Origin of the sequence: Shewanella sp. Arc9-LZ, from assembly GCF_010092445.1 — a bacterium.
Classification (GTDB): Bacteria; Pseudomonadota; Gammaproteobacteria; order Enterobacterales; family Shewanellaceae; genus Shewanella.
Genome location: NZ_CP048031.1, coordinates 634,384 through 749,726, shown reverse-complemented (window position 1 = coordinate 749,726; position 115,343 = coordinate 634,384). Strand labels below are relative to the sequence as shown.

Genomic DNA, 115,343 nt, shown 5'->3' with positions numbered 1-115,343 from the left:
ACCGTCATGTCACGGCAATCTTTTATCATTAAGCCTGATTGGGCTTTTTCATGATACGGTGGGAAAAAACCAATATTGGTATAATCCATCAACATTGGTGAAAATGCCACTTGCTGAGTGATTTGATAATTACGCTCAATTAAACGCGCTATTTTCTGCGGTAATTGGCTATAACCATGGCGATCATCAAAAGGACCATACTTAGGATAAATCACTGCATCGCTGCGATAATCACGTACTTTATAGGTTAATTTAGTCGCATATTGATGCAAAAAATAAGATTGATAATACGATGTCCGCACCTCAAACTCGATCAGATAGGCTGTTGCTAACAATAATACGATGAATAACCAACCCGCTTTACTGCGACGAACCGGAGCCGGTTTGGCGGAAGATGTATTAGGTCGATAATTATCAAACTGACTGTCTGTATGTGGACTAGACACAAACTCTCCATCTAACGCATAAAATCACAATAACGCACCATTTAACTTTTGGTTGAGATGTTCAATACATCGCGTAACTAATTGTGATAATTTTATCAGATGGGTAAAGCCATTAGATATAGACAAAAATAACTAAATGTTGTTTTTTAGCCCATTAAAGACCTTATTAGCACAATATCGATATTTTTATATAAAACACTTACCCAAGTCTAAGGATTGTTTTGGACAATAGCACTTCAACAGCGACTATTTATACGCCATTAAGATTAGGTTTAGCCATGTGGTCACAAAACCAATGGCAACAAACCGTCTACGGCAATAGCCAAGCACATCGGCTCGCGCGCTATGCCGAAATATTTAATACCGTTGAAGGTAACACTACTTTCTATGCCACGCCGTCGTTACAGAATGTACAAAATTGGTACGCCGCAACCCATGACGATTTTAAATTTACCTTTAAACTGCCCAAGCACATCACTCATGAATTACAGCTACAACATGCAGAGCCGGCCCTACAACAATTCTTTAGCGTAATGGAACCGCTAATTAACCGAACCGGGGTGTGGAAAATTCAACTTCCGGCCAGTTTTGGGCCACAATCGTTGCCACAGTTAGCGCAATTTTTAACTCAAGTACCACAAGGCCTAACCTATGGCGTCGAAGTACGTAATAGCGCCTTTTTTGCTAAAGGTGAAGCAGAGCAAGCATTAAACCGCTTACTCATCGACAATAACTGCAATCGTATCATTATGGATACGAGGCCTGTTTTTGCGGCCGCGCCAACCACAGCCGCAGTGATAGATGCCCACCAAAAAAAGCCTAAAGTGCCAGTACACGCCATTGCAACCGCAAACAATCCTGTGGTGCGCTTTATTGGTCATCCGCAAGCGGAAGCCAATATACATTTTTTCCAAAACTGGCTTAAACAGCTGCCTTTATGGATCGCGCAAAACAAACAACCCTATTTGTTTATCCACACCCCAGACAATCACAATGCACCGCAATTAGCGGTCGATTTGTACCGTTTACTGCAACAACAGTTGGCACACAGTGCATCAGTATTAGCCGACATTAACCTATTACCTCAACAACAGCACACCACAACGCAACTGGGTTTTGATTTGTGATACTCACCTATATGACATAGGAAACCTCAACGACTGATAATAAACGTTTATCAAACAGCTCTTTGTCCGGTTATTTTATGATATTATCTGCGCCGATCCAGCCTGCCTTTGCAGTGCGTTTATGTTGAAAAAGGAACCACCATGAGTGAATCTGCAACCCGTCTAAATAAGTACATTAGTGAGAGTGGTATTTGCTCACGCCGTGAAGCAGACCGCTACATTGAGCAAGGTAATGTTTTTATCAACGGTAAACGCGCCAAAATTGGTGACAGCGTCGAATTTGGCGATAAAGTCAAAGTGAATGGTCACGATATCGCCCCTCGAGACGAAGCCGATCTTGTTTTCATCGCCCTTAATAAACCAGTAGGTATTGTGAGTACCACCGAAAATACCGAACGCGATAATATTGTCGATTTTGTAAACCACAGCGAACGCGTATTTCCGATTGGTCGTTTAGACAAAGATTCACAAGGGTTAATATTTCTCACCAGCAATGGTGACTTAGTCAATAAAATTCTCCGCGCAGGCAACAATCACGACAAAGAATATGTGGTCACGGTTAATAAGCCGATCACCGAAGCATTTTTACAAGGTATGCGAGCAGGCGTGCCGATGTTAGGTGTCATCACTAAAAAATGTAAAGTTGAACAAGTTTCAACGTTCGTATTTAAAATAGTTCTAGTTCAAGGGCTTAATCGTCAAATTCGTCGAATGTGCGAACATTTCAACTTTGAAGTGACCAAGCTAGAACGTCAGTCAATTATGAATGTGTCGCTTAAAGGGCTGCCTGTAGGAGAATGGCGCGATTTGGATGAGCAAGAACTCAGCACGTTAATGAAGTTAATTGAACATTCATCTTCAGAAGTCAAAAACGCGCCCAAAAAAGCCAAGAAAAAGCCGACTCAAAGTTTACGAGATAAAATTGAAGGTCCAGAGCACTTTATGCAAGGTCGAGGCGCGAAACCTAAAAAGCCGGCGGCGAATAAAGGTAAACCAAGTCATTCAAGAAAACCTAAACGTTGATCCAAAAAAACAGCATAAGTGATACACCGCTTAGGATAAGCTTACGGGTTAAAAATAATCATTTTACCGTATGCAATAGTCTTTTTATGTTGTAGGATACTGCACTGAGCATTATTTAAACAATCAATATTGCTCAAATGTAAATAAAACATCGGTTTACAGTAAACATTGTATAATCACTAATGCTAATAGATTACACAAAATGCATTTTTTATTGATTTGATACATGCTAGTGTTGCTGCAAGATTTCAATAAATAGCACAAACAAACATCGAAAAAGTATAAAACAACAGCAAACGGACGCTGGTTTTTTAAACAAGGAATGTGACATGTTCAGCAATAACCTTATAATCGTAGATTTCCCTGTCCACCTTCATGGACAATTTCAAAATCTCGCTAGTTTGATTGAATTTAACTTAATTCCAACCAATGCGAACTGCGCGTTATCAGAATTGTCTGCTGCATCAAATGCCGAAAATGGCAGCGCCATTATGGTTCATTATCTTGATAATCCATTACAAGAAATTGGTTACTTATCTGCTGAATTATTTAAAAGCGACCTGCACATTGCATTTTGTCCTGCTTTGAATGTAGAACTAGAAGTTATCCTTATTTCATCTGGATTTCATGGCGCCATTAGTGTCTCTGACTCTATCGCTCATCAAATACAAAGCATTAAACAAGTGCAAGATGGCGACATTAGCTTTAACCCTAAAGCCGTTTCTAAATACATCCTCCAAAGAAAGCGTATTCCATCATCAGGTAATCGCGCCAAAATACTTGCCGTCACCACAAAAAAAGAACAACAAGTCTTATCACTTATACTGCATGGATTAACCAACGAAGAAATGGCCAAAGAGCTCAACATCTCTGTTAATACCGTCAAAATGCACGTACAGAATATTTATAAAAAAACCAAGATTAAAAACCGTGGCCAATTATTTGCTTTCGCTGCCGGTTAATCCTCTAGCAAATACTCCAGTTAGCACTTAAAAAGTGAGCCTAACAATGTATCCAGTAAACGATACATTATTAGGCTCGCTTAATATTTCACACTCGATATTTTCATTGTTTTAAAAACACTTTACCCCATAATGTAAGGACACATTAATGCACCATAAAAGCATATTAGCCATATTAATCTCTGGCACACTCTTAGTCGGTTGCGGTTCATCTGACGACGACTCTAATACCGAAATCACGCAACCAGATTCAGGTACACCTCCCCCGATTACTACGCCGCCAGTAGCATCAGAATACACTCACCAGGTAAACGGCCTTGCGGTATACCAGGGCGCATTATCTGGCGCTACAGTATGTGCAGATTTAAATAAAAACTTAAGCTGTGATAGCGATGAGCCATTCGCAATTACCGATGTTGATGGTAACTATCAAATAGACTGGAAGAGCGAAGTTGAAACGCCAGACTATTACTTAGTGGCTAACTGGCAAGCAGCAACAGCAACACAAGCAATCCAGGCCCGCTCTTTAGCACTTAAGGTTAAAAACCCGACTAACCGAGCAGCACCAAAAGCTATCGTTAATGATGCAGGACAAGGGACATTAATCGCAAGCCCACAATACAATGGCGCGATTAACAACCTGACTCATATTAAACAGTCTCGCATTATAGAAATGATGAATCAAAACCTGTCTGACAGTGACATTAGTCAACTATCAACCGAGTTAGACACGCTATTAGCTATTTTGTATCAATTAGATGCAAATACCCTGTACTCAGTTTCTGCTGAAATGTCAGCCACCGCGAGTTTTACCCGCATAGAATATGTCATTGCCTATTTACAACAAGTCATCGCGACTCAAATTCCAAACATAATCGCAGCAGAAAAAATACTTGCTGCGACTTATGCAGAGCTTTGGCAAATATTAAGTGATAGCGGCCTTTCTATCGAAGAGTTCTTGTCAGATGACGCCTTTACCTTAGCCATTAATATACTCTTTAGCGACTCAGCCATCGCATTAGGATTTACAGAATTACCTATCGATTCTCGTATTTTGTCACAAAATGATTGGGATGTTGTGCTAGGTAATATCATTAATGAAAGCGGTTTTGCTAACACCTTATCACTGACTTTATCTTCTGATCTAAGTGGGTTTTCTATGCAAAATGCCGACAACACAAAAGTGTTGGTCTGGGTCTCCGCTCTAACCGGCCAAGGCCTAGCATTTGAAGCACCATTAGATGAAGACGATGACGAGCTTACAGAATGTTGGCACACAACAGACAAGCGCTGGTATACAGAAGACAATGGCCCAGTGACTGAACCTAGCATTACAGGAAATACCTACAATACGGTTTATACAGGCACGAATGTTCCTATTACTATCGATATCAATAAGATCACTAACGCCAACACCAGCGACTTTTGGCAATCAGTGTTAAATACATCTCCAGAAATGTTAAAATTAGACGCATTAACCTGGCCAGATACGCTGTATAGTTTAACGGTCACTCAAGCCGATGATGTGATGTGCCGTGTAGTTGAAGATTATGAAACATATGCGCTATCAAGCTTTGTCACTGAAGAAACACTTTCTACAACAATGGTAGCCGAAGTCTTATTTGATTTTTATTTCCCGCTCGACATCATTATCGATGAAGAAAACCAAACCATTGCCTTGCTTGATAGCGATGGCAATATTGAACAACGTTATCAAATGACTAAAAGCAATAGTCCAAGTGATCAGTTATTAATTAAAGTGGCTGAAATCGTCGAAGGCACCGCACAGGAATATGTGTATCCAGACTACTTCTTATTTGATGAGCAGCGGTTGATCAGAGTTGAACTCAATGAAAAAATGCAAACGTCTGCTTCTAACAATGTGTCAGTCACCTTTGATAACAACACAGGGTTTACTCAAACGTTATACCAACACTTATATGATCAGGTAAATCCACTGGTATTTTAACCCTAGTCATATAGTAATTTGTGTCGCTTAATTTAAGGCGTTTTCACATATAAAAATAAACCCCATGAGCAAAAGCGAATGGGGTTTATTTTTGATACAACATTAATATTTTGCTCGCTTTTGTAAACTTTACTGATCTTCTTCCGCTTCCATACGCTCAACATCTTGCTTGGTGTAACCCATGGCTTCGGTTATATAACACATCTTCACCAGCTGAAACATTTGCACAAAAGAGCTAACCCGTCCTGCATGCATTTGTACATTTAATAATGCCATGGTGGCACCTGTATCATCGCCGGGTGATACTGTAGCGCTCAATTCAGATAACGACTGGTTATTAGCAGAGACCTCATCAATCAAGCTGTTATATTCTGTGACGTTTTCTGGCGTATAACAGGTAGATGTTTCAGGTAATTGCGATAAAAACTGCTGATACTCTTTTACAAACAACCTAGCTTGCACCAACGTCTGCTCACCGAGTGCTTGTAATTCTTGCACCTTGCCACTTTGGAATACAGCCGACGCATTGCCAGAATCCATAAGCTGATTAAACTCTTGCATCAAGACTAGCTGCTTATCGGATAGCACTTTTGCATCTTGCGCTATGGGTTTGGTTTTAGCTTCAAATGCATCAATAGCAGCTTGGTTACTCGCCAATGCAGCAAAACTCATTGTGGTAATGGCAGTAGTAATGGCCACCAGTAAGCTGGCTTTTTTCATCATGTTCATCGATAACATCCTGTTAGTTGAATACTTGAAAACAATCAAGCCATATATGTTCATGTTAATTTTGCCATAGTCGACAATTTGGGGTGGCCATGTTTATTCTTAAACCAAATAACGAATATACAGCGAGAACAAGCCAAAGCCTGTCATACCTAGTAGCGCTATAGCCATCGGTATGAGTATGTAAAAACGCCATACCGCTGCTATTTTTGGGATTTGCGTCAAGGTTGCACTGTAGACGAGTTGAGACAGTGCAATAACAAATTTATTACTATCAAATGTTTGCCCGGCTAACGTAATGCTTTCACCGTTACTCACATCAATGTTTACTCTAAATACAAAAGGTCGCCTGTATTGCCTCCAGGTACCGTCACCATCGCCAGCTTTATACCAATTCCACACAATATTGATTGATTTAATTGCTGACTTTTCTATCTGTCTAACTTGCTTGTCCTCAAAATACACTCTTGGAATAACAAGTGAATTTTCGCTGATAACAATCTCATTAGGAGTCGATATACCCTGTGTATAATGCTTATCGCAAATGAGCTTTCGCCTTACAGCAGACACAGCTACCCCAAATAATGCAACCACTATGCCCGCTACGATATTATGGCTGGAATAAAGGATAAACAGGGCGGCCATAAAACTAATATAACTTGAAGCCCAGACTTGATGAAAGTATTGCCGAGGTAAAGGCAGCATAAACAGTGTGACGGGGTATTGTAATTTTATCGGGTCGTTAAATAGCTTAATCCCAATAAAGGCTTTTACGGTATCTTGGTCGAGCGGAACTGAACTAAAGGTTGGCCAATCTTTACGGCTAACGCTATCAAATTGACCGACAACATTAATCCCCTGCGACATTAACTCTTTTCGACATTGTTGCACCAATGTGGGCAACTTATGTTGCTTCACTTTTAACAATATCGATATCGGTTAAGGAAATGGAGCTTGTTGACTCTCTTTAACATGCAAAATCACTTTATAAGTATTATGCACTTCTTTTAACTCAATATTTTTTATTATTGAGTAATCAACATCTTGTTGTTGAAGGGAATAAATGGATTTCCTCCCTAACTTGAAACCATGGAACTGTATTAACACATTGCGTGAGGCATCAAAACACCATCGACATTGATAACTAAACGCTACCAACATCGACAATATACTGAGCATTAAACGCCCGACAGTTTCAGCCGAAAAAGAAAAAACACTTACCGCCAACACCACATAAATCAGATTAAAGCATATAAAAATCCACTTTATTTTTTCAACGGCTGACACGATTGTAAATGATGACGCTGTAATCAATAACGTCCCTGTTAACTTGTTAAACATCCTGTTCCTTAATCGAATTTACACTTTTTAAGATTATTGTTAGTGTCTACCAACTATATAAAGAGCTTCGTTATCGACTATTTTTAGCCATATAATTCTATTACGTCATTAACATGCCGATAATGAACAAAAAGGATAAGCAGGTACCATATAATGGCCTACAATAACGTAACAACCTTCCACTGGTTTTCTAAATAGGCCAGCTTGCAAGTCCCATAGCCTTGAATCGCTTCATTAGTCTTTGGTGATATCGTGTCGAAACGGTATGGAACCCACAACTCTAAGTCATGCCCACGCTGCTTAGCGTTGTCACTAACTAAACTGCTGCTAGAATTTTTAGCATCTTCAAACACTAACGCCTCATTTTCATCTATTTGATAATTATCGATACCTAAATATGATGTTTTAAAATATTTATCATGTAGCTCAGATAAATATACTTTTACTTGCTCATCCGTTGCTGGTATTGCAGCAAACACCTTTCTGAATAAGTTCACATCTTGATGTCTAACGACATCGACTGACGCTTTACACAGTGCATTCGGCTCTGATCGATCAATTTTTTTAGCAGCTGCCAACCTCTGAGTTAGATTTTCTTCATCAGAAGACCCCATTGAAGGCGTCGATATAAATAGTAATAAAATAATAGCGATCAATTTGTACATAAAAACATCCTTTTAATTTTACGTTATTGCTTTACTAACGCTTAAAAACTCACAATCAATAATGTATATAATCAATTGAATATACACTACAAAAAATAGTGTTTCACTAGCATGCCTGTGACAACGACATTGACTAAAACAGGGAATATTACGGCTATAATATTAGGCAAAAAAGCCCATGACCAATTGCCGTGCAGCGTTGTTAATGGGTAGTCGAAAAAACACAGCATGTAAACAATGTGTTTAAGCGGGAAATACATCGCATTAAGGGTAATGACTTCACCGCTTTTTAGCTTAATATCACACGCGGTAATATGATTACGCACATGTAAACGATGCATTTGTGATTTATATTTTACCGTGACGCGCTCAATGTCATCACGTTGTAACTCCAACTGCCCCACAGGCTTATTAATTATTGCATTCGCAGGAATGGCAATACGCTGCTGGCTCACATAGCAACGTAATGTCCCGCTAATACCGTAACGTCGCCTAACCAGCCAATACCGCCCTATTAAATAGACAGGTAATAATCCCACGTTGATTAATACTAATGCACGAGCAAGCTCAGTATTAGGAACACTAAGAGGTAGCACAGCCAAACCGACCATCAAAATAAGCAGTAACAACGAAACACCTAAAGACAGAGGGTAACCTATATTAGCCACATATAAACCCACGTCACTCTGTGCGTTAAAGTTACGCATCCCTTTAATATGCAGATTAAAAAATAACGATTTATCATCTAACTCAATTTTCTTAGCCAAAACAATAATGCCACCCAATTTAATAATGAAATAACTTACTGCCTTATCACTTGAATTACGATAGCCTTTTGTGACTATAAAAAACCTAAAACACATTATTTTAAACGATTAATTACTTTATAAGTTTGATATCCAACTGCGATGAGTGGCGATGTTAATTTTATATGAATCGCGAATTTAGTGGCTGTTAATGGATATTGTCTGACTGACATTGGTAGTCAAACTTGGGCATTGACCAATGGTAGCGAATTGCGAGCATTCTAAAGCTAAAACCAAAGGTCAGCGCAACAGAAAGGTTTATCCATTCAACAACACCATTTAGCTTCATCACCACATATAAAGCTGACGTTAGCAAAGCAACTAACGCATATAGCTCTTTCTTAAAAATAAGTGGCACTTGATTGCATAAAACATCACGAATAACGCCGCCAAAAACACCAGTCACGACCCCCATGGCAATAGCTATCTCAATGCTATAACCCAGCATTAAGGTTTTTTGCGCTCCAACAACAGAAAATACCGCCAGACCAAGAGCGTCAATAGCCAGAAATAATCGTGATAAGTATCGCATTAACGGTGCAATCATCACTGTTAGTAGTGAGGCCGCTGCAATAGCTAACAAATAATGTGCATTTTCAACCCATATTAGGGGATAGTTACCCAGGAGCATGTCACGCAGAGTGCCACCACCAATCGCGGTGACACAACCAATAATCACCACACCAAAAAGGTCCATCTGTTTTTTACCTGCGGCCAGGGCGCCCGTCATCGCTTCAGCTAATACACCGATGAACCACAAAATACTGATTACTTTTACTTCTAACATAAGATAATTCTAGCTAACCAAAAGGAAGCTGATTCTGCCCGTACTTCAACATAAAATACAGCGATAAATATTATTTTTCACATTACTTAATCTAATGCATATATTATTGCCTTTTGACTGTAACTCATTTGATTTAGGCTATTTTGAAAATTAATGAATAGTTTTAATAATTTATAAAATCAGTAATACCTCTTTATATCGGCTTGACTGAAAAATAACTGATAATGAAATGGACAATCTCTAATACGGTGTCAATGCACCAAACTGATGTTGAACCATACCGTTACTTAAGGAGCATTCACCATGAAAATTATCACTATTTGGATTGATTTGATAAAAATGCATTTCAAATCCTTGGAATGAATTGTCATGTAAAGCAAGTCTTCAAGAAGCGTTAAAATCGCACTTAACAGACCGAGCTTATGCTGTAACAATCCCATTACAATGTCATATTCGAGGCCTGTTATTCATCTTATTGCTGGGAATGTAAGTTTATCGCTATGAGATACAACGTTAAGCCCATTTCTGCCTAGCAGGTCACTCTGTTCGTGCAAAGCAGTAAAATGACAGTGAAACACTTAAAGATAGGAGGACCTAAATTCGCGGCATATAAACCCATGTCATTTTGTGCGTTAAAATCATGCACTATTTTTATGTACAGATTAAACAAAACAAGATTTATTATCTAATTCAACTTTCTTAACCCTATTCATCACTAATTCACGATTGTGAATACCTGAACAAGTATTTGATCACGTCGTGACCATTCATAATGTATTTCCCACTGCCGCCCAAATATTCATACAGATATATTGCCTACCAACAACCACATACCTTTAGGTGTGCCGAGAGAACAAAAAGCATCAAAAGTAATAATCATTCTGTAATTCTAATAGCTATTCATTTACACCTTATTGATGTTTGAATATCTTATGATCACTTAATGTTATTTCACAAAATATTGGATACCACACAACAGGGAGTTGAAATGTTAAAACCCGTACTTATGTCATTGGCCGTTACTATTGCAGTGATGCCAGCGATGAATGCCTATTCGGCAACATCACAAGAATTATTTTCTGAGCCTAAAGAGGTAAAAGAAACAAAAAATGAATTAAGGCACTTCACGCCTGTGCAATTGATCACGGCAATTGACGATAAAAATATTCAATCAAAAGAAGTGAAAGGTAAACTGATTAGGACCAACTATGAATTGCCGCCGTCTTATACGCCGGCTCATTTAATCAATAACTATAAAAAACAGCTTAACGCGCTCAATGCCGAGATCATTTTTGAATGTGAACAAGCAAGTTGTGGTCATGAACGTAAGCTATCTTCATTTATCTCGCCTTTGACAAATATTTCCAGTAGCTTGCCATCATTAATAACAGCACATATTACCCTGCCTAAAAAACAAGTTTATGTGTCGATATATGCGATTAGCTGGCAGAATGCTACCAATTTAGAATTGGATATTATAGAAGTCATCGCTGAGCCATTAGATTTGGTGGCCACTAATCAAAGTTATTTATCACAAGCTGTGAGTGAAATAACGGTTAAAGACAATAGCGATAAAGATACTAAAAACTCGGCTGACCACCCAATGCTAAGCAGAATTCCAGGTGCTTATATACAAAAATATATTACACATGGTTTTAACCAAGCCTCAGTACTTGTGGGTGATAACTATAAAACCATAGAACTGGAAGGAAAAATTACTGATATTGCTTACCTATTACCACGTACTTACTCAGAATTTGAGATTGACGCAAATTATCAACATGCGTTAACTAAACTCGGTTTTACAGAGGTTTATGCCTGCTTAGGAAACTCTTGCGGTGATAATTCAAAATTAGAAAGAAAGATAGCATTACTAGCAACGATTGGCTTTGACGAAAACCAATTTTATAGACTATACAAGTTAGATAGAGCTGAAGGTAATGTGTACGCTATGGTATACGTCATTGGTTTTCCAGGCCAATTGTCAGCAGAAGTCCGAATCATTGAAGAAACCACGTTAAACAATAATCGTGTGGGAATTGATTTGCAGGGCTTAACCGACGAGATAGCCAAAACAGGCCATGTGGCGCTGGACGGTTTGTTGTTTAAATATGATAGCGACGAATTACTGCCAGAAGCTTATCCGATTGTTGAAGTTGTCGCTCAATACCTACAAACACACCCTAAACAACTGTTTTATGTGGTAGGGCATTCAGACGATCGAGGTTCGCAAGCTTATAACCAAACCTTGTCAGAAAAACGCGCGACTGCAATTAAAACCCGTTTGATCAAACAGTTCTCTATTTCTGCACAACAAGTTGAAGCCAAAGGGGTTGGTGAGTACTCGCCTATTGCCAATAATCTTGATGAAGCGGGCCAGAAACAAAACCGCCGCGTTGAGTTAGTGATACGTTCAGATAATAAATAACCTCTGCTACGGATAATAGATAATTATCTCACTGGAGAAGTAATCATAGAAAGGCAGCCTAGGCTACCTTTCTATTCACTAAGAATATTTTACTTACCAGACACAAGGTTAATACGTAGTCTGTATTTAGTCCTGAATTTAGTTCTTAACTCAATCCTTAACTCTTAACTCTTAACTCTTAACTCATTATTGTGATTAACGCTGAAGCGTTAATCACAATAATATCCATCAGATTGACAATAAAACTCCGGTAATAAACCGGCAATATTCCAGTAGTACCAATGATAATATTTCGTCATTGGTACTACTGAGTCCAAGCCTGAATTAACAGGTAACTACGCCATAAGTTAGCCAGTGTTACTCGGCTCGGCAGGTGGTTATTTGCAATATTTTACGTTGGCCGCTTTTGGCGTGCTCAAGCAAGCATGTATCGCCTTGAATAAGCAATTGCACACTCTCTGGCATCTCGGTAGAGCGCCCCATTAATAAACGACCATTAGTGTCTTTGTGCATTGCAGGTTCAATAGACAAGACGCTGGTGTCTGTAAACGCGCTTTGAGCAATCATCACATGGTCTGTATCCAACAAACTGGCAATAGCCGCTTGTAGTTCATCCACACTGGCACTATTTGGCGACGTGATTAGCGCAGGAACCGCTCTATCGTTTCCGGCCGTTGAAGTACCACATCCCATAAAAGCCGTGGAAAACATCACTACAGCGATAAGTAAACCAGAAGGTAAACGGGACATTACATGGCTCCTGTCGACATTATCCGATTATTTTTAAGCAATGTTGAGTGACGGTCATCTTTCAACATAAAGCCTTTATCCATCATTGTTGGAGCCGCTGACACTTTAGCCGCTGATGACGTCAGCGCTGGACACTGGTTATTATCACGGTAAAACAATGCGGCGCTTAAGAGTCGCTCATTGGTATCACCAAGCGCATGGTTTAAATCATCGTTTAGCGCACAACCTTTAATTTCACTGTCGAGTGTTGGACTTGTAGTGGGCACAAAACCATCTGAATAATCACCAAAACCTTTATCGTTCACACCTTTAAATTGAATGCTAAAGTAAGTGGTGCCGCAGTTTGGTGTTGGGTAAAACCCATAAGGCTTTCCGCACGTTGTGCCACCAATTTGAATCACTTCAATATCAATACCACGCAGGCTATTCATCAATGCTTCACTGGCCGAGCAAGTATCTGCTGTCGTTAATACATAAAGCCGCTTGAGGTTTAGTGAAGGCAGTGTAATCCCTGCACGCAGCAACCCAGTATTAAAGCCTATTGTTTCTGGAATAAACGGCGTTGGTTCGAGTATTGCTCTAGTTACGGGATCGATAGTTCGATATTTATCATTAAAACTGGTGCGTTCAAAAATGCGATTATTGGTCGCAGTATCACCTGCTATCATGTAACCCAACTGACTCGCTAAGGCGAGTAAACCACCACCGTTGTAGCGTAAATCTAGGACTAAATCTTCTACATCCGCTTCGCTTAACGTCGTTATAGCATCAAACAACCCTCGCTCAGCAGTCGCTATATGAGAATTAAATTGTAAGTATCCAATCTTGCCGCTTGCGGTTTGGATCACTTGGGTATTTTGTACCGGGGTAGAGATAACGGTGGTGGCCGACAATATGACATTGCGATCAACACTGGCATTGAGATCTCGCACGGTAAATGTCGTTTGTTTGCCACTTTGAGTTGGGAACAACCCTGCATTTAATGTATCTATACTTGCACTATCGTCGGCATTAGCCACATTGACGCCATCTACAGCAACAATAATAGCGCCGCGATTTATTCCCGCGGCCACTGCCGGTGAATTAGGTTCGCTATAAGTAATGGTGACCTGACGTGTTACCCCCGCAGATGCATTGCGAAGTGACAGGTTAAATCCGTAACCGAATGATGCGCCAGATTGATTTAATTGCTCCCATTCATCAGTCGGCATTGAGAAATGAAACTTATCTTTTACATTACCGGTTTCAGACAGCTCATCTGTGATTAATAAATCAAAGTATTGCGCTACGGTATAAGGAGCTGGATCGCGATCGAAAATTTCATCATACCAAAGGTAAGTGTCGTTACTCCATGAGCGAAGCCAAAGCTTTTCGGTGAGTTCAGATCCAGTTTGATCGGCCTTGCACTGTAATGCGACATCCGCGTATGGAGTAAACTGGCCTTTGGTCCAAGTGATGCTACTGCTGTCTGTCACCGGAGGTGTGACATTATTACTGGCTGACTCGCTTCCCCCACCACTGCAACCTGCAACGGTTAAACTGGCGGTAACCAATAACGGAGTGATAGCTTTCCTAAAAAGTAACTGCATTAATATTCCTTTATTTTACTTTATGTTAGCCATTTGTATTACAAATAACTGCTCTAGAATGCAACAGTATATTAACGCAAATGATTTACTAAAATACAGAGAATGATCAATAAATGAATTGATTATCGCGCCGCGAGTTCATCTTACAAGAACCAATGCTTTGCTTACCAACGATATTGTTTAAGGACTGCTTTGGTAAGTTGTGTTCATCGTAGGATGAACACAAAAAAATCAACTCCATTTTTAGATGCCATAATAGCCCATATTTATCAATAATTTACGATATAATCCATTGATAAAAGTCATTGACTCGGTATCTATTATTTAAAGCAAACACTCATGAGCAATAAGCGTTGGGCAGCTGTATTCTACAACTCAATACCCCAGAAAAATGGCAAATATGTTCGACAACATAGTATAAAAGCTAGTTGGCGTGTTGAAAATTTGAATGGAGGAAACTAAATACACATTAATGATGAAACTGAATCTACTATTTTCAATAAATATCTAAAAACACGAAAAAAACTATAAATCAACCTATAGATATCATTAACAAAATAATCCAAAAAAACATTAATCGACAACATTAATCGACAATATCAACGCAATAATATCAACTCAATAAAATTACTGAGCTGAAGTTATCAAAAAAAACAAATAAATTAACAAATAAACTAACAATTAGAAATATTATTACTTAAATTAATATTTACACAATAACAAGTTATAGAATCGGCGATATAGAATCCGTATTACGAAAGTAGCAGTGTCTTAAAATAATTTTTAGCAAGCCGCTTCTGATGATAAGACTTGCTAACCACTTTTAAACTTACCTCAACACTAATTGAGTTAATAACTGCGACTGAGTCAATAATGCGACACTTTTGTGTTGTTGACCATTAATACTCAGCGTGACTTGTGGGTTATCTAAAAAATCACGAGCAGCTTCTGCACTATAAATATCAGGTGTAGCAAGCTCATAACGTTGATTTTCAGCAACTTCTAATGTGAGGTACAAGGATTCAGAACGTACCCAATGGCCTGAATCATCAGCATTATCTTGAAATAAGTCGCGATAGTTAATTTCAACCAATTGTTGCCCGCGGCTGAGTCCAATCGTATTTTTTATACTGACGTTCTGACCATTCACGGTTTCAACTATCATTGAGTCCGGTACTGTAATACTCGATGCTTGAGCTGGCATGCCAAATAATAGCGTTAAGCCTACGGTGGTTGAGGTGAGTAACATTTTTACAGAAAATGAAGTCGTCATAATAATATTCATCCATATTTCATACTTAACGATTAAGTATGTTGGTATTAATGTAAAAGACCTCGATATATACAAATAAATTTCAACTTTTTATATTAAAGATGACTTAATACAAATTAGTGTCACTCGTTAAGCTTTATCTTATTGTATTATTGATAGTTAGCATTTAAAAATATAATCGGCTTTATAATGCATAGCCCCGAAATGAATTAACACACGCCAATGACAGATCATTCAACACCCTGTCATTCGACAGAAACTCAAGCTATTGAATAGCTGAATAATCGTTCAATATTCAGCCATTCATCCTTAGATAAGTCATCACCCTATCGTTTTAGCTAGATTGCGTTTTTTGCCCTACATTTACAGCCGATAAAAATGAAGCGCGGTGTTTCACAGAACTCGTCAACGGATGAAGATTTAGTACACAAAAATACCGTTTAACGACTAAACTTGATCATGCCATTTATTTGAACCTTTGCTCAGATTTCAATGGTCACAGGCGTTAGATATTAATGGTCACAGGCGTTAGATAATAATGGTAAAAATCTTATTAACGTAATGATAAAAATAGTTTATTTTTTTATTATTATCAGATTTGAACTACAGTAAAAGAAGGCAATGCTCTTTTTATGCGGGGAAAGAATGGATAGTTTTTTCAGTTTGATGAGCAACACCGTATTGTTACTGGCACTTGTCGTTATTTATGATGCCATAAAATTACAAAAGATAGCCCCCAAGAAATATGGAAATGTCTTGAGTGGGGTTTTTATCGGAATGATTGCAATTTGTGTCATGAATAATCCTTGGGAGTTAAGGCCGGGGATATTTTTTGATACTCGTTGGGTACTGTTAAGTTTAAGTGGGCTATTTTTTGGTTTTATCCCGACATTGATTGCCGCGTTACTCGCTGCTTGTTTCCGTATTTATCAAGGCGGCGCCGGTTTATATGTTGGAACCTTAATTATTATTATCAGCTCTGCCATTGGGTTAGGCTGGCGATACTGGATGAAGTCTGCAAACAAACAACCCAATTGGCAAAACTTACTGGCCATGGGGTTTGTGGTGGAGATTGGCATTTTGCTGTGTTTATTACTCATGCCGGTGGTAGATAAATACGACATTATTCTTACAATTGGTCCGACATTATTAACGGTATATACATGTGGCACCATGCTAGTGGGGTTATTGCTAAAACAGCATCAACAAAGGCAACAAATATATCAAGAGTTACATCATCACAAAAGCCTCCTCGAAACCGAGAAAAACCTGTTACAAAGCATTATTGATGGCATTCCCGATATCATTTTTTACAAATCGGTCGACGGGATTTATTTAGGTTGTAACAAGGCATTCTCTGAAGCGTTAAACCTTAAACCCGAGGATATTAAGCATCAGACAGACTATGACTTATTTGATCGTCAGCAGGCAAACAGCTTTATCAAAGCCGATCGCTTTGTATTACGAGAAAACCAGCCATGGATGAATGAAGAATGGGTCACAACCCCCGATGGAATCGCCCATATTTTTAAAACCCATAAAACGCCTTTTACTAATTTGTCAGGGGAAATTGAGGGGATTGTGGGCGTAAGTCGAGATATGGCCGACCGAAAACTCATTGAAGAACAGTTACGCCGCAGTGAAAGTACTTATCGTAATATTATCAGTACCGCGCAAGATGGCTTTGTTATTGTGTCGGTGGACGGCAAAATAATTGAGTCGAATCAGAGTTTCGCTAATATGACCGGTTATACTCTCGACGAGCTGAGCAATAAACCGATTGGAGAGATCGAAACCAGTGAAAAACACCAGTATTCTACTCAAAATGTCATTAAAGTTAAGCAAACAAAGTCTATTAATTACACCTCTCAACACCGACATAAGTTAGGTCATTTGTTTCATGTTGAGGTGAGCATCAGCTTTTGGGATGGTGATGATGGGATGTTATTCTGCTTTGTTAAAGATATTTCACAGCGCATTAATGCCGAACAAAAACTGCTTCTGAGTGAATCTAAGTTTAGACATATTTTTGAACAAATACCCTCAATTTCGGTCCAAGGTTATGATAAAAACCGTTCGGTCATTTTTTGGAACCAGGCCAGTGAAAAGCTTTATGGATATACCAAAGAGCAAGCATTAGGGAAGCAATTAGAAGACCTCATTATTCCCCCTCCTTACCGAGAACATGTGATCAATAACGTCAATGCATGGATTAATGAAGGGGTTCCTATTCTCGCTGAAGAATTACTCCTGCAACGTGCAGATGGTAGTAATGTAGCGGTTTATTCATCCCATACGTTAATCAACAATACCGATAATGAAGCAGAAATGTACTGTATCGATATCGATTTAAGCGCCCAAAAAAAGGCTGAAGAACAAGCTCTTACATTGTCACAAGCAATAGAACAAAGCCCAATATCAATGATATTAACTAATATCGACAGCAAAATTGAATATGTGAATAGTGCCTTTGAAAAAATTTCTGGCTACGCCGCGAGTGAAGTCATTGGCCAATCGGCCAGCATGCTAAAGTCGGGATTAACCCCAAAATCACTTTATAAAGAATTATGGAATGCTATTTCTACCGGACATGCATGGCAAGGCGAGCTGCAAAACAAAAAGAAAAATGGCGATATTTTTTGGGAACATGCTCATATTGCACCTATTTTTGATAACGCTGGCGTCACTAAACACTATCTAGCCCTAAAACAAGATGTCACTCAATACAAACAACAAGAAGAAAAAATTCTTCATCAAGCCCATTACGATAGCTTAACAGGCCTGCCTAATAGACTACTGTCACTTGATAGATTGTCGCAAATGCTTAAAGACGCCCATCGAGCCAAAAATAATGTGGCAGTATTGTTTATTGATTTAGACGATTTTAAAAAGGTTAATGACACCATGGGTCACTCTGTTGGTGATGAACTGTTGATCCAAGCGGCGGTTCGGTTAAAAAATACCATTAGAGAAAGTGATGTTGTGGGTAGGTTGGGAGGTGATGAATTTATCATTATATTGAGCAATATTAATGAACCCACTGAAGTTGAAATTATTGCCCGTAAGCTACTCGAGCAATTTTACCAGCCTTTTAGGCTCGAAAATCGTGAGCTAGTGTCAACCATCAGTATTGGTATTGCCCTTTACCCGCTAGATAGTGAAGACCCCAAAGAATTGCTAAGACAAGCAGATTCAGCCATGTACCATTCAAAGGATCGCGGCAGAAATACCTATAATTTCTATACACATCAAATGAACCACGATATGAATCGGCGCTTGAAAGTTGAAGAGCAATTACGCAGTGCATTAAAGCAAAAAGAACTCGAGGTTTACTTTCAACCTTTTGTAGATATCAAGAGCCGCAAAATTATCGGCGCGGAAGCCCTTTTACGCTGGAATAATGCTTTGCTCGGTCAAGTCACTCCTGATGAGTTTATCCCTATTGCTGAACAAACGGGACTCATTGTCACAATCGGTCAATATGTTATCGAGGTTGCATTTGCTACAGCCAAAAAATGGCAACAAACCTATAATCCTCATTTTAAAATTGCCATTAACGTGTCCCCAAAACAATTCAGGGAAAATACCTTTGTTGATATGCTTAATATCCAGCTAGATAAACATCAGATTAATCCTAGCACTATTGAACTGGAAATCACCGAAGGAGTATTACTCAGTGGCGACGCCGTCATCGACAGTAACTTGATATCCATTAACGATATTGGTGTCAGTATCTCAATGGACGATTTTGGTACCGGATATTCGTCGCTCAGTTACCTGCGCAGTTACCCATTCAATACCTTAAAAGTAGATAAAAGCTTTATTAACGATATAACCGTCGATCCGGGCGATCTAGAACTTGTTGGTGCGGCAATCGCTATGGGGCATGGGCTCAATTTAACGGTCGTGGCAGAAGGCGTTGAAACAGAAGAGCAGTATCATCTGCTTAATGCATTGAAATGTGATTACGGCCAAGGTTACTTATTTAGTAAACCATTACCCCAAGCAGCATTTGAAGCACTTTTACAGGCGCAGGCAACAAATGAAACAGCCAATAAGAGATCTTTAATAAGACGCTGATCAAAAATGCCTGTCAGCAAACTGACAGGCATTAATAAATCTATTTAGTTATTAAACTATTTCTACTTAGCTACCCGTGATAAAAACAGCATGCTGCGTTAATTACCTAGATAACTTAGTGATTAACTTAAGCCGTTTTCACTTTCCAATTCACTTTTTGTCCTGCAAAAAATGGCACGATAGGATTACCGTTTGGCAGAATAATCTCTTCTGGTACCGTCCATTCTTGCTTCACTAGCGTCACAGTGCCGCTGTTGCGTGGTAAGCCATAAAAGTCTGCGCCATGTAAGCTGGCAAAACCTTCTAACTTATCTAATGCCCCTAAGTTATCAAATACTTGTGCATAGAGTTCTAATGCACTCCAGGCACTGTAACAACCTGCGCAGCCACAGGCTGACTCTTTGCGGTATTTTTCATGCGGGGCAGAATCAGTACCTAAAAAGAATTTACTTGAGCCTGTCGCCACAGCAGCTTGCAATGCATGCTGGTGAATGTTGCGTTTTAATACGGGTAAGCAAAAGTTATGCGGACGCACACCACCGACGAGTAAATCATTACGATTTAACAATAAATGCTGTGGGGTAATGGTTGCAGCAACATTAGCTGAAGCCTCTGCGACAAACTCAGCCGCTTCTTTAGTGGTGATATGTTCAAACACCACTTTAAGGCTAGGAATGGCTTCGACAATGCGCGATAAATAGCGATCGATAAACATCTTTTCGCGATCAAAAATATCAATATGCGATTCTGTTACTTCACCATGTACTAATAACAACATGCCTTGTTGCGCCATAACCTCAAATATCGGAAACAACTCATCCAAGGCTTTAACTGCTGCATCTGAATTTGTGGTCGCACCTGCTGGGTATAACTTTCCAGCCACTACCCCTGCCGCTTTGGCATCGATAATATCTTGAGCGCTGGTGTTATTAGTTAAAAATAGCGTCATTAACGGCTGAAAACTACTTCCGGCTGGGCGCGCCGCCAAGATACGATCTCGATAAGCTAAAGCCATTGTAGCGGTCGTTACTGGTGGGACTAAATTAGGCATCACAATCGCGCGTTGAAACAATCGAGCCGTTGCAGGAACCGTTTCACCTAGCATATCCCCATCTCGAAAATGAAGATGCCAATCATCGGGAGTGGTTAAGGTAATTTGCGTCATGTGGGTTCCTTGGCTTAAATAACAGATTGTTAGCCGTTATTGTGCCAGAATTCACTTTTTCTTAATAGATGCATAATTTGAACGCTGACTTTGCTATAGCAAAAAGTCATGTCATTTACAGTAAATATTTCACGATTCATGGAGTTGCAAGCCCATAAAACCGGCGGTAACGCTCTATGCTATTATGTTGAAAGCATCTTTTTATAGGGGAATTAAATTGTTAGCTAATGCCGGATTTAGATTACAGATAAGTGTGCACCTTATTAGCGTCATCACGATAATGATAGCTGTCTCTGGCTGCAATCAAGCTGAGGTGATGAAAACCCCCGATAATATTCAACCACTCGTACAAGAAACGCTAATTGATGGCTTACTGTCTAACGATGCCAGTATGGCTGTCACATTAGGCAGAAGCCGTACATTATCGATTTGGGATGTGGCAACAAGCCAACTATTACGCCAATGGTCTGACGATGACTTTGATGAAACCAATTATCTGCTGGCGTTGTCTGGTAACAAACAATTCCTTGCGACAGCTGGCAAACAAAAAATATCCGTTTTTAACCTTGAGACAGGCAAATTAGATATACGTTGGCCCGCCCACGGATTTAATCCCGATGCCAGCATTTCGAGCCTTTTTCTGAGCCAAACAGGCAGCACTATTTTGGTGGGGATGAATGATGGTTCAATCACAGTGATACAACGAAGTAGCATGACAATGTCATTGTTTAAACAACACAGCGCCGCCGTTAATCATGTTGAGCTATCAGGCTTTGAACAACAGGTTTTATCGACAGGACTTGATGGTGATGTCCATATTTGGGCTGCTTATAGCGGTGAGTTGATCAGCAGTTTCTCACGTCCTCAACAAATCACCAGCGTGAGTTTTGATGACGCTAATCGGCGCTTATTTATTGCCGATGCACTCGATAACAATGTCATTATCGATACCCAAACAACGCAGCCAGTAAGTCATCTAGATTACCTTGAGCGCTATCGCTATTTTCGGCAGGCGTTATTCGTCAATCACGGCAAAAACTTAATTACCGCAACGTCAAAACAAAGTGTTATCTATTGGGATGCTTCATCAGGAAAAGAGCTTTCTCATTGGGATATCACCGCCTATAACACTGGCACTACGGTATTTTCAATGGTGATCAAACCTAATGGTAAGCTATTGACCTTAAGCTCAGATGGCGCACTTGAGACCTGGAGCTTATAAGTTTATCTCCACCAGAGATAATAAAAAATCATAACAGCGTTATTTGATTTGCATTGTTCGTGTGATTGACTGGCAATTGGCACCTCATAGATACTGGCACTGTTGGGCGTATCACTGGTAATCAATAATCTCTCGGATAGTAACCGTATGAATCAATAGCATCACTAAACAGTCACTAACAATTCCAAAACCGGCTGGATTTAGCACGGTGATAAATCAGTATCGTTGAATAGTCAGTTTTATGGGCTAGATCAAAGATCTGTTTGTATCTCATACTCAATAAAGAATAGAGCTTGCATGTGTGAACTACATTCAGTATATATGGCATATGCTACAAACGAGGTGTTACATGGCAAGACCTAAAATCCCCCGAACCATATGCGGCCAAGCTGCCAACATCTGTTTTAAGCCCAATGGTATTCCGATGACGCAGTTAGAACAGGTACCACTTGCAGAGGATGAAATGGAGGCTTTACGCTTAGTTGATTTACTGGGGATGCAACAACAAGAAGCAGCTAAATCAATGAATATTTCTCGTCAAACGTTGGCGAACTTGGTTAAAGGAGCTAGGCATAAGGTGGTTGATAGTCTTATTAATGGCAAAGCGTTGATGACAAATAATATCAGCTGAAGATTAAACACAGTTAACACGTATCGACGTGTTTAGGTCAATCTAATGCAAGCAGTATTGAAAGAATCTGGTCTCAAAATAACCACTCAAAGGTGTAAGTTACTTGAGTTTCTTACTCAAACCGATGAACAGCATTTAACGGTAGAAAATATCTATCAAGGGTTAAATGCACAGGGAGAGACCATTAGCCTTCATACTGTAGACCGAATTATGGCGCATTTTGAACAAGCAGGCCTCGTCGTAGGCCGATTATTTGAATCTAAAAATACTGTTTATGAGCTCAGTAATAAACCACGTCATGATCATCTAATTTGTTTAACCTGTGGCAAGTTAATCGATTTTATCGACCCCTTGATTGAGCTTCGCTTAGGATTAGCGGCAGAACATCACGGCATGAGTATTCACCACCACAGCCTCAATATGTACGGTCAATGCTTTGCTTGCCAAAAAGCACTTAATAGCAAATCAGAAAACAAAAAGTCTGATTGATAGTCGCTAGGTTAATCGTTAATTTTATTGGAGAATAGCATGACCAAAATAGTCATTATTGGTGGTGTTGCTGGTGGTGCATCGGCAGCAGCAAGAGCAAGACGCGTATCTGAAACCGCTGAAATAATCATCCTTGAAAGGGGCGAATTTGTTTCATTTGCCAACTGTGGTTTGCCTTACCATATTAGTGGTGAAATTGAATCCCGAGACGCACTATTACTGCAAACACCCGAAAGCTTTAAGTCGCGTTTTAATGTCGATGTAAGGGTACATAATGAAGTCGTCGCGATTGATAGACAAGCCAAGCAATTAACCGTACGTAACCTTATGACCAATGAAATGTATCAAGAGTCATATGAAAAGCTATTACTCAGCCCTGGTGCATCACCAATCAAACCACCCATTAGCGGCATCAATAACCATTTCGTCCATAGCCTGCGTAATATTCCTGATATGGATAAAATCCTGTCGAATCTTCTACTGCATAAACCTAAACATGCCACGGTAGTAGGCGGTGGGTTTATTGGCTTAGAAATGGTAGAAGCGCTGCGCCACCTTGGGTTAGACGTCACCTTACTCGAACTAGCAGACCAAGTGATGGGGCCTGTTGATCTTGAAATGGCCAATATGCTGCATCAAAAGCTCGTCGATAATGGGGTTGATTTACGCTTAAAAACCGGCTTAACCGCTGTTGATGAATACCCGATACAACTGGCTGAAGCCGATAATACCGGTGATTATGATAAGCCAATATTACCTCACTACCATCTGCAACTAGCATTGAGTGATAACAACACCTTAGCAACCGATTTAGTCATCCTCGCCATTGGTGTTAAACCTGAGACCAGCTTGGCGTCTAAGTGCGGTTTAGTATTAGGCCCACTCGGTGGTATTCGGGTTGACGAAGGCATGCGAACCTCCGATGCAGATATTTATGCTGTGGGCGATGCCATCGAAACTACAGATTTTGTTACTGGTAATCCGACACTCATCCCCCTTGCGGGCCCTGCCAACCGCCAAGGACGATTAGCTGCCGATAACATGCTTGGTGGTGATAAAAAATATCGTGCCACTCAAGGCACAGCTATTTGTAAGTTGTTTGATATGGCCATTGCTTCAACAGGATTAAATGAGAAAAGTTTACTCAAGCAAAATATCCCATTTGAAAAAATCTATGTCCACACAGCAAGCCACGCCAGCTATTATCCTGGGGCTCACCCTATTAGCTTAAAGCTATTGTTCTGCCCTAGTTCAGGCCGTATTTTAGGCGCGCAGGCAGCAGGGATTGACGGCGTTGATAAACGTATGGACGTATTAGCCGTGGCGCAACGCGCTGGTATGACGGTGCATGACTTAGCCGATCTTGAACTCACATACGCGCCTCCATTTGGTTCTGCAAGAGATGTGGTCAATCAAGCAGGTATGGTCGCAGCCAATGTATTATTAGGTGATGAAGCCATATGTCACAGTCAAGATTTACACGCTTTGACCGCAGAACAAATCATTGTCGATGTTCGAAACCCAGGGGAACTCACGGCCGTGGGTTCAATTGCAGGCGCAATGAATATTCCACTGCCAGAGCTTCGAGACCGACTAAACGAACTCCCTAAAGACAAAGAGTTACTGGTATTTTGCCAGGTGGGTTTACGCGGTCATGTCGCTTATCGCATGTTAATCCAGCATGGTTTTAAAGTGCGTAACCTCACTGGTGGTTATAAAACCTACCAAATGGTTAATGCGCGCTTTTAGTCTATAACAGGCTTTAGGGGAACCTTAAAGCCATCTATAACAATGAACAAACAAGGTCTTGTGTGAACCATTATCAAGATTGTAAACAAAGCCACAGTCAATGTGTTGTCTGTGGCGACGCTAAACAAAATCCATTGTCGTTACAGTGTAAATTTTTTGCTGACGGTGATAACCAAGTGGTTGGTTATCATAAAGTGAGTCCGCAGCTTCAAGGCTACAACAGCTTCTTGCATGGCGGCGTTGCCAGTGCCTTAGTCGATGCGGCGATGACTCATTGTTTGCTGATGCAAGGTATTAAGGCCTTAACCGCCGAAATGACCATCCGCTTTATTGCCCCCATAAAGGTTGGTGATGCCATCAAAATTGTCGGTCGATTGGTGAGCCAACGTTTAGGGATGTACCAATTAGAAGCTGCGCTCTTTGTTAACAATAAAGCTTTCGTGACAGCATCGGCAAAGTTTATCCAACCTAAAAGTGGCGTCATCGACTAGCGTTTTTTGCAAGCAGCAAATTAACCAGTACGAGACAAATTTCCAGTTAATTTTAGTCAAAAAAACCAGCCCGAAAGCTGGTTTTGATTATTCCTCAGTGTTAGCTACTGCCAACCTATGTCATTACGCTTGTGGGCGCATCGCTGGGAATAAAATCACGTCGCGAATGGTATGCGTGTTAGTGAATAGCATCACTAAACGGTCGATACCAATACCTTGACCTGCTGTTGGTGGTAAACCGTGCTCTAGTGCTGTGATGTAGTCAGCGTCATAGAACATTGCTTCGTCATCGCCTGCATCTTTAGCATCAACTTGCGCTTTAAAGCGGTTGTCTTGATCTTCAGCATCGTTGAGCTCACTAAAGCCGTTAGCCACTTCGCGGCCACCGATAAAGAACTCAAAACGATCGGTAATGAAGTCATTGTTATCATTACGACGTGCCAAAGGTGAAATATCCGCTGGGTAGCCAGTAATGAACGTAGGTTGCATTAACTTAGTTTCAGCCGTTTCACCGAATATTTCTTCAAGTAACTGACCACAAGTCCAGAATTTTTCTAGCTTGATGCCTAAGCTCGATGCTAAATCGCGCATAAACTCTACGTCTTTAACTTGCTCGTAGGTCATAGCTTGAATAGTCGCATTGTCAGGATTATATTTCTGAATCGCTTCTAACATGCTTAAACGTGCATAAGCGCCACCAAACTCAACAGTTTCTTCACCATAAGGCATGCTAGTACTGCCTAATAATTCTTGAGCAATTGACCCCAGCATTTCTTCGGTTAAGTCCATTAGGTCTTTGTAATCAGCATATGCCATATAGAATTCCATCATGGTGAATTCTGGGTTATGACGTGGTGACAAACCTTCGTTACGGAAGTTACGGTTAATTTCGAACACACGCTCAAAACCACCAACCACTAAACGCTTAAGGTATAGCTCTGGCGCGATACGTAAGTACATCGCCATGTCTAATGCATTATGATGAGTCACAAATGGACGTGCTGAAGCGCCACCAGGAATAACGTGCATCATTGGGGTTTCAACTTCCATGAACTCTTTTTTGATCATGAAGTTACGAATAGCAGAAACCACTTTAGAACGCATAATAAAGGCATTGCGCGAATCTTCGTTAACGATCAAATCAACGTAACGCTGACGATAACGCGTTTCTTGGTCTGTTAAACCATGGAATTTTTCAGGTAATGGACGCAATGCTTTGGTCAGTAACTGGTATTCTTCCATATTAACGTACAAGTCGCCTTTGCCAGATAAATGCAGCTGACCTTTAACACCGATAATGTCACCGATGTCTAAACCTTGATAACGCTCTTTCAAGTCGCCTTGTACTGGCTTACCAGCATAAGCTTGAATACGGCCAGACACGTCTTGAATTACTAAAAACGGACCACGCTTGGCCATAACACGGCCAGCAATACTGGTTTGAAAAGCTAACTCTTCTAGCGCTTCTTTGGTTTGCTCGCCATATTGAGCCTGTAACTCAGCCGCTTTATGACTACGCTGCCATGTATTTGGATGAGCATTCGCAGGACAGTTGGTGCGGATGTAGTCTAATTTAGCGCGACGTTCAGCAATCAGTTTGTTTTCATCTTGTACGTGTTCAGTCATATTATATTCTCGCGTTTACTCGCCACACTTACATGGCGGAAAAAGTTAATTTAATTAAAGTCCTGATTTTAGGCTGGCTTCAATAAACTTATCTAAATCACCATCCAGCACAGTTTGAGTGTTGCGGTTCTCAACCCCTGTACGTAAATCTTTGATACGGGCGTCATCTAATACGTATGAACGAATTTGACTGCCCCAGCCGATATCTGATTTTGCATCTTCAGCAGCTTGTTTATCGGCATTTTGTTTATGCATTTCTAACTCGTACAACTTCGCCTTTAATTGCTTAAAAGCAGAGTCACGGTTTTTATGTTGCGAGCGATCGTTTTGACATTGCACCACAGTGTTTGTTGGTAAATGTGTAATACGTATCGCAGAATCGGTTTTGTTGACGTGCTGACCACCCGCGCCAGAAGCACGATAAGTGTCGATACGTAAATCTGATGGATTGATATCGATTTCAATATCATCATCAATTTCAGGGTAAACGAAAACAGAACAGAAAGAAGTATGACGTTTACCTGATGAATCAAATGGCGATTTACGTACTAAACGGTGCACACCCGTCTCTGTTCGCATCCAACCAAAAGCGTACTCACCAGTGAACTTAATCGTAGCACCTTTAATACCTGCCACATCGCCGTCGGTCACTTCCATTAACTCTGGGCTATAACCATGCGCATCACCCCAGCGTAAATACATGCGCAGAACCATGTTGGCCCAGTCTTGTGCTTCGGTGCCGCCTGAACCAGATTGAATATCAAGATAACAGTTTGAAGCATCACTCTTACCAGAAAACATGCGGCGGAATTCGAGATCAGCCAGACGAGTGTCTAACTCCTCAAGTTCTGCGGCAGCATCATTAAAGGTTTCTTCGTCATCTTCTTCAATGGCAAGCTCAAGTAACCCTTGGATGTCTTCTAGACCCGTGTCCATATCATCAATGGTTTTGACCACAACCACTAACGCAGCACGCTCTTTACCTAATGCTTGAGCACGTTCAGGCTCATTCCACACTTCAGGGCTTTCAAGCTCGCGACTGACTTCTTCTAAACGCTCACTTTTGGCAGCGTAGTCAAAGATACCCCCGAAGTAACTCAGTACGTTCGGCTAGCTCTTTAATTTTGAATTTTACCGGATTAACTTCAAACATGAATATTCAACTTAAATTTGGCGGTTAACAAAAGGTGCAACGGCGCATTTTACCCCATGATAGGCACTAAACCTAGACCGGAAGGCCGATTATTAATAAACAAATGACGAATATATTTCATCAAATCAACATCTGGAAAAACACTTACCCACGAATGAATAGAATAAATGGACCGCTTATAATGTGAAAGTTTGCTTCAACAAATATAGGTTTAAATTTAGGCTCTGGTGTAGATTAAAAATTGGACTAAAAAAAATGAACCGCTTCGGGTTCATTTTTAATTACCTACCAAGTAAACATTATATTTTAAATTGACCCACTAATTCCGCTAACGTCTGACCATCATCAGCAACGGTTTTACTCATACCGGACGCATCTTGACTGGCCACCAATAACGTATTAACAATCTCTTGCACTGAATTGATATTGCGATTGATTTCTTCGGTCACTGAGCTTTGTTCAGTAGCCGCGGTGGCAATTTGAGTACTCATGTCATTAATGCTGGTTACTGATGATGTCACGGCACCTAAACTTTCAGAAATCGCTCTAGAAGACTCCACCGAACTCAAACAACTCACCTGACTTTCTTCCATAGTTTGTACCGTTTGAGTCACTAGCTTATTCAGTTCTGCCAGCATTTCATTAATTTCAACCGTACTGGCTTGGGTTCGACTAGCCAAGTTTCTCACTTCATCAGCAACAACCGCAAAACCCCGACCTTGCTCGCCCGCTCGGGCTGCTTCGATTGCCGCATTGAGTGCCAGTAAATTAGTTTGGTCAGCAATCCCACCTATCACACTCAGCACTGAATTAATTTTCTTAGATTGTTCACTTAATGATTTGACGTTGGCCGCAGCGTTGTCAATTTGGTTCATTAAATTAGACACTTCCGTTAATGAAGTATCGACACAATCTTGCGCTTTCGTGACGTTATCAGAGGCAGCATGCGTGGCTTCAGCTACCATATTAGTATTGTGGGCTACGTCATGCGCCGTCGCCGACATTTCGGTGATTGCGGTGACAATTTGGTCAATTTCATTATTGTGATTGTAGAGTTGCTCTGTCATTGACACTGTTTGGCCACTGATACTTTGAGCCGCATGCTTAACCCTGTCGGTCGCACCAGCCACATCACCCATAATATGTTGTAATTTGTCGATGAACAGATTAAATGCGCTGCCTAATTGGCCAATCTCATCCTCACTGGTGATATCTAAACGTTTGGTTAAATCACCTTCACCTTTAGCGATATCATTAAGCGATGACGCCATATTTTGAATTGGCACCACCATTTTATGGGCCATCAGCACCACACCAAAAGCAGTTATCCCCGTAAGACCTAAAGCAATTAATAGAAACATGAATGCTTTTTGATTCATCTCTTCAGTTTTATAAGTTTCATAACCGCCAATAGACTCTTCAATATCATCAATATAAGCGCCCGAGCCTAACATCCAATTGGTATTAGGGATCATTACCGCGAAACCGAGTTTTTCTACAAGCTGTTCGCTACCGGGCTTTTTATAATAATAAGAAAAATTACCAGTACCCGATTTAGCCGCATCTAATAAACCAACAATAATTTTGGTACCATTAGGGTCGGCCATATCAATTTTGTTTTGGCCTTCAAGTTCAGGCATAGTCGGATGAAAAATATTGACGCCGGCATCATCATACATAAAGAAATACCCTGCACTGCCAAAGCGTAAATCTCGTAAGGCTCCATTGACATTACCATTGCTCCCCAAAGCAAGTTGATACTCAACGACTCCTTGTGCAATCTGAACAGCTTCTTTTAGTTGGTTTTTACGCTCTGAAATTAATTCACTGCGAAAGTTATCAATATCCTTGGTTAAAGACGATTTTTCATTAACATAAAAAATACTCAGTAGTACGATGAGGATCAACGAAAGCGGGATTAGCGATAACCCCAGTAGTTTATTGCGTAGGGAAGATCTCAGCATAGTGGCCAGCCTTTTGAAGGTCTTTTAGGTAATAGTCTATCAATATAATAGTCTATTTATTATAGATGGTTAATCTAACAAACTATTACAACTCAATAAAGTGAGACCTATCGCAAAATCATCCAATATAATAACCGTTTTACAACATTGTCAATCCACTGCCCATTGCTGCAAATCCTATTACCAACCATACAAGACCGGGCTTAAAGACTTTTAATACACTAAAACCAATGATCACTAATGCCATGTCTAGCGGCATGATCACCGCACTAGTAAACACAGGTTGATATAGCGCCGAAAGCAATAAACCAACAACGGCTGCATTTACCCCCGCTAACGCACCGGCTATGGCAGGATGCTGGCTAATAGAATGCCAACTTTTTAAGCCCACCAGCATCAATAAAAAACCTGGAAGGAAAATAGCTAACGTCGCCACTAACGCGCCCAAAATAGGAGATTCTAACCATAAATCTGCCCCTAAAAAGGTTGCTAAGGTAAACATAGGGCCAGGAATGGCTTGCGCAAGTGCATAGCCAGTTAAAAATCGATCAGGGGTAATGTATTCACCGACACTGGTTTCAAGCAAGGGTAATACCACATGCCCACCGCCAAATACTAAACTGCCCACTTGGAAGAATTGCGCAAAAATCTGTCCAAGACTGTCAGGTTGATTGATCAAATATAAAGATGCTGCGATGCCTATAATAAATAACGCTAACCAAGCATAATTAAGCTCGATAGCAGGTGTGTCTGGCGTAATACGCTCACCCCGAGTCATCAACATGACTCCAACAATAGCGGCCACAACTAGTACGCCAATTTGCATTAATAATGAAGGCATTAATATGACAGCAACGGCGGTGGCAGCCATGAGTATTTTAGCGGTTTTTCGTTGACAGAATTGATTGAACATTGACAAAGTCGCATCCGCTACGACCACTACTGCCAGTAGCTTTAAGCCATGAATAGCCCCCTCTACGGCCGTTATCTCCAACCATTGAGCACTGGTCACAGCAAATAAAAACATCAGTAAAAAAGACGGCAAGGTAAAACCTAAAAAGGCGGCTAATCCGCCCAATAAACCACCTCGATGATACCCAATTGCAAACCCTATCTGGCTTGAGCCTGGCCCAGGCATAAACTGACTCAGGGCGATAAAACTTGAATATTGTTTACCGTCTAGCCATTGTAAGTCGTCAACAAATGCTTTTCTAAAATAGCCTATGTGAGCCGCTGGGCCACCGAAACTGATTAACCCTAACGCTAAAAAGCGACTGAAAATTTGCCACATCGTCCTAGTACCTTTTTTATGTTAATAAACAATGTTATGACATTGAGATGACATTTTTATGATGACATTTTTATGATGACAACATATACCACAACCTAACAGCTACCTTTGTTCGATATAACCTATAATTTAGCGACACCAAACGAGTACTTAATTTCGATTATAAAACACCTTAATTGATAGCAAAGACTATTACAGCTGTTCTAGCATAACCAGTACTTCAAAATGATCGGTATGAGGAAACATATCAAACATTTGAACTTTGGTGATTTGATAACCCGTAATGCACTCTAAATCGCTCATTAAGGTGTGTGGATTACAACTAGAGTACACGATTGCTTTAGGCGCAAACTCACTCAATAAATCGCATAATGATTTGCCTAATCCACGCCTAGGTGGATTGACAATAATAAGATCCGGTTTATCTTGAGCAGATTGTCCTTTAGCAAAATGAGTTGAATCGAGTGCACTAAAATCCACTTGTGTAAGCCCTAGTTTGGTTGCTGACAAGATGGCACATTCTATTGCTTCAGATTCGATCTCAATTCCAGTTAAACGGGTATTGCTGTTAGCGCAATGAAGCCCAAATCCACCGACACCACAAAATAAGTCCCAAATATAGTTCGGTTTGAATTCAGTAACCCACTCCCTCGCTATTTGATACAACTGGGCGGCAACCTCCGGATTAGTTTGAAAAAAGCTTTTTGGCCGTATGAACAACGGTACATTATTAAGTTGTTCTTCTAATCGTGTTGTTTCCGTTAAAAATATTTCCCTTTCGCCTTCTAGAATAGCCATGTGGATTGGCTGAATATTGGCCGAGACTAAGGTGATTTCGGGAAACTCTTGTAATAATTGGGGTAATTCTCGTTCAATTCTCACGATGGCTTGGTCACTACGTAATACAAAACGCAGCATAAACTGGCCACTACTTTGGCTGCGAGTCAGTAAAATAAATTTTAGCTCGCCTTTGCTTTTATCGACCCGATAAGGCGGTATACCAGCTTGCTGCACAAATCGCTCTAAACGGTGTAGCAATAATTGCATATCTTTAGGGTATAACGAGCAGTCACATAAACTGACCGGATCCCCTTTAGGATTAACCAAACCTAAAATAGGTTTGTGAGCTGCACCTAAAACGACCATTTTGGCTTTATTACGAAAACCTGATTCTGCGCTTAATATTGGCGCTAACCATTGTTTAACTGAGATACCGCGAAACAAATCGGTTAATTGTTGTTGCTTTACACTCACTTGCTCAACCATAGGTAGTTGAATATTGCGGCATGACAGACAATCGCCACGCTCAAAATAATCACATTTCACAGCTGCTCGCCTCTCCGGAATTTAACATGGTAAATGCTTGATCACACAGTTGCTTTAATTGTTGTAAGTTTTCAATAGTGCCACCTACTTTACAACGCATCTGTTCAGGAATACTCAACGCTTGCTGATGTAATTGCTGGCCTTGCTCAGTAACATGTAACACTCGCACGCGTTCATCTAACTCACTGCGACCACGGCTCACTAAGCCCTTGCCTTCTAAACGCTTTAGCAAGGGCGTTAACGTTCCAGAATCTAGATGTAATTTTTCACCTAAGGTTTTAACACTAATCCCCGGCTCTTTCCAAAGTACCATCATCACTAAATACTGAGGATAAGTCAGCGATAACTCATCTAATAATGGTCGATATGCGCGGATCATCGCATTAGTCGCACTATACAATGAAAAACACACTTGATTTTCAAGTGCTAGCGGGTTTTGCGCTGAAGGTAATTGAGACTCAGTAAGCGCTTTACTAGACATAGGCTTCACTCCACTAACCAATAATATGAGTTAATTATAACATTGGTTGTGCGCAACCTATAATCAAAAAAAGCTCAACGAATGCTTTTTAGCAAAAATGTGTCAAGCACTTCGATTTTCAGCCGATATACTATTACCATCCGACTTTATATTAAGGTTAACCATGTCAATTAGTGTTAATTCACCGTCTTCAATGCCAACAACGATTGATTCTGGCAGCAGCTTAAAAGTGGCCGTAATGGCTAAAGAACAGCAAAAGATTGAAGGTCAAATGGCATTGCAGCTCATTGAAGCAGCACAACCACCTGCGCCGCAGCCCGTTGGCAACAGTGGTCACAATGTTAATACCACGGCGTAAATGCTTATAGCCCTAGAGAATCTGTTCCTAGGGTTAATCATGCCATCACAACGGTAAAGATCTAGGCATCATTCGAGATAAACATACCTTGAACATCGTATTAGTATCGAAGCCATTTCAACGCATCATCTTCATCGTCGAAATATTTTATCTCGCCTGCAATAAACCAACTACCGACTTTGGCCGCCCATTCTTGCCAATCTCTATTGCCCCAAATGGCCACTCTTTCAAACTCAGATTTGTGCTTTAACCCCAGCTTTAAATCATCCCACGCGGCGCGTAAATCCCAGCCGTCGAGCTCGGTAGCATCGAGAAATAAACTCACTTTAGGTTGATCAACTTGGCTTAATGCCCCCTCTAGCATAGGGGTAATGACGAGATAGTCTTCGTGGGTTAATGTGCCAATGGCTTTTAATGTCACAAAAAACACATTTTCAATTCGGTTTATGCCTATCGATAAACCATGTTTCTTCATATCCATATCGTGACTCCTTTAACTATCAGCTTACTATCCGTTTACCATCCGCTTACACATTTACATGCACACGGCTATCCATAAAGCTTATGCATGCTTATATTTTAACCAATCATACAATGAAGTGTGTGCAGGATTGCACAAAAAACTAATGGGAAATTAAAATTGAGGTTTATCTGCATCATATTCAGAGCATCATTTTGGTAAAAAATACCGCGTTATAAATAATCGCAAAATACTTTTTTTATCCGAAATCGGCGAAATGATGCACTGTTATGAATGGGTTATCCGACGGCCATCGTCTTTAGATAATTGCGAAAATATCACTGCGGCTAACATTGTCATAAGACCAACGGTAACGAACGTCAGTTGGAAAGCGCCAAGTACCGTTCCCGCTGTACCGCTGCCGACATCGGTACTGAAGCCACCGAGCAAAGCACCTGCACACGCAACCCCTAAACTTAATGATAATTGACCTACTACCGACAATAGACTGTTACCGCTACTGGCATTAACATCATCAAGATCTATTAAGGTCACGGCATTCATGGCCGTAAATTGTAACGAGTTAATCGCGCCAAGAATCGCCAACAGAGCTAATAGCAACCAGTAAGGAGTTTGTTCGCTAACCAAGCCCATGGTCGCCAGCATAACGCCAAGCGCCAAAGTATTCGCGGTAAGCACTACTCGATAACCTAAGCGTTCGATAATCGGTCGAGCCACTGATTTGGCCATTATTGCTGCAGCGGCCAGCGGCAGCATACTCATTCCAGCCTGAGATGGTGAATAACCCAGTGCAACTTGCAGCAACAACGGCACCAAGAATGGCAATGCACCACTGCCCAAACGCGCAAACAGATTACCAAAAAGACCAATAGCAAATGTTTTGGTGTTGAATAGCGATGGCGAAAACAGTGGATTACTAATACGACCAGCCCGCAGCCAATATGCTATCAAACACGCCATACCACCAAATAACAGCAACATCACCCGTAAGTGTGGCAAGTGCAGTTCGCCGAGTCCTTCCATAGCGATGGTGATCAATAACATCGCAGCCCCAAACAACAAAAATCCGAAGCTATCGAAACGTGATTTTTCCTTACCACGCAGATCTGGAATGAACTTCCACACCGCATAACAACCGACTACACCGACAGGCAGATTGATTAAAAAGATCCAATGCCATGTCAAGTATTGCACCATCCAACCGCCCATCGTTGGACCAAGCAGTGGCCCCAGTAAACCGGGGATGGTGATAAAGCCCATAATCCGTACCAATTCCGAACGTGGATATGCCCGCAGCACTACAAGTCGGCCGACTGGCAACATTAAAGCACCACCTAACCCTTGTACCACCCGAGCACCAATCAGCATGTCTAATGAATTGGACAATGCACAAAGCAATGATCCAAAGCTGAACAATAAGATCGCACCAAAGAAGATTTTTTTGGTGCCAAAGCGATCAGCGATCCAGCCAGAAGCAGGGATCAGCAATGCTACGGTGAGCATGTAAGCGATAATCACGCCTTGCATACGCAGCGGGTCTTCATTTAAATCACTGGCCATAGCGGGTAATGCAGTATTAAGGATCGTTCCATCGAGTGACTGCATGAAAAAAGCAATGGCAACAACCCAGGGCAGCCCGCGGGCAGTATCTGCATCAAGAACTTGGTTATCGGACATGGAACCTCCTTTTACCACAGCAGTGTAGCGACCCCAAGTAGCGCAAACAACACAGCACAACCGCGATGAATCAGTTTCATGGGCAATTTGTTAGCACTAAAATGCCCAGCCAACACAACTGGGACATTAGCAATTAACATTCCCAATGTCGTGCCGATGACAACCCATGTCAGTGCTTGGTATTTTGCCGCTAAGACTACTGTCGCAATTTGAGTTTTATCCCCTATTTCAGCAATAAAAAACAAAATAAACGTCGCAGTAAAAGCACCGAGTTTATAGAAGCGATTATCATCATCATCCATTTTATCGGGTATCAGCACCCATAGTGCAATAGCAAAAAATGACCCGGCCACCAGATAGGTCGCCCATTGTGGATCAATCCACGCTATGGCCCATTGACCTAACCATGCAGCAAGAAAATGATTTAATAATGTGGCAAGCAAAATGCCTGAGATTATAGCGGTTTTATTGCTAAATCTCACCGCGAGCAGTAAGGCTAATAATTGAGTTTTGTCGCCTATTTCAGCGATGGCAACAGTAAGAGTTGAGGCGAATAAAGCTTCCAATGTGATATTCCTAGGGGTAAATGACAACTAAGCACGAGCCACCGCATACCCCTTGATGCAGTTACTGTGCTTAGGTCTCGCTTGGTAAAATCACTGATTAACAGTGTGTTACTGTCTGCACCATGGCGTGAGGCCAATTATGTTGATACAGACATCTTGTGTGCCATAACAGCAAGACAAGATTAGCTACTCCCCTAAAACAAGTCGCATTATAACGATTAAATAATTTTATTCAACGCACTCATTTTACATTGTAAATTCGACATATAAATAACCTTACCCTACTCGTAACGCCGTAATGCTACGCTATTGCAATAATCACGTGTAAAAAAGTTTGGTCTATTGTTGTGTAATTGTTTATAAACATAGCTGTTAGCCTTTAACAGTCAAAGATCCTTGCCTGCTCTGTCACCCTTCTGCTAATGTCCGACACAAATAAAATAATAATTAAACAGGACGTTTTCTGTGAATTTTAAAACTTTAGGTTCTATTTCGATTGTCGCGGGAACGGCAATTGGCGGAGGCATGCTAGCGCTACCATTAGCAACAGCAGCTTTGGGGATGATCCCCGCATTAATCTTATTAGTGGTTATTTGGGGTTTATCGGCTTACACCTCGTTACTGATGTTAGAAATTAATCTTCATAGTGGTGTCGGCGATAACGTCCATGCCATTACCGGTAAAACACTGGGCAAAGTCGGCCAGCTCATTCAAGGTGGCTCATTCCTTAGCTTATTATTCGCCTTAACCATGGTGTATCTAATGGGAGGGTCATCGCTATTAGAAACCCGTTTACAACCCATCGGCATTAACATGAGCAACCAAGTCGCCGTCATACTGTTTACGGTTATTTTTGGTGGCTTGATTGCCATTGGTGTTAAATGGATTGATAAAGTATCACGTATTTTATTTACTTCTATGGTGGTGCTGCTGGTCATTGTGGTGGCATTTCTATTACCAGACGTTAATTTAATCAGTGCATTAAACAATTATTCAACCGATGTGGCTTCGGGCACCGCCCTGCAACAATTATGGTTAGCAGCCATCCCAGTGGTATTCACTTCATTTGGTTTCCATGTGTGTATTGCCACCATTGTGCGCTACTTAGAAGGTGATGCTGCATCACTTAGAAAAGTGTTATTAATAGGATCGACCATTCCACTGGTTTGTTACATCCTGTGGTTGCTCGTAACGCTAGGTTCTTTAGGCGGCGAAACAGTTCATAGCTTTGGTGGTTCACTGCCTAAACTGGTTGCTGCTTTGCAAGGCTTAGCCCAGTCACACATTATCAGCCAAGCAATTGATCTGTTTGCCAACCTTGCATTGGTGACCTCATTTTTAGGTGTCACCATGAGCCTATTTGATTATGTCGCCGAACTGACCCGAGCTAAAGATGACGCTGTTGGTCGTGCTAAAACATGGTTGATAACCTTTATACCGCCGCTGTTATGTGCGCTTTACTACCCAGACGGATTTTTCAAAGTGCTTGGTTTTGCAGCCATTCCATTAGTGGTGATGATTATCTATTTACCCATTGCGATGGCATTAAAGCAACGCGCGCAGAAAATGGGCGGATATCAAGTGTCTGGTGGCACATTGGGGCTTATCGCCGCAGGATTGCTCGGCACATTAATTGTTGTGGCGCAGTTGATGGTGGCATTAGCCTAAATCGGATGACTGATAAAGTGGATTTGTAAGCGAGTTTTTCAAACGCTGTTAAGATAGTAAAACATTTGTTAAAGTCAGGCTTAGCCTGACTTTTTTGTTTTTATGGTCCGACGTTTTTATAGTCCGCCAACATTGACCTAGATGATTAAACAAGAAATCGACACGACTTACGGCAATATTGATTACCCGTGAACACCCCAAATGGAATTATTATAATGAAAAAATGGTTATTAACTGTCGCTATGGCAGCCAGCTTTGGCGCTGCGGCAGATGAAGGTATGTGGCAACCACATCAACTTCCCGCTATGGCTGATGAACTTAAAGCAAAAGGCTTAGAAATAAGCGCTGATTCAATTTCAAAATTAACCGAATTCCCAATGAATGCCGTTATCAGCCTGGGTGGTTGTACCGCATCATTTGTGTCGCCAAAAGGCTTAGTGGTTACCAACCATCACTGTGCCTATGGCTCAATTCAGTACAACTCAACCCCAGAAAAAAACCTCCTTAAAGACGGATTTTTAGCCAAAACTTACGCAGAAGAATTACCTGCGACGCCTGGTTCACGTATTTTTGTAACTGAAGCGGTAACCAATGTTACTGATAAAGTTAAAGCAAACCAGATGGATAAAGTGGGTAATGAGTTTTATAAAGGTATAGAACTACAAGAAAAAACCTTAGTTGCTGAATGTGAAAAAGAAGATGGTTACCGTTGCCAAGTGTATAGTTTCCATGGCGGCCTAGAATATTATCTTGTTAAGCAGTTAGAAATTCGTGACGTACGTTTAGCCTATAACCCAGCTGCTAGCGTGGGCAAATACGGCGGTGATATCGATAACTGGATGTGGCCTCGTCATACTGGAGACTTCTCATTTTATCGTGCTTACGTATCTAAAGACGGCAAGCCTGCCGATTTTAGTAAAGACAATGTACCGTACGAGCCAAAAAGCTTTTTAAAAGTATCAGCTAAAGGCGTTAGCGATGGCGACTTTGTGATGGTTGCTGGTTATCCTGGCCGTACCAACCGTTACCGCACAGCCGATGAAGTTAACAATCAGTTTAATTGGGCTTATCCAGAAGGCAAAGTCCTACAAGAGCGCATGATTAGCATCATCAAAGAAACAGCCTCTGAAGGCAGCGACGAACGGATTAAATACGAAAGCTTGATTGCTGGTTTAGCTAATTATGCTAAAAACTTTACCTCGATGATTGAGTATTATGGAAAATCAACCATGCTCGCTGATCGTGAGAAAATAGAAAGCGATTTAGCAAACTGGATTGGTAAAGATAAAAAACGCCAGCTGCAGTATGGCGAAACACTATCAAGCTTAGAAAAGTTAGTGGCTAAGAGTCAGCAAAATCAGCAACGTGACATTTTATTAGGTTACATCGGTTACACCACTATGGTCACTACCGCACGTGATTTGTATCGCTTAGCTAATGAGAAAACCTTAGCTGATATGGCACGTGAACCAGGCTACCAACAACGTGACATGACCAACTTCACTTCAAGCATGGAACGTATTGATCGCCGTTATGCTGCCAGTGTCGATAAAGCCCTGCTAGCCGATTTACTGACACGTTATGCTGCACTACCTGCAGAGCAGCATTTAGCCGCTTTAGATAAAGCCTTTGGTATTAGCAGCAAGTTCGATGCTAAAGCATTAGCTAAAACACTCGATAAAATGTACGCCAACACCAAGCTAAATAACAAAGAAACTCGCTTAGCATGGATGAACAAATCGGTTGCCGACTTTAAAGCATCTAACGACCCATTCATTCAATTTGCAGTACAAACTTATGATGCTGACATGGCGCGTGAGAAAGAGAAAAAGCAATTAGAAGGTGACTTAATGAAAGTACGTCCACAATATATGGACGCTATCATTGCCTACAATCGCGAGTTAGGAAAACCTGTTTATGCTGATGCAAACTCAAGCCTGCGTGTAACGGTCGGAAACGTGAAAGGTTATTCTCCACAGGATGGTTTAGTGGCGGTGCCTTTTACCCGCTTAGAAGGCATTTTAGCCAAAGACACTGGTGTTGATCCTTTCGATGCGCCAGCTAAACAACTTGAGCTGATTAAACAAAAGCAATACGGCGATTACTACGTCAAAGCGGTTGACTCTGTACCGGTTAACTTCTTATCTACCCTAGACACAACGGGTGGTAACTCAGGCTCACCAACCTTAAACGGTCGTGCTGAACTAGTGGGTTTACTGTTTGATGGTGTGTACGAAAGTATCATTGGAGACTGGGGATACGACGCGCAAAGCAACCGTTCTATCCAAGTAGACAGCCGCTACATGCTATGGGTAATGCAGTATTTAGATAATGCTGACAACTTATTAGCTGAAATGGAAATCGTTAGATAACGTTCAGTTTACTGCACGTTTAAGACTCAATAACTCTGCGGCCGTTAATGGCCGCATTGTTTTTTCTGCAAGCTCATCAATACGCATATCTAATAATTGTGTTCGCATTAAATCAATCACCTTGTAACCTAATGCTTTGCACATACGGCGTATTTGCCGATTTAATCCTTGGGTTAATACAATCTCAAACCTGTCTTCTGCACTCGCCAGGCTCAATGGCCGAACTTCGCATGGTCGAGTTTGCACATCGCCATAACTAACACCCTTTGTCATCATCAATAGAAAACTAGCGCTAATAGGTTTATCAACTTGGACTACGTATGTCTTAGGATGATAATAATCGGGATGCATGAGCGCTTGCGTTAATTGACCATCATTAGTGAGTAGTAGCAAACCACGAGAATCTTTATCCAAACGCCCTGCAGGATACAACCTTGGTAACTCAGGTAATACATGCAGTAAGCTGTGAGGATCATCAACTAATAAACGGCAATCAATTCCAACAGGCTTATGATATAGCCAATACTGTTTATCTTGCACAGCAAGGATCGGTTTATCGTCTACTAGAATTGTCTCGATTTCGCAAAGGTTAACTCGATCAGTGTGTTTAGCTAATTGATGATTAATACTCACTCGACCACTGTCGATAAGCCGTGCAGCCTGGCGTCTTGACGCCACACCACACACCGCCAAATAATGACTTAATCGCATTGATGTCATAGATTTAATCGCATTGATGTCATAGACTTAATCGCATTGATGTCATAGATAGTACTCAAGCAAGAATAAATAGACGTTAACGGGTTTCGAGAAATTGATACACACTATGTTGTTGAGTTTTAATGGTTGTCAGTAGGCTTAACCCAAGGCAAATACACCATAGAATATTCGCTTGCGTTAATGTCCACATGGCTGAAGACACAATACAATACTGAGGTAAATCCGTTGAGCACTCGGTAAAATCCAGCTGACTCCAATCGAACAACGTTAATAATAATAACCCACTACACAGTGAAATAATGCTCAAACTAAGCATTCGCTTGGTCATCGTGCTGCCAGGTTTAAAGTAATCAAGTAGGCAAATACAATGCAAAAAAATAGTACTGAATAAATAAAGCGTCGACGCTTTACGGTGTAAGTCTAGAAAGTTAATCGGAAACACACCCATTAGCACAATACTCACACCCACTACGCCACCAATAATGGCGATGTAGCGGCTCAATAAATCAGGGAAAGTATTAAACACCGCCACCATGGCGAGTAAGAAGCATGAGCCACCTGCTAATAGTGATAAATTAAACACGATTGCAAACGACGAATGCATATAATCGCCAAGCGTATCGGGGCGGATCGTCAACATGTCCAAATTGATGCCGTCGGCTTGCACGATTAACGCACTTCCTACACCAAAAGAGCAGATTACAGCCGCAGCCAATGACATAAATACAATCACTAGGTGTAAATCATAATTACGGACTCTATCTGTCACTGAACGATACTTATGTCAAAAATGGGATGAGAATGTTAACGCGGAAAGCCAAAAAGTAAAAGCCGATAATCACATAACCAAAAAACTAAACCTAAGCCGAAACTTAAACCAAAATTTAAACAAAAACTTAAACCAAAAACTTAAACCAAAAATAAAAATGCCCAATCGTTACTGACTGGGCATTGGTTGCAATAGCGGCTAAATCGTCACCTTAACCTTAATATTGTTAACCTTAGCAACAGTGTAATTTACCCTGTAGCCAATTTAATTACGTTGACGAAATATTACAATTATCACCGCTACAACGGCCAAAATCATACAGTACCAAGCATTAGACACTGCAGTTAATGGGCTGATGGTAAACACCGAGGCAATTAATAATGCTTGGGCACCATGTGGAATTAATCCCTGAATAATACATGCAAAGATATCTAAAATACTCGCAGCTCGTTTTGGCGATACCCCATGTTTTTCAGCAAGCTCTTTAGCAATGTCACCGGTGACCACTATCGATACTGTATTGTTAGCAACACAGGTATTAGTGGCGGCAACAATCGCTGCCATGCCTAACTCTGCCGCACGACTTGATGCTTCGCCATTGGCTTTTGAAAAGCGACTGATTAAACCTTCAATTTGCTTACTGACAAAGGTTAATCCGCCTTGTTGCTGCATTAACGCCGCTAAACCACCGACTAACATCGACAGAATAAAAATTTCCTGCATATTAGTAAAACCAGTATAAATATCATTACCAAATTGAATAACGCTATAACCCGAGCTCAGCACGCCTGTCATGCCAGCAAGTACAATCCCTAACGACAACACTACAAAGACGTTTAAACCGATCACAGCTAGCACCAGAATGGTTAAATACGGTAATACTTTTAATATTTCGATGTCCTGAGCTGCAATATCCGCTTGTCCTTGACCGACAATCGAAAAAGCAATCAAGGTGAGGATCGCCGCCGGTATCGAAAATACTAAGTTTTCACGGAACTTGTCTTTCATTTCACAACCTTGAGTACGTGTTGCCGCAATCGTGGTATCAGAAATAATCGATAAGTTGTCTCCAAATAATGCACCAGACATCACCGCACCCGCCATTAAGGCATAATCAATTTGTGCTTGGTCTGCGACACCTAGTGCCACTGGTGCTACCGCCGCGATGGTGCCCATAGATGTACCCATTGAGGTCGCGATAAAAGCGGCAATAACAAAGAAACCTGGCAATAATAAATTTGATGGGATAAACGATAAGCCAAGCGCAACGGTGGCATCAACGCCACCAGTGGCTTTAGCCACTGCAGCAAATGCGCCTGCCAATAAATAAATTAAGCACATGGCTATAATATTGCTATGGCCAATACCTTCAATAAAGGTTTCTATCGCACTATTTATTTTCTGTTTCGACAACAAAACTGCCAACACGATGGCAGGGAGAATCGCAATCACACTGGGTAATTGATAGAACGCATAATCAACACCTTGGCTTTGAAAATATAAGCCTGCGCCAATAAATAATCCTAAAAACAAAAATAACGGTAATAACGCCACAAACGATGCCGGGCTGTTTCCTGCTGTGGTAACTGATGAAGTAGCTTTGGTCAAAATGATCTCTCTTTATCTTAACGAATAGGGATTGTTGGATGAGAAAAGCGAGTACGACACAATCTCGGTCATCGGTGATTATTTAACAACAGATTCAAAGGTGCTAAATATTGCAGTCACATCATAACAAGTTGTGCCAAGAATAAGAGAACTGTTCGCCGCTGTCAATCTAGACGTCTAGACTTCTTTGCTTCCAAAGCATTTTTTATTCTAAAACCTGAGAACTGCTACAAATATTTTACATAACCATAATCAATTTATCTATTTAGGTCTCTTTATTCACTAAAAAATTGATGTACGTTAATCATAACCTAATGCCGATTTGTTACGCTGACAAGGATTCTCTAACTTATATAGAGGTGAGGCTATGGAACGTAAACCAGACAGAGTGAGTGCAATGAAGCGACTCCTTGAGCAAGTAAAAAATACCTTACCATTTGATCAACCCGGTATATTTAGCTGTGGCCCCAACAACAACTGTGTTGGCTGCCCTAAAAAGTTACTCGATTTGGTTGATGCTGAAGTTAATTACTGGGACGCAGCCATTGTCCAGGGCGTTATACCTTCACTTGGCGATATCAGCCGCTTTGGAAAACTGTGTAAAAATGTCAGTCGTGGCTTACAACGCAATGATATCCAAAGTCATCATTAATTTGCCTCATAATTAAATAGCCTTATACCCATTAGGGTCACATAACCTAAACTCGAGATAACAAAAAGCCCACTAAAAAGTGGGCTTAATGCAACTACTTCAGGTTTATTCTTCAGCATCGCCTAGTGACAATAACGTCGCATTGCCACCAATAGCGGTAATGTTATTGGTACGAGTCTTTTCAGTCACAAAACGAGTTAAGTAGTGTGGGCCACCCGCTTTAGGACCTGTACCCGATAATCCTTGGCCACCAAATGGTTGTACACCTACAACTGCACCAATTTGGTTACGGTTAATGTATACGTTACCCACGTTAACCTTGTCTGCTAGGCTAAGCGCATGACCTTCATTACGGCTGTGAATACCTAAGGTTAACCCAAACCCTGTACTGTTGATTTCATCAACCACTTTTGCCAAATCTGCCGCTTTATAACGGATAACATGCAAAATAGGTCCGAAATGCTCTTTTTCGAGTAGCTTAATTGAACTAATTTCAACGGCTGTAGGTGCTACAAAATGGCCATTTTCAGTACCCGCAGGTAATTCAAGTTTATTAATTAACTTGCCGACCTGGCTGATATGATCAATGTGGGCATTCAAGTTAGCTTTAGCAGTAGCATCAATCACGGGACCCACATCGGTTTTCACTGAACTTGGGTTGCCAATCACTAATTGCTCCATGGCGCCTTTCATGACTTCAATTACGCGATCTGCAATATCTTCTTGTAAAAATAAGACTCGCAATGCCGAACAACGCTGGCCAGCACTGGTGAACGATGAAGACACCACGTCATTTACCACTTGCTCGGGTTGTGATGTTGAGTCAACCACCATGGCATTTTGACCACCGGTTTCAGCAATTAATGGAATAATTGCACCATCACGGTTTGCCAAGGTGCGGTTAATTAATTTAGCAGTACCAGTCGAGCCGGTAAAACACACACCGCCAATACGTTCATCTGCAGTGATTGCAGAACCAACAACTGCGCCAGTACCTGGTAAAAACTGCAATACGTCGGTAGGAATACCGGCTTCATGCGCAAGTTGCACAGCACGATAACCGATCAAACAGGTTTGCTCTGCAGGCTTGGCAATAACCGTGTTACCCGCAGCAAGTGCTGCAGAAACTTGACCAAGGAAAATCGCCAACGGGAAGTTCCATGGGCTAATACACACAAAAATTCCGCGACCTTGTAGAAACAGCTCGTTTAACTCGCCTGTTGGGCCAGGAAGCAATTCAGGCTGAGCCATCATCTTCTTAGCTTGTACGGCGTAATAACGACAAAAATCTACTGCTTCGCGAACTTCATCAATACCATCTTGAATACTCTTACCCGCTTCACGAGTACATAATACAATCAGCTCTTCACGGTTTTCTTCCAATAAATCAGCTAATTTCTGTAGTGCATTAGCACGAGTTTCAACAGGTGTACGTGCCCAACCACCAAAAGCAGCATCTGCACCAGCAATGGCTTGTTCAATTGCGTTAGCATCAGCAAAAGCCACTTTACCTACCGTTAATGAAGTATCGTATGGGCTAACAACGGTTTGCACTTCACCCGTTAAGGTTTTACCGTTTACCAATGGACCTGCTGTCCATTGAGTATCGCTATATTTGTCCAGTGCAGCAAAAAATGGCTCTGACTCAGAAATAATGTTCATGTTTAATCCTTTAGAGTTCTTACGTTCTGCACCGAAAATATCAGCAGGCTTAACAATTTTTTGATTCGCTAACGACTTGTAACCCAATAGCGTCACCAATGGATGAACCACTAAGCTTTCTATTGGGGTATTAGGGTCAACCAGTTTATGTACGAATGAGGTATTGGCTCCGTTTTCCAGTAAGCGACGAACTAAATACGGCAGTAAGTCTTTATGCGCGCCAATGGGTGCATAGATACGTACCGCTTTAGCACCGCTTTCTGCAAGCATGGTGTCGTAAAGCTCTTGGCCCATACCGTGCAAACGTTGGAATTCATATAAACGATCAGCGGCCATCGCATCAATACTAGCAACGGTTTGCGCGTTGTGGGTAGCAAACTGGGGATAAATAGCACCACGGGTGGCATCAGACAATAAATAACGCGCACACGCTAAATAAGACACATCCGTGCCGGCTTTACGGGTATAAAGTGGGTAGCCAGCTTCGCCTGCTTGTTGCGCCCATTTTAGCTCGCTGTCCCAATAAGCACCTTTGACTAAACGCAGCGGAATTTCATCGCCTTGATCTTTAGCAAGACGCGTCAACCAACACAAAACGGGTAAACAACGCTTAGAATAAGCTTGTACTACAATACCTAACAAACCCCAGCCTTTAGCAGCTTCTGATTGATAAAGCTGCTTAAATAACTTCAATGACAATTCAAGACGGTCAACTTCTTCAGCATCGATAGAAATACCAATATCGAGTTCACGCGCTTGTATAATAAGTTTAATAACCGTGTCGTATAATTCGCTTAATACACGATCTTCGTTAGCGACTTCATAACGAGGGTGTAATGCAGATAATTTGATCGAAATAGTCGGTCTTGGTGAGTCAGACTCTTCATATTGCTGCGCGCCTAAATCGCGAATAGCATTGCTGTAATCGTTAAAATACTTTTGCGCATCATTGGCGGTTAATGCTGCTTCACCTAACATGTCATAGCTATGGGTATAACCTAACTTACGTTTAGCTTCGCTATTTTTAAGCGCTTCTTTAACGTCCTGACCTAACACAAATTGCTTACCCATGATCTTCATCGCCGCTAACATAGCTTGACGGATCATCGGCTCACCGACACGATTAACCAGACGTTTAAGTATATTGCTTGGCGAACCGTCAGTATTACGATCTAACTTAACCAGTTTACCGGTTAACATTAACCCCCACGTTGAGGCATTAACCAGCAATGAACCACTCATATTTAGGTGTTCATCCCACTTGGCACCAGACAATTTATCTTTAATTAGTGCATCAGCGGTTTCAGCATCAGGAATACGCAGCAAGGCTTCAGCCAAACACATTAAAATAATGCCTTCTTTCGTTTCTAAGCTGTATTGTTGCAAAAATGCATCAATACCAACCATCAGACCTTTTTTCTCAAACTGACGAACTTTGCTCACGAGCTCATGGGCACGACGAGTCACTTGCTCAATGTCTTGTTCAGACGAAGGCACAAGCTTAATTAATTCAGACAGGTATTGCTCTTCATCGACAATGTAGTTGTTGGTCACTGCAGTAAACAGTTCCTCAAGAGTGGCATTGTCATAGCGGCCGTCCAGTACTTCACTCGCTTTGAACATAGTATTCGCTTCCATCTAGGTCAGGTTAAGGATGGTTATTATCGTTGTTGAATGGACACTGTATTCACGAATATTTTATTTTGTATACAATGTACGATCTGATTTTCGGCGATTATACATTCAAAATGTGAACTTGGACACTCAAGTTGAAAACTTGCTAATAATTGTTTGATTTTGGTCACTGAAACAGACAGAAACAATGTGCTAGTTAATTAACGTCACAACAAAAATAAACGTTTAAGTTAATGTTAATTAGTAACTTTTTTAATAATTACACCAACATGGAATATGAATATATTTCATCAATAAAAAGATTAAAAAAAAGGCCAACGTTTGAATAGTTGGCCTTTATACAATCAAATGAGAGACATTAGTCGTATCACTTTATCCGCGAAAATCTCATCGTTATTGGAGATGTTACATCCAACGGCTTTTCTTACGACGTTGTGGACGAGGTAAATACACCAATACAATACCAATCAACGCACCAATACCTGCAATTAACCCACCTTGCTGCCACATTTCATAACGTTGGTTATCCGCGGCTTGCTGTACTTTTGACTTAGCATCATCTCGTTCTTTAATCGCTTTGGTAAGAGCGGCTTTTAACTCAGACACTTTTTCGTTAGACAGTGTTAAAGATTCTTCAGTATTGTCAGTATTTTGCGTAATGTTATTTAATTGCTCATTAGCCTGTTTTAATTGTGCTTCCATTTCAGGAAAACGCTCACGAAAACTAGGCTGATCTGAAACTAAACTGGTTAATACCCAGCCTTCACGACCTTTATGATCAATGATTTGAGTAAAATCACCTTCGGTATTATCCAATAAAGTGATCGGCTGACCCGCTTCAACACTACCGATAATACGAAACTCTTTACCCGGTCCACCGTGGATATAGGTGAACACATCATCAGAAATAAATCGCGTTGGTGCTTGGGCTGCAAATACGCCACTTGGCGCAAGTAAAAATATAAGGATTGAAAGTACTCTTAACACGGTATTTATCCAAACTCAGAAAACTTATTGTCATGCTATTTATTAAATGCTCTGAATGCAAGAAGGAAGTCATATGACTTCCTTCTTAAATACATTCAGCGTTCACATTTCTGCTAATACTTCATTGCGTCTTAGTCAAATTAACTAAAGATGTTCTTGATAATGAAGAAGAACAAAATAGACAGTGCAGCACCGGCTGGCAGAGTAATAACCCAAGACACAACAATGTTACGTACTACACCAATATTAATTGCTGCAATACCACGCGCCATGCCCACACCCAACACAGCACCCACTAACGTTTGCGTTGTTGAAATAGGTAAACCAGTACCAGAAGCAATAACCACAGTCGATGCGGCAGCTAATTCAGCAGCAAAACCACGACTTGGGGTTAAATGCGTAATGTTTTTACCAATGGTTTGCATCACACGCTGTCCAAAAATGGCCAAGCCCATAACAATACCAACAGCACCAAGTGGTAAAATCCACCATGCTAGAACCGCTTTAGCACCAATAATACCGCCGCTTTCTACGACAGAAACCACAGCAGCTAAAGGACCAATCGCATTAGCAACGTCGTTTGAGCCATGGGCAAATGCCATACAACATGCAGTCACAACCATTAATATGGCAAATACTTTTTCAACATTCCCATACTGGGTTTTTAGATCGGCTTTATCGCTCATTTTTAAACGACTAATAGCAATTTTACCTGCAAGACCGACTACGGCTGCAACCACAGCTGCTAATGCATATGCTTCAACTGTTGAAAAGTTTATGCCTACATGTGATAAGCCTTTAGTAATGGTCACAAGTGACATCACAAAACCGGCCAATGCCATGTAGAAAGGCACATAACGCTTAGCACTTGCTAATGGATCATCGGTATTAAAAATCAGCTTTTGCACACTTTGGAAAATGATATAAGCAATAAAACCCGAAATAGCAGGTGTCACTACCCAAGAGCCTACAATACCGCCAACCTTACCCCATTCAACTGCATCTGCACTGACACCCACTGCGGCAAAGCCAACAATAGCGCCAATAATTGAATGCGTTGTCGAAACTGGCCAGCCTAACGCTGACGCTACAACTAACCAAATACCCGCAGCAAGTAATGAGGCAATCATGCCATATACCAACAATTCTGGGACATCAGTAAAGTAACTCGCGTCGATAATACCTTTACGAATTGTACTCGTGACTTCACCACCAGCTAAAAAAGCACCGGCGAATTCAAAGATCATTGCAATAATAATCGCTTGTTTAATGGTAATGGCATTAGAACCTACAGAGGTTCCCATTGCATTGGCTACGTCGTTTGCACCAATGCCCCATGCCATCAAAAATCCAAATGCAGCCGCTATCATAATGAGCATAGGGCCGTTGGTGACTAATACATCAACCATGTTGTTTCCTTGATAACCTTTGTGATTAGTTACGAGCTAGCATTAGCTCTAGGCGGGAACCGACACGCTCAGCAATATCTGCTAAACCTCCAACCCATTCGATAATTTTGTACGTGAACATCACATCAATCGGATTCAATTCAGATTCTAATGCATACAACTGACGACGCACTTGAATTTGTAAATCATCAGAATCTTCTTCGATAAGATCTAATTCATTAATCATTTTGGCAACTAACTCAACTTCACGACCACGGAAACCGGTTTCGAGTAAATCATCGAGTTCGTTAATAGCCCGTTTCGCAAGTGATACGGCATCTAAACAACGTTTTAGATAAGCACCAAAGGCATCTTGCATAGGCTGAGGAAGGACTAACTGACGGCCAATAATACGGCCAGAGATATCTTTTGCCTTGTTAGCGATTTTGTCCTGTTGAGTTAATAACTCAAGCAAGTCAGTTCGCTCAACAGGCATAAATAATCCACCAGGAAGAGTCAGGCGAATTTCACGCTTGAGTGAGTCCGCTTCTTTTTCAAGCAAACTAATTTGTTTGCGGATCTTTATCGCTTCATCCCAGTCGCCTGAGTTGGTTGCGTCAAAGAAAGGAACAAGAAGTGATGCACACTCATGTACTTTGTCGATATGTAGTTCTAAAGGCTTAAGAGGTGATTTTGCAAACACACCTAAAATAGAGTTTACTGGCATTGCCGTTTACCTATTTAATAAATTCCAGTTTGGAAAAAGCGGGCGCATGTTAACCCAAGCGTCCGCATAATGAAACTGTGTTTTTTAATTTCGTACGACAGTTTCTCTGTTATCGTTGCTCAGTATATATGATGCGAGCAATGCTATCCTAAGAGATTTTTATTACAACAATATGACATTATGAAGATAATGTGACGCATTAGTGAATATTTGATGACAAGGCAAACATAAAGTCAATGGACGCAGAAATAGAGTTAAAACTATTCATTCAATCACAACATCATGATTTGTTAAAAAATATATTGAATGACTACCCTAATTCAAGCCCTCAAGGGCAGAAAAAACTCACCAACGGATATTTCGATACCGACGACTTACAACTGCGTCGTTGGGATATGGGCTTACGCGTAAGAGGTTTTGACAATCAACTCGAACAGACCATAAAAACAGCAGGCAGGGTCGTAGGAGGGATCCATTCCCGTCCTGAATATAATGTCAGCATTGATCAAAAAACACCGATCTTGTCACGTTTCCCAAAAGAAATTTGGCCAGAGGGAAATGATCTCGACAAGGTGTCAACATCGCTAAAATGTATTTTTGAAACCAACTTTGAGCGTCAAACTTGGCATATATACCTTAATGATAGCCTTGTTGAGGTTGCACTAGATGTAGGTGAAATAATTGCTGATGATAAAGTTGACCCTATATGCGAACTCGAATTTGAATTACTCGCAGGAGAGACGTCTGCATTATTAATACTCGCAACAGAAGTCGCTAAGTCAGTACCATTTCGCTTAGGTAAAGCCAGTAAAGCTCAACGCGGTTATCAACTTGCAGGCAAATCAAAGCCGTTCACCATTGAGCATATTGATTATGTCTCATTACCAAAAAACAATAATATGCAGCAAGCCTTGAGCACATTATTAGAAACAGGTCTTGAGCGCTGGCAATTGATTGAGAATATATTAACGCTGCCAACTGGTGATGTTCATCAACAATCAGCCTTGTGGGGCGAATTACGCCGCTGTGTGCGCTTACTCAGGCTCACCTTAAATCAATTTGGTTTATTAGATCAGCACACCAGCCCATTATTCGATCATCTTGAGCAGGCTCTGGCATTTGTTAGCCCACTGCAAAGTTGTTGTTTATTATTACAAGACGATGCTAAACCACTTGCCAACATCAACAATAAAACCCTTGTTTGCCTACAACTAGAAAACTATATCGACTCAATGTCGATATCAACTCAATTAGGCTCAATATGGCAACATCCTGAGTATGGTCAATTACAATTGGCATTGGTCGATTTGCTATTAACCGCTGAAAGCGGCAAAAATGAAAGCCGTCATTATCCCGAATTAGGTTTATTTGCCAACCAGCTACAGCAAGCCTCATGGAAACGTATTGGAAAATCAATGCCGATAACCGCTGAAATGAACAGTATTGATTACCAACACGTTGCTGATGCTTTGGATGAAAGTATCTTAGTTGGGTTTGCTTATGGAGAAATGTATCCCGCTAAAAAGCGCGAGGCTTTTCGGGCACCATGGCAAGACTTAGCGTTAGGCATTAGTACGTTATCTGCATATAAAATATTAAGGCATTTGAGTGCACAGCATCAGCTTAATATTGAAGCTTGGTTAGATAATAAAGAAACCAGTTTATTGTTTGCCATGGAGCATTCGCGAAAAAGTGCCTTAAAAGTCCCTATTTACTGGTAAGCGTGCATATTCCCCATAATTGGTTACACGCCCACATATATTAGTGATGAATAGTAAAACAGGAAGATAATGATTATCTTCCTGTTTTACTAAACAACTAATCTGTTAGCGTTAAGACCTTAATCGTCGCTTATTCTTTGGTAAAATACAGGTTACTTTGCCAAAGCCTGCTTAACACGTTGACCGTAATCAACATCCGCTTTAGTAAAATGATCGACCATTTTTTGTTGCACATCTAAGGTTGTTTGACTGAGTGTGCCCGCAATCGTTTCCACTAAACGATTTTTCTCTGCTTCACTGAAGATACGATATAGATTACCCGCTTGGGTAAAGTCATCTTGGTTATAACGACTAAAGCGTGCAGCCTCTCCTTCTAAACGTAACGGTGGTTCTTCAAAACTTGCATTTTCAGTGAGTGGTGCAACACTGTTAGGACCATAATTAACACTGGCATCACCACCGGTTTGGCTACCTTGATAAGGACACTGTGTTCCTGCCATAGCACCAGCACGTTGATGATGGTTGGCTTTAGCGGCATGCGGACAGTTAACGGGTAATTGATTGTAATTAGTCCCTATACGGTAGCGCTGCGCATCTGCATATGAAAACAAACGGGCTTGCAGCATTTTGTCTGGCGACGCCCCCACTCCTGGCACTAAGTTACTTGGTGCTAATGCCACTTGTTCAACTTCAGCAAAGTAGTTTTGTGGTAAACGGTTTAGCTCAAGTTCACCCACTTCAATCAACGGATAATCACTGTGCGGCCATACTTTAGTCAAATCAAATGGATTAATGGCGTAAGTATTGGCATCAGCTTCTGGCATAATTTGCACATTCACAGTCCAACGCGGGAAGTTAGCATCATTAATTGCTGCCACCATGTCGCGTTGTGATGAATCAGGATCTATCCCTTTTAGTATATCTGCTTGTTCGCCGGTTAAATTTACCACGCCTTGCTGTGATTTAAAGTGGAACTTAACCCAAAAACGTTCACCCTTAGCATTCCAAAACGAGAACGTGTGCGAACCATAACCATGCATTTGTCTGTAGTTAGCCGGAATACCACGGTCTGACATTAATATGGTCACCTGATGCATCGACTCTGGATTGAGCGCCCAAAAGTCCCACATTGCTTGGGGATCTTTTAAATTAGTTTGTGGGTGACGTTTCTGAGTGTGAATAAAGTCAGGGAATTTAATACCGTCACGAATAAAGAATGTCGGGGTATTATTACCGACAATATCGTGGTTACCACGAGCAGTATAAAAACGTAGTCCAAAACCGCGTGGATCACGCTCTGCATCTGCTGACCCCATTTCTCCGCCTACCGTAGAGAAGCGCATAAATGTTTCAGTCTGCTTGCCGACACCATTAAAATGATCCGCTATGGTAAATTCACTTAAATCTTTAGTTAATGTAAACGTCCCATATACACCAGTCCCTTTAGCATGTACCACACGCTCAGGAATACGTTCACGGTTAAAATGAGCCAGCTTCTCTATTAAATGCCAATCTTGTAAAAGCAGTGGACCACGTTCACCAGCCGAGATTGAATTTTGATCATCTGCTACCGGGGCGCCATTTTGGCTGGTTAAATAATTACCTTGATTCATTTTTTTGCTCCTATGTGCGGTCTACTAACCACTGCTCAATTAAGTCATAAACTGTTGCCATGATGATTTTCCTCACTCAACTCATCATTCGATGGACACATAATAGAAGCACTTCATAATTACATAAAACGATTAAAATAGATTATTGCAAACTAAAAAAACGATTATGTAATTTATTAAGGATAGGAAAAACAGATTAAAACTAAAATGCAGGCAATAAAAAAGCCAAACTGATTATTTGGCTTTATCGAGACACAATGTGACTATTCAGTGGGTGGAGTAGGCTCACGGTATAACTTCACTAAATAATAGAGATCAATTAATACAATAAAAAAGTTAACCAGCGCCACAGGGATCGCATCAATCGCGAGGCCATAAGCCACAAACAACCCTGCACCAATTAAGTTCCACCAGCGTAGTTTTTTAATGTCTGACATCATCAGCGAAATAGCCACAACGACAGAGGCTAAATATCCTACCCATTCCCAGATGTTAATACTGTCCATGGATTTTCCTTATATTAATATGCCTACACCAATGCAAGCGAGTAACAACATTAAGCTAACGTGAGTCAGTGAAAAACGTTATTGCTTAACGCATCTGTTTTTACATTCAAACAAGCAAAACGCCTTATATGCATAATACCGAATCAACAAAATTAAAACGTTGGTCTATCGCTGATTATAAGGCCTATTTATTACTAGAATTCTAGTATCTATAATAGCTTATCGCTCTACAACCGCAGCCGTCATTCGTGAAATACAACAAAGTTCACCCGCACTGTTACGAATAAGGACTTCCCAAACCGAACTGCGTTTACCTAAATGCACAGGTTTAGCCGTTGCCGTTAATTCACCATTACGTGATGCTTTCAAATGATTGGCGTTGATTTCTTGGCCGACACAATAATAACGGGTAAAGTCGACCACAAAGTTGGCGGCATAACTGGCTACTGTTTCTGCTAGTGCGACGTTCGCACCACCATGAACAATCCCTAATGGATTATGTACGGCTGGATTAGCTGGCATTGTGGCAACCATATAATCGTCGCCGATTTCAGTAATTTTAATGCCCAATGTTTGCATTAAGGTGCCCTTTCCCTGCATCCCTGCATCTAAACGAGCACAATCTTCTAAAGTGACAATGTTAAACCAAATACTCATTCTTAATATCCATCATTATTATTATTAGAAAACTCAGTGTACTGATTAGCTTACCTTTTTGAAAGAAAAACGCGATCAATAACATTAACCCATTAAAAAGGAGCCTAAGCTCCTTTTATAGTTATTCACTAAATCTATATGTACGTTAACTCACTAATTCGCAATGGCTTTGGTAGGTCTGTGCCCAACGCAATAACTCAACTCGGTTACGAGACTCCGTTTTACGGAAAATAGATGAGATATGCGCTTTTACAGTATGTTCACTAATACACAAGCGCTGGGCAATTTCTTTATTACGCGCACCGCTAGAAACAAGCTGAATAATGGTTCTTTCTCGACTGGTTAATCTTTGGAGGATGGCCACGGTATCGGCAGGGATTTCAACGTTGGTATCGAGTTGCTGAACTAAACGTCTAAAAATCTTACTGATCAGTGGACGGTCGTACCACAATTCATCAGAAACCATTTTACGCAGACCCGTCAGCATTAAGTCCATGCGTTGATCACTGTATAACAAACCCCGTACGCCTAAGAGTAATGCTGACTCTTGATCAAGTGATCCACGTTCAACTTGGTACAATGCTACAGGGACATGCTCCACTAAACGCGATACCAGTAACGGGATGCCCTTACTGTCTAAGGCCGCACCTTTTTGTGAAACAAGATAAAAGTTGTTGGATTTTTTTTCTAACTCAAGCTCAGCCGCATGTTTTACAATTCGAGTTTTCAACCCGATAGATTCTGCCAAAATAGCTAAATGGCAAGGTGCTGCGATTTGGTGCAAAAACACCAACTCATCAATATTTGAACTCATCACTCTTCTCCCTGAAAAGTACATTATTGCTCAACATACCTTGAGCACATCCTGAGGCTATATACTATACGTAAATGAAATACGTTTACTAGCCTTCAAAACTAGGCTGAGCAGATAGTTTACTTTTTGTCGTTATATTAGAGCATGTTCTTTCTTCATTCGTTAATCGCGTTACGAGATAAATCGACTCACCAAAAAAGTGGCTATTAGGTTAAGTCGGTCATTATCAATCACGATTCTTATAATAAAAAACCTTCCTATACAGCAAGCATAGTAAAAATTTGTTAGTTGATATGACTATTATGTAAGTCTAAAGTATGAATAGTAAATTTGACTGACTTTGCGTAGACTTTATCACTAACCCAAGACTGATAAGCTCATACTTTCAATTCGCTCAACATCATCAATCTCTCATCAATGCTAGCAGCCAAATTTACTCATTTTATGACAAAATAAGCTAACTAAATAAGTTAAGTGAGCCTTATGATAAAGACTGCTGGTTAAGCGCCATTTTGGTCGCTATTTGTTTATTATGAAGAGACGATAACAACAGTAAGCCACATACCCCACCAATTAATGCTAGAAACATGTCAGATTGAGTATCCCAAACATATCCTTGAGTGCCTAAAAATGCCTCGGCATTTTCACCGGTAGCAATGGCAACCCACCATTCAACTAATTCGTAAAAAGCTGAAAACGCCAACACAAAACATACTGCTAAAAACTGACACCAAGCACCTATTTGCATGACATGTTTACGAATAAATATTTCGCGAGCTAATATTACCGGAATAAAACCCTGAGCAAAATGGCCGACTTTATCGTAATTATTGCGCTCGCCGCCCATCACTTGCGCTAGCCAGTCAAATAACGGCACTTCAGCATAGGTATAACGTGCACCGACAAATAACACACAGCAATGCACTAAAATAAGTGCATAAGCTAACGTAGTCAGAGGAAAGCTTTTACGACTAAAAAATAAAATAGGTAATGCGATTAACGCAGGTATAGCTTCTAACCACCAAGTGAACATATCTTTAGGTGCGCTAACTGACCACAACAGTACTAATAGATAAATCCCTATCCATATAACCTTACTCTTCATCTTAATTCTCTCCATGAGATATTGTTCTCAAATTAGAATATAAACTTTAGCCATCTAGCCCTCTACAAGCGCTTAAAAAAGTGCTACTTTGATAATGCGCCGGAAGTCCGCATTTATATCATAACTATTAGTATAAGCATTAGTATAACCATTAGCTTAAGCACCATTTAATGATAAGAGGGTACCCATATCATGGCGAAACACTCGCTTGACAAGGATAAGATCAAAATCCTGCTGTTGGAGGGCGTCCACCAAACTGCGGTCGATGTACTAGAACGTGCAGGTTATACCAACATTGAATACCATAAAGCCTCGTTAGGCGAAGAGGCTTTGATTGCATCAATTAAAGATGCTCACTTTGTTGGATTACGCTCCCGCACCCAGCTTACTGCGGAAGTATTGCACCGTGCAGAAAAGTTGGTTGCGATTGGTTGTTTTTGTATTGGCACCAACCAAGTCGATTTAGCCACGGCCGAGAAACTGGGTATTCCTGTTTTCAACGCCCCTTTCTCCAACACCCGCAGTGTTGCTGAATTGGTGATTGGTGAAATCATCATGCTGATGCGTGGCATTCCACAGCGCAATGCCATGTCACATCGTGGCGGTTGGTTGAAGAGTGCTAATGGCAGTGTTGAAGTCCGTGGTAAAACCTTAGGTGTGATTGGTTATGGCCATATTGGTACTCAACTGGGTATTTTGGCTGAAACCTTGGGCATGAGAGTGATTTTCTTTGATATTGAAGATAAGTTACCGTTAGGCAATGCCTCTCAAGTTCACTCTATGGACAAGTTATTGGCCCAAGCAGACGTTGTTAGCCTGCATGTACCAGAAACACCGCAAACTAAAGACATGTTCGCTAAAGCTGAATTTGCTCAAATGCGTCAAGGCAGTTTCTTTATCAATGCCTCTCGCGGAACTGTTGTTGATATCGAAGACTTAGCCGATGCCCTGAAGTCAGAACATCTTGCGGGTGCTGCGATTGACGTATTCCCGGTAGAACCTAAGTCGAATGATGATGAATTCATCTCTCCACTGCGTGGCTTAGACAATGTATTACTCACACCGCATATTGGTGGTAGTACTGCTGAAGCACAGGAAAATATCGGCGTAGAAGTGGCTGGCAAACTGGTGAAATACTCAGATAACGGTTCTACCCTGTCTGCGGTCAATTTCCCTGAAGTGTCTTTAGCGCAACATAGCGGTACCTCACGCTTATTGCACATTCATCAAAACCGTCCTGGTGTATTGATTAAAATTAACCAAGCGTTTTCTGAAAAAGGCATTAACATTGCTGCTCAGTACTTACAAACCACTGCTGAAATTGGTTACGTGGTAATGGAAGTCGATTCTGATCAAGCTGAAGAAGCATTGGTTGAATTAAAATCTATTGAAGGCACTATCCGTGCGCGGGTATTGTTTTAAACTGACTTTTATAAGCAATTAACTTGAGTTAATTGTCTTCCTAAAAAAGCTACCTTGTGCACAAGGTAGCTTTTTTATTGGCTTTAAAACCATAGCCCCCTGTTGAGCATTCTATTAATCCGTTACACTCCAACCATACCGTCTTATTCACACGTTAGGGATAGTTATGACCATTTCAGTAAACCAACCAGATTGGGATTTTATCGCCACGTCTCCTGAATTAATGTTATCAAGTTTGACGCATATGGGGTTAATCGAAATCACTGGTGAGCAAGGGCGCAGTTTCATTCATGGCCAAGTCACCACAGATATTACCTCCCTTGGCACAAACGAGTGGAAATGGGGTGCTCATTGCGACCCTAAAGGTAAAATGCTCGCCAGTTTCCGTGGGTTTTCAATCGGCGATAGCTTATTCATGTTACTGCCAAAAAGTACTTTAAGCTTGGATTTACCTCAGTTACAAAAATACGCTGTATTCAGTAAAGCCGAACTCGCCGATGTCAGCAATGATTATCAAATAATGGGTATTGCTGGCCCAAAAGCACAAGCCTTTGCAACTGAACATTTTGGCGATGTATCGCAACCACTTAACCTTGTTGAGCAAGGTGTGATTATTCGTGATGGTGAACGTTTTATTGCCATTATTAACAATGCAGCAGCACAAACCATTATCAGCCAATCGGGACAAACATTGTTTGCTGCAAGTGCATGGCAAGCATTGGAAATTAAAGCCGGTTATCCAAACATAGATGCCGCTCATTCCGGCCAGTACGTTGCGCAAATGTGCAACCTGCAAGCCATTAATGGCATTAGCTTTACCAAAGGCTGTTACATGGGCCAGGAAACCATTGCCAGGATGAAATATCGCGGTGGCAATAAACGTGCATTGTATATTTTGTCTGGTACTACCAAGCAAACCATCAGCACTGACACTCAATTAGAAATTGCCCTTGAAGGCGGCTTCCGTCGTGGTGGCAATATCATTGAATGCGTCCAATATGGTGACAAGGTACTGCTTACCGCGGTGTTGCCAAATGATACCGAAAACAACGCTCAACTTCGTATTACCGGAGATGAAAGCTCACAGCTAACTATTATCGAGTTGCCATATTCTTTAGCAGATGCTTAATTAATTGATGTTGTATCTTCATTAAGCGAGCCATTGGCTCGCTTTTTTATTTTTTGAACATTAATGATCTATATCACGTATATTATTGATAATATTACTCTGTTTATTCAGAACTTCAATTAAGCTAATTCGTTATGGAGCGACTATGACTACTATCGTCACCTTAGAAAATATTAGTAAAGGGTTCCGCGATGGCGAGTCATTTCATTCGGTGCTTAATCACGTCAACCTGACTTTGCAGCAAGGTCAAACTATCGCATTAACCGGGCCTAGCGGCAGCGGTAAAAGTACCTTACTGAATATCATTGGTGGCTTTGAAACCATAGACAACGGTGACATGTTAATCCGTCAGGCTGATAACATGCGATCGGTGACAAAGTGGCAAGATAAGCAATGGAGCCAATATCGACGTCAGTCGCTCGGGGTTATATTCCAACAATTTAACTTACTCACACCATTAAATGTGCGCGACAACATTCAATTTTCACTGGCGCTAAATCAGTTAGCATGGAGCCCTTGGTGTGATGAACTTTGCCACCAGCTAGGATTAACGCCATTGTTAGACCGCAACGTTGAAAACTTATCCGGTGGGCAACAACAGCGAGTGGCTATCGCGCGGGCATTAGCTCACAAACCACAACTCATATTAGCCGACGAACCGACAGGTAATCTTGATCAACACGCCGGATTACAAGTCATGCAACTACTTACCGAACTCGCTCAACAAGCCAACTGTTGTATTTTAATGGTGACTCACAGCGAACAATGTGCCGCATTTATGCAGCATCGCTGGCACGTCGAAAATCAGCAGATTGTGATTAACCCTGCTGACATGACGTTGCAAGGTTAAGCCCATGACAACTAACTCTTCATCATACTTATTCTCAATTAAGCGCTTAAGGTTATGCTTGCACCTGTTTGCCAGCCATTATCGTCATGCCCCCCTGCAAGCCAGTGCTATTTTACTGGGCATCATGCTCGCGGTAACGTTACTGATTGGCGTATACGCCACCAACGAAAACGCCAAACAAAGCTATGGCAATGTATCCGAACTAATGAGCCAACAAGCTCGCTTATCGATTAGCCACCGTACAGAAAGCAGTATTGATGAGGCAGTTTATTTTGCATTAGCCAATGCAGGATTCAATACCATTGCCAGCATTGAAGGCATCGCAACCGATGAACAAGGCCGATTATGGCGGGTTAATAGTAGTGATGTAGTTGCCGCTATGACCAGCAACATGCAACAGCAAAAATCAGGTGCTAGCTCATCGATAACAGCGACGCATATTCCGCTAGCAGAATTACTGGCAGGCAAACCCAAAGTGCTAATGTCGGCAAGCCAGCGCGAACGTATGAATAAAGTGACCAACAACACTGACCGCATAATACTGAACGACACTGCTGTTGAACTCGTTGCCATTGATGATTCGTGGGGGCTTGGTTCGGCAATTTTGGCCGATATCTCACTCGCTCAGCCCTTGCTGAATATGCAGGGTAAGTTAAGTTACGTTGCCGTATTTGATTCACCCTCTTCAAATGCAAATATCTCAGACCCAAACGAATCAGAAACAGATGAGCAATTGATAGCTCGATTAACGAACACCCTAACCCAAGCAGGTATTGATACCAGTAAGCTAAATTTCACCACCCAAACGAGTGAAGGCGAATCGCTTACCGCCCTCACTGCCAGCTTTCATCTTAATCTTGATGCCATGAGCATGTTGGCCTTTGTTGTCGGCTTATTTATTGCCTACAACGGGGTTCGTTATAGCTTAATGAAGCGTCAAAAATTGCTGGTGCAAATCATGCAGCAAGGGCTCGATAGGCGCACCATCATGCTTGCCCTAAGCATTGAAATAGTCTGTTTAGTGTTTATTGGCTGTGTATTAGGTTTTATTGTCGGACTGCAATTATCGCAATGGCTACAACCTATGGTCGCCATCACTCTTGAACAGCTTTATGGCGCCAAATTATTACCCGGAAACTGGCAATGGCAATGGTTTGCACAAGCACTCATATTAACCTTGTCAGCGGCATTTGCTGCTTGTATTCCCATGCTGATAAACCTGATTAACACCCCACTTGCGCAAGGGGCTCAAAAACAACCACAAAGCCAACAATTCGGCATTATTCATTGGCGACAATTTATCATCGCAGCATTGCTAATCTTAGTGTGTACTATCGCCTTCGCCTTTACCGAACAGTATCGCCATAGCCTAGTATTACTGGGTATTCTCTCGGTTGCGATTCCGTTATTGTTACCTCAATTTTTACATTGGGGAGTTAACTTACTCAGTCCATTTATGCCTAAAGGACTGTGGCAATACGTGATTGCCGAAACCAAAGAGATTATTGCTCCTCTCGCGCTGGCGATGATGGCAATGCTGCTAGCTCTGTGCGCCAATATTGCCATGAACACCTTAGTGGGCAGTTTTGAAATTACCTTAAAAAAATGGCTCGATGCCCGTTTGCATGCAGATTTATACATTAGACCCAATCCGAACCAAATCGATACATTAACGATATTATTGGAACAAGATCCCAAGGTTGAAGCGATTTATGAGCAATGGACTGTCGACAGCAACCTTAATCGAATTGAAACGCCGCAAACACAGGTTGCTATCCACCTTGTCAGTCGTGACCATTTGTCTTTAACCGAAACAACTGTATTTAAAACCACAGCCGATGACTTTTGGACAACATTCACAGCAGGTGAAAGCCTGATGATAAGTGAACCATTATCGATAAAATACCAACTCAATATAGGCGATAAAGTTCAGCTATCGCAACTTGGTCAAGCTAGCTTGAACATTGGCGGAATTTATTACGATTACGGTAATCCCCAAGGCGAAGCGATTATTACTCAGTCCTTATGGCAGCAATCTCAATTACCCGCCAAACCCATTAGCCTAGCCGTGTCTTATCAAGGTGATATTACTCCACTACAAGACAATATTAGCCAGCAAATCAATCTGTCTTCTGCTTACATGTATAGCCAGCAGCGAATTAAAACTGAAGCGATTAACATATTTAATAAAACATTCTCAATCACTGTAGTGCTTAATAGCTTAACCTTACTGGTAGCTGCCATTGGCTTATTCAGTGCCTGTATGATGCTAACGCAAGCGAGGCAAGCACCATTAGCCCGCTTGTATGCTCTAGGTGTTAGTCGTAATCAATTACGGATGATGGTGTTAGTGCAAATGCTATTTATCGTGTTATTAACCTGCTTGGTCGCGTTACCGACAGGCGCGTTACTGGGTTATTTATTAATTCATAAAGTCACGTTACAAGCATTTGGCTGGAGCATCGCCATGGTGTGGGATTGGGCGGCATATGCTCAAGTGGTGATCATTGCTGTGGTCAGTTGTTTACTTGCAGTGTGTTTACCTTTGTATTGGCAAACCAGAAAACCCTTGATATCCAGCTTGCAACAGGAAGCACTATGACCTCTTTCACTTTCAAGAGCGTACTCAACGTCGCGTTCAAAACTGTTAGCTACAGAGTGCAGAAGCAATGGTTGATGGTCATTGTCTTTCCTCTTAGCGCATTGCTAGTGGCTTGCTCTCCTCAGCAAAATGTTGCAGTAAAACAGTCTACCATTAGCAGTATGTCGTCAGCTTCTGCTGAAGGTTATAGCGAAGTAATTCAAGGTAAAACCTTACTCTTTCCGCAAGACCACTTAGCTCACGATGACTTTAAAATTGAGTGGTGGTATTTAACCGCAAACTTGACCACCGCTGCAGGTGAAGATGTAGGCGTGCAATGGACTCAATTTCGTATCGGAATGACACCACCAGTAAGCCTTCAAGCGACAACAACGAATAATTGGGTGACCAATCAGCTTTACATGGCACATGCCGCGGTAACCACAAATACTGAACATTTAATGGCCGAAAAATGGTCACGAGGCCACCCACAACTTGCAAGCGTTAAACCACAACCATTTGAAGTACATTTACAAAACTGGCAATGGTTAAGTCAGTCTGACAGTCTGTTTCCGGCCACATTAAATGTCGCTAGTGATAAGTTTAGTTATCAATTACAGCTAAACAGTCAGCAACCTCTGCAATTACAAGGCGATAAAGGTTATAGCAGCAAAAGTGCAGACCAAAGCGTGGCATCTTATTATTACAGCCAACCCTTTATTGATGTAACGGGTCTAGTTACCCGTCATGGTGTTACTGAAAAAGTCAGCGGTAAAGCTTGGCTTGACCGCGAATGGAGTTCACAATTTTTAACCAAGGCCCAGCAAGGTTGGGATTGGTTTTCACTGCGTTTAGACGACAACTCAACGTTAATGGCATTTAGACTGCGCGGCGAAAATGACCAAGCACATTTTTACAGTGCTAGAAGGATGTTCGCTGATGGTAGTGGTCACAATATTAATAGCCGAGACAACCCTAATGATATCGATATGCAACCCACTCAGTGGCAACAAACGGCATTAGGCAATCATCCTATTGCATGGCGAATTAACATTAACAGTGAAGCCATCGACGTCACAACTCAAGCCGTTAACCCCAACAGCGACATGCCAGTATCAACCTCATATTGGGAAGGCCCCATTACGATTAAAGGCAGCCACCAAGGTCAAGGTTATATGGAGCTTACGGGTTACTAGGCTTGTTTACCATTCGAGTGGAATGCGCTCTCGAAGATAAGCAAGCCTTGGCCTACCTACAAAGATCATACCTCTCAAAATCTCAATTTCCCATTCCTTGATACCATGTTAGCAACAGAGTACCAATGGGCTTTTAATCCGCAAAAAATCTGCATCTCAAGCACAATACGCTTTACAAGCAATCTCTAAAACAGCATTTACCTAATTGTTAAAATGAGATTTACATCACGCTGAAAAATGTGACCTTGCACAACTATTAACCACTATACCCATTCTGAGGTATACCCATGTTATTAGTAAGGTCTAGACTCACTCTATCACGTCACCTCCAATGACTATCACGTACCAAGTACAACATTCTAAGAGTGAGGAACACCATGAGCATCAGTCGTCGCGAGTTTTTAAAAGCCAACGCCGCTGCCGCAGCAGCGTCGGCCGTGGGTATCGCTATTCCAATTAATATCGTTCAAGCTGCAGAAGGTAAAAGTGAAATAAAATGGGATAAAGCCCCATGTCGCTTTTGCGGTGTAGGTTGTAGTGTTTTAGTGGGTACTCGAAATGGTAAAATTGTTGCCACTCAAGGCGACCCTGAAAGCCCTGTTAACAAAGGCTTAAATTGTATTAAAGGTTATTTCTTATCTAAAATCATGTATGGCAAGGACCGATTAACCTCGCCATTACTCAGAATGAAAGATGGAAAATATGATAAAGAAGGTGATTTTACGCCAGTAAGTTGGGACGTTGCCTTTGATACCATGGCCGAAAAATGGAAAGCCAGCATAGCCAAAAAAGGCCCAACTTCTGTAGGGATGTTTGGTTCTGGTCAATGGACCATTTGGGAAGGCTACGCCGCATCTAAGCTTCATAAAGCAGGTTTTCTGACCAACAATATCGACCCTAATGCTCGCCATTGTATGGCATCAGCTGTTGGCGGATTCATGCGTACCTTCGGGATTGATGAACCCATGGGTTGTTATGATGACTTAGAAGCCGCTGACCACTTTGTATTGTGGGGCGCCAACATGGCAGAAATGCATCCCATCTTATGGGCACGTTTAACAGACCGTCGCTTAAGCCATAAAGATGCCCGCGTACACGTACTCTCTACTTACGAAAACCGTAGCTTTGACTTAGCAGATAATGCCATGGTGTTTAAGCCTCAAACAGACTTAGTCATCTTAAATTATATTGCCAATTACATTATTCAAAACAAAGCCGTAAACAAAGACTTTGTTAGCAAGCACACTAAATTTGCCCTAGGTACCACTGACATTGGTTATGGCTTGCGCCCTGAACATCCATTGGAAAAGAAAGCTAAAAACCCAGGTAGCGGTGATGCCAAACCGATTAGCTTTGACGAGTATGCTAAATTCGTTAGCACTTACACTGTAGAATACGCAGCTAAAATGAGCGGCGTACCGGCTGACAAACTTGAAATTATGGCAAAAGCTTACGCCGACCCTAACATCAAAGTGATGAGCTTATGGACCATGGGTATAAACCAGCATACTCGTGGTGTGTGGGCAAATAACATGCTCTATAACATCCACTTACTCACCGGTAAAATAGCCACTCCAGGCAACAGCCCATTCTCGTTGACGGGCCAACCTTCAGCTTGTGGTACTGCTCGTGAAGTAGGCACATTCTCACATCGTTTACCTGCTGACATGGTGGTGAACAATGATAAACATCGTGAAATTACTGAAAAACTTTGGCAAGTCCCTGCCGGCACTATTCCAGCCAAACCTGGATACCATGCCGTACTGCAAAGCCGTATGCTTAAAGATGGTAAATTAAACTGTTATTGGACTATGTGTACTAACAATATGCAGGCTGGTCCTAATATCAATGATGAAGTTTATCCAGGTTTCCGTAATCCAGAAAACTTTATTGTGGTCTCGGATCCTTACCCAACTATCACGGCAATGGCCGCAGACTTAATTCTTCCAACCGCAATGTGGGTTGAAAAAGAAGGCTCTTATGGTAACGCGGAACGCCGTACCCATTTCTGGCATCAGCTTGTTCCAACACCTGAAGGGTCTAAGTCTGATTTATGGCAGTTAGTTGAATTTTCTAAACGTTTTAAAGTGAGTGAAGTCTGGCCTGCTGAATTAATCGCTAAACAACCTGAGCTAGCCGATAAAACGTTATATGAAGTGTTATTTGCTAACGGCGTAATCAATAAGTTCCCTACCAGCGATTGTAAAGGTGCTTATAACGATGAAAACGAACACTTTGGTTTTTACCTGCAGAAAGGTATTTTCGAAGAATATGCTCAATTTGGTCGCGGCCATGCACACGATTTAGCAGACTTTGACACTTACCATCAAACGCGAGGATTACGCTGGCCTGTCGTTAATGGCAAAGAAACTACCCGCCGCTTCGTTGAAGGCAGTGACCCTTATGTCAAAGCAGGTGAAGGCTTCAATTTTTACGGTAAACCAGATGGTAAAGCCGTCATATTTGCACTGCCTTATGAACCCGCTGCAGAAGAGCCTAATGAAGAATTTGATCTGTGGATGTCAACAGGACGAGTACTGGAACATTGGCACACAGGGTCAATGACCGCTCGCGTACCTGAATTGCATAAAGCAATGCCAAGTGCTCAAGTCTTTATGCATCCTGCTGACGCTAAAGCACGTGGGTTAGCCCAAGGGGACGAGGTTACCGTGGCATCACCACGTGGAGAAATCAACACCCGAGTGGAAACCAAAGGTCGCAACAAGCCACCTAGAGGGGTGGTCTTTATGCCATTCTTCGACGCTAAACAATTAGTCAACAAGCTGCTTTTAGATGCAACTGACCCATTATCAAAAGAAACTGATTTCAAAAAGTGTCCCGTAAAAATATTTAAAGCCTAATACTGCTTTTATATTAATTGCTGCAGCTGTCACTGGATTATTACACCATGACAGCTGCGACACTCGATTTCTACATTCATTAGGATGTAACGGAGATGAAAATGAAAAAATTACTTAGCGTCGTGGCCATACTATTAAGCCTTAGCGCATATTCTGGACAACAAGCCGTAGCAGACAATACTCCTGTAAAAGTAGAGTCTCGTGTAGGTAACGTCGCCATAACCGACAACTCACCTGCTGATGCTATCGCCACCTACCCTACAAGAGGAAAAGCTATCGCGCGCAGCTTTGCAGAACAACCGCCGTTAATCCCTCACAAAGATAGCTATAGCATCACTACAGATAAAAATGGCTGTCTAACATGCCATAGCTGGGATAAAGCAAAAAGAATGAAAGCAACGCCAGTGGCGAAGTCACACGTTATAGATGACAAAGGCACATTAAATGGCATGAACTACTTCTGCGTACAGTGCCATGTTGCACAAGCAGATAATAAACAGGAGTTAGTGGAAAACACATTTACGACAAAGTAATTAGTGAAGATATAAATTCCCCCCATTCCTCAATTTGAGCAATGCCACTTCAATCGAAGTGGCATTTTTTTATCAGTGTCAGTGTTAAAACGGTACAAGTCCGAACAACAAAAGGGCTAAAAACAAACCCAGCCTAAGCTGGGTTTGTTGGTTTAGATGTCTGCTGTGTAACTGGCGAACTCGGTTCTGCTGATGTTTGTGATGTATTAGGTGATTGTATCTCATGCTTCACAGGCATCGCCGCTTGCCATAATGCACCGACCCATAAACTTGATGTTGACTTCATAACCATTGCTCCGTTTTTGTTAACGAGTTCAAAGTAATCGTTTAGGGTTCATAGGTAAAATGAATAATTACCATAGAGAGGATTCCATTTAAGCATGAACACCCCAATCAAGACCTTACAGACCTTTCTCACCATAGTTGAAACCAAAAACTTTACCCGGGCAGCACAAAAATGTTTTATGACCCAACCGACACTGACAAAAACCATTCAACGTTTAGAAGACAACATTGGTGAGCAATTGCTTATCAGGAATAATCAAACAGTAGAATTAACCCAAGCAGGACAATTGTTTGAGCAAAGTGCACGGGAAATTTTAGGCCATTGGCATCGACTACAAGAAGGTATTAACAACCTCAGTGGCTTGAAGTCAGGACGATTACGACTTGGTGTCTGTCCTATGATGAGTAGTTTAATCACTCCTTTGCTGACCGATTATCGACGAAAATATCCCGGAATCGAATTACAGATGTACGAGTATGGCGGATTTGGTTGCGAGCAAGCACTATTGAGCAACAGTCTAGATATAGCCTTTACTGCACTTCCGACAACGCATAAAACAGAGTTAGCAAGTCAACTTCTGACTAAATATCCCTTACTGGCTTGCTTACCAGAAGGCCACCCACTTGCTAACAATGCAGACATACGCTGGCAAGACTTTGAATCTTATCCCTTCATTCTTTACAACGAAGACTTTTCATTAGCAAAGTTAATTAATTATTTAAGCCGTAAAGTTGGCGTACACCTCAACATCGCCTTTCGAACAGGTCAGTGGGACTTTTTAGCCGCAATGGTTGAAGCTAACTTAGGCGTCGCGATTTTACCCGAACCCATTTGCCAACGGTTAACCAATAGCAAACTGGTATTTAAACCTATGCAACCGGCAATGACCTGGGATCTGGCATTAATATGGCGAGAGAACCTACCGTTAACCCCACCAGCCCAAGCGCTATTAACGCTCAGCAGAAACAGTCATGAATAATATCAATACTGTGTCATAACCATTTAATATCGTAGAAATCACATAAAAAAGACATAAAAAAACCGCTGCCTAGGCAACGGTTTTTATGGGCAAGTCGAAACTAGAATTACTTCTTAGCTTCAGCAGCCTTACGTTCTTTAACTTGAGCAACAACTTTCTCAGAAACGCTGTTTGGACAAGGGCTGTAATGAGCAAATTCCATAGAGAATTGACCACGGCCTGAAGTCATTGTACGTAGTGAACCGATATAACCGAACATTTCTGATAACGGTACGTCAGCTTTAATACGAACACCTGTAACACCAGCGTTTTGATCTTTGATCATACCGCGACGACGGTTAAGGTCACCAATTACGTCACCAACGTTGTCATCTGGGCTGAATACGTCAACGTTCATGATAGGCTCAAGAAGTTGTGCACCGGCTTTAGGCATAGATTGACGGAAAGCACCTTTAGCAGCGATTTCGAACGCGATAGCTGACGAGTCAACTGCGTGGAAAGCACCGTCTTGAAGCACAAGTTCAACGTCTAACACAGGGAAACCTGCGATAGTACCTGTGTTCATCATGCTCTTGAAACCTTTCTCAACAGCAGGCCAGAATTCTTTAGGTACGTTACCACCAACCACTTTAGAAGTGAAAGTGAAACCAGTGTTTTGCTCGCCAGGGCGAATAGTGTAGTCAATTTTACCAAACTGACCAGAACCACCAGACTGTTTCTTGTGCGTGTAGCTATCTTCAATTTCTTTAGTGATAGTTTCACGGTAAGCAACTTGAGGTTCGCCTACAATTAGGTCAACGCCGTAAGTACGCTTAAGAATATCAACCTTAATGTCTAAGTGAAGTTCACCCATACCTTTAAGGATGGTTTCACCAGAATCAATGTCAGTCTCTACACGGAAAGATGGATCTTCTGCAATCATTTTACCGATAGCGATACCCATTTTCTCAGAACCGCCTTTATCTTTTGGCGTTACAGAGATAGAGATAACTGGCTCAGGGAATACCATGGCTTCTAGTGTACAAGGGTGCTTAGGATCACATAAAGTGTGACCAGTTTGCACGTTCTTCATACCAACGATAGCGATAATGTCACCAGCTTGTGCTGATTCAAGTTCGTTACGTTCGTTAGCTTGCATCTCAACCATACGGCCAATACGTTCTGTTTTGCCAGTGAATGAGTTAAGGATGGTGTCACCCTTCTTCAAACGGCCAGAGTAGATACGTACGAAAGTTAACGCACCAAAACGGTCATCCATAATCTTGAACGCTAATGCTTTAAAAGGTGCATCAACATCAACGATTGCGAATTCGCCATTTTCGTTACCTTCTTCGTCAGTTAGAGGTTGTGGATCAACTTCAACTGGATCAGGTAAATAATCAACAACGGCATCTAGCAATAACTGCATACCTTTGTTTTTGAATGCTGAACCACAGTATGTTGGGAACACAGCCATTGTACGAGTACCCGCACGGATACAACGCTTAACGTCTTCAATAGATGGTTGAACACCTTCCATGTAAGCTTCTAATAAAGCATCGTCTTGCTCAAGAGCAGTTTCGATCAGCAATTCACGGTATTCTTCAACGATGTCAACCATGTCAGCTGGTACAGGCTTAATTTCGAAGTTTTCTGGTAAACCAGTATCATCCCAAATGTGAGCTTCACGAGTTAGTAGGTCAACAACACCACAGAATTCGTCTTCGATACCGATTGGTAAAACCATAACCAATGGGTTAGCCGCTAATACGTCTTTAGTTTGCTTAACAACACGTAAGAAGTCAGCACCCATACGGTCTAACTTGTTTACGAAGATGATACGCGCAACTTCAGAATCGTTAGCATAACGCCAGTTTGTTTCTGACTGAGGCTCAACGCCGCCTGAACCACAGAATACACCGATACCGCCGTCAAGCACTTTTAGCGAACGATAAACTTCAACTGTAAAGTCAACGTGGCCAGGAGTGTCAATAACGTTAAAACGGTGATCTTTCCAGAAACAGCTTACCGCTGCAGACTGAATGGTAATACCGCGCTCAGCTTCCTGTTCCATGAAGTCTGTGGTTGATTCACCATCATGTACTTCACCGATCTTATGGATCTTACCGGTTAGCTTAAGGATACGCTCGGTGGTCGTGGTTTTACCCGCGTCAACGTGAGCGAAGATACCAATGTTTCTGTATTTGGATAATTCGGTCATGATTCAACTTTAATGATTAGTTTAAGAAGTAGACGGAGCATGCGAAAAAGAACCGACACACCGCACATCAGGTTATTAAGGCGCATATTGTAAATTGGAACCTTGCTGGGCGCAAATAGCTGTTGCAATATTTATTTGTTTTTAGCATAAAAAAGCTCAATTAATGCTATAAATTGCATATAAAACAATTGACTAAAATATAGTAGATTATTTTTTAGTCTTAGGGGTAATTTGACCGAAAAATGTTAAATTTTAGATGAAATACCTAAATCGGCATTTTTAGAGCCACATAATGTCGCGAAACAACATCACACCACAACAAATATGCATTTATTCACATAAAGATCGATTTTTGCTAATGGCACAAACATCCAGCAAGATGTGGTTTTTATCTACGCACTACAATATTGATTACGCCCAGACTGCTTAGCTTTGTATAACGCGGCATCAGCTCGTTCAAAGCAAGCTTGTATAGGTTCATTCTCGCCCAATAAGGCAATCCCGAAACTACAAGTCACGTTAATATTGTGATAAAAATGAAAATAACTAAGTTCATCAGTAATTCGTTGGCAAAGCTCAGTGGCATCGTGTAACTGTACATGCTGACAAACCACCACAAACTCTTCACCGCCCCACCGGGCTACAACGTCAAGCTCCCTTACTGATGCTTGTAATACTTGTGCGACTTGAACTAATATTTTGTCTCCAATTGCATGTCCATGCAGGTCATTTATTGCTTTAAATAAATCAATATCCATGATGATCAAACTCATCTTGTTGTTCTGACCCATTTTTTTCAGAGGCTGCCTTGCATCATCTAAAAAGGTTTGATTAAAATATTGGCGGTTATACAATTTTGTCAGCGGATCATGTTGAGCCAAAAAATCGAGGTCGCAATTTTTCTTCTCCAGCTCTAACTGTAATTTTTGCAACTGCTTGTTGTTGGTTTCTAAATGAAGGTTGTACTTGCTCACACACATTGTTCGGTAAAGCAGAAATAAGATAAACATTCCTAGAGCAGTCACCACTTGGATCACTAGGCTGTAATCAATGTCTTCAATAACAGTAATATTATGCCATTTTTTATAAATTGAAATATGGTCTGCCTTAGTGATTTTTGCCAATCCAGCATTAATCTGTGGCAGCAAACCTTGCTTTGCATGAGTAACGCCAATACGTAACTCATCTTCAGGACCACCCCAACCCGCTATTTTTAGCGAGGTTAACCCGTGTTGTTGAATATACGCGTTAACAGAAAACATCGACCCTACGAAGACATCCGCGTCACCGTTAGCCACCTTTTCCAATCCTTGTCGCTCATTATCAGTCAACACGGTATTGATAGTCGGGTAAAATTGTTGGATATATTCCACTAGACGATAATCTTTGGGTATAGCCAATAAGCGATCACCGATGTTTTCAAAGCCTTGTAAAAAAGGTTGGGATTTTAATGACACCAAGACGTTTGGAGATTTAAAAAAAATATCGCTAAAAGAGAGATAGGCGTCGCGTTTGGGGGTTTGATTTAAAATGGGGGTTAACTCGCATGTACCTTGTTTGAGTAATTCTAAACTCTGTCGCCAAGACGAGGTGGGCACTAACACAAAAGTCAAATCGGTATAGTCGGTTAATAATGCTAAATAATCAGATGAAATACCAGTATGACGGCCATCGACAATGGCTTCATAAGGTAACCAATCGGGATCAACACAATAACGGATGATATTACGGTTTTTTGAATTGATGGCAGACTGACTCTCAACCACCGAAGCACTGGCATGCTTAGCGTTAATCAAATAAATGAATATCAACAGCGTAATCAATAATACGCTAGAGAACTCAAGTCGACTCAATGTTCGCATCATTTTTCAAAATAGTATGCTCCAACAATATGGTTCAACAAATTAGTTGAACCAAAAGTGTATATACTCTTAAGTGTATTACAACATACGAAAGTATGACAAAAAAATACCCGCTAAATAGCGGGTATTTTATTCAACAATCAATCGTAGGTATTACGCTTCGATGGGTAATATCACAAACAGTAAGTCGCCTTGTGAAACTTGCTGTCCATTGCTATTAAGAATACGTTCAATACGATACTTTTGGTCTTCAGGATATAACACACCTGTTTGACGATTAAAGCCCGCTAACGTTAGTTGAGAGAACATCTTCATTGCTTCCATCAATGCCAATGTTTGTTCAACCGTGACAATGTCACCTTCTTTAACAAAGTCTGCTTCACCTGGTGCTGGAGAGGTATAGAAAATACCTGCACCTTGAGCCAATACTTTCAACTCGTTGCTTTCGCCAACCCGTAATGATTCAGTATCAACCTCAATCGCTTCTGCTGCCGCTTCCATTTCAGCAATCAGTGCTGGAATGTCTAACTCAGCCATTAAGCGTGGCAAGTAGTTTGTGTCATACACCCCTTCGTTGAAGGTTGGATCTTTAAGGATAAGCTTCAACAATGGAATGTTAGTCGCAATACCTTTAATCACTACGCTATCTAAGTAGGCATACATTTTAGACACAACGTCGGCACGGTCAGTACCTCGTATAATGATCTGTGCGATCAAGCTGTCATAGTATGGCGATACTTCCTTGCCCGCTGCTGCAATCGAAATAATTTCTACATCGTCACGCTGAGGCAATACACATTCAGTGATTTTACCAGGATTAGGAATAAGCTGAAGAATACCGTGGCTATCAAGCGCCGCTTTTTCCGCCGTCACACGCACTTCCATGGCGTAACCTTGGTCTACTGGCTGTAGATTTTCAATTGAACGACCCGCTGCAATATCAAACTGCGCGCTAACAATATCAATACCCGATGTCGCTTCAGTCACCGGATGCTCTACTTGAAGACGTGTGTTCATCTCCATGAAGTACACTTCGTTAGCATCTAAGTTATAAATAAACTCAACGGTACCTGCGCCCATGTAATCGGTCGCTTCACCTAACGCACGAGTGTATTCCATCACGCGCTGCTTGAGCTCTTCAGGCAACATAGTCGAACCAGACTCTTCAATCACTTTCTGGTTATTACGTTGCACTGAACAGTCGCGAATACCCAATACTTTGGTATTACCAAATTTATCACGCAGTAACTGCACTTCAATATGACGCAATGATGTAACGTATTTTTCTAAATACAAATCGCCATTACCAAACGCAGCGGCGGCTTCTGTCGCAGTTTTCTGGAAGAAACCAATCATGTCCTCAGGGCGTTTAACAACCTGAATACCTTTACCACCACCACCTTGCACCGCTTTTAACAGCACAGGATAACCAATTTCAGACGCTACGTTCACGGCTTGCTCTGCGTTTGTCAAAATACCATGACTACCAGGAACAACCGGCACATTTTGCTTTTGAGAAGTATGGATAGCATTAGATTTGTTACCCATAGTGGTCATTGAATGCACACTCGGACCAACAAAGTTGACCCCATTGTTAACACATAATGCCGCAAACTGTGGGCTTTCTGACAAGAAACCAATACCTGGGTGCAACGCATCGACGTTTTCATACTCAGCGACTTTCAATACTGAGTAAGCATTGAGATAACTTTCATCTGAAGTATTACCACCAATACACACAAGCTTATCAGTATCTTTCAGCATATCTGCAGGAACAGATGTCATGTCTGGGTCTGAGGCCACCAACACCACATTAATGTTGTTGTCGTGTGCTTTACGAATCAGTTTAACTGCCGTACAACCACGAGCATGCACTAGTACTTTATGGATAGGCTTCATTAATGCACGAGGATCGTCCTGTACAATAACATCTTCTAGCTCAATCACTTCAGGCACTAAAGTCGACAACGCTTTGCTAATCACTTCTTCAATTTTAATTGTCGGTAATGGCATCAGTGGATCAATACCCGACAACTGGGTGTCTAAGGTGTCACTAAATGGATTATGAACTAACCCCGTCATTGCCCCTGGCACTTTAGATAAGTAGTTAGACAATGTGGCTGTAGATGGTAAGTACGCAGGTACCACCATTTGACCAGCAAACGGCATATTGGTGCCAGAAAGATAGTAAGTCTGCACTAAAGGATGGGTTACAAAACTGGCTTGAGCACCACCAGTACAATCACCAAAACCAAACATCAATACCGGTAATTCGTTATCACGAATAAAGCGCGTAATACGGTCGTTCACGACCGCCATTGAAAACAATGCCGCTGCACCTTCTTTAGTTTGCATACCACCAGAGCTGATAAAACAAATAACCGGTAATTTACGCTTAGCACATTCAATTAATAGCGAACTGAATTTTTCAGCACTGGCCATATCAAATGCACCCGCTTGGAATGCCGTATTTGAAATGGCAACACCAACACGTAACTTACTGCCATTATTATTAAAGTCAGCCAGACCGGTAATTAAACCACAAGGGCGGATCTTTTTATCAATAGCATCTTCAATCGATAAACGGAAACCAGGGAAGTTAAGCATGTTAGCTGACATTTTGTCGGCATCAATTTCATCAAACTTAGTAAAGAACTGTTTGATAATATTTTCCCAGCCCATCTTGCCTTGTTTTTTCTCTTCGCGAAGAATTTTTTGGATCAGTAAGTCTTGGTAACCCATTGTTAAACGGTTCCAAAAATCCTTACGACGACCAATACGTACAGGGTTAATTGTCCCCGTGTATTTATCGTGTTCATCTTCACTATCAAAGTACTCTGGTAATAGACGCTCGAAGAAATAAGTTAAGATTACAAACAGCGAATCGTTTAACTGCGGGAAACCCACACTCTTCCATTGCTCTACACGAGTAAGCAATTCAGCACGATTCGATTGATCCATAAAGTATTTAAGCCACTTATAGAACTTGCTCTTGTCGTTAGCTTTGTCGCTTGTCGATAATGCGTTATCAATCGATTTGTGGAGTAATTTATCCACTGATTCACGAGATAAACTTTTTGACATCATGGCTTCTTTCGAAATTGACGCCAAGCTGCCTACGACATTGTCATATAGCGCATTGAAGATAAGCACGTTATGACACTGCCAAATAAAATCAGCACGTAATTCATCGTTAACCACAATATCCAACACAGTAAGCTGACTTAGCTCAGGCCATGGAGCTTGCGTTGTAGATTTAGGCAGTGACTCTAAATGCTTAATTAAGCCATTGAAATTGTTAGCGGCGTTACTTTTCCAGCGATGGTATAACGACCAACCAATGTTAAATAACAATGCTTTACGTGCTTTTTTATAGTTCTCTTTTGGTTCACCCAAAATAAAACGTGTAATCACGTTACGTTCGGCAGAAATGTCTTTACGTTTAGCGCTGAATGTACCCCAAAGTTTATTCAGTTCTTCATCGTAAACAAGCTTATCTGGGTTGGTTAACCACGCCTGGAACACGCGTTCCTGTTCTTGCTTAATGCGCGCTAACAAATCACCTTCTGGCACGCTCACTTTTGATAAGCGACCATACTGTTCTTGTGAGATTGAATGAATACGGCTACGCAAGGTCAAATAACGCAAATAACGATATGCACTACCAAAAATATTGTGGTACATCGTTGGGTTATTGGCGACCGATAAGCGGGTATTATTTTCAAGTGTGAGCAGATTAGCCGACGGCGCTAAATAACGCTGTAAACTGCGATCATAATGCTCTTTTAAATCGGTAGATTCGCGCACAAAGTTCATTGCTGCACGTTCAACGGCTTCAATAGAACTGATAATCGCACGACGGAAATTATGCTGACGCTCATCTTTATCTGATGGAGTAAAATCGATAATGCCGTCAATACACCCAGCGGTATATAACTCTTCTGGTGACACGCCTACCGATTTAGCACATTCCTGCCATGACAAGTTGTACTTACGCGCAATGCTCTGTAAACCTTGTGGCTGAATTGTGTTAAAAATACCATCTCGTACAGATAGTAAAATGTTCGCTGCAGCTAATGGAATTGCACCACCTGAATAGCCTGCACCAATCACAATACCGACAGTCGGTACATCAACATTAGCACTTTCAGCAATCGCTTTAGAAATGGTATGCGCTTGATTTTGGCTATTGGCAATTTCGCCAGCATCTGCACCAGGAGTATCAATTAAATATACTATTGGCATCGACAATTCTGCGAAGTGACGGATCGCCTTACATGCTGCAAGATGGTGTTCTGGCATCCATGCACCGTTTGCGGTCGTGCGCTCTTGCGCAATAAAACCGATACGGCGAGTACGAGTACCAAAGTTAAGTTCCACTTCAGCACGGTAAAACGGTCCGATATGACTTTCGGCAATAATCTTGCCTTTTAAGTCAGCGATCATACGCTTCGCGCCTGGGCGGTTTTTATCCAAAGTCGGTTGAATAACTTTATTGACATAACCGTCAACGTCTAAAGATGCCAAACTCTTCAAGTTTGATTGAATGGAATCTTCTGTTAATAATCCTTTCACTTCTTCAGATAAACTCTGCTTGTTATGAGCAGGAAATAATGAAAAGTCTTTAGCCAAGTGTTCAGCTTGTAAGAAAAGTGGGTCAGCCGATAGTGCTTGAGTCTTGTTAGCGGGCTGCTTTTTGCTGGTCATCCTTAGATCCTCTGCTTATATAGCCTCTGAAAAATTTTTTTAGCCCGTAAATATAACTTTGTTAATGGGTAAATTACCATATAAACTAGCTTGGACGCTTTGTTCCATAATTGAGACAGTGAGGTTTGAATGCCCGATTTGAACGGTATGATGCTGTTTGCAGCCGTTGTTAGAGCAAAAGGATTCTCTCAAGCAGCACGAGAGATCGGACAACCTAAATCAACAATTAGTCGTAAAGTTGCTCAATTAGAAGAACAACTCGGGGTACGATTACTGCAACGAGACACCAGAAATTTAAGTCTGACTCAAGTAGGCGCATTATTTTTTCAACATTGTGATTCTATTAGTCATGAAATTGAAGCGGCCAAAGCCACCATAGAAAACACCCATAATGATATTTCTGGTGCGTTACGTATCGCCATTCCGGTATCATTTTCACAAGATGTTATCGGCCATTTATGTTCTAGTTTTATGCGCCTTTATCCCAATATAGAACTCGATATTCAATTTACCGATAACGATGTCGGGCTTGTGGGTGAAGGTTACGATATCGCAATTAAGTATGGTCCACTACAGTCATCTGATCTTGTCGCCAGGTTATTATTTGAACGCCAGCCTATTTTGGTTGCAAGCCCTGGTTACATTAAAAAATTCAGCAGCCCTGCAACACCACAAGAATTAACTCAGCATAACGGCATTTTACTCGGCACTACACTGTCGGCACCCATTTGGGCATTAGGTAAAGGTAACCGTAAAATAATGGCGACCTTTAAACGTAAAGTGCGAGTTAATAGCGCCAGTATGGTGAAACGTTTAGCGTTGGATGATTATGGTATTGCCATGCTTTCTAATACTAGTTGCAAGCAAGAACTTGCAACCGGAAGCTTGGTGCCCATTTTACAAGAATGGCCAATGGAACCGTTTAAAGTGTATGGGGTGTATTCAAGTCGCCGTCAACTAGCCAGTAATATAAGTGCTTTTTTAGACTTTTTCACCAAACGATATACCAGCCAAGAATCACTGAATTCGATGATGAGTTAAACTATACACCGGCAAACGGGTCACCATCGGGTCTTTGTTATGCATATGGTCTCGCATCAACCCCAGAATCATTAGCTCAAATAATAACCTCAAATGGCCTAAATAAGCCGTTTGAGGTTATCTCGATTGAGAAACATATAACGCGAAGCTTTCTGAACAGCACTAAAATCGATACGGAAATCGCAGACTGATTTGGTAGTCTGGTGAATCTTCTGTTAGTCCAGCACCCATTGATGTCACCATAGACAGATTGGGCGATAAGGCTAACGTAGCACCAATGCCTAAGCTTGCAGTGTTGGTGTCAGTACGAGGGATTTTCTCCCACTCTCCACCTTCCGGTCTTTGTTTGGTCTTACTGTAAAATCGCTGATTAAAGCTCATACTCAAACTCATTCGTTCGGAAACCGCAAAGGCCAATCCCACGCTGTAATCCAGATAATTGCCTAAATCAATTTCACCGGGGCTTAACCCTGGTGCGCCAGATAAGTCATCAAAGCTTTCTTTAAAACTAGCACCGTAATTTAAATTAAAAAACACAATCGCAGGATCAAACGTTTTTGCTAAGCTAAACCCTGTCGATACCCCCCAAACACCTGAACCCGTTGCCATTTCTGTAGGATAGGTTAAATTGCCGGTATCAGATGTTTCAAGCGAGATCCCAAAAGGATCTTTTCCCGTTGGCGCGCGAACTCTGAAGTTCCATACCCAATCGGGCCAATCTACAGATTCAGTATTAATGCGGTAATAAACTGCACCACTGACATCACCCATTTGACCACCACTAATTTTAGCCGTTTCATATCGTTGACTAGAGTTGCCTTCCCCCACAGAGTCATACTGAGTCCAACGATATAGATACGGCAAACCGAGCTCAAACTGCCAGTTTTCATTTAATGTATAGCGGGTAGTGAGATCCAATCGTGTTGTATTAGTGCGAATACGATCTAGGTTTAAGTTACCCAAAAAAATAGCATCAAGTGCTAAAAAGCCTCTAAGAATGAGATCTTTACGGCTGTAGTAACTATAGGTAAATGAGGGTTCTACGGTAAATTTCCGAGAGAAGACATTATGTGCTTCTTGTAATACATCATCAGTACTTCTTGCTCTGTCTGGCGCTTTTTTTCGTTCTGTTGTGTTGCTAGCGATTGCGCCTTGCTGGCTTGATTGAACATCTTGTCGCTCGGCTGACGATGTTGCAGATGATGGTGCAGATGATGGAGTTGATGGTTGCTTAGTCGTTGAGGCGAGATCTTTCGTGCTGGCTTGTCTGTTTAATACCTCTTGCTTGAGCACCTGTTGAGCCATCTGATTAATGGTCTGTTGCTGTAATTTAATTTGTTGATTCAACTGAATCAGTTTCTGTTTAAGTACTGCGATATCTTGTTCAGATAAGGTTGTTTCTAAGGCTGGTTGAGGATCAGTATCTGCAGCATACGCAGGTACTGCCAATATTCCAGGCAGGATCACTGCGACAGCTGAGGTCCATTTCTTATTCATAAATACATCCTTGGCTTGTACAAAATGAATTAAAATCCTAGTGCGGTTAAATCGCTGATTTGCCTACCAAGTATATTTGACTCAATTGGTCCAACAGGCATACCGTCATACCTTAGTGTAGACTGGTTTATCACTCCATGACTGAGTCCATCAATAAAAATGCTTTGAACTAACTGACCATTGCCATTTTGATAACTAATACCTTGACTGGCTCTGCCTGAGGCCAGTTCGACCTGATAGCCAACTGTATTACCGTTAGCCGAAAACGTGGTGTTGCCATTATTACTCACAAGCGTTGTGCCGACGGCAACATTAATCCCTTGCAGTAGCGGGGTTAATCGCCCTTGAGCCATATCTAATTCATTGACGGCTAAGTTTTTACTCCCAGCGATTTGAATTCGTTGTTGTAATCCTGCTGTTTGACCCAAAGCATCTAACTGAAACCCATTGTTACTACTAATGGCATTGGGATCGCTGATAGTAATATTCACTGAGGGCTGATTGTCGACTTGAGAAAACTCAATTTGCATTCCAACTTGTTGCTGGACACCATTATCTTGAATAAACTGCGTTTGCATCTGCAAGCCAAAGTAATAATCTTGGCCATTATTAGTGTATTTACCTTTCATTGATTCCAATTCAAAGTCTGTCAGCACTTGGCTATGTTGGAATACCGTCAATGAAGGCGAGCTGGCCATAACAGGTGCTGCAATCGTCAGTAATAGCATCATGCTTAGTTTCATAACTTCCTCCTTAAAGCATATCTGAATAAGAAAAACCAAACTCAAGTAACTCAGCATCCGTCATAGGTGAGAGCGGATCGAGTGCCTTAAACGTTAGTTTTGCTCTTGGATGTAGTAATGGATTATCACGTCGATACTCTTGCCCAATAACCACAAATACAACCCCATTCCACTTTTGAGTAAACTCATCCATTGTCATGATCCTATTACCTAATGCGGGATCGCCTAAATAGACTTCTCCGCGATCATGACGACGAAAAACCACAAAGTGGCTATAGCCACCATCATTAAGTAATACAATGGCAGGTATCTTGAGCAACAACATTTCAGCTTCACCGACTTTATATCCCCGCCCCCTTAATCCTTGAGATTGCAGATACCGTTTCATATTAAGCAGTGAAAATCCTTGCTCTTGTACCAATGTCAGATCGGCATGCTCTAACATGCCAATTAACACTTTCTGCTCATTTATATCTTGACGGTCATAGGCATATTTCAACAGGCTAGCTAGACTAGCGGCACCGCATGAAAAGTCGGTTTTTTGCTCTATAACATGCTCAAATTTTCGCTCACGTATACTCTGAATAGATTTAGAATAGGTTCCCATACCCGGCACGACACCCGTTAATGGGATATCTGCTGCGTAACTGTAATAAGTGAGACTAAAGCTGGACATGATCAACAGTGCAATCATTAAATTAGTTATGTCGCGCATAAGATGAATCAGGGGGTTACCCCCCTGCCTTATTCATAACGTATCATGAGGTCTTTACTCGCCAGAAATGATCTCTGCAGGACCCGTAATGCTTGTTAAAGCAAGGTTATTTGACTGAAGGTTACCCGTACCACTGGCCAAGTTAACCCCAATGTTACCCGATGCATTCTGGAAGGCTGTTCCAGCTAATAATGAAGAATTATTAGACTTCTGAAGCACAGTTTGAACAAAGAAAGGTAATTGACCACTCACGGTACCATTAAGCGCTAAATCACCTTCTTCATCAAAGGTCATCACTTCAGCACCAGATGGGTTTTCTGTATCAAAATCAACATGACCCACTACAGTTCCTGTTCCTGAATTATGTTCTCCGTCACCTTCTAAAATAATTTCTGGATAATAGGCATCATTTAAAGCGGACGTACCTTCATAGGTTCCTCCGGCATCAAGAACAAGATCCACATCGACATATTCCACGCTATCCTGAACAACCCCTATATTCATCGTGCCGTTATGCCCAGTACTTTGCACATTAGACACACTGGCTTCACCTAAACGACCATTGTATGAAGACGCGGCCATATTGTTAGCCTGAATATTGTTGTTACCTGCAGCAACATTGACACCAATATTACCTGAGGCATTCATGAACGACGCACCATTGATGGTTGATGTATTAGTTGAGGCTTCGTTCCACACACCATTAAAACCACCCATTTGAGTACTGAAGATTTCAGCATCACCAGAGCCAAAAGCAAAACCGGCATCAATAGAAGCTAATGCAGCGGAGTTACTTTGCGCATTAAAATCACCTGCCGCTTGGTTAACACCAATATTACCGCTTGAGTTTTCAAACGCATTACCAGATATTTTAGCGTCATTATCGTGATAATAATTTTCAACTAAATTTGCGCTAGTTTCCTGTACATTTTCAACTACAGCCATGCCTAAACCATTAGCCGTGATAGTGCCTTCAATGGTCACTTTACCTTTATATTTAAGCTCTTTAGATACATCTATTTTTTTATCTAATTCAACACTACTGTCTGAATCTGTCATTCCATTTGCATATGCAGAACTACTCATTATTGCTGCAATACTTAGCACTAGAGTGAGTTTTTTCATCTTCCATTCCTCCGATCGATGATTATTAATTCCCGCTTGGTAACTGCAACGAGAACTGGTTAATGGCAACATTATTGTCACCAGAAATTTGATTAATCTGCATCACGCCCTGCGCATCCAAAAAACTGTCTGGAGCGATGTCGGCCTGATAGTGTGATAATTGATAAGATGACGGTGCCAATTGGCTCGACACTTGAGTTAAGGCTTCATCATTCAACCCTTGCCCTATGATGGTTTCTAGGGTCGAGTCCATGGCAATGCTGCCTATGTTAGCTTGTATGTTTTGCTCACCGCTGACTTGATTAATACTGGCTAAGCCTTGAAATTGAGCAAAGGCTTGGCTGTCTATTACTGCAGTAAGTTGCTTATTAAATTCTGATAATGATGTTGGTTGCGGTAATTGGTTGTAATTAATCGTTTGGATAGACGTGCGTTGGCCTAATGCATGGCTGTTAGACTGAATATTAAAATCGCCAGCAGCTTGGTTGATACTTGCCCGACCTGCGCCTTGCATCACATGTGAACCAATCACCGTTGAATCATCAGCGTATGAATGAGCAACCAGCAATAGCGCACTGAGCTGTATTGCTCGCTTCAATGATAATTGCAACAATTTGCAATGTACCTGGCTAATGATTTCCATAAGATGTTCCTTCCATATTTGATAAAAGGATATAGCAACCCTTATGCCAAATATGAAAGTTATTAAATTTCATATAGATAGCGGTTTTTAGATCAAGAGGAATTCTTAAAGTTAAGAATAAAAATAGCTAGGTTATTGATATAAAGCTTAATTCTATTTTTAGGTACAATCTTAATATTAAGACTGAATAAGCAACTAAATAGTGTCTCAATTAAACCAATTACATCAGCGGTAAACGATGTTTGTCCATGAGTCGATAAAAGGTTGCCCTTGAAATATCTAAATAACTTGCTGCAAGCTCAACTTGACCGTCTGCAATCAAAATAGCCTGTTGTAAGGCTTGTTTTTCAGCATTGTCTTTTAAGGTTTTAAGCGATAGCGCAATGTGGCGTTTTTTATCGATATTAGCTAACTCTAGATTTTGTGCACTTATCTGCGGCGTGTCGCACAATACCACCGCTCGGCGAACACGATTAATTAACTCGCGGACATTTCCTGGCCATGGGTAGTTTAATAGTGCATGGCAAGCTGATTGCGATAATGGCTTTGTCACAAGTCCATATTCATTCGAATACACCCGAATAAATCGATTGGCTAAACCGATAATATCATCACGCCTTTCTTTTAACCTTGGGGTAATAATAGTTATGCCATTCAAACGGTAATAAAGGTCTAACCTAAAACGGCCTTGATCAATGGCGCTTTCTAAATCAACATGAGTCGCCGCTAAAATACGCACGTCAGCCGATTGCGGTATGCCGCCGCCCACTGAGTCGTACAACCCCTCCTGTAAAAAACGCAATAAATTGACTTGCAACTCAGCGGGTAAATCACCAATTTCATCTAAAAATAATGTACCACCGTCAGCCAATGCAATTTTGCCTTTCCTGTTACTTGTTGCTCCCGTAAAGGCACCTTTTTCATGACCAAATAAGTCCGATTGAATTAAGCCAGCAGCCATAGCACCACAGTTAACCGTAATAAAAGGTCCATCTTTCCTAGAAGATAATTGATGTAGTTTGGTCGCCACTAATTCTTTACCAGTGCCAGATTCACCTCGAATGAGCACAGGAATATCTGTCGGTGCAACTCGCTCAACTTGACGAAATAACTGTTGCATGACGTCCGATGGATACACCGATGGATCGGTTTCTTTGCCAGCTAATTCAGGCTGTGGAACATGATGCTGTTGCTTTAATTTAGATAAACCAATGCCATGACCCAAGCATTTCGCTAATCTTTCAGGATCAATAGGGCTAGTACAAAAATCCCAAGCATATTGCGCAATAAAAGTTGTGATCGCTGCAATGTCGAGTTGTGATTTATTGATGAGTACAATGATATGGACCCTAGGGTCTAACTCTCTGACCAGATAATTGATTTCATTTATGAGATTTTCTTTTCGAAGATCGATTAAACACAGGGCACAATTGATGGGAATTTTATTTTGATCATACTTATCAATGTAGTGAAGCTGAAAGTCTAATCGAGAAAGTACTTCATTTAGCTCATTACACTGAAAACCTGCCATTAGTAATGGTTCCATGTTGATATCCTTTCGATACAGTGAGCACCAAAGTGCTAACACAAGGTTAGCCTGTGCATCTTATCTATAGATATAACCGGATAATATTATTGAAATATAAACTCTGATCATTGGCTAATCGTTTATATCTTCGGTAATTTAATACATCAATAATGTAGTCACTCATAGCTAGTATCATTATTTGATTCAATATTAATACATAGTCAGAACCACACTTGGTACATTTTTAATCATCTTTTTATCGACTTATCACCCCAGATTAACCGTAACGATGACTAACTTTAGTGTATCTGTTATCTCAGCTACATCTTTCTTATTATCTTAGTATGGTATAGAAGCGCTAATAGTATATAAAAAGCAGCAATTAAATCGCCATATCTGCAACATTTAACGACCTCCAAAGAGGTTAACTTCAATCCATAATTTAAAAACGATTTACTGACACGAGTCTTAAAGTCCTATTAAACCCTCTAAACAACTGTGTTATAACTATAACGTAGACCGCCTCACGGGCAGTAAAGTCGTTAAATGCAACCCAAAGATAGACATCTAGGGTCCTAAAGGAACCATCATGATTAAACACAGTGCTTTTATAATGTTAAGTACATTGGCATTAACCTTATCTACTGCAGTTAATGCTGGGCCGCTCTCAAAAGATGTTGAAGAGATGCGTGTATCAAAAGCGGGGCAAACTATGCCTAATGTGGTTAATCGTTATCAAGCGATCAGTGATACTTTAGAGGTCAAGTTAGCCCAATCTACTGATGAGTTAGCCGTTACCGAAATGGCAGCGCATCAAGGGCATAGGTTATGGCAGCAAGCTGTACGAGATGTACAATCGGGACACAGTGATGATCGCTCCTTGTACTGGAGTCGTTTAAGCATGCGTAACGTCCTAAAGCAAGAAAAAGCCGGATTCAATATGGCCGATTGGCAACGTGATATTTTAGTCAAAGCAGTTGAAAAGTCCTCTCGCGGCTTTAGCGATATTACGTTTTCTCCCGATACACAAATTAATATTTTAGTGACCGGTTTTGACCCCTTTTTCCTTGATAGAAATATTGGCCAAAGCAATCCATCAGGTTTAGCTGCATTAGCACTCGATGGTTATCGTTTTGAGGTTAATGGTAAAAAAGCCCAAATCGAAACCGTAATGATTCCAGTAAGATTTAGCGATTTCGACAATGGTATTATCGAATCGTTACTCACGCCGTTTTATCGTGAAGACAGTGTCGACATGGTGTTTACCATTAGTATGGGTCGTGAAAACTTCGACATTGAACGCTTTCCTGGACGTAATCGCAGCGCAGAAGCTCCAGACAATTTAAATGTATTAACGGGTGCCAGTCAGCGCAATCCTAAAGCGCCATTATTTAACGGTGGAACCTCTGCCAATGGCAAATTAAATGGCCCTGAGTTTGTGCAATTCTCTTTGCCCGTTGAAGCAATGGCGGCAGTGAAAGGGCATTGGAGTGTTAATGACAATAATCAAATTAGCACCTTATCTCGGGGACAATTTAAGGCATCATCACTGGCTGAACTACAAAAAGAAATTTCTGTAGAAGGCTCTGGTGGCGGCTATTTATCCAATGAAATTTCCTATCGCAGTATTTTACTTCGAGATCAATTTAACTTGAATTTACCGGTAGGACACATTCATACTCCACGTATTAAAGGTTACGACTCGCAAGTAGAGTCAGACATTGTCGAGCAAATACGCGCCATGATAACTGCAGCGGCGAGCACACTGTAATGTCTACCAACTAACTTAACAGGCCGATACTTTACTTGCCTGAACCTTTCATTAATCATTCAGGCAAGTGAAGCTATTCAACATGTTTAAAAGTATTTTTAATCTCACTCAGCGCGCACATCAAGTATTAACGCAAGATATCCACGAAAAGGAGTCTTCGTTATCAGTGGGCTCTCGAACCCACCCATCGCTGAACACTTCCGTTAGTGATCCTTTACAACAGCAGATCTTGGCCAAAGTCGAAACGGACTACCTATTAGCCGAACAACATTTTAAACGTCAATTCCCACGCCCTAGTGTGCATTTTAGCTTACGTGGAAAAAGCGCCGGCACAGCACATTTACAAACCAATAAATTACGCTTTAACCCGGTGTTACTGGCTGAAAATCCGGATATTTTTATTAACGAAGTGGTACCACATGAAATTAGCCATTTAGTCTGTTTCCATCTCTTTGGTAAAGTAAGACCTCATGGTAAAGAATGGCAGAGCGTAATGCTGACGACATTTAATATTACTCCCAAGACCACTCACCAACTCAATACTCAGTCTGTCAGTGGCCAACAATTCGAATATTTTTGTGGCTGTGGCAGTATCAACTTAACCATAAGACGTCACAACAGAATTGTCCGTGGCCAAACTCAATATCGCTGTCGCCGCTGCCAACAAACATTAACCCCTTTTAACCCTAAATAACCTTTGCTCGGAATAATAAACGGTATCAATTGCGTCATCGCATCTGATGGCTTAACATCAGCCAAAATGACAGGCTAAGCCTGCGCTGTAATGATGTTTTTGTTAATTTTAGGGTTTAATTTTGCGCTTATCATCCACACACTCTTGGTTATTTTGGGTGTCGCTTCTGTGCGGCATTTTTTCATCCACACTTATCGCTGCAGAACATCCAAGTAGTTTTGGTAAAGCGAAAAAAGTGGCTAAAAAGATTTACCAACAACACCTCCCCCTCAGTACTTTTTATTGCGGCTGCGACATCGCCATAGCAGGCAAATTATGGCAAGCAGATCATGCTAGCTGTGGCTATCAGGTTAGAAAACAAATTATTAGATCCAACCGTATCGAATGGGAGCACGTGGTTCCCGCTTGGGAATTTGGTCATCAACTGCAATGTTGGCAAGACGGCGGCCGTAAGAATTGTGGTAAAAACAACAAGCAATTCAAAAAAATGGAAGCAGATTTACATAATCTCGTTCCTGCTGTTGGTGAGGTCAATGGCGATCGCAGCAACTTTAGGTTTAGTGATTGGGGTGGAAAAGCGAATCAATACGGACAATGTGAAATGATTGTCGACTTTAAAGGCCGCAAAGCACAACCGCCTGAACGAGCAAGAGGTCCTATCGCTCGCACTTACCTCTATATGCAACAAACCTATGGTCTACAGATTAGCAGTAGCCAACAAAAACTGTTTAATGCATGGGACAAAATGCAGCCAGTGACGGCAACTGAGTGCAAGCGTGATACCTTAATCGCTGCTAACCAAGGTAATCATAATGATTTTGTATTCAAACAATGCCAAAATAACGGCTTAGTTCGTTAATTGACGATCAAGCTTCCCTTGAACAATTGGTTAAATAAGGTCAACACTGATGAGAGTCCCACGCATTTTTCAGCCCCTAGACAATTTACAACAAGGGCAAACTCTTCAATTAGATGAGGATGGTGTCGCCCACATTGGCCGAGTATTGCGCATGGGAATGGGTGATCGCATCAGCTTGTTTAACGGTGACGGCAATGATTACTTAACTGAAATTATTGAAACCAGTAAGAAATCGATTGCTGTCACGGTCTTAAGTTGTGAGGCTAACAACAGTGAATCGCCGTTAGACTTACATTTAGGCCAGGTGATTTCACGCGGAGACCGGATGGAGTTTACGGTTCAGAAGTCAGTAGAGTTGGGTGTAACAACCATTACTCCGTTATTTTCTGATCGTTGTGGTGTCAAACTGAGTGGTGAGCGCTTAGACAAAAAACTGCAACAATGGCAAAAAATTGTTATCAGTGCCTGTGAACAATCTGGCCGCAGTATTGTTCCGGTTGTTCGTCCTGCAATGACATTGGCACAATGGTGTGAAGAATCCACAGAAGCCTTAAGACTGAATTTGCACCCGAGAGCCTCACACGGTATTAATGGTTTGCAGTTATCCGGTCAACACCACAAAGTAAGATTATTAATTGGCCCAGAAGGCGGTTTATCTGACGAAGAAATTGCCATGACCGAAACCCAACATTTTACCGACATTTTATTGGGGCCAAGGGTACTTAGAACTGAAACAGCGTCATTAACTGCCATTACCGCATTACAAGTTAAATTTGGCGATATTGGGTAAACCGATATCTTCCCTGCACATGATTAAAGGATACACACATGATTAAGCTCGGTATTGTTATGGACCCGATTAGCGACATAAACATCAAAAAAGATTCGAGCTTTGCGATGTTATTGGACGCACAAGCACGCGGCTACCAATTGTTTTATATGGAAATGCATGACCTTGCGATGGTCAACGGCAAAGCCATGGCCACGATGCGTGAATTGTCGGTTAAGCAAGATGCTGATCAATGGTTTACCTTAGGCGAGTCAGTTGATACTCCCTTAGCCGAACTTGATGTGATCTTAATGCGTAAAGATCCACCATTTGATACCGAATTCATCTACGCGACTTATATGCTCGAACGTGCGGAAGAAGAAGGCGTATTGATTGTTAACAAGCCACAAAGCTTACGTGATGCCAATGAAAAACTGTTTACGGCATGGTTTTCTGAATTTACCCCAGACACTATTGTCACCCGCGATGCTAAACGCATCAGAGCATTCCACCAGCTAAAACAAGACATCATTTTAAAACCGCTAGATGGTATGGGCGGTACGTCTATTTTTAGAGTGAAAAAAGATGACCCTAACGTTGGCGTGATTATCGAAACATTAACCAGTTATGGTCAACAATACGCGATGGCGCAAGCCTTTATTCCAGAAATCACTCAAGGTGATAAGCGTATTTTAGTGGTGGACGGTGAACCGGTACCTTATGCATTAGCCCGTATCCCGATGAAAGGTGAAACCCGTGGCAACTTAGCTGCTGGCGGTAGTGGTGTAGCCCAACCATTATCGGAAAGTGATTGGAAAATTGCTCGTGCTATTGGTCCAGAATTGAAAAAGCGTGGCCTTATTTTTGTCGGCTTAGACGTTATTGGCGATAAGTTAACTGAAATAAATGTGACTAGTCCAACCTGCATTAAAGAAATTGAAGCAGCGTTCGACGTTAATATTACCGGCATGCTTATGGATGCCATCGAAGCCCGTATTAGTCAGCAAAAATAGGATTAATCATGCATTTTTTATCTACCTACCAACGGATAATCGGTAGATTATTATTGGTATCTAGCTTGATCGTAACGGGTGCAATGGCTGATGAAGTCGTTATGTCACCTGTAGTCGCTAATACAGCAAGCAATAATGTGCCAACCGTCGGTCCATCAAGACCCAAAAATATTATCATTATGATTGGTGATGGTATGGGACCGGCTTACACCACAGCTTATCGTTACTATAAAGATAATCCTGAAACGGAAGAGATTGAACAAACGGTTTTTGATCGCTTACTCGTTGGTATGGCAAGCACTTACCCAGCTTCTATCAGTGGTTATGTCACCGACTCTGCCGCATCTGCCACTGCATTATCAACTGGAGTTAAAAGTTATAATGGTGCCATTGCCGTTGATACCGAAAAACGCCCACTCACAACCTTAATGGAAAAAGCCAAAGCATTAGGCTTATCTACTGGCGTAGCGGTTACCTCCCAAGTAAACCATGCTACACCGGCAGCATTTTTGGCTCATAACGAAAGCCGTAGTAATTACATAGACATTGCAGAAGCTTATTTAGCGTCTGATGCTGATGTGATTCTTGGTGGTGGCCAGCAATATTTCACCCCAACATTACTTGAGCAGTTTAGCGCGAAAGGCTACCAACACATCACTGAATTCTCTGAGCTAGAATCAGTGACTACGCCAAAAGTATTGGGGCTGTTTGCTGATGTACAATTGCCTTGGGTGATTAATGATAAACAAGCGCATAAACTCAGCCATATGACCCAAAAGGCATTAGATTTACTATCACAAAATGAACAAGGTTTTGTGTTATTGGTAGAAGGCAGCTTAATTGACTGGGCAGGTCACAGTAACGATATTGCTACCGCGATGGGTGAAATGGATGAATTTGCATCCGCTATCGAAGTGGTTGAACAATTTGTTCGCCAAAGTAAAGACACCCTTATGGTTGTGACAGCAGATCATAATACCGGTGGATTATCAGTTGGTGCACATGACAAATACGAATGGCACCCTGAAGTACTGCATAAGGTTCAAGCCAGCCCTGATGTCATTGCTACCCGTGCCATTGCCGAAGATAACTGGCAACCTTTAACGGCGACGCTACTTGGTTTTACACCAAATGAAGCGCAATACAGTCAATTACAAAGCGCACGCATGCAAGGTAATGAGCCATTATCAATCGCACTGCGTAAACTCATTGATATTAAATCGAATACCGGTTGGACAAGTGGCGGTCATACCGCGATGGATGTTCAAGTCTTTGCAGAAGGCCCAGGTGCGAGATTATTTAGCGGTCATCAAGACAATATTGATATTGCGATTAAGATGTTTAGCTTACTACCGCAATCGGTGCAAACACCTTAATCACTGACTGACTGACGACTATGTCTAACACAATCCCCGTTATCGAAGTGGGGGTTGTGTTAATATCAGCGTGTTTATCTTATCACTAGCATTATGAGCAACCGACGTGTTAACAAATCCTTCTCAAGCGTTAATTAGAAACAGCAAATACTTTCAGCAACACAATGTGTTAGTGCTCAATTATGAAGCTGATACCTTTGCACATCAATGTCTTGAGTTTGCCGATAATGTCACCGCCCTAGCGCTAGACTTTAATCATCACCTCACATTATCCTCTTGCGCTAATGAAAAATTACAATGCTATTTTGGCCATCAACTGCCTGAGTCATTAGCTGATGCAAAATTTGATAGCGTCATTATTTACTTTCCAAAAGCTAAACCGTTAATGGGTTATTTACTGCAACTGGCTGCACAACATTTAAATATCGATGGCCAATTGATGATTGTGGGTGAAAATAAAGGTGGAGTTAAATCAATTGATAAACTCACACCTGATTATTACTCAACCCCAATCAAGCAAGATAATGCCCGCCATTGTCTAGTGTATGTCAGTTATTTAACCCAAGCAGCACCAACGCTATCCATAAGCGATTGGGTAAGCCAATATTCACTAGAAACCCCACAGGGAACACTGCAAATTTGTAATACTGTCGGTGTTTTCAGCGAGAAACGTCTCGATCAGGGTACCGAATTACTGCTGTCACATTTACCGGATAACTTACGCGGCAGAGTACTCGATTTTGGTTGTGGTGCAGGGGTCATTACAGCTGCATTGCTAAAAGCCAATCCAGAGTTAACCATTGAGTGCATTGATATCAATGCAATGGCGTTACTCTCATGTGAATTAACCCTAGCAGCCAATAGTATGCAGGCAAAGGTCTATCCTTCAGATGGGTTTAATCAAATCTCAGGCAAGTTCGATGGTATTATCTCCAACCCGCCGTTTCATGATGGGTTAACCAGCACGACTGATATTGCCACACAATTTGTCCAACAAAGTGCTATTAGGCTGACATCACAAGGTGTATGGCAGATTGTCGCTAATCGCCATTTACCTTATTCAGAGACGATAGCGACGCATTTTGGCAAAGTGAATGTGGTAGCGGAAAACAATAAGTATAAATTGTATTTCCATCAACACTCATACCAATAATACTCCGCACCTCAAACCGCTTCACTTATAAGCGACAAAGCAAGCTTACTGCTGGAAATGCAGATTAATATCAGCTAAATTGGCTTAAAGGCAAAATAACGCACATTTTGTAATTCATTTCGTTGGTATTCTATTTGCCTGTTATGACCTGATATAAAAATAAAAACAAAGGATGTTATGTTAGAGCCCTCAATCGTCGCACTAAGTGCTGATAAAAATAAAGTGGAATTACGTATAATTCCCAATACTCACGGCCCAGTGTCAGCAGAGGATATTAACGCCTTACTCACACAGGCGGCTTTTGCTATGCTGTTTCCTATTGCCCCTGCAATTGCTAAAGCGGTAGCGGAAGTTAATGCTCTATGCGGTCAAAACTCCGGAACTCACGAACTCTTTTTTGCCATTGCCGAACGTAAAGACGGTATCGTTAATATCAGTGTCAGTGACGATAAAATGCAAGCCAGTATGAAAATCACTTCAGCTTGGGGCGGCAAAGATATTACCCTGCCAGATGTACTTAATACCCTTAAAACTCAAAAAATTAAAATGGGATTGAGTAAACCTAAAATCATGGCATTAATGCAGCGTTTGTCGATATTGCCACCAGGAGAAACCTGTGAAGGCGTCATAGCTTGCGGTAAAGCAGCCGTTAACGGCGACAATGCGATATTAACCCGAAAAGTCGCCTTAGCTCGTGAGCGCTTATTACAACCACAAGAACGCGAAGACGGCTCGGTCGACATGCGTAATTTAGGCGCACTAATTACCGTTAAGCCCAATGATTTACTGATGGTTAAAAACCCTTCAACCATCGGCACCCCTGGTTTTAATGTTCACGGCGATATACTGCAACAAATTCCTGGTAAAGATAAACCAATGGAACCTGGCACAGGCACCAGCTTACACCCTAAAGATCAACATAAACTCATCGCCACAGTGTCTGGTCAGCCAGTTGAAAATCGCAGCGGTATGCAAGTTGACGATATGCTGCAAATTAAAGATGTAGACGTTCGCTATGGCCACGTTAATTTTAAAGGCAGTGTTTTAATCACTGGCGATGTGCACGAAGGTATGGAAGTAAAAGCTAGCGGTGACGTAACGGTAATGGGCTTTGTTGAGTCCGCGTCTATTGAAGCTCAAGGTGATGTCATTGTCAGTAAAGGTGTTATTGGCCGTTTAATTAAAGAGCACGATCTCAGCACTAAAATAAAAGCTACCGGACAAATTTGTGCCCAGTTTGTGCAGTATTCCCATTTAGAGGCCCTAGGCAATATTCTAGTCACCAAGCAGTTACTTCACAGTCACTCAACCTCAGGTGACACTATTACCGTCAGTGATGCCCAAGCAAGACGAGGTGACTTAATCGGCGGCATTGCTACTGCAGCAAAAGGCATTAGAGCCATTGCATTTGGTGCTACCGCCGGCACTAAAACGGAATTGTTTTGTGCCATGCATCATGGTGAATTAAAGCAAGAACTTAAAGAGTTAGATGACAGTATTAAAGGCATGGTTGTTGCGGGCTTAGAAATAGAAGCAAGATTACGTAAATTACCGCCCAAAACGGAATGGCAAAGCGATGCCGGCATGATTGAGCAAGTCAAAATGATGCTCGAGCAAAAAAATCAAATGGCAGCAGAACGTATGAAAGAAGAACTAGAATACACTCAACATCTTAACGAAGTTGAAGGCTACTATAATAATTACGTCATCAAAGCTGAAAAACACATTTTCACCAACGTCGAAATTCATATAGGTGCGGCATTCAATCGCAGCCAACGTGAACATGGGCCGTGTATTGTAAAAAACGTCAATCAAGAAGTATCATTCGATTACAGTAATCGATAACAATCAGTTGGTAAGACAATAAAAAGTGGACAAACAGATAACTATGCAACAGATACATTGGCCGGCCATACTGCAGTTTGATCAAGATGATGAGCTAATGTATCTGGTTAACTATCAAGATTGGTTGGGCTTTATTTGCGCCAACCAATTTACCGTCCACGCTGAAGATAAACTCATCGACAATGCCGGCCATGTGTATAGCATCCAGAAACATCCGCCACAGGATCCCAGCGTGGCTGAACTGCCTGTACTGGTTAAGCTAAGCCAGGATATGAGCGTGTTACAGTTACTGCCACTGGTACGCCAGTATGGTCAGTTTCAAGGACATTGCTGCAGTGCAAAAATTGTCTTTACCACCATAGAGCAAGGTATTGCGACCGTGGCTGAATTAGAACATCTGTATTAACAACGTATTCAGACTGAAGATTAACAGCACATAACACCTCCTTTTTAGCATTACTAACCTTCAATTTACCAACAACAGACTCATGTTACTTACCTTAATCACTCAATCATAAATCTAAGCTAATGATTAACGAATATAATGGTAAAACCCATTGAGCAACACACACAGCTCTGGCAAAATGCCTCTATGCTCACTGTCCATAAACCCTGAGAATCCTTAATGGAATTACTAAATATTGAATGTCTAGGTAAACGTCTGCGACTAGAAGGCTCGATTGCGGGCTGGCAGCAACTTTATTGGGACAATCAACTGGTATCACAAAAGTCTGCAAGCGCTAGCGACCAAGCCTTTCATATTCATTCATTTGAACTGACCACTCAAACGTCGGTACCGACTGAAACAAATATCAACCACGACGAACCCGTTAAACCCAATATTGGTTCACTACCGGTACGATTAGAAATCGATGTTAACTGGCAACCGTTTCAACTGGATTATTGTTTATTAATAGATGATGAATCCATAACCCAAGGTCAACGAACCGTTGAAGATATTGAGCGTCAAACACCTGAAATTGCAGCAGTAAAAAACCAAAAGCTCAGTGTTGTTGGACTGGCATCATTAGGTTTTAAGCTACTAAAAAGTGCCAAGGTGGTTAAAGTCCTTTTTGCGGGAGCCAGTGTTGCGGCCTATTCATGGTTATTTTCATTTGAATTTGCCTTAGCCCTCATCGGCTGCTTAGTGTTTCATGAATATGGCCATATTCGAGCGATGAAACATTTCGGCATGAAAACCAAAGGGATCTATTTAATCCCTTTTGTGGGCGGCTTAGCGCTAAGTGATGAACGTATCAACACCCGCTGGCAAGATGTGTATATTTCGATTATGGGCCCGACTTTTGGACTCATTTTATCGATTATCTCACTTGGACTTTATTGGCTAACAGGCAACATATTCTTTGCCGGATTAGCAACATTCAATGCGCTGCTAAATTTGTTTAATTTACTGCCCATTTTACCTCTCGATGGCGGTCATATTTTAAAAAGCATCAGCTTTTCAATGAATAGTGTTGTCGGTCTAGTGGCTTGTATTGCTGGTGCCGCTATCGGTGTGTTCATTAGCTATAGCTTAGGGCTCGCCTTGCTGGGCTTTTTGTTACTGATCGGCAGTGTAGAAATTGTATTTGAATGGCGCGGTCGCCATCAAAGTCATTTATTGCCGTTAGATCGTTACGGGCAAATTTTCTCTACCGTATGGTATTTACTCACGGTAGCAAGTTTAGTGGGCATTATTTGGTATTTTGCTGCTTCTGGTAACGAAATGTTAGCGATTCCGCTACAGATTTTAGGCAGTTAATTGCAATTTACGCATCGACAAAAACGCCTGCAATTGCAGGCGTTTTTGTTTTACTTAGCCAAAGCAGTTAATCAACTAGGCTGTAATGGAAACACATTAGTCATCACCTTATACAACTCTGTGCCTTGGAGTACCGACGCAGAAGCAAAATGCAAAATAGGCACACAATCCATGGGTAAACTAATGGCTTGGTAAGCCTGTTCAGTACCATACAAATCTATGCGTAAAATGTTCGCTAAAGATTTGCCTGCGGTTAATGGTTCACCGACACTGGCACAATATTCAATTAAGCCAGCTTTAGGTGCATGAAACTTCTTATAATCCTTCAAGTAACACCCAAACCTTTCCATACTGGCTGGATAAACTTTTTCAGCAATCACGCCACGGTGACTTAAATAAGCCAGTATGCCTTTGGCATCCTCTAACGCGTCAGCTAAATCAATCCGTTCTTGGCTTGCAAGCTCTAAGGTAAATGCTGACACAGGTACCGAAAATTCACGGCCTTGACTGGCTGCATACTCGGTTAACTGCCACCAAGGACAAAAGGTAGCTTCATCCATCGCGCCACCGAAACTATTGGGGATAAACAAGGTATACGGGATCGAGAAAAATCTCGCCGCATCAATATCATACTCAGGGCAGTACAAGTGTTTGCACGACTTAGGGCCGGTATGCAAATCAAGCACTATGTCTGCTTGATGTGCCATAGCCTGTAAATTTACTGCTAACCGATGACCTGTTGAAATCCCAAAAGAATGAGTTAGGCGCGCCAGGCAAGTTTCTACCAACATTGAACGATAGGCGCAAAACAGCTCACTATTGGTTAAACGTTGGTGCTCGGCATACCAAGTTTGAATATCGACTTGATGATCAAAGTACTCGCGGTTCCAATTAACCCCTGTAATGGGATCAAAACGCCCTAGAGTAAACTCACCACTCTTTTGATTAATCCCTAAAGGATTGGCTAAGGGGGCAAGCGTAATATCACCTAAAACCTGGTAACCTTCCAATAAGGTCATCAGTTGATAAATCACCGCATTACCTTGCACTTCAGCACCATGAACATTGGCCTGAATATACACGCTAGGCGCAACACTCTCGCGACCAATGAATGAATATACTGGAACGGTCAATGCGTGTCCTGTCGCCAGTTCTCCAACTTGAACTGACGATTGTATTGCTTTAGTCATATGATTACTCAAACAGGTTTTGGTGCAAGGCATTAACCACTTGCGCCGCTTCCGACTCTGCAACCAACACACATAAATTATGTGGGCTTGCGCCTTGGCAAATCATCCGAACATTATGGTTTTCAAGCACTTTAAACACCCTACTACAAATGCCAGCCGTTGATGCAATGCGATTACCGATGATGGCGATTAACGCTAAATCTTCCTCGACTCTTACACGACAATGTTGCGATAACTCTTGTAATAACGACTCACTGAGTAAGCCCTGGCCACTTGAATCTGAACCGGTTTTATCTAGGGTTAACGATACGTTAACCTCTGAGGTAGTGATTAAATCGACGGATATTTTGTGTCGCGCTAAGGTCGCGAACGTTTCAGCCAAAAATCCCTGAGCATGTAACATTTGCAAGCTATGCAAGTTAAGTAAAGTTTGATCGCGGCGCAACGCCACCGCTCTAAACACTGGGGTATCTTCAACTTGATGACGGATCCAAGTTCCGCCCATTTCAGGCGCTTTACTTGAACCTACAAACACCTGAATTTTTTGTCTTACTGCCGGTAAGATGGTGGCGGGATGCAATACTTTAGCGCCAAAGGTCGCCATCTCAGCCGCTTCATTAAAGCTAATTTCAGCAATCGGGCGGGCATTGGGGGCAAGGCGTGGGTCAGTGGTATAAATACCGGCCACATCGGTCCAAATCTCAACCGCTGTAGCACGAAGCGCTTCGGCAAGTAATGCCGCCGAATAGTCACTACCACCACGGCCTAATGTTGTTGTTCGTCCCTCTTCATCCGCACCAATAAAGCCTTGGGTAACGATAACGTAACGCGCAAGTAATGGCTGTAAAAAGTCACCTGCTAACATTGAAATAGCTTCAATTTGTGGCTCTGCGCGACCAAAGTGACTGTCGGTACGTAATACTTGGCGCACATCAAAATGATTTGAAGCAGTGCCCTTTTCCCGAATAACCGCAGAAAATAAAATCGATGAACATTGCTCTCCCGTCGACAGTAACTCGTCCATAACCGCTTTGCTGCGATTCAGCTCTAACGATTCACTGAGTACTGACATCCGGCTGAGTATTTTATCAATACTGGCTGCCACGTCTTGCGGACGACCGAGTTCATCTAATATCGCATATTGAATTTGAGCAATTTGCTTAAGCAATATCAAGCGACGCTCGTCATTAACATTAGCTTGGGTTAACTCAACTAATAAATTGGTCACTCCGCTGGAGGCGCTTACTACCACAAGACGAGTAGCTTGATTAGCCAACACAATATCTGCACAACGGCTCATAGAGGCGTAATCAGCAACTGACGTGCCGCCAAATTTGGCAACGACTAATTCTGGGGTATCTATTTCAGACTGAACAAAGCTCATACTGATGCCTCCGCTGTTTGCGAAAGACTCAAAAATAAGATGTGATTTACTAACATGATATACGCTCCGAACACACTACGTTCGAAGAGCCTGGTGCTAAGATAACGCACCCTTATAGAAGGGAAACAGCAATCATCACCAGAAGCTCTCCACCAAAAAAATAGGTGACAATCGTTAGGATTCAGCCTAATCGACCGATATCAATGTTTGCCAAACAAACTGATACCTCGGCGCTAATCTCCATCATAAGTGGTCATCGGATTGGCATCCTCTCACTTACTACCTAGTTAACGCTCCTCTTCTGTTCCTCCCGAAGGAGGGAGTTGAAAATAGCAAAAAATACCCTATCAAGTCAATCAGCAAACACAGTAAAAATACACTGTTTTGATAAAAAATATCGCTGTAGTGAAATATTATGCGGCTGCGACTTCAGAGCAATGATTGTTCTCTATTACGAAAAAATGCCCATAAATATCCAAAAAACATACTTAACCGCAAATTACCGAGACAATCTAGTAAGCATTGTCTCAAAATAATGTATTAATTATTTTATCGCAGCTGTGCAGTTTTAATTACGTCATTATTTACCCAGTTATACGAACCTATCTCTGGCAACTCACTCACCATCCTTAATCGGTGATTAAAAATTCCCATATCAACTTCAGGTTTGATGCTATCAAGGCATGCAATCAAAGATAGCAAACCTTGATTAACGTAGTAAATTGCATGTTGATTAAATTCTCGACCAAGCTCAACAGCTTGTTCTTTATCAATAAAAATAGCCCAGCTCTTTTCCATATGCGACAAATCAGGTGCTGCACCGATTAACGCACGATAGGGACGATTATATTGTTGAATTTTAAATTGAAGCTGACGATCGAGTAAGCGATTTTGACTAGGAGAGAGTCTTGAACCACGGGGGTTATGGGCAGTAACAATAGCAAATGGGAAATCATGAGAAAGGCGTTGAGTAAACAAAAAATGAGTACTTTGATACTCATTCCACAATGTATCTATAACATTTTCCATAATAAATTTTCGTCAATTAAGCCAGAATTAGTCTAGCAGATAGGTTTGATTTCTAAAAGGTTTACGATCTAAATCAGCAGTACTATATTAGAAAATCATTAATTATTATCATCTTAGCAAGGTTAATCTTTCATATACTCGAGTGTTATATTAATTTTTTAACATTTAATTTGTTAACAAATGCCTAAAACGAGTACAATAACCATTACGCACTATTAAATCACTGTAGCAAAGTTAGCTACATACACCTCAAAAACTCAGCAAATGTTGTTGTGAGTGTGACGATTTTTTGATGTAAAGTTTACAGTCGTACTAAATTTGTTCTACATTTGATAAAACATTAATACGATTAAATAAGTTTGCAATAGAAGGAACTATCTTTCTAAATGGCATTCATAGTAAGTAAGCTTAAGTGCAACAAATTTTACACCATCATGAATAAGTGCAAACGCGTGCCTTGGCGTAGTGGTAATTAATCGACGTAAGCAGACTCAGTAACCAGTATTAAGTGTTACATAATAGAGTTTATAGAGAGTGTTTAATTCAGGGTAGACATAGATAAACACCAAAAAATATCGGAATCTTAGCGCATTAGCTAAAGCGCTATTGCAATCTATTAGCACACAGTTCGCAAACAGTGGCTAGAATCGAATTTTATAAAATCAGGTAAATATCATGCAAAATCCGCACATTTTAATTGTTGAAGATGAAGCTGTAACTCGTAATACATTACGCAGTATTTTTGAAGCTGAAGGTTATGTTGTCACTGAAGCTAACGACGGCGCAGAAATGCATAAAGCCATGCAAGACAATAAGATTAATCTTGTTGTTATGGATATTAATTTACCAGGCAAAAACGGCTTATTATTAGCTCGTGAGCTACGTGAAATTAATAACATCGGTCTTATTTTCTTGACTGGCCGTGATAACGAAGTTGATAAGATTCTAGGTCTTGAAATTGGTGCAGATGATTACATCACTAAACCATTCAACCCTCGCGAATTAACGATCCGTGCTCGTAACCTATTAACTCGCGTTAATAATGCTGCCGCAGAAACTGAAGAAAAAGGTTCTGTTGAGTATTACCGTTTTAACGGTTGGAGCTTAGAAATCAATAGCCGTTCTTTGGTGAACCCACAAGGTGAAGCTTATAAGCTACCACGTAGCGAGTTCCGTGCGATGCTTCACTTTGTTGAAAACCCAGGTAAGATTTTAACACGTGCTGACTTGTTGTTAAAAATGACTGGCCGTGAATTAAAGCCTCATGACCGCACCGTTGATGTGACAATACGTCGCATCCGTAAGCACTTTGAAAGCTTGCCTGATACGCCAGAAATCATCGCGACAATTCACGGTGAAGGCTATCGTTTTTGTGGTGACCTAGAAGCGTAATCTTTTAAGGTTAACCGCAATAAAAAACCAGGTGAATCACCTGGTTTTTTTATATCTGCTTTTTCGTTAATCCTTTAACACAATAGTGATTACTTCAGCTGTTGATCTAAAAATGCCGCTAATGATTTATATAAATGATTACGCACTTTCTCGCCACGCATTGAATGCTTAGACCCTGGGTAATCCATCATTTGGAATAACTTACCCTCATCTTGCAACGCTTTATATACTCTAGTGCTGTTTTCAAACAGAACGTTATCATCAGCCATACCGTGATACATCAATAAGCCCGATTGATAATTTTTGACATAAGGTAAAATGCTGCTGGCGTCGTAACCTTTTTTATTGGTTTGCGGGTTCCCCATATAACGCTCAGTATAATGAGTGTCGTACAAACGCCAATCCGTTACTGGCGCACCCGATATTGCCGCTTTAAAATAACCCGGCGCCTTAAACTGACTCATCAACGCCATATAACCACCATAACTGTGACCATAAATAGCAACATTGTCACCATCAATAAACGGCAAGCTACGTAAGTAATCAACGCCAACTTTTTGATCGTTTACTTCGGCATCACCCATGTTTTGATAAATGACATGTTCAAATTGCGTGCCTCGATGCGCTGAGCCACGATTATCTAATTGAAATACCGCATAGCCTTGCTGCAGTAAATATTGAGTAAAATAATCTGCCTCGCTCCAGCTGTTGACTACTAACTGAGCATGCGGTCCACCATATACGCGCACCACAACCGGATACTGTTTAGCGGCATCAAAAGGCACCGGTTTAAACAGTCTGTATTGTAATGCTTGACCATCTTCAGCTGTTAATTGACCAAAATCAGGCATTTGCCATAAACCAGCATAATCATAAAGCGGATGATTTTTATCAATGTTATTTTGCTCAACCCAAGCTAACTGCTTGCCAGAATCATTGTGTAAACTTATCTGCGGCGGCTGCTGTAAACTACTAAAGTAATCTAAATAAACGGGCTTTTTATCCGCAAATACAGCCTCATGCATACCCGATGCTTGGCTAATTCGCTCAATGGAGTCCATGCCTTTATTAAGATTAACCCGATACAAATGACGTTCAACAACACTGTCTTTACGACCGCTAAAATATACCCAACCCGTTGCTTCATCGACATACTCAAGCGCATCAACCGCCCAATCACCTTGGGTTAATTGCTTAAGTTGTTTGCCCTGTAAGTCAAATAAATACAGATGATTAAATCCATCACGCTCAGAGCCCCAAATAAAGGCCGCTTGTTGCTTTAGGAAGTGTAAATCATTGTTTAAATTTACCCATGCTTTGCTGCGCTCTTCAATCACCGTTGTAACTTGTGTCGGCTGAGAGATTGCAGCAATGCGTAAATCCAACGTTTGTTGATCGCGGCTTTGCCATTGGAACGACACATGCTGGCTGTCGGGTAGCCAATCTACGCGAGGTAAATACATGTCTTTTTGTTTGCCCAAATCAATCCAGCTAATAGTGCGATCTTTTAAGGTCACGACACCCAGTGCGATCTCTACATTGGCTTTGCCTGCATAAGGGTAACGCTGCTCGGTTAATTTAATCCCCTCGGCGTAAATTTCATTACGAGTCACTAACTCCACACCCGTTTCATCAATACGAGTAAAGGCGATAGCAGACTCATCGGGCGCCCACCAATAACCTGTCATACGGTCCATTTCTTCTTGGGCGACAAACTCTGCCATAGCATTTTTAATCGGCCCTTTACCGTCTGTGGTGAGTGCTGTTACTTTTTGGTTATCCAATGACAATACAAATAAGTTTTGATCGCGTACAAACGATACAAAGTGACCTTTCGGAGACAAACGCGCATCGGTTGCAAAACCGTCACCGGTTGCAAGCTCAGCCACTTTATTACTGGCAACGTCATATAAATACAACTTACCCGCTGCAGGGATTAAAATATGTTGGCTGTCTTCAGACCAGAAATACTCCATGATCCCTTGGCCGTAAATACGTTGACGCTCTCGTCGAGCTTTTTCTTCATCAGACAGTTCTCCTGCCTCTAATTGATCAGCATTAATCAGTACACTGCGCTTACCAGTCGCGATATCCATTTGCCATAAATCATACAAATGTTGATTATCAGCACGGCTTGATAAATAAGTTACACGTTTTCCGTTAGGCGATAAGGCCAACCCGCGGGGGCTAGAACCCGCTAAGGCTGGTGACGCATGAATACGTTCGATGGTCAGTGGTGTAGTGCTACCGTTGATCGCAGTCAGTGTTGCGGTGGTTGATGAGTTCATGATGCTGCCTTTAGCGGTTGCTGAAAAAACCGGGCTAGTAAAAAGGAGTGGCACGGCAGACACTGCCGCTAAAGCATGATGCTTCCATGTTATTGTCATTATTAATCCTTGGGGCAATTCAATCCGCCCACATTTTGCCTCAATTTACAGTAAAACCAAAACCCCAGATAACAATCGCTGAAATTAGCGCCATTGTGGGGTATGATTTGCACATAACTGATAAGAATTAACAACATCGACCTTAACCTCGCAAAATCTCATAGGAAAAATCATGCAGACTTTGGCACAAACCCTTAGCGCACAAGCCGTAAACGCGTCTTTAACACAACTACTATTAACCTTAGCTGACACCTCAAAAGCCATTAGTGGTGCGGTTCGTCACGGTGCATTAGCGGGTGTTTTGGGTGCAACAGAGCAAGAAAACATTCAAGGCGAAACCCAGAAAAAACTGGATGTGATCACCAATGACATGCTTAAAGATGCCCTTAAAACCGATGGCAATGTACGTGGTTTAGCGTCTGAAGAAGAAGATTATGTGGTTGAGGTGAACGCTAAAGGTGAATACTTAGTGTGTTTTGATCCACTCGATGGCTCATCAAATATCGATATCAACTCATTAGTGGGCACTATTTTTTCGGTATTACCAGCACCTACCGGAGAGTTAAACGAACAAAGCTTTTTACAAGCTGGCCGCAAACAAGTTGCTGCGGGTTATGTGTTGTATGGCCCATCAACCATGATGGCGCTAACCACTGGTCAAGGCACTCAGTTTTATACTCTTGCTCCAGACAGCCAAGAGTTTCTTCTGACCGACAATAACGTGCAAATAACCCCGGACACCGCCGAGTTTGCCATTAATATGTCAAACCAGCGTTTTTGGGAAGCACCAATGCAAACCTATATTGCCGATTTATTACTCGGAGAAATAGGACCACGAGCGCAATCATTTAACATGCGTTGGATTGCTGCAATGGTAGGTGATGTGCATCGGGTATTGTGTCGTGGTGGGATTTTCTCTTACCCGACAGACAATAAAAACCCAGCCAAACCGTTTAAGTTACGCTTAATGTATGAAGCCAACCCAATGGCATTGTTAGTGGAACAAGCTGGCGGTAAAGCATCAACAGGTTATGAAACTATTTTGGACATTCAGCCAACCGAAATCCATCAGCGCGTTGCGGTAATTTTAGGTAGCGCAAACGAAGTTGATACTTGCTTGAGCTATCACGGTATTGATTACAGCGAAGAGCCATCAATTGATTAATTGATTATGCTGTAAAAAAACCGCCTTTTGGCGGTTTTTTCATTTATGCGCTGCAGTTGAGCTCATTGATGATCTCACTGACGCGAATAAACACAGTTAACCAAAATACAAATTTGAATCATTAGGCACCAGTAAAGAATCATTTCTTTACAATAACTTAAATACCCACTAAGTTATTTTCAGGATATTAATTAAGGACTATAACGATGCCGCCCGCCAAACCATCGAATAAAAAAATATATATTGCGGCTATTTTACTCTTACTGCTTATTAGCATGAGTACTTATGCTTATCTGATGTCCACTAAAGCCCCTGCAATAGAAATTGGCACTATTTTAGTACTTCCGGTGCAACTCGCGACAGACAACACAGACTCGCAATGGAATCGCTATGCCGCAATGGATGTGCTTATCCATCAGCTAAATGTCGGTGTTAGTTACCCATTACTGCAAACCGAAGATATTATAAATATCATCTCGCTTATCGCTAATGACCACTTGAGCCAAGCTGCCGATATTAAGCAATTAATGGCCATCTCCGGTGCGGGATTAGTGATTGAATCCAACATTACCGGCGCCAATAATCAATATCAATTAGCGTTTACATTACATCAGCAGCATCATACAGAAGCAGGAGTCGTTAACGCTTCAAGCATCGAGCAAGTATTATCCGCTGCAGCAAAGATGATTACTCAGCGGCTCAATCCACAACACAATTTACAAAATAATTTACAACAGAATCAACAGTATAACAAGACAGAAACTCAATACCATTCACGTCTTAGTTCCCCCCTGTTGTTCAATGCAATGACACAACTACAACTTGGCGACATTAGAGCTGCTGAGCAGCACTTATCCAAGCTCATAAAATCCACACCCGATAACTTAGTTGCCATGCGTCTGCTAGCCAGCATCCAATTGCAGCAACATCAATATCAACAGCTTAATACCACATTGATAGCAGCAATCGATCTAGCTACACATCAGCAAGATGAGCGAGAGCTAGCCAGACTAAGATTGTTATTAGCGCAAAGCTATACCGAAACCGACAGGATAGAACAAGCATTAGGTGTACTTACCATTGCCAAAACCAATGCTGCTAAAGTGAAAGACTGGCTAACATTGGGTTATATTTCACAGCTTGCCGGCATGATAAACCAGCGCATAAGTCGCAATGATGAAGCCAGAGAGCAGTTTAAAAAAGCCATTGAATATCATCAAATGATGAACTATCCCATCGGGCAAACACAGGCGCTGAATGAATTGGCTGAACTTGAGGTGATTGAGTTTAACTACCCACAAGCTTATCGCTATATTAATCGCTCTTATGAACAGGTCGCTCATCGCGGTTTAGATGATTTAGAAAAAACGACATTCAAGCTGATGACTAAGATAGAAAATAAAATGCAGCATAGATAGCATCTACTATATTCGACACAACAGATTCGTCAATTTAAAGCCTTAAGCATATGACCTTAAACATAAGGCCTTAGACATAAGATCTTAGACAGAAGGCCTTAAAAAAAACACCTTAGACATAAAAATGGCCTGCTATGCAGGCCATTTTATTCATACTGCTAAACGGATCTTACACTTCCTCAGCGGTAGTTTTTGCAGCCTCAAGCTGATGCGCTTGTTCAGTTTGATCAACAATGGTTAATACCGCAGTATCACCGACCACATTACATGAGGTTAACACCATATCAATAATACGGTCTAATGCAGCAACAATCACAAATGCTTCTGCTGGTAAGCCTAATTGGTAAATCAATACCCCAATCATCACCATTCCACCACCAGGAACACCACCAGCACCCACCGAAAGTAAAAATACGCTAAACAATAACGATGGAATTTGATCATTACTGATTGGCATACCAAAGGCGTTCGCAACGAAGAAAATCGCAATAGTAATATAAATCGACACCCCGCCCATGTTCATGGTTGCACCCAGTGGCACACCAAAACCAGCCACCGCTTTGCTCACACCTAGCTTGTCAGTAAGGGTACGCATGGTTACCGGAATAGTGGCGTTTGAGCTAGCGGTAGACAATGAAAAGAGAATTTGTTCTTGAGTTTTTTCTCTGAAAGTCTTCGCTGAAATAGGAGTGAACAGGCTGACCGAATATGGATATACGATAAAAATCCAAATCAATAACAGAGCCAAAATAAGCACTAAATATTCAACAACACTGACAAAAATTTCAGGTTCTAAGGTTGCGCCTAATTTAAACATTAAGGCGAATACACCGTATGGCGCTAAACTCATTACTACTGAAATTAAGCGCATCATTATTTTATTGGCGGTTTGAAATCCTTTAACTGCTCCCTCAACCGATTGCCCCATTGATTTAATGACACCACCCATTAATAGCGCCATAAAAATCACTTGCAACATATTGCCAGAGGTAAAAGCTGAAAACGGATTGTTTGGTACGATACTCACAATTAACGACATTAAATCAGGCAGTTCTGTCGCGGTAATATCCAGTGAACCGTTGCTCGACATATCCACGCCTTTACCGGGCTCAAATATCATTGCGACGGTAAAAGCAGCTAAAATCGCGACCATGGTATTAATGATATAAAACCCAAAGGTTTTACCCCCTAAACGACCAAAGCTTTTTAAATCTTGTAACTCACACACACCACACACAATACTCACAAACACCAGTGGAACTACTAGCATCATAATCATATTGACGAACATGGTGCCAATACCACTTGCTAGGCTAACTAACGTGCCACCAAAAAAAGCATTATCGGCCAGTAAAAACTGTACCATGCTACCAAGCAGAACCCCAAAAAATAGACCGATAAAGATCCGTGCTGAAAGTGATTTTGTCATCTATAAATTTCCCTTCGAAATGGCAACTTCTGTTGCTAATTATTGTTATACCAATCCTGGTGCTTATTCTTTTCGAGCGCTGAAATACTGAGACATAGCGCAATATATTTCAATCACCTTATGAACAAAAGTGATGACTTAATCGTCGCTTAACAAGCATGCAATATAAAAGCTAAAAATAACAATAGATTATAGACTTAGTTAATCACTAACGATGGTATAACCAGTAATAGATTTAGGACGGAAACGGCTAAAATCTGTGCGTATAGCCATAAAAATCAAGCAGACAGCGAGAGTAACAATCAATTTGAAGGTTTTACTTGGCGGTTGAGTGAGCTCAACTCTGTTTAATAAATGGGGTTAGCTGGCTCAATCAGTGTAGTGTTTTTTTTATTCTGCACAGTGGTTTTATTATGAAGAGTGGTTTTATTCTGAACAGTGGATATTAAGCAACGTCAGTGACATCGATTTAGCTAACATGTGCTGCTGTTTAATGCTCACGCAATGTTGTCCGAGCCATTGCACTAACGCTAACCATTGCGGATTATATATTACTGATGAAGCGGAAAATTGAGAATCTGATTTATCGCCAGAATGTGCATCTCGATACAAATTATTAAGATAAGCCCATTGCTTGTGTTGTTTATGAAAATCATCCGTCGAATTTATCTGGGCTAACGCTAATAACTTATCTGGCGACGCTAGTGCAAGTTGCGGCACTATTATGCTGCAGCAAGACTCAAGGGTATTGGCAATCATTAACCCTGCTGGATCAAGGTCAGTAAAGCCAATGACATTGATATTGAGTGATTCAAGTAAGTGTAAAAAACGCTTTCGGCCTGCTGGCGAATAGTCATGGCTACCTCGATACAACACCATGCAGTTATTGATGAAGGCCTGTAACTCTGAGGTAAATAAGTTGGCAAAAAAGTGATCAAAACTGTCGAGGTTTTCAACCACGATGAGGTTCGTTAGATTGAGTCGTTGGCAAAGCGCGATTGCACTATCGACCTTTAACCGCAGTGAACAATTATGTACAGATAATAAATCGACCACTGCGTCTGGCGCTAAATCAGTCACTTGGTCTTGAGATAAGTTAGGTGCCAGCTTAATTAATACATAGTCAGCTTCAGGGCTGATATTAGCGTATTTCTCATTAGTACTGAGTTGTGACATCTGCTGGCGGGGCACATCAAAATCAAGGGCCAGAATATCTAAACCCGAATCAATTTGGGCCATGTTACGCAGTAAAACATAATCGTTTGCGGTCAAATACAGGTATTTGTCAGTACCATCGGTCTCACCTATTTGCCACAATTGATACAATTTTTTCCAATCGGCAGTGAACTTCACCCGCGGCAAGCGCTGCTTTGCCGCGTGTTCCATTAGCTGTAACTGTCTTTTGCTTAGGCTAGCCATAACTCAACATCGTTAATGATAAAGTTACCGCTATAAACCGGATCGGGTTTTCCTATCGGTTCAAGCTCAAAATAATTTTTATGCTCATCGGCTAGGCCTTCATAACCGCCAATGACTTGATAAAGCCAACTTTCAGCATCCCATGTTAATTGCTTCTCTTGCAAATAGCTTAATGCCGATTGACGTAAACCAGAATCAATCACTTCACAAAAATATTCATCCACGGCTATTTTAAGGGGGTTTTCAGGGATATCAAAATCCTCACTGTCACCCATTTCAAAGGTCACATTATGCTCACGCAATGCCGCTGGTAATAAGTCGCGACTAATGGCTTTAACTTGTGCCACTAACCCCATCAGTTCTAGTTCGTGATGAGGGTTAGACACATCAACACTTGCAGGGGCTATAAGCGCCTCAGCACAATTAAATAATACCGGTACTGCTTTATGCACTACATGGTTTTCAGGTTGATAGTCAGGATGCATGCTGGTGTGCAGTAACCAACCTTTTAGTAATCGGGTGCGCCCTTGTATTTGCCTAAATCGCCCAAGTAACTCATACAATCTCGCTTGGACAATACTCAACTCTTGGGTACATTGACTTAAGGTTTCTTGCAAACTGGTCATCAACAAACGGCGCAGTTCACGAATATCGCCAGCAATTTCACCTAACTCGCTAAATTGAAACATCTCTAAGCCGTTTAGCAGCTCTGACACCTGGCTTTGGGCTAATTCGTTTTCACGAATTTTGGCACTTATAGTCCCAACATAACCAAATTCGTTGTTAATTCGGCTCCATAACACCCGGATTGAATAACGTAAACTGTCGGTAAAACTGTACACATGCTCATTTAAATCGGCTAAATAGGCTTCTGCAGCACTAAAATCCACATCACGGCGCGCTTCTTTATAATGGTCGGCTAAGGTTTTTATTGTCGCTAGCGCCGAACCGACGTTGGCATCAATCTGTCGATTACGTTCGTCGCTTAATGCTTCTTCCAATAATGCCCGCACCGAACGCTTTAAGCGCAGTTCTTGATCCGGTTCTGGTCGCCATAAAATGCCACTTTTTTTCAGCTTTTCGATAACGCCAGCATCATGAGCAGTGTCGTTAACCGATCCTGCCAAATATGCATCCATGACAACATCGGCATGACGCCCAAGTTGTTTGAGCAGCTTTACCCCGGCTTGGTGTAAGTTACTGCTCATATCAAGTCCCTTTGGGTCGCGGTTTCTGCCTGAGCCTCAAGACTTAAGCCTTCGGTCTCATCAATAAAGCGGATCACTTCGTATAGATAATCTAACTTACCCGTGGCGATATAAATCTGTTTCTCACTATTGGGTTTGGTTAAATAACCCAGTTCCACTAAGCGCTTAAACACCAACTTAATTTGGCCGTCAACATTAGTACTGCTTGAGCCGAATAATCGGTAATGGCTCAACTTGGTGAGTTGCTCTCTAAAGGCTGGCGTATCTTCAATACGCGCTTGTAAATCGGTTAAGCGGATCGGCGCGCCTTCGCTCAGCGGTGCATCTTGGCCACTGGCTTCTTGCACTAATACCAGCCATTCCACTAATGGAATAAGGCCTGAGCAAATATCTTTAAATTGCGATGAAATAACTTTGCGCTCAACTTCGCCGAGCTGCAAATAACCACAAAAAAAGACTTCACCCTCACCTGCACTGGCAATGGTGCGATTAATTTGGTTAAGGTAGGTTTCAACTCTGTCGCGAGTGCTATTATTTTTTAATGCCCGCCAACCGTCTTCATTGGTCACTCGGCAAATAAACTCACCACGCAACAATTGCTCTATTAATGCGCCAGTACCTACTAAGATAGTTTCAGTCGATTCAGACATTAGATGTGCTCCTTAGCAGTTTCAGCGCGAGTCATTTCCGCCGTAGGCATTTCGGTTTTAGTATTACGTTGCGATAAACGGGCCGCTAACGGATTGGCTTTAGGTTTAACGACCTGCAGCTTTTTCGTTTGCTTATTAATGATGTAACGGTTAGCAAATAGACTTAGCACTTCAGATTCAGGATTTGGGAAAGCCCCTAATACACTGATATTGTTGTTCTCACAGGCATCGAAGATTTTCTTCACGTTAGTGTGATGCAGCGTACCTAACTCATCAATTGGCCAATGGATAGTGACATTGGCTTTGCCGCGCAATAAACGGGTGAAGGCCAATAAAAACTTACATAAAATAAGGTACGCCATACCATGACTTGAAGACTCGTTTAACTGACGGTCGGTACGAATAATTAAGTCGCTGTTACCTTCTTTTAAACGCAGTTCTATTTCTAACAGTTTCGCAATACCGCCGGTTAATGCTGCGCGGCCAATAATGTCTAATGCTCGGCGCATTGAGTTAGTGTAATGCTCGTCCGGTAGTTGGCTGAAACCATCTGCTTTCCACGCTTTAAAGGCTTTAACAAACACTTCAAGTTCAGGCCAAAACTCCAGTTCGCTAATACGTGAACGAATTCGCACTGCCGACTCTGATACTCCTTCGAGGAATAGCTCTTCACCCACTTCACGGGTAATACGCGCACTTTGACTGGCAATACGGCGGTCAATATCGGTTAATACATCATAGAATGCGGTTAAGTCGATACCAAAAATACGCCCTTGTTCGCGAATCGCCATTAACGATTGCGGCACCATCACATTGAGTAACTGCTCAAGCTGTGGGACTAACTTGCGATAGTCGAGAAGGCGAATACCTTTGTCGTTCACAAAGCTCGACTCATCACGGGCCCGCTCCCAAAATTCGGCCAAACTTGAACCAGATTTACTGGCAATGACCGAGTCAAAGTGTTCAACATATTGTTTAACAGAACCCATTAAGTAGTCACGCTTTAGCAATAAATCTTCACCTTGGCGCAAACGCTCGCCAATGCTGCCCATCGCTTCATCGTTATTAGCCGGCAATTTGAGTTCAGCTAACTTGCGCATCACGGCGCGCAGCTTTGTGAGGTTTTCAGACGCCTCTACTTGGGCTGCATCACAGGCTTTACGTTCGGTTTCTAAGCTGTCTCTTCGGTGTTTTATTTCTGCCGTTTTCGCTTTTAGCAGTTGCTCCAATTCCAGCGTAGCGCGCTTAACATCAGTTAATTGAGTTTGCACTTTAGGCTTTCGAACAAGCCAGGTATGTTGATACCAATCATCAAAACGCAGCACTTCACTGCGGCGTTGTTCTGCATTACTGATGCAGGCTTCAAGATCGCGGATCTGTTTTTTAAGCGCCAAAATGGTGCCTTCATCAACACCACGCGACTTAAGCTCATTTTTGTACCAGGTTTCACCTGCTTTTTGCTCGGTTTTTGCATTTGTACGGCGTTGTTCGATATTGGCTTTAATCTGGCCTAATTGATTATCAATGGCGCCGACCACTTCTTGCCAATAGGCATTTTTTTCCATGCGTGCTTCAAGCGCCTGCTCTTTTTGCTCGCTTAACCAACCAAGGTGCTGATTGCTAAGCAGCTTAAGTTCATTATCAAGTTGTACTAATCGCTTGCTCGAATCGGCTTTACGATCTGCCACAGCTTGATTGATTTTTTGTTGTTCGTTACGCTTCTCGTCAAACAGACGGCGTAAGTCTTCACGGCTATTTTTGTACGCTGTACGGGCAAATGTCAGTTCGCGGGTGATGCTATCGAGCGCCGTATTCATAGCAACCAGTTGATCTTCCGCTTCGGCATGCATTTCTTGCGCACTTTTTAGTGCTTCTTCTGCTTTAGCTAAACGAATACGTAAATCTTGCTCTGTGGCAGCATACTCTGGAACATCAATGGCTTTAAGATCGAGGTTAACCCCAAATAATGCTTCACTGCTGTTTTTGGTTAGGCTTGGGTGTAGATCGCTGCGATGCAACAACTCTGGCGCGATAACTTTACCAAAGGTGTGCTCCCAACCGTGGGCTTCTTTACGCAAAAACTCCAACAAGGTATGCGACTGTGGGAACAACATATGGTGCAGTTCTTCTTTGGCATTTTCTCTATCACTAACGCGAATACTGGATATACGCAGCGCTTCGTTAGCTTGGTCGCGCTTGGCCCGTTGTTTACGCTCTTCTGTGGTTAAACGATCGACCTTTTGATTACAGGTTTCTTGCTCTTCATCAGCTAGGCTTATGCGTTCATCGAAAATCGCTAAGCGCATTTTTTCATCTTCAGTGTAAGTCACACCATCAACTTGATGCTTAAGCTCGGCAGCGGTTAATTTAAGTTGATATTCTTGTTCGCTAAATTTAGCTTTACCAGCATCAGTTTGCTCGCGCCATTGCAGCTCTAGTTTAGCAATGTCGTCATTGGCAAGCTCACGTTGCTTATCACGCGCTTCACGTTGGGTGTCTTGCTCAAGATGTAGCGTTTCAAGTTCGCGATGTAATTGCTCAGCAATTTTGCTACGGCGGGCATTAAAGGCGGCTTCAATATCTTGGTGTTTTTCGGTTTGTAATTTATGACGCTCGTTAAGGTTTTCAACATCACTGCGCCAATTAGGCAAATTATCTAAATCAGCTTTGGCTTGTTCAATGTCGGCATCTAAAAAAGCAGCATGCTGGTCTTCAATGGCATTGAGTTCATCTTCAAACTTGCCTGCGTCACCTTTAGCGGCAGATAATTCCTGGTTTAACTCATCACGAACATCTTTCCACTCATCATCTAATAAGCGCAACTTGAGGTTTAGTTCTTTACCATGAGTTTGGTTACGATCTTGGCGATCAGCTTCTAAGGTTTCGTCAGCGCGATAACCGCGCGATAAACTGGCTAAGCGTAACTCGACGCTTAATAGCTGATTAAATTCTTGTTCGAGCTTTTCGTATTCGGGGCGGATTTGTTCAAAACCTTGCACCAGCTGGCTTTCACGGATCCACGTTTCTACTCGTTGTGGATTCAGTCTAGACGTCGGTGGGTTTACCCCATCTTCTTCTAAAATGGCTGCGATCATTGATTTAACCGTTTCCATTTTGCCCTCTTTCGAGTGCACGGCTTTAGCGAGTTTTTCGATATGACGCAAGCTATGTTCGCCGTCACACAACGAGAACTGACGCGCGTAAGTCCGCAGCTCATTGCGGTTACTGCCGGTATTTAATAAGCTACGATCGTTCTGAATTATCGCTCGAAACTCGCGAGTGTTTAACAAGTTTGTATGGGCTACGCCATCACGTTTTACTTCACGGCCCAACTCTGCCATTGAATGACAAATGATGGTGTCGCCATTACGCGACTTAATATAATGCTCTAACTCAAAAGCACGGCCAATAAAGCGGTAATTTACCCCTTTACCGTCACCCGCAGATGCTAAAACCGCTTGATAAAGTAAACCATCATCTTTTTGATATTCATAGATAATGTAGCTTGAGTCATGGGGTAAATACCAACGTTCGAAACTGTCACGCGTTGACGGCACCACACGGCTAGGGTACTCGCCATAAAATACCGGCACTAACCGTTGTAAGGTTGTTTTACCAGAGGCATTGGTACCACAAATATTAGTGTGACCATTTAATAACAGTTCGACCACACCGGGTAGGTGGGTATTAATTAACACGATTCTAATCAAGCTTGGCATGATAATCCTTTTCCAAACAGCTCACATTGCAGTGACAAAGAAGCAAAATACGGATGAAAAAATAACGTCTATTTATTCAATTTAAATAAAGTAAAACAAACGCAGGCTGGAGGCAATTTTCCCCCACAAAAATTGGCTTTATAATACGCTAAATAATTCAAAAATGGCGGCTAACAATGCAGCAAACAGCCAGAAACTGTTTATGTGCAACATATGTCGTCAGGCAGAGAGGATAAACACTGCGGAGCAGAAGGCTTTTTGGTGCTGGATAAAATAAAAAACGCACAGATTTCTCTGTGCGTTTTTTTATCGTGTACCACTCACATTTGGATCTGAATTGTCAGCAATATTACAATTTAAACTGTGAGGTCGCGTGGTTAAGCTCATTAGCAAAACCGTCTAACCCTTCTGAAATGCCCTGCACTTCGGCAAGAATCCCCAGTGTTTGTTCAAATGATGCATTCATTTCAATCACATTATTCGCCACATGTGCAGCTACCAAAGATTGTTGTTCAGTCGCTGAAGCAATATGAGTATTCATACTATTAATACTGACAATTTTAGATT

The 115,343-nt window shown here is 41.5% G+C and carries 90 protein-coding genes, 1 pseudogene and 2 riboswitches (2 of these 93 only partly in view); of the genes and pseudogenes, 39 read left to right on the top strand and 52 right to left on the bottom strand.

The annotated features are described in order from the left end of the window. Window positions 1-446, bottom strand: the 5' portion of a protein-coding gene (locus tag GUY17_RS03300) for a transglycosylase domain-containing protein (protein WP_162022299.1). It extends 2,602 nt beyond the left edge of the window; only the first 446 of its 3,048 coding nucleotides appear in the window; the start codon lies at window positions 444-446; its stop codon lies off the left edge, out of view. Window positions 447-724: 278 nt separating this feature from the next. On the opposite strand from GUY17_RS03300, the gene GUY17_RS03295 reads away from it, so the two are divergent. From GUY17_RS03295 to GUY17_RS03280, 4 genes are all read left to right on the top strand, one after another. Further along, window positions 725-1,573, top strand: a complete 849-nt coding sequence (locus tag GUY17_RS03295; protein ID WP_162024267.1) for a DUF72 domain-containing protein — start codon at window positions 725-727, stop codon at window positions 1,571-1,573. A 141-nt stretch (window positions 1,574-1,714) separates the two neighbouring features. After that, on the top strand, window positions 1,715-2,596 hold the full coding sequence (gene rluF / locus GUY17_RS03290) for a 23S rRNA pseudouridine(2604) synthase RluF (RefSeq protein WP_162022298.1): 882 nt from the start codon (window positions 1,715-1,717) through the stop codon (window positions 2,594-2,596). A gap of 329 nt (window positions 2,597-2,925) precedes the next feature. Beyond that, window positions 2,926-3,558: a response regulator transcription factor gene (locus GUY17_RS03285; protein ID WP_101086138.1), complete on the top strand. Its 633-nt coding sequence runs from the start codon at window positions 2,926-2,928 to the stop codon at window positions 3,556-3,558. Window positions 3,559-3,706: 148 nt separating this feature from the next. After that, a complete protein-coding gene (locus tag GUY17_RS03280) occupies window positions 3,707-5,527 on the top strand; it encodes a hypothetical protein (protein WP_162022297.1) in 1,821 nt (606 codons plus the stop codon). 129 nt (window positions 5,528-5,656) lie between these two features. Here the strand turns inward: GUY17_RS03280 and GUY17_RS03275 are convergent, their stop codons facing one another. The 6 genes from GUY17_RS03275 to GUY17_RS03250 form a co-directional block, all read right to left on the bottom strand. Further along, window positions 5,657-6,256 (bottom strand): hypothetical protein, encoded by a 600-nt coding sequence (locus GUY17_RS03275; RefSeq protein ID WP_101086140.1) that lies wholly within the window; start codon window positions 6,254-6,256, stop codon window positions 5,657-5,659. A 99-nt stretch (window positions 6,257-6,355) separates the two neighbouring features. Beyond that, window positions 6,356-7,171 (bottom strand): hypothetical protein, encoded by an 816-nt coding sequence (locus tag GUY17_RS03270; RefSeq protein ID WP_162022296.1) that lies wholly within the window; start codon window positions 7,169-7,171, stop codon window positions 6,356-6,358. Window positions 7,172-7,192: 21 nt separating this feature from the next. Next, window positions 7,193-7,594, bottom strand: coding sequence for a hypothetical protein (locus tag GUY17_RS03265; protein WP_162022295.1), 402 nt, complete (start codon window positions 7,592-7,594; stop codon window positions 7,193-7,195). Between the two features lie 158 nt (window positions 7,595-7,752). Next, complete coding sequence (locus GUY17_RS03260; RefSeq protein ID WP_162022294.1) at window positions 7,753-8,259, bottom strand: hypothetical protein; 507 nt, start codon at window positions 8,257-8,259, stop codon at window positions 7,753-7,755. A gap of 86 nt (window positions 8,260-8,345) precedes the next feature. Further along, window positions 8,346-9,026, bottom strand: a complete 681-nt coding sequence (locus tag GUY17_RS03255) for a hypothetical protein (RefSeq protein WP_162022293.1) — start codon at window positions 9,024-9,026, stop codon at window positions 8,346-8,348. A gap of 187 nt (window positions 9,027-9,213) precedes the next feature. Beyond that, on the bottom strand, window positions 9,214-9,852 hold the full coding sequence (locus tag GUY17_RS03250; protein WP_162022292.1) for a trimeric intracellular cation channel family protein: 639 nt from the start codon (window positions 9,850-9,852) through the stop codon (window positions 9,214-9,216). Window positions 9,853-10,155: 303 nt separating this feature from the next. Between GUY17_RS03250 and GUY17_RS21165 the strand changes: the two are divergent. Together GUY17_RS21165 and GUY17_RS03245 are read left to right on the top strand one after the other, a co-directional pair. Next, window positions 10,156-10,382 (top strand): annotated as a pseudogene (locus tag GUY17_RS21165) (IS110 family transposase); the annotation flags it as partial. Between the two features lie 458 nt (window positions 10,383-10,840). Then, a complete protein-coding gene (locus tag GUY17_RS03245; protein ID WP_162022291.1) occupies window positions 10,841-12,280 on the top strand; it encodes an OmpA family protein in 1,440 nt (479 codons plus the stop codon). A gap of 357 nt (window positions 12,281-12,637) precedes the next feature. On the opposite strand, the gene GUY17_RS03240 is transcribed toward GUY17_RS03245, so the two are convergent. The 3 genes from GUY17_RS03240 to GUY17_RS03230 all read right to left on the bottom strand — a co-directional run bounded on the left by GUY17_RS03240 (window position 12,638) and on the right by GUY17_RS03230 (window position 15,892). After that, window positions 12,638-13,030 (bottom strand): hypothetical protein, encoded by a 393-nt coding sequence (locus tag GUY17_RS03240; protein ID WP_162022290.1) that lies wholly within the window; start codon window positions 13,028-13,030, stop codon window positions 12,638-12,640. Continuing rightward, complete coding sequence (locus GUY17_RS03235; protein ID WP_162022289.1) at window positions 13,030-14,619, bottom strand: S41 family peptidase; 1,590 nt, start codon at window positions 14,617-14,619, stop codon at window positions 13,030-13,032. Before GUY17_RS03235 ends, GUY17_RS03240 begins: the two co-directional genes overlap by 1 nt. A gap of 829 nt (window positions 14,620-15,448) precedes the next feature. Beyond that, window positions 15,449-15,892 (bottom strand): DUF2057 family protein, encoded by a 444-nt coding sequence (locus tag GUY17_RS03230; RefSeq protein WP_157822782.1) that lies wholly within the window; start codon window positions 15,890-15,892, stop codon window positions 15,449-15,451. Window positions 15,893-16,537: 645 nt separating this feature from the next. Between GUY17_RS03230 and GUY17_RS03225 the strand changes: the two genes are divergently transcribed. Beyond that, complete coding sequence (locus GUY17_RS03225) at window positions 16,538-19,972, top strand: EAL domain-containing protein (RefSeq protein ID WP_162022288.1); 3,435 nt, start codon at window positions 16,538-16,540, stop codon at window positions 19,970-19,972. Between the two features lie 127 nt (window positions 19,973-20,099). Here GUY17_RS03225 and pyrC read toward each other — a convergent pair whose 3' ends face one another. After that, window positions 20,100-21,137: a dihydroorotase gene (pyrC, locus tag GUY17_RS03220; protein WP_162022287.1), complete on the bottom strand. Its 1,038-nt coding sequence runs from the start codon at window positions 21,135-21,137 to the stop codon at window positions 20,100-20,102. A gap of 316 nt (window positions 21,138-21,453) precedes the next feature. On the opposite strand from pyrC, the gene GUY17_RS03215 reads away from it, so the two are divergent. The 5 genes from GUY17_RS03215 (at window position 21,454) to GUY17_RS03195 (ending at window position 25,719) form a co-directional block, all read left to right on the top strand. Next, window positions 21,454-22,359, top strand: coding sequence for a WD40 repeat domain-containing protein (locus tag GUY17_RS03215; protein ID WP_254439858.1), 906 nt, complete (start codon window positions 21,454-21,456; stop codon window positions 22,357-22,359). Between the two features lie 349 nt (window positions 22,360-22,708). Next, the gene (locus GUY17_RS03210) at window positions 22,709-22,990 is read left to right on the top strand and encodes a DUF134 domain-containing protein (protein ID WP_059747677.1); all 282 of its coding nucleotides are present in this window, start codon (window positions 22,709-22,711) and stop codon (window positions 22,988-22,990) included. Window positions 22,991-23,035: 45 nt separating this feature from the next. Next, window positions 23,036-23,479 carry a transcriptional repressor gene (locus GUY17_RS03205; protein ID WP_162022286.1) on the top strand — a complete coding sequence of 148 codons (444 nt, stop codon included), beginning with the start codon at window positions 23,036-23,038 and terminating at the stop codon, window positions 23,477-23,479. Window positions 23,480-23,518: 39 nt separating this feature from the next. Then, window positions 23,519-25,228, top strand: coding sequence for an FAD-dependent oxidoreductase (locus GUY17_RS03200; RefSeq protein ID WP_162022285.1), 1,710 nt, complete (start codon window positions 23,519-23,521; stop codon window positions 25,226-25,228). Window positions 25,229-25,290: 62 nt separating this feature from the next. After that, on the top strand, window positions 25,291-25,719 hold the full coding sequence (locus GUY17_RS03195; RefSeq protein ID WP_162022284.1) for a PaaI family thioesterase: 429 nt from the start codon (window positions 25,291-25,293) through the stop codon (window positions 25,717-25,719). A 123-nt stretch (window positions 25,720-25,842) separates the two neighbouring features. On the opposite strand, the gene lysS is transcribed toward GUY17_RS03195, so the two are convergent. From lysS to GUY17_RS03165, 6 genes are all read right to left on the bottom strand, one after another. Next, on the bottom strand, window positions 25,843-27,345 hold the full coding sequence (lysS, locus tag GUY17_RS03190; RefSeq protein WP_162022283.1) for a lysine--tRNA ligase: 1,503 nt from the start codon (window positions 27,343-27,345) through the stop codon (window positions 25,843-25,845). Window positions 27,346-27,399: 54 nt separating this feature from the next. Next, window positions 27,400-28,498, bottom strand: a protein-coding gene (gene prfB, locus GUY17_RS03185; RefSeq protein WP_162022282.1) for a peptide chain release factor 2 whose coding sequence is annotated in 2 segments (ribosomal slippage) — window positions 27,400-28,422 and window positions 28,424-28,498 — 1,098 coding nt in all. Because the reading frame shifts where the segments join, the coding sequence is not laid out codon by codon here. Between the two features lie 299 nt (window positions 28,499-28,797). After that, window positions 28,798-30,462, bottom strand: coding sequence for a methyl-accepting chemotaxis protein (locus GUY17_RS03180; protein WP_162022281.1), 1,665 nt, complete (start codon window positions 30,460-30,462; stop codon window positions 28,798-28,800). 139 nt (window positions 30,463-30,601) lie between these two features. Further along, window positions 30,602-31,753 (bottom strand): chromate efflux transporter, encoded by a 1,152-nt coding sequence (gene chrA, locus GUY17_RS03175; RefSeq protein ID WP_162022280.1) that lies wholly within the window; start codon window positions 31,751-31,753, stop codon window positions 30,602-30,604. A 192-nt stretch (window positions 31,754-31,945) separates the two neighbouring features. Next, on the bottom strand, window positions 31,946-33,079 hold the full coding sequence (gene rlmC / locus GUY17_RS03170; RefSeq protein ID WP_162022279.1) for a 23S rRNA (uracil(747)-C(5))-methyltransferase RlmC: 1,134 nt from the start codon (window positions 33,077-33,079) through the stop codon (window positions 31,946-31,948). Then, complete coding sequence (locus GUY17_RS03165) at window positions 33,069-33,560, bottom strand: MarR family winged helix-turn-helix transcriptional regulator (protein ID WP_162022278.1); 492 nt, start codon at window positions 33,558-33,560, stop codon at window positions 33,069-33,071. The genes rlmC and GUY17_RS03165 overlap by 11 nt, the downstream gene beginning before the upstream one ends. Before the next feature lie 163 nt (window positions 33,561-33,723). Here GUY17_RS03165 and GUY17_RS03160 point away from each other — a divergent pair, with 163 nt between their 5' ends. Next, a complete protein-coding gene (locus GUY17_RS03160) occupies window positions 33,724-33,918 on the top strand; it encodes a cytoplasmic protein (protein ID WP_101086160.1) in 195 nt (64 codons plus the stop codon). A gap of 100 nt (window positions 33,919-34,018) precedes the next feature. On the opposite strand, the gene GUY17_RS03155 is transcribed toward GUY17_RS03160, so the two are convergent. From GUY17_RS03155 to GUY17_RS03145, 3 genes are all read right to left on the bottom strand, one after another. Then, window positions 34,019-34,399: an STAS/SEC14 domain-containing protein gene (locus GUY17_RS03155; RefSeq protein WP_162022277.1), complete on the bottom strand. Its 381-nt coding sequence runs from the start codon at window positions 34,397-34,399 to the stop codon at window positions 34,019-34,021. Between the two features lie 267 nt (window positions 34,400-34,666). Beyond that, window positions 34,667-36,076 carry a multidrug transporter subunit MdtD gene (gene mdtD / locus GUY17_RS03150; RefSeq protein ID WP_162022276.1) on the bottom strand — a complete coding sequence of 470 codons (1,410 nt, stop codon included), beginning with the start codon at window positions 36,074-36,076 and terminating at the stop codon, window positions 34,667-34,669. An 11-nt stretch (window positions 36,077-36,087) separates the two neighbouring features. Then, window positions 36,088-36,642 (bottom strand): TMEM165/GDT1 family protein, encoded by a 555-nt coding sequence (locus GUY17_RS03145; protein WP_162022275.1) that lies wholly within the window; start codon window positions 36,640-36,642, stop codon window positions 36,088-36,090. A 96-nt stretch (window positions 36,643-36,738) separates the two neighbouring features. Beyond that, window positions 36,739-36,849: riboswitch (yybP-ykoY riboswitch) on the bottom strand. 258 nt (window positions 36,850-37,107) lie between these two features. On the opposite strand from GUY17_RS03145, the gene GUY17_RS03140 reads away from it, so the two are divergent. Both GUY17_RS03140 and GUY17_RS03135 read left to right on the top strand, forming a co-directional pair. Continuing rightward, the gene (locus tag GUY17_RS03140; protein ID WP_101086163.1) at window positions 37,108-38,310 is read left to right on the top strand and encodes an aromatic amino acid transport family protein; all 1,203 of its coding nucleotides are present in this window, start codon (window positions 37,108-37,110) and stop codon (window positions 38,308-38,310) included. Window positions 38,311-38,525: 215 nt separating this feature from the next. Then, window positions 38,526-40,682: a S46 family peptidase gene (locus GUY17_RS03135; RefSeq protein ID WP_162022274.1), complete on the top strand. Its 2,157-nt coding sequence runs from the start codon at window positions 38,526-38,528 to the stop codon at window positions 40,680-40,682. A 3-nt stretch (window positions 40,683-40,685) separates the two neighbouring features. On the opposite strand, the gene GUY17_RS03130 is transcribed toward GUY17_RS03135, so the two are convergent. The 3 genes from GUY17_RS03130 to GUY17_RS03120 form a co-directional block, all read right to left on the bottom strand. Then, window positions 40,686-41,393, bottom strand: coding sequence for a 23S rRNA pseudouridine(2604) synthase RluF (locus tag GUY17_RS03130; RefSeq protein ID WP_162024265.1), 708 nt, complete (start codon window positions 41,391-41,393; stop codon window positions 40,686-40,688). Between the two features lie 85 nt (window positions 41,394-41,478). Beyond that, complete coding sequence (locus tag GUY17_RS03125) at window positions 41,479-42,171, bottom strand: hypothetical protein (RefSeq protein ID WP_162022273.1); 693 nt, start codon at window positions 42,169-42,171, stop codon at window positions 41,479-41,481. Window positions 42,172-42,435: 264 nt separating this feature from the next. After that, the gene (locus GUY17_RS03120) at window positions 42,436-43,779 is read right to left on the bottom strand and encodes a Na+/H+ antiporter NhaC family protein (protein ID WP_162022272.1); all 1,344 of its coding nucleotides are present in this window, start codon (window positions 43,777-43,779) and stop codon (window positions 42,436-42,438) included. Between the two features lie 367 nt (window positions 43,780-44,146). Between GUY17_RS03120 and GUY17_RS03115 the strand changes: the two genes are divergently transcribed. Next, on the top strand, window positions 44,147-44,431 hold the full coding sequence (locus GUY17_RS03115) for a hypothetical protein (protein WP_162022271.1): 285 nt from the start codon (window positions 44,147-44,149) through the stop codon (window positions 44,429-44,431). A gap of 105 nt (window positions 44,432-44,536) precedes the next feature. Here the strand turns inward: GUY17_RS03115 and putA are convergent, their stop codons facing one another. The 4 genes from putA to GUY17_RS03095 form a co-directional block, all read right to left on the bottom strand. Further along, window positions 44,537-47,731 (bottom strand): bifunctional proline dehydrogenase/L-glutamate gamma-semialdehyde dehydrogenase PutA, encoded by a 3,195-nt coding sequence (gene putA, locus GUY17_RS03110; RefSeq protein WP_174839624.1) that lies wholly within the window; start codon window positions 47,729-47,731, stop codon window positions 44,537-44,539. A 402-nt stretch (window positions 47,732-48,133) separates the two neighbouring features. Then, window positions 48,134-48,715, bottom strand: coding sequence for a TIGR04211 family SH3 domain-containing protein (locus tag GUY17_RS03105; RefSeq protein WP_162022269.1), 582 nt, complete (start codon window positions 48,713-48,715; stop codon window positions 48,134-48,136). A 140-nt stretch (window positions 48,716-48,855) separates the two neighbouring features. Further along, a complete protein-coding gene (locus GUY17_RS03100) occupies window positions 48,856-50,124 on the bottom strand; it encodes an inorganic phosphate transporter (protein WP_162022268.1) in 1,269 nt (422 codons plus the stop codon). A gap of 25 nt (window positions 50,125-50,149) precedes the next feature. Beyond that, window positions 50,150-50,830: a TIGR00153 family protein gene (locus GUY17_RS03095; protein ID WP_059747637.1), complete on the bottom strand. Its 681-nt coding sequence runs from the start codon at window positions 50,828-50,830 to the stop codon at window positions 50,150-50,152. 236 nt (window positions 50,831-51,066) lie between these two features. Between GUY17_RS03095 and GUY17_RS03090 the strand changes: the two genes are divergently transcribed. After that, window positions 51,067-52,551 carry an inorganic triphosphatase gene (locus GUY17_RS03090; protein ID WP_162022267.1) on the top strand — a complete coding sequence of 495 codons (1,485 nt, stop codon included), beginning with the start codon at window positions 51,067-51,069 and terminating at the stop codon, window positions 52,549-52,551. Window positions 52,552-52,703: 152 nt separating this feature from the next. Here the strand turns inward: GUY17_RS03090 and katB are convergent, their stop codons facing one another. The 5 genes from katB to GUY17_RS03065 all read right to left on the bottom strand — a co-directional run bounded on the left by katB (window position 52,704) and on the right by GUY17_RS03065 (window position 57,246). Beyond that, window positions 52,704-54,164, bottom strand: coding sequence for a catalase KatB (katB, locus tag GUY17_RS03085; protein WP_162022266.1), 1,461 nt, complete (start codon window positions 54,162-54,164; stop codon window positions 52,704-52,706). Between the two features lie 263 nt (window positions 54,165-54,427). Next, entirely contained in the window at window positions 54,428-54,670 is a 243-nt protein-coding gene (locus GUY17_RS03080) for a YgjV family protein (protein WP_101086174.1), read from the bottom strand. A 219-nt stretch (window positions 54,671-54,889) separates the two neighbouring features. After that, window positions 54,890-55,327 carry a PaaI family thioesterase gene (locus tag GUY17_RS03075; protein WP_162022265.1) on the bottom strand — a complete coding sequence of 146 codons (438 nt, stop codon included), beginning with the start codon at window positions 55,325-55,327 and terminating at the stop codon, window positions 54,890-54,892. A 145-nt stretch (window positions 55,328-55,472) separates the two neighbouring features. Beyond that, complete coding sequence (locus GUY17_RS03070; RefSeq protein ID WP_101086176.1) at window positions 55,473-56,141, bottom strand: response regulator transcription factor; 669 nt, start codon at window positions 56,139-56,141, stop codon at window positions 55,473-55,475. 481 nt (window positions 56,142-56,622) lie between these two features. Further along, window positions 56,623-57,246, bottom strand: a complete 624-nt coding sequence (locus GUY17_RS03065; protein WP_162022264.1) for a DUF2238 domain-containing protein — start codon at window positions 57,244-57,246, stop codon at window positions 56,623-56,625. Between the two features lie 192 nt (window positions 57,247-57,438). Between GUY17_RS03065 and serA the strand changes: the two genes are divergently transcribed. From serA to GUY17_RS03030, 7 genes are all read left to right on the top strand, one after another. Continuing rightward, window positions 57,439-58,668 carry a phosphoglycerate dehydrogenase gene (gene serA, locus GUY17_RS03060; RefSeq protein WP_101086178.1) on the top strand — a complete coding sequence of 410 codons (1,230 nt, stop codon included), beginning with the start codon at window positions 57,439-57,441 and terminating at the stop codon, window positions 58,666-58,668. A gap of 166 nt (window positions 58,669-58,834) precedes the next feature. Beyond that, window positions 58,835-59,797 (top strand): tRNA-modifying protein YgfZ, encoded by a 963-nt coding sequence (gene ygfZ, locus GUY17_RS03055; RefSeq protein ID WP_101086179.1) that lies wholly within the window; start codon window positions 58,835-58,837, stop codon window positions 59,795-59,797. A 145-nt stretch (window positions 59,798-59,942) separates the two neighbouring features. Further along, window positions 59,943-60,647: an ABC transporter ATP-binding protein gene (locus tag GUY17_RS03050; RefSeq protein ID WP_101086180.1), complete on the top strand. Its 705-nt coding sequence runs from the start codon at window positions 59,943-59,945 to the stop codon at window positions 60,645-60,647. 4 nt (window positions 60,648-60,651) lie between these two features. Continuing rightward, window positions 60,652-63,249: an ABC transporter permease gene (locus GUY17_RS03045; protein WP_162022263.1), complete on the top strand. Its 2,598-nt coding sequence runs from the start codon at window positions 60,652-60,654 to the stop codon at window positions 63,247-63,249. Next, complete coding sequence (locus GUY17_RS03040) at window positions 63,246-64,424, top strand: lipocalin-like domain-containing protein (protein ID WP_254439857.1); 1,179 nt, start codon at window positions 63,246-63,248, stop codon at window positions 64,422-64,424. Before GUY17_RS03045 ends, GUY17_RS03040 begins: the two co-directional genes overlap by 4 nt. A gap of 377 nt (window positions 64,425-64,801) precedes the next feature. Further along, entirely contained in the window at window positions 64,802-67,285 is a 2,484-nt protein-coding gene (gene napA, locus GUY17_RS03035) for a nitrate reductase catalytic subunit NapA (RefSeq protein WP_101086182.1), read from the top strand. Between the two features lie 101 nt (window positions 67,286-67,386). Then, window positions 67,387-67,818 carry a nitrate reductase cytochrome c-type subunit gene (locus GUY17_RS03030; protein ID WP_101086183.1) on the top strand — a complete coding sequence of 144 codons (432 nt, stop codon included), beginning with the start codon at window positions 67,387-67,389 and terminating at the stop codon, window positions 67,816-67,818. 133 nt (window positions 67,819-67,951) lie between these two features. On the opposite strand, the gene GUY17_RS21085 is transcribed toward GUY17_RS03030, so the two are convergent. Beyond that, window positions 67,952-68,104 (bottom strand): hypothetical protein, encoded by a 153-nt coding sequence (locus GUY17_RS21085; protein ID WP_174839623.1) that lies wholly within the window; start codon window positions 68,102-68,104, stop codon window positions 67,952-67,954. 94 nt (window positions 68,105-68,198) lie between these two features. On the opposite strand from GUY17_RS21085, the gene GUY17_RS03025 reads away from it, so the two are divergent. Beyond that, on the top strand, window positions 68,199-69,083 hold the full coding sequence (locus tag GUY17_RS03025) for a LysR family transcriptional regulator (protein WP_162022262.1): 885 nt from the start codon (window positions 68,199-68,201) through the stop codon (window positions 69,081-69,083). A gap of 106 nt (window positions 69,084-69,189) precedes the next feature. Here GUY17_RS03025 and fusA read toward each other — a convergent pair whose 3' ends face one another. The 3 genes from fusA to GUY17_RS03010 form a co-directional block, all read right to left on the bottom strand. After that, a complete protein-coding gene (gene fusA, locus GUY17_RS03020) occupies window positions 69,190-71,283 on the bottom strand; it encodes an elongation factor G (protein WP_101086185.1) in 2,094 nt (697 codons plus the stop codon). A 392-nt stretch (window positions 71,284-71,675) separates the two neighbouring features. Further along, window positions 71,676-73,145, bottom strand: coding sequence for a diguanylate cyclase (locus GUY17_RS03015; RefSeq protein WP_162024263.1), 1,470 nt, complete (start codon window positions 73,143-73,145; stop codon window positions 71,676-71,678). Window positions 73,146-73,298: 153 nt separating this feature from the next. Beyond that, on the bottom strand, window positions 73,299-77,852 hold the full coding sequence (locus GUY17_RS03010) for a biotin carboxylase N-terminal domain-containing protein (RefSeq protein WP_162022261.1): 4,554 nt from the start codon (window positions 77,850-77,852) through the stop codon (window positions 73,299-73,301). Window positions 77,853-77,981: 129 nt separating this feature from the next. Between GUY17_RS03010 and GUY17_RS03005 the strand changes: the two genes are divergently transcribed. Beyond that, window positions 77,982-78,893, top strand: a complete 912-nt coding sequence (locus tag GUY17_RS03005) for a LysR family transcriptional regulator (protein WP_101086187.1) — start codon at window positions 77,982-77,984, stop codon at window positions 78,891-78,893. Between the two features lie 162 nt (window positions 78,894-79,055). Here GUY17_RS03005 and GUY17_RS03000 read toward each other — a convergent pair whose 3' ends face one another. From GUY17_RS03000 to GUY17_RS02975, 6 genes are all read right to left on the bottom strand, one after another. After that, window positions 79,056-80,390: a transporter gene (locus tag GUY17_RS03000; protein ID WP_162022260.1), complete on the bottom strand. Its 1,335-nt coding sequence runs from the start codon at window positions 80,388-80,390 to the stop codon at window positions 79,056-79,058. Window positions 80,391-80,419: 29 nt separating this feature from the next. Further along, on the bottom strand, window positions 80,420-81,133 hold the full coding sequence (locus GUY17_RS02995) for a hypothetical protein (RefSeq protein ID WP_101086188.1): 714 nt from the start codon (window positions 81,131-81,133) through the stop codon (window positions 80,420-80,422). A gap of 10 nt (window positions 81,134-81,143) precedes the next feature. After that, the gene (locus tag GUY17_RS02990; RefSeq protein WP_254439856.1) at window positions 81,144-81,848 is read right to left on the bottom strand and encodes a C39 family peptidase; all 705 of its coding nucleotides are present in this window, start codon (window positions 81,846-81,848) and stop codon (window positions 81,144-81,146) included. 54 nt (window positions 81,849-81,902) lie between these two features. Continuing rightward, a complete protein-coding gene (locus tag GUY17_RS02985; protein ID WP_101086189.1) occupies window positions 81,903-82,973 on the bottom strand; it encodes a hypothetical protein in 1,071 nt (356 codons plus the stop codon). Between the two features lie 25 nt (window positions 82,974-82,998). Next, the gene (locus tag GUY17_RS02980) at window positions 82,999-83,616 is read right to left on the bottom strand and encodes a hypothetical protein (protein WP_101086190.1); all 618 of its coding nucleotides are present in this window, start codon (window positions 83,614-83,616) and stop codon (window positions 82,999-83,001) included. Between the two features lie 220 nt (window positions 83,617-83,836). After that, complete coding sequence (locus GUY17_RS02975) at window positions 83,837-85,162, bottom strand: sigma-54 dependent transcriptional regulator (RefSeq protein ID WP_162022259.1); 1,326 nt, start codon at window positions 85,160-85,162, stop codon at window positions 83,837-83,839. 571 nt (window positions 85,163-85,733) lie between these two features. On the opposite strand from GUY17_RS02975, the gene GUY17_RS02970 reads away from it, so the two are divergent. From GUY17_RS02970 to GUY17_RS02925, 10 genes are all read left to right on the top strand, one after another. Continuing rightward, complete coding sequence (locus GUY17_RS02970) at window positions 85,734-86,915, top strand: hypothetical protein (protein ID WP_162022258.1); 1,182 nt, start codon at window positions 85,734-85,736, stop codon at window positions 86,913-86,915. Between the two features lie 82 nt (window positions 86,916-86,997). After that, window positions 86,998-87,609 (top strand): SprT family zinc-dependent metalloprotease, encoded by a 612-nt coding sequence (locus tag GUY17_RS02965; protein ID WP_162022257.1) that lies wholly within the window; start codon window positions 86,998-87,000, stop codon window positions 87,607-87,609. Between the two features lie 157 nt (window positions 87,610-87,766). Next, window positions 87,767-88,468 (top strand): endonuclease, encoded by a 702-nt coding sequence (locus GUY17_RS02960; RefSeq protein ID WP_174839669.1) that lies wholly within the window; start codon window positions 87,767-87,769, stop codon window positions 88,466-88,468. Between the two features lie 49 nt (window positions 88,469-88,517). Then, a complete protein-coding gene (rsmE, locus tag GUY17_RS02955) occupies window positions 88,518-89,258 on the top strand; it encodes a 16S rRNA (uracil(1498)-N(3))-methyltransferase (RefSeq protein WP_162022256.1) in 741 nt (246 codons plus the stop codon). Window positions 89,259-89,296: 38 nt separating this feature from the next. Then, a complete protein-coding gene (gshB, locus tag GUY17_RS02950; RefSeq protein WP_101086196.1) occupies window positions 89,297-90,250 on the top strand; it encodes a glutathione synthase in 954 nt (317 codons plus the stop codon). Window positions 90,251-90,351: 101 nt separating this feature from the next. Further along, window positions 90,352-91,626: an alkaline phosphatase gene (locus tag GUY17_RS02945; RefSeq protein ID WP_254439906.1), complete on the top strand. Its 1,275-nt coding sequence runs from the start codon at window positions 90,352-90,354 to the stop codon at window positions 91,624-91,626. Window positions 91,627-91,732: 106 nt separating this feature from the next. Beyond that, window positions 91,733-92,779, top strand: a complete 1,047-nt coding sequence (locus GUY17_RS02940) for a class I SAM-dependent methyltransferase (RefSeq protein WP_162022254.1) — start codon at window positions 91,733-91,735, stop codon at window positions 92,777-92,779. Window positions 92,780-92,956: 177 nt separating this feature from the next. Then, entirely contained in the window at window positions 92,957-94,624 is a 1,668-nt protein-coding gene (locus tag GUY17_RS02935; RefSeq protein ID WP_162022253.1) for a DUF342 domain-containing protein, read from the top strand. A gap of 43 nt (window positions 94,625-94,667) precedes the next feature. Beyond that, entirely contained in the window at window positions 94,668-95,030 is a 363-nt protein-coding gene (locus GUY17_RS02930) for a DUF4144 domain-containing protein (RefSeq protein ID WP_162022252.1), read from the top strand. Window positions 95,031-95,249: 219 nt separating this feature from the next. Beyond that, the gene (locus GUY17_RS02925; RefSeq protein WP_101086201.1) at window positions 95,250-96,386 is read left to right on the top strand and encodes a site-2 protease family protein; all 1,137 of its coding nucleotides are present in this window, start codon (window positions 95,250-95,252) and stop codon (window positions 96,384-96,386) included. A 71-nt stretch (window positions 96,387-96,457) separates the two neighbouring features. Here the strand turns inward: GUY17_RS02925 and GUY17_RS02920 are convergent, their stop codons facing one another. The 3 genes from GUY17_RS02920 to GUY17_RS02910 form a co-directional block, all read right to left on the bottom strand. Further along, window positions 96,458-97,576: a succinylglutamate desuccinylase/aspartoacylase family protein gene (locus GUY17_RS02920; RefSeq protein WP_162022251.1), complete on the bottom strand. Its 1,119-nt coding sequence runs from the start codon at window positions 97,574-97,576 to the stop codon at window positions 96,458-96,460. Between the two features lie 4 nt (window positions 97,577-97,580). Beyond that, the gene (lysC, locus tag GUY17_RS02915) at window positions 97,581-98,960 is read right to left on the bottom strand and encodes a lysine-sensitive aspartokinase 3 (RefSeq protein ID WP_101086203.1); all 1,380 of its coding nucleotides are present in this window, start codon (window positions 98,958-98,960) and stop codon (window positions 97,581-97,583) included. 134 nt (window positions 98,961-99,094) lie between these two features. Continuing rightward, window positions 99,095-99,269: riboswitch (Lysine riboswitch) on the bottom strand. Window positions 99,270-99,509: 240 nt separating this feature from the next. Continuing rightward, complete coding sequence (locus GUY17_RS02910; RefSeq protein WP_101086204.1) at window positions 99,510-99,989, bottom strand: DUF3293 domain-containing protein; 480 nt, start codon at window positions 99,987-99,989, stop codon at window positions 99,510-99,512. Between the two features lie 675 nt (window positions 99,990-100,664). Between GUY17_RS02910 and arcA the strand changes: the two genes are divergently transcribed. Continuing rightward, window positions 100,665-101,381 carry a two-component system response regulator ArcA gene (gene arcA / locus GUY17_RS02905; RefSeq protein ID WP_011636021.1) on the top strand — a complete coding sequence of 239 codons (717 nt, stop codon included), beginning with the start codon at window positions 100,665-100,667 and terminating at the stop codon, window positions 101,379-101,381. A gap of 89 nt (window positions 101,382-101,470) precedes the next feature. On the opposite strand, the gene GUY17_RS02900 is transcribed toward arcA, so the two are convergent. Beyond that, window positions 101,471-103,768 carry a S9 family peptidase gene (locus tag GUY17_RS02900; protein ID WP_101086205.1) on the bottom strand — a complete coding sequence of 766 codons (2,298 nt, stop codon included), beginning with the start codon at window positions 103,766-103,768 and terminating at the stop codon, window positions 101,471-101,473. A gap of 172 nt (window positions 103,769-103,940) precedes the next feature. On the opposite strand from GUY17_RS02900, the gene GUY17_RS02895 reads away from it, so the two are divergent. Both GUY17_RS02895 and GUY17_RS02890 read left to right on the top strand, forming a co-directional pair. Continuing rightward, on the top strand, window positions 103,941-104,933 hold the full coding sequence (locus GUY17_RS02895) for a class 1 fructose-bisphosphatase (RefSeq protein ID WP_162022250.1): 993 nt from the start codon (window positions 103,941-103,943) through the stop codon (window positions 104,931-104,933). 206 nt (window positions 104,934-105,139) lie between these two features. Next, window positions 105,140-106,351 carry a hypothetical protein gene (locus tag GUY17_RS02890; RefSeq protein WP_162022249.1) on the top strand — a complete coding sequence of 404 codons (1,212 nt, stop codon included), beginning with the start codon at window positions 105,140-105,142 and terminating at the stop codon, window positions 106,349-106,351. A gap of 169 nt (window positions 106,352-106,520) precedes the next feature. Here the strand turns inward: GUY17_RS02890 and GUY17_RS02885 are convergent, their stop codons facing one another. From GUY17_RS02885 to GUY17_RS02860, 6 genes are all read right to left on the bottom strand, one after another. Beyond that, window positions 106,521-107,780, bottom strand: a complete 1,260-nt coding sequence (locus GUY17_RS02885; protein ID WP_101086208.1) for a dicarboxylate/amino acid:cation symporter — start codon at window positions 107,778-107,780, stop codon at window positions 106,521-106,523. A 426-nt stretch (window positions 107,781-108,206) separates the two neighbouring features. Next, entirely contained in the window at window positions 108,207-109,199 is a 993-nt protein-coding gene (locus GUY17_RS02880) for a hypothetical protein (RefSeq protein ID WP_162022248.1), read from the bottom strand. After that, window positions 109,187-110,407 (bottom strand): phosphoenolpyruvate carboxylase, encoded by a 1,221-nt coding sequence (locus tag GUY17_RS02875; protein WP_162022247.1) that lies wholly within the window; start codon window positions 110,405-110,407, stop codon window positions 109,187-109,189. Before GUY17_RS02875 ends, GUY17_RS02880 begins: the two co-directional genes overlap by 13 nt. After that, window positions 110,404-111,057, bottom strand: a complete 654-nt coding sequence (locus GUY17_RS02870) for a hypothetical protein (protein WP_162022246.1) — start codon at window positions 111,055-111,057, stop codon at window positions 110,404-110,406. Before GUY17_RS02870 ends, GUY17_RS02875 begins: the two co-directional genes overlap by 4 nt. Then, window positions 111,057-114,776: an ATP-binding protein gene (locus tag GUY17_RS02865; protein ID WP_162022245.1), complete on the bottom strand. Its 3,720-nt coding sequence runs from the start codon at window positions 114,774-114,776 to the stop codon at window positions 111,057-111,059. The genes GUY17_RS02870 and GUY17_RS02865 overlap by 1 nt, the downstream gene beginning before the upstream one ends. 349 nt (window positions 114,777-115,125) lie before the next feature. Next, a protein-coding gene (locus GUY17_RS02860) for a methyl-accepting chemotaxis protein (protein WP_243756247.1) crosses the window boundary here: on the bottom strand, window positions 115,126-115,343 show its 3' portion. Its footprint extends 1,384 nt past the window's final position; the window shows 218 of its 1,602 coding nt (coding positions 1,385-1,602); the start codon falls outside the window, past its right edge — the gene reads right to left on this strand; the stop codon is at window positions 115,126-115,128.

Excerpts from the sequence above, each read along its gene's own strand:
- GUY17_RS03295 (WP_162024267.1), top strand. The coding sequence starts at position 725 with ATGTGGTCACAAAACCAATGGCAACAAACCGTCTACGGCAATAGCCAA.
- rluF (WP_162022298.1), top strand. The coding sequence starts at position 1,715 with ATGAGTGAATCTGCAACCCGTCTAAATAAGTACATTAGTGAGAGTGGT.
- GUY17_RS03285 (WP_101086138.1), top strand. The coding sequence starts at position 2,926 with ATGTTCAGCAATAACCTTATAATCGTAGATTTCCCTGTCCACCTTCAT.
- GUY17_RS03280 (WP_162022297.1), top strand. The coding sequence starts at position 3,707 with ATGCACCATAAAAGCATATTAGCCATATTAATCTCTGGCACACTCTTA.
- GUY17_RS03275 (WP_101086140.1), bottom strand. The coding sequence starts at position 6,256 with ATGAACATGATGAAAAAAGCCAGCTTACTGGTGGCCATTACTACTGCC.
- GUY17_RS03265 (WP_162022295.1), bottom strand. The coding sequence starts at position 7,594 with ATGTTTAACAAGTTAACAGGGACGTTATTGATTACAGCGTCATCATTT.
- GUY17_RS03260 (WP_162022294.1), bottom strand. The coding sequence starts at position 8,259 with ATGTACAAATTGATCGCTATTATTTTATTACTATTTATATCGACGCCT.
- GUY17_RS03250 (WP_162022292.1), bottom strand. The coding sequence starts at position 9,852 with ATGTTAGAAGTAAAAGTAATCAGTATTTTGTGGTTCATCGGTGTATTA.
- GUY17_RS03245 (WP_162022291.1), top strand. The coding sequence starts at position 10,841 with ATGTTAAAACCCGTACTTATGTCATTGGCCGTTACTATTGCAGTGATG.
- GUY17_RS03240 (WP_162022290.1), bottom strand. The coding sequence starts at position 13,030 with ATGTCCCGTTTACCTTCTGGTTTACTTATCGCTGTAGTGATGTTTTCC.
- GUY17_RS03235 (WP_162022289.1), bottom strand. The coding sequence starts at position 14,619 with ATGCAGTTACTTTTTAGGAAAGCTATCACTCCGTTATTGGTTACCGCC.
- GUY17_RS03230 (WP_157822782.1), bottom strand. The coding sequence starts at position 15,892 with ATGACGACTTCATTTTCTGTAAAAATGTTACTCACCTCAACCACCGTA.
- GUY17_RS03225 (WP_162022288.1), top strand. The coding sequence starts at position 16,538 with ATGGATAGTTTTTTCAGTTTGATGAGCAACACCGTATTGTTACTGGCA.
- pyrC (WP_162022287.1), bottom strand. The coding sequence starts at position 21,137 with ATGACGCAAATTACCTTAACCACTCCCGATGATTGGCATCTTCATTTT.
- GUY17_RS03215 (WP_254439858.1), top strand. The coding sequence starts at position 21,454 with ATGAAAACCCCCGATAATATTCAACCACTCGTACAAGAAACGCTAATT.
- GUY17_RS03210 (WP_059747677.1), top strand. The coding sequence starts at position 22,709 with ATGGCAAGACCTAAAATCCCCCGAACCATATGCGGCCAAGCTGCCAAC.
- GUY17_RS03205 (WP_162022286.1), top strand. The coding sequence starts at position 23,036 with ATGCAAGCAGTATTGAAAGAATCTGGTCTCAAAATAACCACTCAAAGG.
- GUY17_RS03200 (WP_162022285.1), top strand. The coding sequence starts at position 23,519 with ATGACCAAAATAGTCATTATTGGTGGTGTTGCTGGTGGTGCATCGGCA.
- lysS (WP_162022283.1), bottom strand. The coding sequence starts at position 27,345 with ATGACTGAACACGTACAAGATGAAAACAAACTGATTGCTGAACGTCGC.
- GUY17_RS03180 (WP_162022281.1), bottom strand. The coding sequence starts at position 30,462 with ATGCTGAGATCTTCCCTACGCAATAAACTACTGGGGTTATCGCTAATC.
- chrA (WP_162022280.1), bottom strand. The coding sequence starts at position 31,753 with ATGTGGCAAATTTTCAGTCGCTTTTTAGCGTTAGGGTTAATCAGTTTC.
- GUY17_RS03165 (WP_162022278.1), bottom strand. The coding sequence starts at position 33,560 with ATGTCTAGTAAAGCGCTTACTGAGTCTCAATTACCTTCAGCGCAAAAC.
- GUY17_RS03160 (WP_101086160.1), top strand. The coding sequence starts at position 33,724 with ATGTCAATTAGTGTTAATTCACCGTCTTCAATGCCAACAACGATTGAT.
- GUY17_RS03155 (WP_162022277.1), bottom strand. The coding sequence starts at position 34,399 with ATGGATATGAAGAAACATGGTTTATCGATAGGCATAAACCGAATTGAA.
- mdtD (WP_162022276.1), bottom strand. The coding sequence starts at position 36,076 with ATGTCCGATAACCAAGTTCTTGATGCAGATACTGCCCGCGGGCTGCCC.
- GUY17_RS03135 (WP_162022274.1), top strand. The coding sequence starts at position 38,526 with ATGAAAAAATGGTTATTAACTGTCGCTATGGCAGCCAGCTTTGGCGCT.
- GUY17_RS03130 (WP_162024265.1), bottom strand. The coding sequence starts at position 41,393 with ATGCGATTAAGTCATTATTTGGCGGTGTGTGGTGTGGCGTCAAGACGC.
- GUY17_RS03115 (WP_162022271.1), top strand. The coding sequence starts at position 44,147 with ATGGAACGTAAACCAGACAGAGTGAGTGCAATGAAGCGACTCCTTGAG.
- putA (WP_174839624.1), bottom strand. The coding sequence starts at position 47,731 with ATGGAAGCGAATACTATGTTCAAAGCGAGTGAAGTACTGGACGGCCGC.
- GUY17_RS03100 (WP_162022268.1), bottom strand. The coding sequence starts at position 50,124 with ATGGTTGATGTATTAGTCACCAACGGCCCTATGCTCATTATGATAGCG.
- GUY17_RS03095 (WP_059747637.1), bottom strand. The coding sequence starts at position 50,830 with ATGCCAGTAAACTCTATTTTAGGTGTGTTTGCAAAATCACCTCTTAAG.
- GUY17_RS03090 (WP_162022267.1), top strand. The coding sequence starts at position 51,067 with ATGGACGCAGAAATAGAGTTAAAACTATTCATTCAATCACAACATCAT.
- katB (WP_162022266.1), bottom strand. The coding sequence starts at position 54,164 with ATGAATCAAGGTAATTATTTAACCAGCCAAAATGGCGCCCCGGTAGCA.
- GUY17_RS03080 (WP_101086174.1), bottom strand. The coding sequence starts at position 54,670 with ATGGACAGTATTAACATCTGGGAATGGGTAGGATATTTAGCCTCTGTC.
- GUY17_RS03075 (WP_162022265.1), bottom strand. The coding sequence starts at position 55,327 with ATGAGTATTTGGTTTAACATTGTCACTTTAGAAGATTGTGCTCGTTTA.
- GUY17_RS03070 (WP_101086176.1), bottom strand. The coding sequence starts at position 56,141 with ATGAGTTCAAATATTGATGAGTTGGTGTTTTTGCACCAAATCGCAGCA.
- GUY17_RS03065 (WP_162022264.1), bottom strand. The coding sequence starts at position 57,246 with ATGAAGAGTAAGGTTATATGGATAGGGATTTATCTATTAGTACTGTTG.
- serA (WP_101086178.1), top strand. The coding sequence starts at position 57,439 with ATGGCGAAACACTCGCTTGACAAGGATAAGATCAAAATCCTGCTGTTG.
- ygfZ (WP_101086179.1), top strand. The coding sequence starts at position 58,835 with ATGACCATTTCAGTAAACCAACCAGATTGGGATTTTATCGCCACGTCT.
- GUY17_RS03050 (WP_101086180.1), top strand. The coding sequence starts at position 59,943 with ATGACTACTATCGTCACCTTAGAAAATATTAGTAAAGGGTTCCGCGAT.
- GUY17_RS03045 (WP_162022263.1), top strand. The coding sequence starts at position 60,652 with ATGACAACTAACTCTTCATCATACTTATTCTCAATTAAGCGCTTAAGG.
- GUY17_RS03040 (WP_254439857.1), top strand. The coding sequence starts at position 63,246 with ATGACCTCTTTCACTTTCAAGAGCGTACTCAACGTCGCGTTCAAAACT.
- napA (WP_101086182.1), top strand. The coding sequence starts at position 64,802 with ATGAGCATCAGTCGTCGCGAGTTTTTAAAAGCCAACGCCGCTGCCGCA.
- GUY17_RS03030 (WP_101086183.1), top strand. The coding sequence starts at position 67,387 with ATGAAAAAATTACTTAGCGTCGTGGCCATACTATTAAGCCTTAGCGCA.
- GUY17_RS21085 (WP_174839623.1), bottom strand. The coding sequence starts at position 68,104 with ATGAAGTCAACATCAAGTTTATGGGTCGGTGCATTATGGCAAGCGGCG.
- GUY17_RS03025 (WP_162022262.1), top strand. The coding sequence starts at position 68,199 with ATGAACACCCCAATCAAGACCTTACAGACCTTTCTCACCATAGTTGAA.
- fusA (WP_101086185.1), bottom strand. The coding sequence starts at position 71,283 with ATGACCGAATTATCCAAATACAGAAACATTGGTATCTTCGCTCACGTT.
- GUY17_RS03015 (WP_162024263.1), bottom strand. The coding sequence starts at position 73,145 with ATGCGAACATTGAGTCGACTTGAGTTCTCTAGCGTATTATTGATTACG.
- GUY17_RS03010 (WP_162022261.1), bottom strand. The coding sequence starts at position 77,852 with ATGACCAGCAAAAAGCAGCCCGCTAACAAGACTCAAGCACTATCGGCT.
- GUY17_RS03005 (WP_101086187.1), top strand. The coding sequence starts at position 77,982 with ATGCCCGATTTGAACGGTATGATGCTGTTTGCAGCCGTTGTTAGAGCA.
- GUY17_RS03000 (WP_162022260.1), bottom strand. The coding sequence starts at position 80,390 with ATGAATAAGAAATGGACCTCAGCTGTCGCAGTGATCCTGCCTGGAATA.
- GUY17_RS02995 (WP_101086188.1), bottom strand. The coding sequence starts at position 81,133 with ATGAAACTAAGCATGATGCTATTACTGACGATTGCAGCACCTGTTATG.
- GUY17_RS02990 (WP_254439856.1), bottom strand. The coding sequence starts at position 81,848 with ATGCGCGACATAACTAATTTAATGATTGCACTGTTGATCATGTCCAGC.
- GUY17_RS02985 (WP_101086189.1), bottom strand. The coding sequence starts at position 82,973 with ATGAAAAAACTCACTCTAGTGCTAAGTATTGCAGCAATAATGAGTAGT.
- GUY17_RS02980 (WP_101086190.1), bottom strand. The coding sequence starts at position 83,616 with ATGGAAATCATTAGCCAGGTACATTGCAAATTGTTGCAATTATCATTG.
- GUY17_RS02975 (WP_162022259.1), bottom strand. The coding sequence starts at position 85,162 with ATGGAACCATTACTAATGGCAGGTTTTCAGTGTAATGAGCTAAATGAA.
- GUY17_RS02970 (WP_162022258.1), top strand. The coding sequence starts at position 85,734 with ATGATTAAACACAGTGCTTTTATAATGTTAAGTACATTGGCATTAACC.
- GUY17_RS02965 (WP_162022257.1), top strand. The coding sequence starts at position 86,998 with ATGTTTAAAAGTATTTTTAATCTCACTCAGCGCGCACATCAAGTATTA.
- rsmE (WP_162022256.1), top strand. The coding sequence starts at position 88,518 with ATGAGAGTCCCACGCATTTTTCAGCCCCTAGACAATTTACAACAAGGG.
- gshB (WP_101086196.1), top strand. The coding sequence starts at position 89,297 with ATGATTAAGCTCGGTATTGTTATGGACCCGATTAGCGACATAAACATC.
- GUY17_RS02945 (WP_254439906.1), top strand. The coding sequence starts at position 90,352 with ATGTCACCTGTAGTCGCTAATACAGCAAGCAATAATGTGCCAACCGTC.
- GUY17_RS02935 (WP_162022253.1), top strand. The coding sequence starts at position 92,957 with ATGTTAGAGCCCTCAATCGTCGCACTAAGTGCTGATAAAAATAAAGTG.
- GUY17_RS02930 (WP_162022252.1), top strand. The coding sequence starts at position 94,668 with ATGCAACAGATACATTGGCCGGCCATACTGCAGTTTGATCAAGATGAT.
- GUY17_RS02925 (WP_101086201.1), top strand. The coding sequence starts at position 95,250 with ATGGAATTACTAAATATTGAATGTCTAGGTAAACGTCTGCGACTAGAA.
- GUY17_RS02920 (WP_162022251.1), bottom strand. The coding sequence starts at position 97,576 with ATGACTAAAGCAATACAATCGTCAGTTCAAGTTGGAGAACTGGCGACA.
- lysC (WP_101086203.1), bottom strand. The coding sequence starts at position 98,960 with ATGAGCTTTGTTCAGTCTGAAATAGATACCCCAGAATTAGTCGTTGCC.
- GUY17_RS02910 (WP_101086204.1), bottom strand. The coding sequence starts at position 99,989 with ATGGAAAATGTTATAGATACATTGTGGAATGAGTATCAAAGTACTCAT.
- arcA (WP_011636021.1), top strand. The coding sequence starts at position 100,665 with ATGCAAAATCCGCACATTTTAATTGTTGAAGATGAAGCTGTAACTCGT.
- GUY17_RS02900 (WP_101086205.1), bottom strand. The coding sequence starts at position 103,768 with ATGACAATAACATGGAAGCATCATGCTTTAGCGGCAGTGTCTGCCGTG.
- GUY17_RS02895 (WP_162022250.1), top strand. The coding sequence starts at position 103,941 with ATGCAGACTTTGGCACAAACCCTTAGCGCACAAGCCGTAAACGCGTCT.
- GUY17_RS02890 (WP_162022249.1), top strand. The coding sequence starts at position 105,140 with ATGCCGCCCGCCAAACCATCGAATAAAAAAATATATATTGCGGCTATT.
- GUY17_RS02885 (WP_101086208.1), bottom strand. The coding sequence starts at position 107,780 with ATGACAAAATCACTTTCAGCACGGATCTTTATCGGTCTATTTTTTGGG.
- GUY17_RS02880 (WP_162022248.1), bottom strand. The coding sequence starts at position 109,199 with ATGGCTAGCCTAAGCAAAAGACAGTTACAGCTAATGGAACACGCGGCA.
- GUY17_RS02875 (WP_162022247.1), bottom strand. The coding sequence starts at position 110,407 with ATGAGCAGTAACTTACACCAAGCCGGGGTAAAGCTGCTCAAACAACTT.
- GUY17_RS02870 (WP_162022246.1), bottom strand. The coding sequence starts at position 111,057 with ATGTCTGAATCGACTGAAACTATCTTAGTAGGTACTGGCGCATTAATA.
- GUY17_RS02865 (WP_162022245.1), bottom strand. The coding sequence starts at position 114,776 with ATGCCAAGCTTGATTAGAATCGTGTTAATTAATACCCACCTACCCGGT.